Here is a 108422-nt window from a genome sequence, read left to right on the forward strand (position 1 = left end):
CGATCATGCTGGCCACGCTCGCCGTGCTCGGGCCGGTCACCGTGGCCGGGTGGAAGATCTCGTTTCACACGGCTGTGGCCGCAGGCAGCGTCGTCATGGTCGCCTGGGTGCTGCCGGGCGGCTGGATGTGGGTGGTGGGCCTGCTCGGCGCTGTCGTGGTGGGGCTGATCGGCTGGTCGCGTGCGGTGCTCGGCGACCACACGCCGGCGCAGACGCTGGCGGGCGCTGTGGCGGGCGCGGCCGCCACGCTGGCCACGCTCACCGTACTGCTGTAGCTCAGCCCCAGATCAGCGCGATGGACACGCTGGCGGCGACCGCGAACGCCGCCACGGGCCCGAGGAACATCACCGCCATGCCGCCGAGCTCGCTACGGCTCATGGCGATGCACAGTCCGACGAACGTGCACAGGCCGGACACGAGCACCCGCGCGACCGTCGCGATGAGGATCGTCAGGACGATACCGGCGGCGGTCACTGCTCGGCCTGCCTGCCGCGCGCAAACCTGCACGTCAGGAGACTGCAGCGTCGTTCGTCCATCAGTAGCTAGTGAGAGAAGGAGAGCGGCCGCCCCGAGGGGCGGCCCACGGGATCGGAGACGCGATGGACGACACCACCCCCGAGCCGCTGCCAGCATGGGAGAGGGACCTGCTGGGCCTACCCGTCACGGAGAAGGAACGCGCCCAGCTCGACCGGCAGGCGGCAGAGGCGGCCGAAAAGGAAACCGCGCGCCGCGCGGCGTGGCCGATGTTCCACGACATCCCAGATGGGGGCGCCGTGGACCTGAACAATGTGTGGTTCCGGATGGAGCCGGAGCGCTGGGACCTCGACGGGGCCGCGGTCGTGGCGCTGTTGGCCGATCGTGCTGGGGGAGTCGCCAAGCGGCTGCACGCGGGCGTTCAGAGTCTCCTGGCCAGGCGGGACGGCAATACCAGCGTGTGGATCAATCCGCGCCCAGACGAGGGCTGGATCGAGGTCATCGCCTGGTCGCTGGGCGGCTGCTGGCGGCCGGAGCGGGCCTGGTGGGTACGGTGCACGATGGAGGTAACCAGCGACGAGTATGGCGAAGTCCTCATGACGCCGTACTGGGGCGTTCAGTTCGCGGTCTGCGGGGCGGGCGGTGTCACAGTGTTCCAGGAGGATGAGAACGGCATCCTCGGGCGGATCGTTGGCCGCTGGTATCTCGGGTGGCTCGGCCGCCGTGGAATTCGTGAGCAGCTGGGCCACGAGCCGTATGGGCCGGTGGCCGAGCTCGCCACCATGGAACACTTCCTCGCCCAGGTTTCCGAGCGCCGGCAGCCGTAACGCGTATCCAGCCGTATCAGGCTGTGACGTACCGCTGGCGGCCGGGCCAGGACGAGCTTGCGCAGGGCTGTGCGAGACATGTGGGCTCCAGGGATGTGACCTGCGGGAGTGCAGGGTTGTGTAGGGTTCGCGGGTTTGTGCGGGGGCGGGGTCAGCCGGCGGCGTGCCAGGTGTTCGGGCCGACGATGCCGTCCACGGGGAGGCCTTCGGCGCGCTGGAAGACCTTGGTGGTGGCGCTGCTCATGGGCCCGTACTGGCCGTCCACGGTGATCGTGTACTTGAGCGCCTTCATGCGGTTCTGCCAGGTGGTGACGTCGGCTCCGCTCATGAGCGGCTTGCCGGGCCGGTAGGTGAGCAGGCGGCCGGGGAAGGCGGGCCAGCCGGACGGCTTGGAGGTGGACGGCTTGCTCGTGGTCGGCTTGGACGGCTGCGCGGTGGTGCCGCCGTTGAGGTGGTGGTTGACCTTGGCGATGAACGAGGTCCACGGGAAGTTGCTGCCGGGGTCCCAGTGGTCCGACCGCTTGTAGACGGCGCTGACGTCTTGGTGGCCGACGATGCCGCGCTGGCCGGCGCGGAGCTGCGCGCGGGTCAGCCGGCGGGCGGGGATGCTGTGTGTCTTGCACCAGGCGGCGACTTGGCGGGCGGCGAGGTCGAGCAGGTTCTTGCTGTACTCGTCGGCCCATTGGGCTGCGTTTTGGCCGGCGCGTCCGGCGAGCTCGATCTGCAAGGCGTCCGAGTTGCAGCCGGGGGCGGCCCATGCGGTGTCGCTGTCGGAGACGCAGCGGACGACGCTGTTGTTGTCCACGCACAGGTGGGCGGACGCATTCGTGCTGGGTCGGGCGAAGTAGGCGGCGACGCTCTCGGCGACGTTCCCAGACTCGCCGGTCTCCATGGTGTGCACCACGATCACGCGGATCGGCGTGATGCGGCCCTTGTGCTTGTTCGGCGACGTGATGGTTTGCACGGGTGTGCCCCCTCGTTCGCGGTCCAGGCCCTCGAGGTCCTGGCGGTTGAAGAAGGGAGCGTGTCGGGCGGGGTGGGTTAGTGTCCGGGCCCGAACACCGGTGGACGTTCCCGAACGGTTCTGAACGCGGGCGAGCGCCGACCGCGCGGGGCGGTCGGCGCTCGGCCGGGGGCGGCTAGGCGGCCTGGGCCAGGTCCTCGCCGCTCTCCTCTTCCTCGTCGTCTTCGTCGTCCTCGTCGAGGATCAAGCCTTCGGCGGTGGCGGCCGCCTCGTCGGCGTCGCAGGCGTAGACGGTGACGGCGTACCGCTGGTATTCGCCGTACTCGCCGCTGTTGCTGTCGCTGTCGCACGTGTCGCGTTCGCCTTCGACCACTCCAGCGACGTACAGCGGGGACGGCGACATGCCGAGGTCGAGCAGGCCGGTCACGGTGTACGGGCGCGGAGCGTCCGTCTCCTGGCCGTCGATCTCGAACACGCGCGGCTGCTGGTTCATGGTGGCCTCGGTGATGCGGACCGCGCCGAACGCGCCGAACGAGATGCTTTGAAGCGCTTCGGAGAGGATCCGCTTGGCGTCTTCCACGGTGTGCGCGTCGAGACGGGCCACGGCATCGAGTTCGACGTCGAGGGCGTAGCTGTGCAAGACGGGCGGATGGGGCGAGACGCCGAGCCAGACGTCGGTTACTTCGAGGTCGTCGGCGGCGTGGTAGTGCTCGGCGAGCTCCAGCCAGTAGACGCCGCCTTCGTTGAGGTGGCCGCTGATCGCGTCGGTGTCGGCGGCGATGGCGTGGGGGACGTCCACGGCGACGGTGACGGTGCGGGACACGTGCGCGTACGTCTCCAGGGTGACGATGACGCGGGTGAGGTTGGGGTCGGTGGCGGGCGGGAGCTGGTAGTCATCTTCGCCGGGGTCGATGAACATCTGGCAGGCCAGTTCGGAGAGCTCCCGCTGCCGGATGGAAAGATCCCCATCGGGGTCGTGTCCGGCGATGAACTCGGCGGCGGTCATGACGAGGCAGTCGAGCTCGTCGGGCGCGAAGAACGTGTGGGGCTGAATCATCGGGGGTGGTGCCTTCCGGTGGTGCTGGCGGGCCGTACGCCGCTCGTACGGGCCCGCCGGTCGGTTCCTGGTGGTGGGGAGCCGCGCCCGCGCGGGGCGCGGCTCCGGCCGGGCGGGTTAGAGGTCGGTCGGAGTGTGGAGGGCGGGTTCGGTGTGGCGGTTCTGTTCGGACAGCCCCCACGACTCGCACGCCCAGTAACAGGGCTGGTCGCGTTCGGCTCCGCAGTACCCGCAGGCGGCCGCGTAGGCGACGGTCGGCCGGTCGCCGGGGTTGTCGGTGAGGGCTTCCTCGCGGTAGCGGTTGTACGCCTGGCGGAGGATGACGCCGGGGTGGACGCGGGCGCGGTCGAGCCGGTGGAAGACGTCGCCGATCAGGTCGCGGGCGGCCTGGTCGAGGTCGTCGTCGCGGCTGAGGTCGCGGTTGTCGACCATGTAGGCGTCGTTGACGTAGGCGTTGATGGCGACGATGCCGCTTTCGGCGCGGTCGCTGTTGGTGGGGTCGCCGGTCTCGTACGGGCAGTACGGATCGCAGGGCTGGCCGCGCTCGGCGGTGCAGCCGCCGCAGACGACGGTCAGGTCAGGGATGCGGGTCATGCGGGGGTGGTTCCTTCCGGTGTGAGGAGGGGCCCGTACGCCGCTCGTACGGGCCCGTGGTGATCGTTTAGTGGTTGAGGTCGGTGAGGTTGATGCGGGCGGCCTGGAGGTCGCCTTGGGCGCGCTCGTAGCGGTTCAGGAGCTTGGCGACGAGCGGCCGGGTCTCGGCGTCGCGGATGGCGAGGGCGTGGGCCATGTCGATCGGGGTGGCCATGGGGACGCGCACGGCGATGCGGAGGAAGCGTCCCCAGCGGGTGACGCTGCGGCGGGCCGCGCCGAGGGCGTGCTTGGCGTGCCAGAGTTCGGCGTCGGGGTGCATGGCGCTCCTAGTGGCCGGTGTTGGCGCAGACCCAGCCGAAGCCGGGGGCGTAGTGGACGGCGGGGGCGTCGCAGGTGCGGCAGGTGTGGGCGGGCTCCTCGTACGGCGGGTTGAGACGCTCGGCGAGTCGGGCGAGGTGGCCAGCGGCGCGGCCTACGGCGCGGGAGGTGTGGCGGGCAAGCGCGGTGCGCATGTGGGTCTCCACTGAGCAGGTTTGGGCGGGTGGGGGTGCCTGCCCCGGCGGATGGTGCCGGGGCAGGCGGGGTTAGGTCTGGGCTCAGTGGTGGCGTCCGCGCTTGCGGAACGTCTTGAAGCCGATCCAGGCGGCGACCGCGAGGGCGGCGAGGATGACCAGGATGGTGACGACGGGGAGGACCGCGTCCCAGAGGCTGCCGTTGCTGCTGTTGGCGGCCATGTTCTGGAAGGCGAGCAGCGCCGCGTAGTCAGGCTGGGCGGTCACGGTGGTGACCGGTGCGGCGGTCTGGAGCGGGGTGTCCTCGTTGGGGTCGGTGCCGCTGGGGGTGGTGGTCGGGACGGCGGGGACGTAGTTCACGGTGGGCTGCTGGGCGGTGGCGGGGGCGGGCTCGGTGACCTTGACGGTGGCGGTGGTGGTCACGCGAGGCTTGGCCGTGGCCGACTTCTTGGGGGTGGCGCTGGCCTTCGGCGTGACGGTCTTGGTCACGGTCGCGGTGGGCGTCGGGCTGGCGCTGGGGGTGGTGCTGGCCGAAGGGCTGGCGCTGGGGGTCGTCGTCTCCGTCACGGTGACAGTCGGGGTCGGGCTCGGAGCGGCGGTGGCCGTGAGACTGACCTCGCTGAGGGGGACGCTGCCGATGACCGTGAGGGTGTAGTCGCCGGGCTTGTCCGGGGTGAAGGTCGCGGTGAGGGCGATCTCACCGAGACAGGTCGCGGTGCCCGACTCCTTGGCGAGGTTCGTCTTGTCGCCTGCGGGGGTGCGCAGGGTCAGAGTGGCGGTGCAGGCGTCGGTGACGACGGCCTTGGCCGTGACCGGCTTGCCCGTGGTGAGGGCCGCGCCGGGGATGGGAGAGGTGATCTGCCCGCTCTCCGCCGGGGCCGCGTTGGCGGCGGCGGGGAGGATGAAGAGGCAGCCGACCGCGAGGGCGACCAGGGTCGCGAACACGCAGGTCAGAGAGGCGAAACGCATGCGTTTCCTTCCGGTGTGTTTCCTGCGGGAACGCCGCTCGCTCCCGCCGAACACCTCAAACATTAGCAGTCATCTTTAGTGGTGTCTACACGGGCAAAGAGGTGATTGCCGCTGTAGACAACATTAAAGAATACTGCTAATGTTTGAGGTGTCGGCAGGGAGCGAGCGGCGCCCCCCCAACCGGAAGGAACACCCAAGATGACCAAGACCCGCGAGTCCTCGCACCAGGCCCACCTGAACTGGCTCATGCGGCTGGCGCTCACCGTTCTGCCCACGCACTACGGAATCGGCGCCGCCCGCGTGCAGGGGGACCTGGACCGGGTCGCGCAGTCGCTGGCACTGGCGCACCAGATCGCGATCCGGTACGTGGGCGACCACACTTCGTGGATCCAGATCCGCAACAACGTGATGGACGCGCTGGCCCACATGGGTCGCATCGCGGCCGCCACGGGCTTCGAGGCGGTGGCTGAGGACTTCGTCCAGGCGCGGGAACTGTGCCGCGCCTACCTGGTCAGCCTCACGCACGAGCAGCGCGTCCAGCTCGCCTCCTACGACGGCTTCCGGAACGCCCACCTGACGGAGGAGACGCACGACGAGGGCCGCGACCCGGCGCTCGTGCTGTGGCTCAACCCCGCCTACGCGCCGGAGATCCCCGCCAAGGCGCGGGTGCAGGCCAAGGCGGACGAGCGGTTCGCCGAGCGGTACGGCGAGTTGGTCGTGATCAACGCCATCTTCGTCTCGGATGCCGCCTGATCGCCCCTCCTGGGCCCGCCCGAGCGGCGGGCGGGCCCCCTCCCCCCGGAAGGAAACCTGTGAGCGCCTCGATTCTGCTGCTGCCGAACCGGCAAATGCGTGTCGTCAACCTGCCCGCCACCGCCTGCACGCTGCCCCTGACGCTGGACCTGCTCAACGCCTTCTCCGCCGAGCGTCACCAGCTCGCCCCGGACGTCGGCATGTGGATCGACCCGGACAGGCAGTGTCTGGGCATGGGCGAAGGCAACATACCCGCGACCAAGCTGTCCGTCCGCCTCGGCGGCCTGTGGATCCCGTGGTACGGGCCGGTCCTGGTGTGCGGCATCGACGAGCAGGGCCGCAGCCGCGACCTGACCGCCGACCAGCTCCGCACCCTCGCCCCTCACCTGCTCCGCCTCTCCTGAACTCTGGGGCCCGCCCGCACGGCGGGCGGGCCCGTTCCAGAAGCGACACCCCTGGGCCCGTCCGAGCGGCGGCCGGGCCCATCTACCGGAAGGAAACCCTCGTGCAGTTCACGCGCTCCGACCTCATCCGCGTGCTGTTCGACGCGCAGCGGCGCGGCGACATCCCCAAGGCCGACATGCGGGCGTTCCCGGCGCTCGCGCCGCTCGACCTCGACCCGCGCCACATGACCGAAGTGGACTCGGACAACCGGATCATCCGGGTATTCGTGCTGTCGAGCGTCCCGCGTCCCGAACTGGCCCGCGCCTACTTCGACGCCATCGCCCGCCACCTGGAGGGCGAGTGGCACCTTAAGGTGATCGCGGCACACGGTGACCACGCCGAGCACACCGCGCACATCGCGCAGTGGTGGTTCCCGGGTCCGGCTGAGCCCGTCCCGGCATGGCCCGCATCGTCCCCGTTGCAGCCCGCCATCCCGGCCTGACGTGGGGTGCGGCGCGGCGGGACGGATAGCCAGTCATCCGCCCTGTAGCTGGGGCGCTGGAGTTTCCCCCGCATAGCGCCACCCCTGACACATCGAACGGCCCACCAGCGTCACTCACGCTGGCGGGCCGTTCCGCGTTGCAGAGCAACGCACCTCGAGGGCGTGGGCCGCCACGCCGACGAGGTCAGGAGCTGGCCCCCGCAGGCAACTCCTCAGGAATGCCGAGCGCCATACGCGCGGCCTGGCTGTAAGCATGGCTCTCGCCGCACGCGGTGCAGGAGGCGCGGCCGGCCGCTGGGTGGTCGTGGCACGGCTGGCGCTGCCGCAGGATGCGTTCGGCGATCTCGCGGCGGAGCGCGTCTTCGAGCGCCTGGTAGGCGACGGCGACGCCGGGCCGGTCGGCGACGGTGGCGGCGTGCCGGAAGGCGCGGGTGACAGTTCGGGGCTCGGTCACGGGGTGGCCTCTCCCCCATCGCTGTCGCCGGCGGCTTGGGCTTCGCGGGCGGCCTGGCCGACGCGGTCGGCCAGGCCGGTGAGGTCCACGCCGTGCGACATGGCAACGGGTCCGCCGTCCTTGCCGGTGATCTCCAGGGCCTTGACGGGCTGGTAGCGGTCCCGCCGGGTGCGGGAGAGGTATTCCAGGGCGAGCTTGCCGTTCGGCGGCGTCCACTGCCGTTCCATGCTGCCGTCCGGGCGTTCGGACTCCTTGATGAGCACTCCGCCCTTGAAGTCGGTGAAGATGACCTCCACGGCGAGCCGTTCGGCCTCGGCGCGGGCTCGCTCGACCGCCTCGGCGAACGCGCGCAGATCCTCCGGCGCGTCGTCCTTTTCGGCGTCGGCGAGCCACCGGTAGACGGTGGACTCGCCCAAGTTGGTGAGGGCGCACGCGGTGGTCAGGTAGAGCCCTTCGCGGATGTGGCCGCACAGCCGTTCCTGAAGTTCAGGGGTGAGCTTGGTGCGGCGGCCGCCGGGCTGCTTGGTCTCGTCGTCGTCGGTGCTCATGGGCTGCTGCCTCGCTCGGGTGCCTGCTGGGTGGTGACGGTGTAGGCGGGTTGGCCGTCGTCGCGCCACGGGTTGAGCTGGATGGACAGGACGAGATCCTGTTCTTCCTGGCAGTGGCACGGCACGGCGGCCGCGAATCCGAGTACGCCGATGTTGTGCGCGCATTGGCCGCGCTCGGCGCGGTAGTCGATCCCGGCCCCCAGGGGCTCGGCTATGTCCAGGGTGATCGTGCTGCCGTCCGACGCTGCGACGGTGACCGTGAGCCGGTCGATCCGGGGTGCGGCGTCGCGCACGCCGGGCGGCTTGAAGATGGCGGTCAGGGGCACGCGGTGGTCGAGGCTCATTTGCCCTCCGTGAGGTAGGTCTCGAAGCGGCGGGCGGCCTCCACGATCTCGTCAGGCTTGGCCTCGTAGGTGCCGACGTGCTCGGCGGCGAGCTTGAGGCACTCCAGGCGGGCCTCGTTGATGCGATTCGGGTCCAGGTAGGTCACCGGTGAGCTCCTGTCAGTGGCTGGGGCGCGCCGTGGCGCGCCATCTGGTGTGGTTGCCGTGGACCTGCCGCTCTACGAGGTGGAGGGCTTCCAGCGCGCGCAGGACCTGAAGGGTGCGCTCTCGGTGGCCGGTGAGATAGTCGAGCTGCACCCTGGCGATGCTGCGGGGGTGAATGCGTTGCAGGCTGGTGAGGATCTCCTGGTGGTCGTTGGCGTGGCCGGTCGGTCCGGCTGACGGGGCAGGTTGAGGCGCGGCCAGTGCTGAGGCTGGCGCGCTGTCGGCGTAGTGGCGTTCGATCTCGATCACGCCGTCCGGATGCTGCCGGATGATCTCGCGGATCACCCCGGGCGTGGGTGCGGCCAGCGACGCGGCGATGTGCATGGGCGGCTGCTGGGAGACGGAGGCGAGGGCGGGCCGCGGTTCGTTGCGGGCTCGGTCCACGGCGGAGCTGAAGGCCGGGTGGCTGCGGCGCCAGTGGTAGACGGTGGACGGGGAGATGTTGACCTCGCGGGCGGCTTCGGCCGGTGAGTAGCCGTCGCCGAGCAGGTTGATGAGGCGGCCTTGCAGGTCGGGTGTGAGCTTGGTCGGGCGGCCGGGCCCGCGGCGTGTGTGGGTCATGTCGTACTCCTGGTGGGGTGTGCTGAAGGGGTGGAGTTCGGTCATGCGGATGTCCATGTGGCGGTGTTGGTGGGTGTTTCGGCGACGTCCACGCGGGCGATGTGCACGTCAGGGTGTGGGGTGGGCAGGTCGAACAGCCACCGGTCGGCGTGGTGGGCGATGAGGGCGGCGACGGTTTCGACGGTCGGCCAGGAACTGGCATGGCCGGCGTTGGTGTCGAAGACGAAGACGCGGCACCCTTCGGCGCGCAGGGCGGGCAGGAGGGGATCAGCGGCGCCGAGCATCGTCCCGTGGTCGAGGTGTGTGTCGATCCAGTCCCGCATCAGGTGCTTGAAGCTGCCGAATTCGACGAGCACGCCGTCGTTCAGGCGGGGGGCGGTGATGCTGACGGTGACGCGCCAGGTGTGGCCGTGCAGGTTGACGCACTTGCCGGGCAGGTTCGGGAGCCGGTGCGCGGCGTCGAAGGTGTGGGTGAGCTGGGCGGCGTACACGGGCGTCCCTATCGGCTGGTCTTGACGGTGGTACGGGCGGGCGCCGGCCGGGGGCGGCGCCGACGGTAGGTGCGGTTCGCGGCGCTGATGGCGGAGAAGGCGATGAAGGCGGCGGCGGCGGACCACAGCACGCCGGACCACGCGCCCGTGGTGGCCACGGAGGCGATGAGCAGAGCGGCGATGACGAGGTTCCGCACGAGGGCGCCGACGAAGGCGCCGCAGCCGGCCAGGAGGGCGATGTCCTCGGCGTCCAGGTCGGGGGCGTTCACGCGGCCGCGCCTGCGGGAAGCCGCGGGGTGAACCACGGGTTTGGCGCGGTGATGCGCGGGATCACGGCGGTGTCGATGCCGGCCTGGTCGGGTTGCGCGGCGGCGTCCTGGTGCGTGGCCGCAGTCCAGGGGGCGCGGTCGAACAGGCCGGCGTGCTCGGTGAGGAGCTGGTCGTAGATGGGTGTGCCGGCGTCGGCCAGCGTGGGCGGCGCGCTCGGGGGTGCGGTGTGGGCGATCATGCGCGGGAGCATCCCGAGTGGACGGGGTTAACGTCTCGCTCCGATTTTGCGGCGGCCCTCGGCAGGCGAACGCCCCGCCGCCCTTCGTGGGCGGCGGGGCGTTTCCGTGTTGGCCTACTTGGTGGGGATGTACCCTTCCGCGCCGTCAAGGACGTGGCCGCGACCGTGGCAGGCGCTGCACGCCTTGACGGACGCGGACTCGACGACGCCGGTCCAGTGCTCGACCTGCTCGTCCCAGTTCTTGAGCGCGTCGGCCTGGCTGCTGCCCTGGACCTGGTCGGGGACGGGCAGGTGGAAGTGGCGGTCCACGGTGATTTCGCGCAGCACGGGCTTGGGCCTCCTGCGCTTGTCGAGTGTGAGTGGGGTGACCCACTTCTTCTCCGGCACTTCCAGGGGGACGGTCATGTAGACCTTGAGCACCTGGTCCTGGTTGTAGCAGCCGGTGACGTACGGCATGCGCTTGATGATGTCGGCGAGGTGGTTGCGCAGGCCGGACAGGTAGCCGGGGAAGAGGTGGCGGTATTCGCCTCGCTTGGTGAGGGTGGTGGGCAGGCTCGCGGTCCAGGTCGGGGTGGCCTTGGCGTCGGGCGGGAGCGGGGCGTCCTGGAGGACGATCCAGGGGCCGTCCACGGGGACGACGGTGGGCTCAGTCGGCTCCCTGGCGGCGGAGTACAGGCTGAACCACATGTCGTCGTCGCCAGAGCGCTCGTTGAACTGCTCGGGCGTGAGGGTGCGCGGGAAGCGGGCGCTTTCCGCGTCGGGGTCCTTCAGGTCCCAGCGGACGGTGTGGTCGGCGTTGCGGATGTGGACGGCGATCTCGTGCGGGCCGGGGCTGGTGGTGCCCCACCAGCCGGGGCTGTTGAGCTTGGTCATGGGCTCGCCGTTGGCGTAGACGGTGGCGTTGGCGGCTGCGGGGTTGTAGGTGCCCTTGACCGTGACGATCAGGTAGTACATCGACATGCCGTCCTGGACGAGGACGTAGCGTTCGTTGATGTCGGGGGTGGTCACGTGGTGGTTCCTTCCGGGTGCCGGGCGGGAGGCGCCGCTCGCTCCCGCCCGCAGCCCAAACCTTAGCAGCGTTCTTTAATGGCGTCTATCGAGGTGTGCTGAGTGGCGAGTCAGTCGGACCAGGGGTAGACGATCTTCTGGTCGCCTGGCATGACGACGCGGGAGCCGCACTGGCCGCAGTCGAAGTACTTGCTCACGGGGTCGTACGGCTGGCCAGGGTCAGCGACGATGCGGCCGTCGCCGGCGATGCTGAACGCGATCTCGCGTCTGGTCATCTCGTGCTCGGTGATCTCGTCGCGGGCGCCGCCCTCCTGGGGTGGTTACCGGTTGACGGTGGCGTCGTCCGGGAGGTAGAGCGCGTTGCCGCACTTTCCGCAGGTGATCACGTCGAAGAAGTAGCGGCCCTCCTCGCCATCGCCGTCGATCGCCTTGGCGACGATCCCGGCTCTGGCAACGCCGGTGGCCGGGGCCAGGGCGACGGCGACACGGCGAGTGGCGCTCTGCCGTCCGGTGATGGTGTCCTTGGCGCCGCAGCACGGGCAGACGAGGTGCTCGCCGTCGATGATGACGGCGGTGTCGTCGGGGTTGGCGGGGAACGTCGCGGTCAGATGGGGGCGGAGCTCGGCGAGCTGCTCTATGAGCGCGTCGAGCTCTTGCACGCTTTGGAACTTGAGGGCGGCCCTGTAGACGGCGATCGGCTCGTCGTACCGGGGCCGGGCCGGGATGATGAGGGCGACGGAGCGGTTGCGCTTCAGGCCGGGCTTGCGGTGGTAGTCCTCGCGGTATTCGTCGGTGGCGATATACGGAACGGCCGGGTCCTGTCGAGTGGCGGTGCAGAAGAGGATGGTGACGGGGCCGCGCTTGCCGTCACGGAGGACAGTCGCGGCGAGGGTGCTGGTGCTGGTCATGAGGGGGCCTTTCGTGGGTTAGGCGGCGGGGTGGGCGGCGTCGTACTGGTCGCGGATGGTGCCGGGGATGCGGCCGCGCTCGCTGATGGGTAGGCCCTGGGCCTTGGCCCATTCGCGGATGGTGTGGTCGTGGTCGCGGTCGCCGGACACGGTGCGCTTGGGGGTTGCGCCGAGCGCCTTGGCCTTCTCGCGGGCGGCGGCGAGCTTCTGCTCCAGTTCGGCGACCTGGTCGGCGGCGGCCTGCTTGGCGGCTTCGCGTTGCGCTGCGGCGATTCTCCGCTCCTCCACCTCCGTGTGGATGGTGTGGAGCTTGTCGAGGGCCTTGCGGGCGCGGTCGAGTGCGGCCTGAACGTGGCGGTCGTCGCAGTCGGCGGCGGCGGCGAGCAGTTCGCTGGCGTTGTATAGCTTGTCCTGCTCGTCGGGGTCGTTGACGATGCGGGGTCGGCCGGTCCAGATGTCGGAAAGGGCCTGGAGTTCGGGGGCGAGGACGGGCGTGAAGTTGTCGCGGCTGGGGTCGGTGGCGCGATGGGTGGCGGGGTGGATGGTCCATCCCTGCTGGCGGGCGAGGGAGACGAGCCGTCCGAGTGTGACGCCGGTCGCGTTGGCCGCGTCCTTGGCCTCGTGGCCCTGGGTGAGGAGGTACAGGGCGCGGGCGTAGGCGGGTGTGACGCCCTGCTGCTGGGTGGTCGGCCGTTCGGCCAGGGCGGCGGTCATGAGTGGATGTCCTGTCGGTCTGGGGTGAGCCACCCCGCGCGGATGCGCAGGGTGGTGATGAGTGGGGTGGTGGCGAGCCAGGCGTGCGGGTCGTCGCGCATGACGTCGGTCTCGGCGGAGAAGGCGACGATGTCGTAGGCGACGGTGTGCACGTCGGGCAGCGGCGCCCGGTCGATGACCCGGGTGGCCTCGTTGACGACGTTGTCGGCGTTGCGGTGGAGCCAGGCCAGGACCCGGCAGCAGTAGCCGGGATCCATGTCGGTGATGACGTGCTCGCGCCCGTCCGCGTCGATCCAGACCTGGTCCTGGTCGGTGAGGGCGAGCCAGTTGGTGATGTCGCTCATCAGTCGAGGAGGTCGAGCCAGGAGTCGAGTGGCTGGTCGGGCAGGGTTGCGCCGGGGTGGCCGGGGATCACTCGGGGCATGATGAGGGCGAGGAACGTGCCGCCTGCGGTGGCGATGAGGGGGCGGTCGCTGCCGCGCAGGTGGATGTTCATCGGCTTGCGCGGCTTGGCGAGAGCTTTGGCGGGTCCGAGCCTTGCCAGGTGGGATGCGTCGATCATGAAGCGGTCGGTGAGCACGTCGTCGGACGTCAGGTTGTCGGTGATAGCGCTCCGCCAGGGCAGTTCGCTGGGGCGGGCCGGGATGTGGGCTTCGGTGCGGCCGTAGGCGAGTGTGATCTTTCTTGGTTCGATGGCGAGGGAGACGCGCGTCTTGTTGTTGATGTCGTCGAGGTGGCGGCCTATCGCGTTGGCGGGCACGGACACGCGGACGGCGAATTTCGCGGATGCGGCGGTGAGCGGCTGCCGGACGATGGCGAGGGTTTTGCGGTCGGTGCCGATGAGCAGGAGTTCGTTGTTGACGGCCTCGATGTGCAGATGCGTGATGGGGGCCGGGGCGGTGGCATCCTCGTGTTCGGCGACGAACGGGATGACGGCGCGGGTCAGGGCCTTGAAGCGGGCTCCGCTGGTGTGGAGCAGCGCGGCCGGGCCGGTGACGGTGATGGTCACGGGGTGGTTCTCCGGTGGGGTGGGCAGGCGGCGGTGCTCGCCGCCCCAGCGGGTGTCAGTCGGTGTCGGGCTCGTCGTCGGCGTTGTCGGCCGCGAGTTCGTCGATGAGGTCGCGGGTGGCACTGCGCCCGTTCTGCTCGATCAAGTAGGGGATCTGGGAGTCGAGCCCGGCGTTGTTCATGTCGCTGGCGTGCGCGCTGGCGGTGTCGTGGACGACGTCGAACAGGTCCCCGGCGTCCACGCCACGGTGTTCGGCGTAGCCGACCAAGCCGTCGAAGTCGAGGGCGGCCTCTGCGAACGCTTCGCAGACCTTGTTGCGCTCGGCGATCAGCCGGGTGAGGACTGCGCGGATGGCCGACCAGCCGGTGGCGGCGGTGGTGGTCTCCTTGAGGTCCGTCAGATCGATGAGGTCGGACTGGGGGGTGACGCCGGGGGCGAGGGTCACGCTGAGGAGGAAGTCGTCGTTGCGGGAGTCGGCGACGCGCCAGAGGGATATGCCGGTGATGGCGTCGATGCGGCGCTCGTCGTCCTCGGGCAGGTCGTGGCGGAGCGCGTTGTGGGCGCGGATGAGGACGGTGTGGACGTCGTCGAACTCCTGGATGGCGAAGTTCGGTGCCAGGTGGGCGGTGGCGAGCACGAGGTCCCATTGGGCGTCCGTGAGGGTGATGGGGCGGGTGTCGATCACGCGGTTTCTCCGGAGTGTGGGCCCGCCTCGCTGTGGGCGAGGCGGGCGGGTGGGTCGGGCGGCCAGGGCCAGCAGGGCGCGGCGCGCGGCGGCGCCGGAGTGGTCAGGCGCTTACGCGGCCATCGGGAACGCGGCGGCGAGGCGGTCGATGATCGGCGTGACTTCCGCGAAGGGCCGATCGCTGCCGTGGGCCTGTGTGAGGACGGCCCAAGCGGCAATGCTGACGGCGGGGACGTCCGTGCCCTTGAAGGGCGTGCTGTGGAGGATGGGCCAACCGTTGGTGTCGCTGGCGTCGTCGGCGAGGCGGGAGACGGTGACGTCGCCGGTCTGCTCGTTGACGACGACCTCCACCTGCGCGTGGCGGTAGGTGCGCAGGTACCAGTGGCCGGTGTCGGTGTCGCCCTGCTCGATCCGGCCCTCGGGGAAGCCGAGGTGGGCGAGCTGGGGGGCGAGGAAGCCCTCGTACGGGGTGGTCATGCCCATGGTGATGGTTGTCCTTCCGGTCTCAGCCGAGAGTGCCGCTCACCCCCTGCTGATAGACCAAAACATTAGCAGCATTCTTTAACGTTGTCTACGCGGGGCCGGAGTTGAAGGAGTCCTCCAGCTCGACCAGGGCGTCCGCCTCCGGGCCCTCGTGCTCGACCAGGACGGCGAGGATCGCCAGGTCTTTGCGGGCGATGACGAGGTCTTGGCCGGTGCGGGCGCGGGCGGCAATCGGCGTGAGGACCTGGCGCAGGCGCGCGAGACGGCCGGCAAGGCCCTGGTTCTCCTGCTCGGCGGTGAGCGCGCTCGTCAGCGCTTCGGCCTGGGCGATGCGCAGGTCGGAGATCCGCCGGCGGGCGAGGATCCGGGAGCGGAGCAGCAGGATCACCGCGATGTGAATGCCGATGAAGTAGAGCACCAGGGCGGTGTCGGGCGTCACGGCAGCGCCCCGGGGCGGGGCTGGCCAGGCTGTGGTGCGGGCATGAGAATCCTCCCGGCGTTGTCGGCTGGCCGGGAGGATGTCGCGCGGATGCGGCTTACGTCTTGCTTCGATCTGGGGATGGGGTCGAGGTCATCAGGCTGCGATGGATATGGGGGGCTTGCGGCGGCGGACTGGCGGGTTGGCGCGCAGGCCGGCCTGCTTGAGGTAGCGGCGGATGGTGGTTTCGCTGACGCGGTGCTGTGTAGCGATCTCCGCCGCGGTGAGCCCTGCTTGGTGGTCAGTGATCACTTGGGGCACGTCAACATGCTTGGGGCGGTTCTGTGGCCTTCTGAGGGGGATCTGGGCGGCCACGGCGATCTGGGAGATGCGCGCAGACGTGAGCCCGAACTCGGCGGCGATGTCCTTGACGGGCATGTCGCCCTTGTAGAGGGCGAGGATGCGGGCGTCACGGTCGATGGTGGGTGCCTCGGTGGTCACGGCGTGCTCCTGTGCGGGGGTCTGCCAGTCGGTGCCGCACTGGCAAATGAGTCGGGGGTCGTCGGTGTCGTCCGGGTGGTGCCCGTCGCAGGCCGGGCACCGGGACGGGAGCGAGCCGGTCATGGCTGGTGCTCGCGGATCCGGACCACAGCGAGGGCGGCGGTCCAGGCGAGCATCGCGGCGGGGATGAGCCACGGGTTGGCGCCGGTCACGGTGACGGCGGTGATGGCGGCGGCGGTGACGGTCCAGCCGGTCCAGAACGTGACGAGGATGGTCATGAGGTTCTCCGTGAGGGTGCGGCCGCGGGCGGGTTATGGCTGGTGGTGGAAGTAGGCGTAGTGGCTGTTGAAGTTGTCGAGGGCTCCCTGTTTGGTCGCGGCCTTCTGGGGCTGGCCTTTGAGGGGGCAGCGGGGGGCGAGGCAGCGCCAGTAGTGGCCGGGGTGGCGGGCGGGCAGCGGGATGACTTTCGCGCCGCTCGGCGGCGGGGGCGGCGGTGCCGGGTCAGGGCCGAGCTGCACGCGTTCACAACCTTTCTGCGGGCCGCTGCGGCGGCACATGAACATGTGGCCTGTCCACTCGGGGGCGGGCGTGTAGAAGAACCGGAGGGGATGGTCGGTCAGCGCGGCGAGGGCCTTTACCTGGTCGGGGGTGGGGACGCGTTTGCCTTCCTCCCACTCGTCCACCATCGGCTCCTCGCCGCCGAGCGCCTGATCGACTTCGGGGCCGTACAGTTCGCGGGCGTCGAGGGCGAGGGTGATCCGGTAGGGGACGGGCTGGACGCGGCCGGCGGCGATGTCGGCTTCGAGCTGCCGCCGTGCGCGGTCGAGCCGCTGCCCGGACAGCGCTTCGGCGTACCTTTCGAGGTCACCCATCGGGCGGCTCCCACAGGGTGCGGGCGACGCCTTCGCTGCCGTGGGTGTCGCGGGGGCGGGAGGGGCGGTCCCATCCGGCGTGCGGCGGTCGTTGGGCGATGATCCGCCATCCGGCGCCGCGCAGGCTGGAGCCGGTCTCGCCGAGGCGGATCGCCTCGCAGGACCCGTGCGGGCATGGGCTGTCGCAGATAGGGCCATGGATCTCGGCGTGGTTGTAGGTGATCAGCCGGTCGTAGCCGAGCTTGTAGGCGACCGTCCTGGCGCGGCCGAACAGCATGGACCCGACGTTCGCGGTGCCATCCGTGGCCGAGCGGGTGATCTCCAGGGTGTGGCCGTTGTCGTACGACCTGGCCACGGGCCGGCCGACGATGGCGACGCCGTGCAGGGTCCGGGTCGCGACGTCGGCCACGCCGATGGAGAAGACGTGACCGCGGGGCGGCCGCAGGTGGCGGTGCCACGTTGCGATGTAGGCGCACGCCTGACGGAAGTTGACGGGCACGAACCGCAGGTCGGGTGCGGTGGGGGTCTCCCCCGCCAGGGTGGCGGGGGAGACCGGGGCGATGGTCACCACGGCGCGGGCTTCCGGAGAGACTCGCCGTGGAAGCGGACGACGGTGGCCTCGTGCATGATGCGGTGGACGATGCGGGCGCCGTACCGGTCGATCATGTTCGGGGTGACCGGCTGCTGCTCCTTCGGCGTGTCAGCGAAGCCGCGCTTGTCGTAGGGCAGGTTCGTGCTGAGCCCGGTACGGCGGCGGTTGCGGACGCGCGCATCGATGAGCCGGTAGAGCTGCTCAAGCGTCCACTCGCTGAGCTTCTCCGCGCCCAGGTCGTCGAGGAACAGGTGGTCGGCCCGCTCGGCGAACTCGAAGGCGCGGATGTTCCCGCCGGGGCGGAGCTCGTCGTTGAGGTCGGCCACGTTCCACGCCACCACCCACATGTCGCGGCGGACGGCTTCGTTACAGACGGCGAACCCGGCGTGAGTCTTGCCGAGGCTGTTGTCGCCGACGAGCACGAGGGTGCGGGAGTCGGTGTCGAGCCAGCGGGAGACGCGGCCGTCCGGGTCCTGCTCGGGGCGGAGCCCGGACAGGGTGGCGTCGGCGTAGTCGGCGTAGGTGCCTTCCAGGTTGCGCCGCCACGCCTTGTGACGGAACTCGCGCTGCTGGGCGAGCACGGACTTGGCGGTCTCCTTACGGGCGCGCTGGCAGGCCGGGCATGCCGGGTGCTGGCCTGGCCTGCCGGCCTTCGGGCAGGTGCAGGCGTCGCCGGGCGCGGTCGGCAGCGGTACGACGTTGCTGCCGCGCTCCAGCCCGGCAATGGCCTTGGCGCGGGCCTCCGGCGACAGGGCGGCCAGCCACGCGGGCGTGCCGAGGTCAGCCTGGGGGACGTCGGCGGGGTCGGTGCGGCGGTTCGCCTGCGCGAGCAGGTGCACGTCGTCGCGGTCGTCGGGGTCGCCTGCTGCGATGGCGGTGACGGTCATCCCCACGCCTTCCTGTTCTCGTTGTTTGCTGCGTCGTCGGGGTTGTAGGGGGCGAGGTGGTTGCCCGGGGTCTGATTGCGGTTGAGAGGCCGCACGGGGGCGATGCCGCGCACCTCCATCAGGGCGTCCTCGAACACGCTGAGGTGGGGGAAGCGCTTGCGCCTGCTGCGCAGCGCGTCGGCGATCTCCCGCTGCGTGTAGTTGTCAGCGAGGGCGGTTTCGAGCATCTTCACCAGGCCGGGGAAGCCGGTGCCGGTGGCCGACCGGCCGATCTTCGGCACGCCCGCCTTGTCGCACTCGTCCCACCACCACTGGGCAACCTTGGTCGCCTGCTCGAACCGGAGCTGCTCCTCGGGGGTTCGCTCCTTCTTCGCCTTCGACGGCCGCGTGGTCTTCTTCGCCGTGGCGGCGGGAGGTGGCGTGTCGTCGCCGAGGAGATCCTCCTGCTTCGCCTCGCCCGCAGGAGATGCCGACGAAGGAGGCATCTCCTGAACAGAGGAGTTATCTGAAGGGAGTTCTCTAAAGGAGTTGGGGGATTCTGAATCCCCCCTGGCGGGATTCAGAATCCCCCCTGGCTGGGATTCAGAATCCCCCCTGGGGCCATCGCCATCCGGCAGGGGGGATTCAGAATCCCCTCTAACTTCGGATCCCTCTTCCTGCTGGTCACGGGGCCCGATCGAACGCGGGCGTCGCTGCGGCGCCTTCTTGCCCTTGTCGCTGCGAGAGGGACGCTCCGGCGCGGGCGGCAGGTCCGGCCGGTCGTCCGGCTGGAGCGCCGGGCGGCCCTTGCGGGCACGCTCGGCGTTGACCTGCTCCATCTGGGCGGCGCTGAACCACACGAACGGGATCTGGATGTCGTAAACGATCGGCCGGTAGCGGGGGTCGATGTACTCGGCCACGGCCTGGTCGCCGAGCTTGATCAGGCCGCGCTCCTCCAACTCGCGCAGTACGCGCTGCACAGTCTTCGGGTCGCACATCGCCGCCTGGGCGAGCGTGGCCTTGGACTTGTAGGCGTCACAGCCGTCATCGTCGGTGCGCCGCGCCAGAGCGACGAGCACGAGCTTCTCGGTGGGGGACTTGACCGGGGCGTAGTACATGGCCCAGTCGCTGGACAGGTAGCTCACGCGTTCGGCCCCTCAACGTGCAGGTCATAGGGCACAGGGCAACCAAGGGCAGCGTCAGCTACGCTCACGGTGGCCTCCTTATGTTGCTGTGGAAGGTTGCTGATGGGGGCACCCAGGCGTCAGAGCGTTGGCCCGCTCTGCCTGGCTGCGACGGCGGTCCCGCTGGGGGCCGCCGTTGTGGCTAGAAGGCGGTCGGCGGGATCGCCGGAGCCGCTGAAGTCGGTGGGGTGGTCGCGTCGTGCGCAGGGATCACGTGGGTCCTCCCGGTGGGGTGGGGGCGCTCCCTGACGGCGCGGTGCTCGCGGGCACGCCCGCTTGCAGACAGCGTTGATCGGGCGGCGGTCTCGTCGAGGACCGCGCCATCAGGGAGCGCACGCACCACACCAAGGGCGAGACGTTTACGTCTGCCTACGACCCAGCGCGGGCAGTGTGATCTACGTCACGCCACGACGGGGAGGGGGAACACATGCCAGTGATCCGCGCACGGCGCGACCACACTCTGTTCCGCCCCCACCCGGTCCGCGTACGCCTGCGCGGCGCCCTGCTCGTCGAACACGGGGGCGGTGTCCGACTGGCAGCGCAGCCACGGCCGACGACAGCCGGACTCGTCGATCGACCCGCCGATGTGGAAGCCCTGGCAGGAGTCGCACACGTACGTGTGCTTCTTCTCGCCCCGGTGTGCCTGCCGCGCGATCTTGCGGGCAGCGCGGCGGGTGCTGTACCGGATCTTCCCGGACTTCATGCAGCGCACGAAGGTGAGGTCCTCGGTCCGACTCATGACGTCCTCCCGCGCGCACCACTCAGGAGCTTGCTCCGTGTGCTCTCGCTCTCGCCGCCCCACACGCCGTACGGCTCGCGGGACTCGATCGCCTTGTCCAGGCACCTGGAGCGCACCGAGCAGCCCCCGCACACCTGCTTGGCCTGGGCCACGGCAGCCTCCCCGGCTTCGGTGTCCGGGGTCGCGATGGGGAAGAAGATCTCCGGATCGACGTCTCGGCAGGCCGCGCGGTGTAGCCAGCTCATTGCGGGTTCCTCTCCGTATCGGTCGAGACGGGCAGCAGGCCGGGCAGGGTGGCCAGGCCGGTCAGCAGAGCGTGCGCGAGGGCGCGAATCCGCTCCGGGGCGAGCACTTCGGCGACGAGCTGCTTGTCCAGGTGCTTGAACGGGGTGGGGTCGCCCTTGCGGATGGTCAGGCCGGGAACGATCTCGCCGTGCCGGTCCACGGGCGCGCCCATCTTGAGCGCATGCTTCTTGATCTCGGCCACCACTGCGGGGGCGAGTATCTGCACCGTCAGTACGTTGTGCCGGTAGCGGTTGGAGGCGAGCGCCCACGCCACCAGGGCCGGATCGTCGCTCGCGAGCTCGGCAGTGGTCTTGCCGTCGTTCATCTGGGTGTAGCCGAGCCGGGTTTTGCCGATGTAGCCGCTCTGCCGGTCCTCCACCGGCATCACCGGCTTGCCGCTCTCCTCGATGGCGGTCAGCCCGTCATCGCCGAGCGCGACCAGCGCCTTGGCGATCGACTCCAGCAGCCGTCCCGCCAGGTACAGGCTGGAGGCGGCCTCGCGGTCCGCCACGGCGGGCGCGGGGCCCGCCGTGGCGTGCTCCACGCCAGTCATGCCGTGCTCGCCGTAGCGTTCGACTGCGCGTACTGCAGGCCCAGGCTGGCGCGGCGCTGCTCCAGCAACCGGTAGACGTGTGCGTAGTCGTGCTGGCTGACCGCGCCGTCCGCCTTCTCCTGGCGGAGGTTGGCGTCCACGGTGTTCAGGTCCTGCTCGGCGTCCTCGCCGCCGATGACCGCGATGGCGTGCGCCCACTGCGCCACGAACGCCTTGTCGTCAGGCACGTACTCGGGCATGAGCGGCGAGTCCTGCGCGTCCCCGGCACTCTGGGCGGGCTGCCCGGGGTTCGCGGCCGGGCTGGTACGCCTGCGGTTCTCCTTCTTCGCCTGCTCTCCCTCCCGGACGATCAGCGCGCCGAGCGCTTCCACCTCTTCGTGCTCGTTCAGCACGGCCGCGCGCAGCAGGTTGGACTTGGCCGCCAGCCTGTGCAGTTCGCGCAGGTCATCGTCCGTCATCGCGGGGTCGAGCGCCTGGTCGCGGATGTCGAGCGCGTCGGGCATCTCCACTCCGTCGCCGAGCCGGGAGGCGACCAGCTTGCCGAGGTCCTCCCCCGGCTCCTCGATCGCCGCGCCGACTGGGACGTCCAGCACCCGCGACTTCGTCACGGTGCCCGCGTGCGCCATGTCCAACGTGACGGTGAAGTGGAAGTCGGCGTCGAAGTTGTCGCGCTGCTCCGGCTTCGTCCCGTACTTGACGACGCCCATCCGGCCCTCGCCGAGGTCCTGGAGCTGGTAGTCCGCCCGCGTGCGCAGCGTCACGATGAGGTGGCCGGGGAAGGACAGCAGCGCGTCGAACAGGTTCTGCTCAAGCCCGCGCGTCTCGATCCACGCCTTGTTGTTGTTGCCGTTGTACTTGTTCAGGGTCAGGTGATCCACCTGGGACATCAGCCCGCCCCGGCCCGACCAGAACGCGGTGCCGGAGTCCACGACCAGCACGCCGATCCGCTGCTCAGCAGCGACGGCGAGCGCCTCGATCAGCAGTTCGGGCTTACCCGAGTTCATGGGCAGGTGGACGAAGTCGAAGTGCTCGGCGTACAGGGCGGCGGAACCACGGTTGGTGTCCACGACACCGACCGTTCCGCCCATGCCCTGAGCCATCCGCAGCGAGGTCCACGTCAGGCCAGAGCCGGACGGGCCCTGGATCACGACGCGCGACTTGAGCGCCACGCGGACGGGAGCCTCGAAAGCGAGGTTGCTCACGTGTTTCCTTCCGGTTGTGCGGTCGGAACTGGGGCCGCTCCCCTGTTCCGGCTACGGCTGATGTGCCGACCAGACCGGAAGGTCAGCGGGTGAGACGCATGAAACCGCCCCACCCGGGTTACCGTCCCGATCCGGCGTAACATCAAAGAACTATACTGGATCTTTAGTCAGCCTAGTCCGCCTACCGGTACGCCACAAGCCTCAGGTTTGATCTCGAACCCCTGGGAAAGTCAGGCACCGCCCCCCTAAAGTTGAGCCGAGGGCCCTAACCTTGAGCCGTCAATCAGGCCCCCGCAGCTTCCCCACCCTCGGAGGTCCCGCCCGGTGTCAGACGAAGTCGCAATACGCGTCGCCCCCGAACTCGACGGGCGCCAAACCGCGCGCGTCGGCTACGCCAACGTGTGCAAGGAGATCGCCGACCACGCCGCCGGCAAGGTCGCCACCCGAGACGACGCCAACGCCGCCCCCGGCGACTTCATCGAGCACGCACTCCAAGGCCAGCGCATGTGGCTGGAGCAGCTCCACCGCTCCATCACCCAGGAGCGAATGAACGGCACCTCGTGGGAGACCATCGCCGGGAAGATGCGGCTACCCGTCGCCCAGGTTCGCAACCAGTTCGAGCACTGCGACCTCAACCACCTGGCCGAAGAGAACGGCGAAACCGGCGTCTGGCGCGTCCTCGCTGAAACCTGCGTCGCGCCCATCCCGGGTATGTGCGACTCCCACCCAGGCAAGGTCGCCCTCGAACTGGACGACTGGTACAGGGCCTACGCCACCGGACAGCCCGGCGACCCCGCTGGCGCTGCCACCCCCAACCCAGTCACAGCCCACCTGTAGGTCAGAGCTGTCGATGGGGCGGCCCCGGAAAACGAGTACGCCGCCCCCCAGGACAGGCTTCACGGCAAGCGCGAGGAGCGGCCTCTACGCGAATGCCACCTGAACCGGGAGACGGCGTACCACCGGAAAGAAACACCACCTGAAGGGTCGCGTTTCCCGCCGCGAGTCTAGGCCCTGCGGTCCTCCCGCAGGAACTCGTAACCGGTGTACGGCTCACGCTCAGCCGGCGCCTCGCCCGAGCCGCCCGACTCCGAACCCGTCGAGCTCGAAGCCGCAGCGCTGCCGTACGCCGGTCCGGCCACGAAACCCACGCTCAGCAGAAACCGGCCAAGCCACGCCAGGCTGGGCACCTTCTCCAGCAGACGGGCCACCGTGTAGTAGCCGCTGATCGCCATACCGGTGACGACCGTGGTCGTGGCGTCCACGTCCAGGTCGAGACCCTTCGCGCCAAGCATCGCGGCCACCGCGGCGACCCAGACCGGCACGTACGTACGCAGGTGAGACTTGAAGAAATCGGACATCGCTCTGCCCTCCGGAGTGGGGGTCGTATGATCACGTCCGGGCGAGGATGCCGCCCAAGCCGAGCTAGCGTCCGCTTCCACTTCACTTCCCGATCAGGTTGAACACCAGCGTGACCACAAGACCCGCAACGGTGATCGCCGTAGCAATCCACATGTTCGTCCGCCTCGACTTCTCCGCGGACTCCTTCCGGCCGGCCAGGTCCTGCTCCACCAGTCGCAACCTCGCCTCCTGGTCGCCCTGGCTGGATTCGAGGTGTCCCACCCGCTGACCGAGCAGCGCGCCGGCGGCGATCTGAGACCGCCACTCCGCCGCCAAGTCGCGAATCTCCAGGCTCAGCTCACCGATCCGGCCCTCAACCCGCTGGATCAGCCGCGACAGTTCCCCCGTGGTCGGCTCCTGATCCGTCATCACTGCCCCCGCGCCCTCGACCTCTACCTATCGAGCGCGCATGCTGCCCGGTCAACCTGATTACCGTCCGACCCCAACACGGCAGACAGAGAACCTGTGATTCACAGATTAGTCAGCCTCAAATTGCGATGTTCAGATGCCATGAACATGTTTTATGGCAACATACGGATGTGGCCGCGGTCTGTGGAGTACCGCATGCAGTTGCAAAAGCGGGCAAATGACTCGCACGCGGACGCGCGCCCCAAAGCGCGAAAGGGTCTCCTGTCCGCATAAGCATCGCCAGACGCTACGACAGGAGACCCTTCCGTTACCTTTCCTGCTGCATGATCAGCAGGATGATCCAGACCAGAAACTTGAGCAGCTCAAGCACGGTACGGATCCAGTCACGCCGTCGAGGCTTCTCCTCGTCGCAGGCCATTGCTGACCTTCCTCCACTGGACTCGGGCGGTCCAATGGCGCCATACCCGGCGGACCGACATAGCACGGCGGAGTAGCGACGCGCCGAAACCTGAGGCGCACTGGAAATCATGCCCGAGCGCAAGGACTTATGAGGCGAGAACCGACAAAGCGTTCTTTGCTCTCAACTCTATTTACTAAAGCCGGTCACCGATGCCACGCACCCAGCACCGTTACCGACACCGCGCCCGAACCCGAGGTCCGGCGGGCCCGCACCTCGACCCTCTTACGGGCGCCGAACGTCCACGAGGCAGGAAGGAACCCGGACACGGTGATCGTGCCGGCGGCCGTGGACGTCTTCGTGCCGATCGCCACGCCGTCCACCGCGAGCTGCACCTCCAGCGCGCCACCCACGGTCACGTCCACCGCCAACGAACTGCCCGAGCGAGGAAACACCGACCAAGCGGCTGTCTCGAACGAAGTGCCCGACACCGATGTCACCTGCGTCGAGAACGTGATCCCGCGCATCCCGATCTGAAGCTCAAGCTTCTTCACCCGCGCCTGGAGGTCCTTCACGAGCGCCACCAGGTCATGCAGCCGCTGATCGCTGGCCTTGATCTGCGTCACGATACCCCCCCGATCAGACCGCCAGGCAGCGACTCAGCCACGGTGGTCGTGAGCTCCGCCGTCGTCACCGTCACCCGCTCGCCCTCGTCGGTGTTCGGGTCCACCCGAATGCTGATGATCTTCATTTCGCGGTCCAGGCCCGGCGACCCATCCGGCCGCTCCGGATACAGATGATCGTTCTGAATGATCACTGGCACGTTCGCGCCGACCTCCCAATCCCACCAGCGGACATTCGTCCCCGGCACGAGCTCGAACTCGAACACCATCCGCGCGCCCTTACTGGCGTCCGCGGCCCGCTGCGTCTCATCCTTCAACGCCTGCGGGCTGGTGAGCCCCTCGAACGTGTAGGCCTGTTCCAGCTTCGGCCAGCCGGCCGCGTGCAGGTCGTCTCGCACCACTTTCTCCAGCAGGACGCCGCCCTCGCTGAGGGCGAGCTTGCCGTAGACGACGGTGGCCAGGCCCGGCCTGGTGCTGCGCCGGAACTTCTTCACGTTGCCCGGGTACTCCAGCGTCAGGATCGACGACGGCGGATTGTCCCGGTTGACCCTGGACAGCTCGAACCGCGGCCGGTCGTTCTCGGGATCCCACGCCGGCTTCGCCCACCACTCGAACCCGCCCGGCGCCGCGGCGATGTCTCCGATCTGGTCGCCCGCCCGGGAGAAGTCCTCTTCCCTGTACTCACGGTCCACCGGCGTGGTACCGACCACGCCGGACGTGACGAGCCACCGCTTGTCCGCCTCCCCGCCGGTCAGGTTCAGAATCCAGTCGATCTCTGAGTGGGCCAGCGTGCCCGTCCTGGGCCCGGTGAAGGGGATGAAGCGGCGCCCGTAGATGCCGGTCACGTCCTCGACGCTCATCCGCAGGATGCCCGTCTCACTGTCGTAGTCGGTCGGGTCCACCACGCGGCCGCCGCCGACGAACCGCTCCCCCCGGTAGATCAACAGCATCGTGCGCTCGCTGCGCGTGGCCGCCTCGACCCGGCCGACCGTGTAGTCCTCGTCATACAGCGGAATCTCGGCGCTCAAGCTACCGGCACCGCCGAGCGCCAGCTCGAAGGACACGTTCTGCAACGGGAGGCTGTCGAGCGGCCGGTGAGAGGCCCAGTCGTACAGCACATACTCATACGGCGGGGTTGCGCCGCTGGAGTCCTCCAGCGTGGTCGCCGTCAACGGCACCTTCACGGTCCGGTTGCCGAGCCCGTCCACCGCGTCCACGCCCAGGCTGTACGCGATGCCCGGCGTGAGCTGGGTGAAGGTGAACACCTGGCTGGCCGGCCCCACCTGCGAGACCCGGGTCGCCCCCAGATACAGGCCGTACCCATCAAGACCCACATTGTCATCGGTGCTCGAGTCCCAAGCGATGGTGACCGCAGTCTGCGTGACCGCGACCAGCCGCACCGCCCCAGGCAGCGTCGGCGCGCTCGTGTCCGCCTGAGCGCGGACGGTCTTCGTCCCAATCTGGCTGCGGTTGCCGAGCAGGTCCTTGGCGTCCACGCCGACCGTGTAGAGGCCACCCGCCGTCAGCCCGGTGAACATCCGGGTGCGCGTCGTCTGGTCGGACCCCTGCTTCTGCCCGTTCAAGTAGATGCCATACCCGACGATCGTCGTCTGGTCATACGGTTCTTCCCAGCCGACCGTGATGCTGCCGGCCGCGAGCGCCGTCACCCTCACCACCGGAGTCACGGGCGGGGTCGTGTCGTTGATCGGCGTCAGCGTGATGCTGGCCTTCTCCGACCGATTGCCCTTCCCATCGACGGCGTCCACCTCGACGGTGACCGGCACGCCCGGTGTCAGCCCAGAGAACGTCTTCGTCTTGGACGACTGGTCGCTGCCGTCCTTGGCGCCGTTGCGGTAAATGCCGTACCCCGACACGCCCGTCCCGGAGTCGCTGGACGCATCCCAGGTGACCGAGAGCGACGTCGGTGTCATCGCCGTCAGCCGCAGGTTGCCCGGCATGGTGGGCGGCTCTTCGTCCGGCGTCGGCCCCCACGTACCAGCGGCCCACGCATAGTTCGGCGTGCCGGACGGCAGACCGGTGATGAGCTGCTGCGACCACGACACAGCCCCGGACACGAACTCATCCACGGCCGACGTCGAGTAGACGCGTTTGACCGCCCCGTCGTTCCAGTCGCGATACACATACCCCTTGTGCGTGTAGCCGGACGGCCACGAGGCTGAGGAGTTGTCGCTGCCCTGCACGTAGACGGCGCAGCCGATCAGTGAGACGCACCCATCCGGCAGGTCTGACGCGCTGTAGGACGCGGAGCCGGAGTTGAGCCCAGTGCTGGAGCCATAGAACTCGTCCGCATCGGACAACTCATACATCCAGATGCTGATGCGGTCAGTGCTGTCGCTGACGGTGACCGTGACTGACGAGTCTCCGCCATAGCTGATCTTGCTGAGCATGCGGAGGCCGAACGTGTGCCGCGTCCACTCATGCTCCGTGTAGTTGCCCGAGATGCTCGTCAGTCCCGAGTAGCTGTTGACGAACAACACGATCCTGTTTCCGTAGCCGACGCTGCCGAAGCTGTACGTGTGGCTCATGCTCGGCGATTGCGTGTTGTACGGCGTAGCCATCCTGACCAGCGACATAGCAACCCCCCGTGGCCGATGTCGTGATGAGGGCTGCACCATGCCCGGCCAGGGGGGCTACCGTCCGCGCCCGTCAACTCCAGGCGTCGTACGCCTCGATCACCAGCCGCGGCGTCCCGGCCTCGCCCGTGACGGGCTCGCCGGCCAGCGTGATCGTGTTGATGCCGGGGATCAGGTGGAACCAGGCCGGCAGATGCGCCAGCGCGCTGCGCCCTGGCCGCGGCTCCGGCCACACCTCCGGCGGGACATGCCCCAGCACCTGGCGCGCCGCCAAGTCGATCGTGAACGAGTACTGCGGATCAGCCGGCAGCTTGGACGCGTCCCCCGGCATGCCGCGCATGACCGTGCCCGTCTCCTCGTGCGTGATCGTCCAGTTCCGGAGCGGCCCGTACAGGCGCATGCGCGCCGGGACGGTCGCGTACGTGCCGGACAGTTCGATCGTGGCCGACGCCTCCCCCGGCAACGATCCAATCACCGCCGTGGCGGTCACCGGCACGAGCGCGTACCGGCGAGGGTCGGCGACCTTGAGCGGCAACTCCCAATGGAACGCCAGCGGCCCATCGTCGGTGATGCGGATCTGCCCGTCCAACCTGACGCGCACCTGCCTGGTCATGCGCGCGTCGGCCACCCGCAGCCACGCCTTGTTACTCGGGTGAATGGCGCGCAGGAGCCGCTGCTTGGCCGCCAGCATCGCCAAGTTGCTGTCCGCCACGGCGGTGCCCGCCAGCACGATCCGGCGCGGCCCGTGCCTGCCGGCGCCGTCCCAGCCGCCGTCCACACCGCCCCGGTTGGCGGAGACCGGCGACACCGGCGCCGACGACGCCCACCCCTCCGGCTTCTCCACCGTCCACGTCACGAGCTGCGAGTCGAGCACGTTGCCCGCCCACGCGCCCAGCCGGTACACCGGCGTGGCCACGGGCACGTACGGCAGCCCCACGGTCGTCACCTGCTGCGTGTTGTCCGCCGAGCGCTGCCCGATCGAGTCCACCGCCGCCACCCGCACGTCGTACGTCGCCCCTGGGGTCAGCCCGGTGACGGTGTGCTTCCGGGTGAGGAGGCCGTCCACCGTGTAGTCCACGCCCGGCGTGGTGTGCACGGTCTGCTGGTCCACGATCACCTCGTAGCCGACCACCTGAAAGTCGTCCGCCGATGACGTCCACGCCACGGTGATGGAGTCCTCCCCAGCCGACGCGGTCACCGCGGGCACGGTCGGGTTGAAGTCATTCAGGGTCCGTACGACGATCTCGGCCGGCGTGGTGGTGCGCTGCCCGATGTGGTCCACGGCCCACACCCGGACCACATATTCGGTGTCGTCCGGCAGGCCCGACCGCGTCAGGATGCGCACGGTGGTGTTGGTGGCCACCGTCTGCCCGCCCACCGTGACGTCGTAGCCGACCACCTGCACATCATCCGCAGCCGGGTCCCATTCCACCGTCCAGCCCGTGTACGACAGGGCTGTCACGCGCAGGTTCGGCGGCGCCGCCGGCGGCACGTCTGCCGGCGTGACGTGCGTGAGCTGTACCAGCGCGGACCGGTTGCCGGAGGAGTCCGCAGCGTCCACCGCGACCTGGTAGGTGCCCTCGGGGTCGAGGCCGTTGAGCGTGTACGACGTGCCCGTCTGGTCGGCGCCGACCTTGCCGCCGCCGACGTAGACGCCGTACCCGGTCACGCCCACGTTGTCGCTGGCCGGATCCCACGCGACAGTGAAGAAGTACGGCCCGCCCGCAGTGACGCGCAGGTTCCCGGGCATCGCCGGCGGCTCCACGTCCGCCAGCGTCTGCACCGACAGAGAGGCCTTCGGCGACCGGTTCCCGGCCGCGTCCCCGGCGTCCACCTCCACCAGGTAGGTGTGGCCCGGCAGCAGGCCCGACAGCGTCCGACCAAGCCCCGCCGCGTCGGCGCCCTGCCGGACACCGTCCAGCCACACCCCGTATCCGGCCACGCCGATGTTGTCCGTGGACGCGTCCCACGCCACCGACACCTGCGTCAGGCCCTGCGCGGTCACCCGCAGGATGCCGGGCATGGTGGGCGGCGTCTCGTCCAGGGCGACGGCCACGCTCGCCTTGGCGGACCGGTTGCCCTCCGCGTCAACGGCGTCCACCGCCACCGTGTGCGTCCCCGGCGTCAGGGTGGGGAAGTTGTAGGTGAGCGCGGTCTGGTCGGCGCCCTGCTTCGTGCCATCCAGATAGATGCCGTACCCGGTCACGCCCACGTTGTCGGTGGCGGCGTCCCATGCCACCGACGCCGACGTGCCCGTCTTCGCCGTCACCCGCAGGTTGCCCGGCGCGCTGGGTGGCACCGTGTCCGGGATGGTGAAGGTGACGTCGTCGATCCACACGGCGTTCGAGCCGCTATCGCCCGTGGAGTCGCGGTCGTACCGGAACGTGATCTGGGTGGCGCCGTTCAGCGCGTACGTGCCCGGCTGCTGCCAGCCGACGATGCCCGCCATCCAGTACCGTTCCGTGGATCCGGTCAGGAACACGAACGGGTCCCACCGGTTCGTGGCGCTGCCCTCGGTCGAGATCATCACCCGGAACGTCACTGTGGTCGCCCCGGCCGGAACCGTCATCGTGCACGACGACGAGCCACCCGTCGTGGGCACTGCGGCGCTCTTCAGCGACCAGGCGCCGGCGAACTTCTGGCTGCTGTCCCGCGTCCAGTTGCCTGACCGCGGCACCACCGCCGTAGCGGACTCGAACCCCTCGGTGATCGTCGGCATTCTCCGACTCCCTTCTCAGATCCACGCGTCGGTTGCTTGAATGACCAGCCGCGGCGACATCTCCTCCTGGCCGACCACGAGCTCGCCCGACAAGCGGATCGTGTTCGGGCCTGGCGCCAGGAAGAACCTGGTGGGGAACCGCGACAGGAGGGTCCGGCCAGGCCGCGGCTCCGGATACACATCCGGTGGCACGATCGCCCACACCTCGCGCGTGGCCAGGTCAATATCCAGCGCGTACCTGGCGTCGGGCAGTTTTGTGCCGGGCTTGGTGTGGATCTCCAGCCCGAGCTCCTCCAGCTTGATCACCGGATCGAGTACTGGCCCGTACAGCCGGAACCTGGCCGGGATCGTCAGATAGTCGCCCGCCATGACAACGGTCGTGGAGCCGCTCGTCTGCGCCGGCTCGAACGTCACCTCGGCGTACACCGGCCGGCGGGCGAACCGGCGCGGATTCGACGCCTTGACGACGAGGTTCCAGTCGAACGACAGGGCGTCCCGGTCGGTGACCTCGACCGTGTCCTCCAGCCGAACCGCGGCCTGTCTCGTCAGGTGCGCCTCGGCCACCCGGAGCACACCGATACCTGACGGCGGCAGCACGCCGGTCAGCCGCTCCTGCGCCGCCAGCATCGCAATCCGGCTATCAGCGACCGCAGTCCCCGACAGGGTGACTATGCGCGGCCCGTATCGGCCTGGCCCGTCGAATCCGCCGTCCGCGTTGTCGGAGTCGGCGCCCAGCGTGATCGGCGTCGCCGACGACGACCAGCCCTCTTCCTTCTCAACCGTCCACGTCACCCCGTGCACGTCACGGGCGTTGCCCGCCCAGCCGCCCAGCCGGTAGACGGGGCTCGCCAACGGTGTCCAGTCCCCCACGGGCACCGTCACCATCACCGACACCGCAGGCCCGCGCGCCAGGCCGGCATCGACGGCGCGCACCGCGACCACGTGCATCCCGCCGGCTTCCAGGTCCTCCAGCACGTAGCCGAGCTGCGTCGTCGAGGCGGCCAGCGCCCCGTCAAGCAGCACCTCGTAGCGGGCGATCGGCAGCGCCCCGGGCTCGGCCGCGCCCCACGCCAGCGTGATCTGCTCCTTGCCCGCGGTCGCCGTCAGACCCGGCGGCGCAGACGGATCCCCGCCTGCCAGCGTGGCGGCATTGATCGTCGCGGCTGCGGATCGGTTGCTCATCGCGTCGGCCGCGTCCACGCCGATGGCATAGGTGGTGCCGCGCGCCAGCCGCGTGATCGTGTAGACCCGCCCAGCCTGGTCCGGGCCCTGCCGCACCCCGCCGACGAACACGCCGTACCCGGCGACGCCCACGCTGTCGGTCGAGGCGTCCCACGCCACAGTGAGAGACGTATGCGTGGCCTCGACGACGCGCAGGTTCGGCGGCACCGTGGGCGGCGTGACGTCCACCTCAGCAACCACGCTGATCTGCGCCCGGGGCGACCGATTGCCAGCAGCGTCCCGCGCATCCACCCCGATCACGTACGTCTGGCCGACGGTCAACCCGGTGACGGCGTAGGACAGCCCGACCTGATCCTGGCCCTGCTTGCCGCCGTTGACATAGATGCCGTACCCCGTCACGGCCACATCGTCGGTCGCGGCATCCCACTCGACCGAGATAGCCGTCCCCGTGATCGACGTCGCGCGCAAGCTGCCCGGCGCTGACGGTGCGGCCGCATCAGTACTGCCGTATCCGACGATCGCCAACACCGCAAGGTTGGAGCTCCCTGGGGTCACGCCCAGATTGCTGACGGTGAACGTGCGGGACCCCGGCGCGGGCATCGCGCCGTGCGCGAAGGCCGAGTTGGACAAGCTGTCGTCCACGCTGAAATGCCGAGCCAGCCCCTGATTCCAGGCTGATGACGACGCCGACCCGTTGGGCGCGTTCACTACGCCGAACACCCGCCCGGTCGCGTTGGCGGGAACCGTCGCCGCCAGCGTGGATACCGATGCGCTGGAGCTCGTGCCCGCCGCGGAAACGAGCCTGGTCGGGCAGTCGTCGCGCTCATGCAGGACTGCATGCAGCCGGGAGTCCGACATCTCCAGGACAACGGACGTCTCGTCGCCTACAGCGATCTTGGAGAGGACGTAGACGTGGCTGTAGCCGGGGGCGTGGTAGTCCTCGCCCCAGCCCGCGGGGGTCTTTTCGAGCGCATCCCAGCAGCTGACTACGAGGATCAGCCGAGAGCCTGGGGTGGGCTCGGTGAAGGTGATCGTATGGAGCCCAGCAGGGCCCCCACTGTACGTTTTCGCGATCCTGTTCGTCACATCTGCCCCCGCCTCTGTGACCGCCGAGCCCCGCCGCCCGCGAAGATCGGCGCACCCTTGACCGACCCGGGATGGTACGCACGGACCTCGCTAACGGCAGGCCCCGATCAACCCGCCGCAGGGCGGCCACCACCCCGGGCAGCCGCCCACCAGGTCACGGCGAGCCGACCAGCGCCCCCAGCCGCCGAGCCGCGGCCTCGCCGATCGTGACCTCGTTCTGGCCGGGCTGCGCGTGCACGATCACCGTCGCCGTCGTCCCGTCCCCGGTCCGCTGGGGCGCGGGCATCGCCCTCGAGGCCGCCCTCGACCCGCGGTACAGCGCGGCCGCACCCCTCTCGTTGAGCGCCTGGACCGCCTTTGGCCCGCCCAACGCCTCCAGCGCCTCCGGCGTAAGCACCCACTCGTCGCGGCCGGTCGAGTTGTTGACCACGCTCCGGCCTCGCGGCAGCACCCCGCCAGAATCGCGGTTGATCTCCTTGTCCTTGCCGTCGAAGCGAGCGATCACCGCATCGATCACCTTGCGCGGGATCGCGCCGACCAGCCGCTGCAACGCTGTCCGGTTCCCGACCGCACCGACGATCGCGTTCTTGATCGGGTTCAAGGTCGCGCGGGCGCCCGCGCCGAGCCCCTTCGAGAACACACCCCGGACAGCAGAGGAGACACCCTGAAGGATCTTCTCCAGCGGAGACAGTTCCTTCGTCTTCGTCTTCGTCTTCGGCTTCGGTGTCGCCCCCGTTTTGCCCACGGTGCCGCCGGACGCGAACGCCATCCCGGCCTGCCCCAAGAACCGCGCAGCGCCCGTCACGCCCCCCGTGCGGGCAGCACGGTTACCGCCGTCGATGAACTGGGGGCCGAGCGCCCGGGTCAGTTCAGGCCGTAGCCAGCTCTCGCCCTCGCCCACCATGGCGAGCAGCCGGTCCCGGCCGGGCGAATACCCCGACTGGACGCCGTAGCTAGTGGCTGTGCCAACGATGCCGCCCTGGGCGAAGTTCGCCGATACCTCCGGGAGCTGCGGCAGGCCGACCGCTCCGGCGATGCCATTCCACATGCGGCGGATGGTCCCGTACCCGGTGTTGATCACCCACCGGATCGGCGTCTTCAGCCCATCCGGGAGGGCCTCCCAGATTTTCGCGATGCCGCTCTTGGCAGTGCCAAAGGACTTCTCCATCTCCTTGGTGGTCTCTGCCACCTTCTTCTTCGCCGGCGCGAGCCCGGGATCGACCTGGGCGCTGATGTCGCCCCACGCCTTCTTCATGCTGCCCGGCGCGTTCTTGGACAGGTTCACGAACGGGATGCCGCCGGCCTTGGCGAACGCGTCCAGCTTGGCCTGGCTGGGCTGCTTACCAGCGTCGATGTCGCGCTGGATGTCGGCCCACATGTCCTTGACGTTCTTCGGCGCGCTCTGGCGCAGAGACAGGAACTTGCCGCCCCCGTCCTTGACGAAGGTGCCCATCTTCAGGCTGGCCTGGGCCAGCCCGGTGCCGAGATCGCGCTGGATATCGCCCAGCATGTCGCGCACCGCCTGCGGCGCGTCCTTCCTGAAGGTGGTGAACTGGCCGCCGCCTGCGGCAACGAAGTCGTCGATCAACTTCTGCGGTACCGGCACCCCAGCCGCGATCTTGGCCTGGATGTCGGCGAACATGCCCTGGACGCTCGCCGGCGCCCCGGTCTTCAACTCCAGGAATTTGCCGGACGCCGAGTTGGCGAAATTACCCAGCTTCTGGGCGCCGATCGAAGTGAAGGAGTCGATGCCGAGCATCGCCTGCCGCCACCCCTCCTGGAGCTCCTTCGGCGCGTTCTTCCCGAGGTTCAGGAACGGGACCCCACCGGCCTTGGCGAAGGCATCCAGCTTCGCCTGGCTGGGCGAGATCCCCGCATCAAGATCCCTCTTGATGTCGGCCCACATGTCCTGGATGTTCTTCGGCGCCCCCTTGGCCAGGTCAACGAACTTGCCGCCCGCCACGTCGAGGAAGCCGCCCAGCCGCTGCGACACCCCCGCCGCCCCGGCCGATGTGCCCCGGTCCAGGCCCTGCCACAGGTTCGCCCACCGCTCCTGGATGGACAGCCCCGCCCCGCCGAAAAGCTTGCCCGCCTCCTTGAGCATCGAGGCGATTCCATCCAGGCTGAATGCGTTCTTCAGGCCGGCGCCGGAGATCCTCTCCCCGAAGAACCCGGAGATGCCGCCCTTGACCGCTCCAAGCGCCCCGCCGATCGCCCCGCCGATCGCGGTTCCGATCCCGGGGATGATCGACCCGACCAGCGACCCGATCCCTGCACCCGCGCTGCCCGACTTGAACGCCTCCGCGATGGCGCTGACCACGCCCTTGTTGGCGTCGCCCTTGAAGGCGTCGGCGATCGGATCCACCAGCAGGCCGGCGATCGTCCCGACCACACTGCCCTTGACATGGCTGGCCAGCCCGGACAGCTTGCCACCAGCCTTGGGTAGTTCCTTCGCCCAGTCGATGTTCATCAGCGCGTCGAGCCCGATCGACGCGGCCACCCCGGCGACGAGGCTGGCCGCGCCCTTCCCGCCGGTCTTCAGCTTCCCGCCGAGCCCCCTCTTGCCCTTCTTACGCGGCTCATCATCGCCGTCCGGCAGATTGACGGTCGTGCTGCCCTTGCCGCGGGTGTTCTTACTGCTGGTGGTGGTCGTCTTGCCGTTGACGTATACCTTCCCGGCCTGGACGGTCATCGTGCCCACCTTCGTGGACCTCTTGCTGTCTTTGCCGTCCTTGCTGTCGCCGCCCCCAAAACTGGGCAGCTTCCCCAGCAGCTTGGACAGGCCGCTCATCTTGCTGAGCGTCTTCGCCAGCTTGCCGACCTGGTCGCCCAGCGCCTTGACGAGCTTCGTCACGCCGGGGATCTTGGAAAACACCTTGATCAGGCCGTTGACCTTGCCGATGATGAGCCCGATCGCGAGTGCCACCCCGGACAGGTACAGCGTCCACTTGATGATCTCGCCCGTAACCGGCGACTTAGCCAGCTTGTTCAACCAGCCGACAATCGCCGTCAAGGTATCGATGAACTCTGACAAGCTGTCCCCACCCACCGTGTCGGTCAGATTGCCCAGCAGCGCAACGACCTCCTTGAGCAGGCGGCCCAGCGACCGCAGCACGGTCACGGAGTCGTTGAAGAATTTCTGCGCCCGCTGCTGGGTATCCGGGTCGTTCGCCCACTCCCGGAAGTCCTTGGCCGCCGCCGACAGGTCATCCAGCAGCGTCCCCCCGGACGGCGCGGCGACCTTCCCCAGCGCCAGAATGCCGGCCCCCACGTCCTTGACCATCTGCCACAACTGTTTGGCCCGGTCCAGGCCGTCGCCGAAGAACTTCGCCATCGACCCGTCCTCGCGAGCCGTCTTGGTCCAGGTCGCGAAATTCCTCGCGCCGCGCTCGATCCAGCCCGCCAGCTTCTCCGCGTATGGCGCCCCCACGACGAGGATGTCCATGACGCCCTTGAGCGCGGACTTGCCCGTCCGCCCGAAAATGCCGACGATCTTGGTGTTGGACTGCATGATCGCGCCCAGGTCGGTGCGGAACTCCTTGCTCCCGACCCACTTGCCCCAGCCCTTGGCCACCTCGCCGATCTCCCGACCGGTGTCAGCAAGCCCGTCCTCCAGGGTGTCGAGCATCGGCATGCCGCGCTCGATCGCCTCCTGCAAGCCAGGCAGCAGCGCCTCCTGCACCGCGAACCGCAATTCCTTCATCCGCGGCTGGAGAGTGCCGGCCACGAACCGCGCGAACCTCTGACCAGCCGGCGATAGGTTGTCCATGGCCTTGGCCACGGCGGACACTCCGGCGCCCTGCTGCTTGGCCGCCTCCGCGGCCGCCTTCTGGGCCTTGGCCAGTTCCTTCTTGGAATCGACGAGACGCTCGTTGGCGAGCATCTCGTTCCACAACGCCTCACGGACGTCGCGCCGCGAGCGTTCCTCGGCCTTCTTCGCCTGCTCGACGTCCTTCTCCGCGTCACGGACGCGCTTCATCGCCTCGGTGACCCCGCGCTGGGCCTCGACGATGGCGCGGGCGCCATCAACGGCCGCCTTCGCAGCGTCCTCGCGCGCCTCCGCCAGGGCGTGCTCGGCGTCCTTCTCCGCCTGCGCCGCTGCCGCGATGCGCTCCTTCGCCGCGGTGACCTCGTCCGACCCTTCGACGCCCTTCGCGTTCGCCTCGGTCTGCTCGTCACGCAGATCGCCGTTGCGTTCCCTGACCTCGTCCAACCTTTGAAGCGCCTGCCGGTAGGCAAGATCCGCTTCCTTCTTGTCCAGGTCCTTCGCGAACGGGTCGGCGACGACCTTGTCCAGCCGCTGCTTGGCCCGCTCGACGGCGAGCGCCGCCCCCTCCTCGTCCAGCGCGCCGCCGCGCACCGCAAGCTCAAGATCCTCAAGCCGTTCCTTGGCGGCCCGCCTGGCGTCGTTCAGCGCCTCGGTGGCCCGTACGCCCGCCCGCTGCGCCTCCGCGTACCGGCGTTCGGCCTGCTCAACGCGATAAGCGGCGTCCTCCTGCCGTTCGGCCGCCTGTGCGGCTACCTCGCCCACGCGGGTCCGCGCATCCCCCACGGCGGACACCGCGTCCGCCACCCGCTGCTCGGCCTCGACAATGGCATCCGCGGCCGCCTGCGCCGCCTCCTTCGCATCCGCTGTCCGCTCGGCGGCGAGCATCCGGGCGTGGTTGGCGTCACGGATCGCCCGCTGCGCCTGCTGGATCCGCTCAGCGGCCGCCTCCTGCGCCGCGGCGTACGCGGACGCCGACTGGCCGCCCGACGCCTGCGCCGAACTGAGCGCGTTGACCGCCTCGCTCACCCCGGACAAGCCGAGCAGCATCGTGCCCAGCCCCTGCACCGCGGCGCCCGCCAAGCCTGGCAGCGCCCCCAGCGCACCCACCGCCTGCGCGGCGCCGGCCGCCAGCGCGAACAACCCGGAGCCCGCTGAGACCGCGGTGGAGGCGAGCACCGCCAGGCCGCTCACCATGAACGGCACTTGGGCGAGCATCGTCAGCGCCTGGCCCAGCGCGGCCGCGCCCTGCACGTTGACCGACACCGGAATGTCCCGGCGACCCTTGCCAGCCAGCTCGGCGAGCTTCTGCTCCAGTACGGCGATCCGCGCCTGCGCGTCGCCGTCGTCCACCTCGGGACGGATCGTGGTCTTGGTGTCACGCCCCAGATCGGCGATCTGAGCCCGCGCGGCCGCGTCGTCCACATCCGCGCGGACGGTGACGGACTGGGTGCCCGACAGCCCGGCCAGCGCCGAACGCGCGGCGGCGTTGTCGATCTCGACCTGCATGCGGATCTTCGCGACCCGCTCGGCCGCCTCAGCCGCCGCCTTCGCCTCGACCTCCACCCGGGCGGCGTCGATCTCCGCCGAGATGTGGGCCTTGACGCCCTTGATCTCGGCGTCGATCCGCTTCTGGAGCTTGCCGCCCCAACCCGCGCCCAGGTCCGCGACAACCTCGAGCTCGATCCGGCCCGCAGAGATGCTGTCGTCTTCGTCTGCCACCCCGCCCACCCCCCGATGTGCTGGGGGTGAAGGGTGGCGGGGACGCGCAGCTTGCGTCCCCGCTCGACCAGGTCAGCGCGGCGCCCTGGTGGACGCCATCAGCATGTTGATCGCCCGATCAATCCCGCTGCCGCTGCCCTGCTGCCCGCGTTCTGGCCGCCCGCTGCCGCGCTTGACGTGCGGCGGCCGGTTGATCTTTATGGGCTTCTTGCGCCGGTGATCCGCCGCGAGCACGCCGATCTCCTCCACCGCCTCAGCGAGCAGCTCGTGGAGCGACGTCCACGGCTGCGCCCGCTGCTCGGGCGTACTGTTTACACGGGCATCGGGAGGGAGCTCGTCGGCGAGGTCAAGGAATCTCCGGGCAGAAATCCACCCTCGCTCACCTGGCCGGAGCCAGACTCCAGAGATGTCGAGTCCCCGGTAGTGGTCGAGGAAGTCGGCGTCGAGGGCTCTCCACTGCCGGAGCCGCTCGACGACGGCTTGGATTCCCCCGCGCTGAACGCGTACCTCCCAGCCAGGCCCTTGAGCAGCGCGCCCACATCCGGGATGCTCGGCCGCTCCGCCACGAACGCCTCGTAGCCGTCCTCACCCATCAGCCTGCGCCCCATCAGACGCACCGCATCGAGCAGTTCGCCAGGCAGCCGCGGGTTCTGGATGACCAGGTCCACCACCATGGACGCGATGGTCAGACCGGCCTTGGTCAGGTCGGCCTCCTTCAACGCGTTGAGCACGGTCCTGGCGATCAAGGCCGTGTCCACGTTCAGGTGCGCAAGCGGCTCCAGCACATCCACCGGCAGTTCCGGCGGCAGGAGAATGACCGCGCTGCCGAGACGCAGCTCGATCGGCTTCCCCTCGGTGCCGCTCCGGCTCGCCCTGGCCGCGTTGAGATCTAGAACTGCGCTGTCGTCCACCATCAGGGGACCCCCGTCCATCGACTCTTCGAGTGATGGCCGGGGACGGTACGGGCGGGCCGGGGCTTGCGTCCCAGCTCGCCCGCACCCCCTGGTTACGGCGTTACGACCGGCGGCGCGAACGACGCGAACGCCGTGTTGAACACGTCATAGAACGCGGAGCCCACGTCGCTACCGAGCACGGACAGGTTGAGCGGCAGCGTCGCCGACTCGTCCCGAGAGAGTTCCTGCTGCACGCCCTCACGCTGCATGCAGCGCGGGATGATCCGCCGCATCCGGCGGGTGCCGTCGCCGAGCTCCAGCACGGCCGCGACCTCCGACCGGGTACCGATGCTGGGCGGGGTGTACTTGTAGTACTTCGCGCCGCCGCCACTCGGCGTGATCTCCTCGATCGAGCCGCCACCGTAGACCGCCTGGAAGTTGACCGCGGACCACTCCAAAAGCTCGACCTCGAGACTGGCCGCGTCCTTGGTCTGCCACACCTTCACCGGGTAGGCGGACTGGTGCGCCTCGGTCTCGCTGAACTCCGGGTCACCGCTCCAGGAGAGCGAGTCCGGGGTGAACAACCCGACGTTCCGCCAGCCCGTGGGCATGGTGACGGTCGGGCCTTCCGGCGCGGTGGTGCCGACCGGCGCCAGCCACAGGGCGGCGATCGACGCGGTAAAGACATTCTCGGCACCCATGTGGGCCCCCTCCACGCGGGGCCGCCCCCCGACGTACGGGGAAGCGGCGGAACGGGTTGGGGACCCAGGGCCGGAATCATGGAGAGCAGGAGGCTCTTGCGTCCGCCTCCGACGATCAGGCGCTCTCCGCCGGCCAGCGCGGGCGGCAGCGCACCGTGGCCCGCGCCACGTACCGCGGCCGCTTGTCCGCCTCCGGCAAGAACCCGCCGCCCTGCGCCGGCCGGACCGACCCGATGACCGGGCCAGCAGGAGGCGGGTCCGCGCGCGGCAACTCCTTCAGCGCGCCGATCGCCAGATACAGCAGCCTGCGCAGTTCGGCCTTGCTGCCGTCCATCTCGCCGAGCGCCTCGATCTGGATGCGCACCTCGATCGCGGCGGTGTCGTAGTTCTCGATCCCGCCGGGCACGTCCGTGACGCGGAGCCGCGGATACGGCGGGATCGAATACGCGCCAACCCTGTCCGGACCCAGCTCTGCCAGCACGGCCGGATGTGTCGCGAGCCAGGAGAGCACCACCGGCAGCGGATCAGCGTCGGCCAGGTCCTCGACGCCGGCCACTACGACGCCGGCGTGCTCGGGGTGCTCGGCTTCGCGGCCGCAGGCTTGCTCTTGACCGGCTTCATAGCAGCCTGGACGGAAGCGAAGTCGGCCGGGTTGGCGCCGACGACGTAGCCCGCGGAGACGAGACGGTGCGCCTGCTCGCGGTACAGCTCCAGTTCCGCGCCGACCGCGTGCTCCTCCTCGTCGAGGCCGAGCTGACGGCAGGTGTGGACGCCGATCGGATGGGCGAGCGTGATCTTGACCATGTCACTCATGTCGCGAAGGATGACGGCCTCCCGCGCCTAGCGTCTCCGCCCGATCCGGCGCGGTGGGGCTCCTGCCGGATCCGTGAGAAGCTACGGCTGCCGGCCCGGCGTGGATGCCTCGACAGCTCTCCTCCGGGCCGGCTCTCTTTTCACAAGAAAATTGCAACACATGTTGCCATTTTCCAGGCGGTGGGGCCATGCTGGACACGTCGAGGCAACCCCGCTCGCGGGGACCACCCAAGGAGAGCACCATGACCCAGAAGAAGATCCACGAAGACATCCCGTTAGAGCGCGCCTGGCAGACCGGCCGCCGCATCTACGTCCGCTGCGGCTACAACTCCCAGCTCAACAAGCAACTGCTCCAACTCGGCTCCACCTGGGACGGCGACGTGCGCGCCCGCTGGGTGGGCTCCACCAAGAAGACGGCAGTCGTCGAACTGGTGCGCGCCCACCTGGAGCGGATCGCCGCGATCGAGCGCGTCAAGGCCGAAGGCCGCTGGGTCGCCATCCCCTACGAAGCCACCGACATCCGCGCCCGCGCCGCCGCACTGGACGGAGTGTGGGACGACGGCCGCAAGCAGTGGGCGATGCGCGCCGAAGAGCACCAGGCCGAGATCATCGAGCTCGTCCAGACCTACCAGGCCGAGATCGACCGCCAGCAGGCCGAACAGCGCGCCGCACTCAAACGGGACCGCCAGATCGCCGAGCAGGCCAACAAGAAGCGCGACCAGGAACGCGCCGAAGCCGAAGCCGCCACGCGCCGGGAGCGGATCCTCACCGAGTCCGGCCGCACCCCGACCGGCGAAACCGACAAGTTGACGATCATCTCCACCCGCTACATGAACCGCGCAGGCGCGCTCCAGATGGCCCACCAACTCGGCGACGTCGTCCGGTTCGACGACGACCGCCGCGGCGTCGTCGTGAGCGTCAAGGCGTGGTTCACCGACGAGGAAATCGCCTCTTCCATCTGCTGGCACGCCCAGACGCACGACGAAGCCCACTGGGACATCGAGCACACGGTCGCGATCGTCGAGCCCACCGAGGAAGAGAAGACAGCGGACGCCGAGCGCGCCGCCGTCCGGCGCGACGCCCTGGAGATTCACGACCTGATCCAGCACATCAGCCGCGCCACCCAGCCCCTCACCCCCGACGAATGGGCCACCATCGGCAACGTCGCAACCGTGGGCGAGATCAGCGAGACGTACGGCTCGACGTACAACCGCGGCACCACGCTCAAACTCACGCGGGACGGCCGCGCCTATTGGACCCACCCCGGCTACCACGACGACTACATCTCAACCGGCGGGAGCACCAGCGACCCCGAGACGGTGGCCCGGCTGCGCGCCATCCTCAACGTCGGCCCCCGCACCCGAGAGGTCATCGACCAGATGCTCCACACCTACAAGGTCAAACCCGAGTGAACGAAGAACACGCGATGACGCCCGCCGAGCTCGCCCGAGAGCTCGGCGTGCACCGCGCCACCATCACCCGCGCACTCCACAAAGCCCAAGCCGAACACCAGCGCGACCAGTCCACGCCAGCACCACCGAAACCCGTCAACCCCGACCAGCCGCTACTGCGGTACAAGCCCAGCGAGTTCATGGCATGGTGGCCCAACCGCCGCCAGCGCGGACGACCCGCCACCCGCTCAGCGCAAGCACCAGAGAGCAACCCACCGGAGCAGAGATGACCCGCGACACCTACCCGAAGCAGTTCGCCAAGCGACGCGACAACGAACTGCCCGAGCATTACAGGTGGCTCCCCGAGCTCTACCGCTCCACCTCTGCCCGGCTGGAGAAGCTCGAACGCGAAGCCGACAAGCAGTTCCCCGGCTGGTACGACCGGATGGAGCAGGTCCGCCAGATGCAACAGGACCAATGGCCGGGCTGGTGCTGGATGCCCATCACGGAGGTGACGACGGTCATCGCCGAGCACTACGCCGGCCACATCAGCCCGCCTCCCGGCGCGCTCGGCGACGTGCTCTCTCCCGAGTCATTGATCGCCATGGGCGCCGGCGGTGATGCCGCCCGGCTGGCCGCACTTGGCGCCTGGCGCCACGCAGGACGCCACATCATCAACTTCCACGACTCCATGACCCCGGATTTCGAGCGCTGGCCCGACCGCCTACCGGCTGACCTGCCGGAGCGCTGGCCGCTACTCGGCTACTACATGACGTTCGAGGCGTCCACCGGGTCCGCGGGCCAGTTCGTCCATCTGGAGTGGGACGCCAAGGAGCGCCGAATCGAGCTGCGGCTCATGATGGACATGCATCCCGTGGCCCGCCTCGACCACCTCATGGCCCAACCGCTGTACCTCGAAGGCACCTCCCTGACCGACGCGCTCGCCCAGACCTGGGCAGCAGCGGGGATGCGCACGTATGCGATGCAAGGCCGGGACGACATCTTGGACGTCTCTCCCGGCAGTTCGTTCGACCAGCTCATCAGAAGTCAGGCCGTGCACATCCGGGTCTGGGCCGCCGCTGCCGACGCCGCCGCCTCCACCGACGTCGCCAAGCAGGACGCGGCGGAGATCCTAGAGCGGACCCCCGCAGGCGAGACATGGCCACCGAAGCCGACCGAAGCGCGGCACCCCATGTTCTGGCTGGCCGCTCCTCAAGCTCTCGTGGACCGAAGCTGAACGGCCGCCGTACCCGCCCCCGCCCCCTCCCCTAGACATCACGCCAATGAAGGGAATCCGGATGAACCCCGAGGCCATCCTCGACCGATGCTTCGGCTCCATCGTCACCTACTCCTACCCCTACTGGCGGGACCTCCCCGAAGAGTTGGCCCGCTGGCACCTGCACACCGTGGACGGCGGCCACTGCCTCGCCGTAGCGGCGCGCAGCAAGTTCGAGGGAAGCGACGACCCGAGCGAGATCCTCGTCCCGATCCCCGTCCGCTCGGTGGAGCGGATCGGCTACGAGATCCGCAACGGCTACATCGTGTGCGACCTGGAATACCATCCCGAGCTCGGCGTGGTCGGAGACTTCGGTCAGGACCTGGAGTTCTACGGCAACCAGACAGAGTAACTCCCCCGATCAGCAGAGGGCCCCGCTGCGGCGGGGCTTTCGTATCACCCGCTCAGGCCCCGCCGGTAAGGCTCTCTCACTGCTGGATTTCCCACTCCAGGAAGTTCCGGTCCCCCGCCAACAGCCACACCCGCAGCAGCAGGGTGTGCCCCTCACTGTCACGTAGTGCCGCCACATGCTCCAGGATGGGCGTCTCCGGGCTCAGGTTGAGCAGCTCTTGCTGCTCGGGCGTGGGCGGGTAGGCGCGCACCTGTACGCGCGACCGCGTCACCTCCAGCCCGGCCCGGCCGAGCAGCACCACGTCGTCCTCTTCCAGCGGCGCCGCCCTGCCCAGTTCCGGAACAGCCGCGACCGCCCGGCCGGAGTAGTACGACGACGTCACCGCGCCCGCCACGACCCGCCGGCAGACGACATCGTCGTCTTCAGGCATGAGCTGGGCCACGCGGCCGGATGGGACCACGGCGGTCACCGACACGACGGCGCCGAATTCCCGCCCTCCGCCGACCGCCGTTAGCTTGACGTTGAAAGGCTGCGGATCCCACAACCGGACCACGTATCCGGCCTGCGGCCGCGCTTCAATCAGACCTGCGGTTTTCAACGCGAGCAGCGCGGTGCGGGCCGGCGTGCGAGAGACGCCGTACTGCGCGGCAAGCGCTTCCTCTGACGGCAACTGATCCCCCGGGCGCAATTCACGGCCTATCCGTTGGCGTAGCTCCTCAGCAATTCGCTTCGCCATATCTCCGCGCCCGGCGTTCGCCACCAGGTCCTCCCCCCACCGCCGCACGTCGAGCGCAATGGCCGCCGCCGGGTTACGTGCATCTGTCCGGGCCATCGTGCCCGCTCCGGTTGACATCCTCAACTCCTCCGATCTACGTTAGTACCACTAGTGCTACTAGTACCACTAATCCAGATCCGAGGAAAGGGCGCGACGTGCCACTCATCAGGCGGACCCGCAGAAACGCGGACCAGTCCGAGACCACCCCAGAGCGGGTGTGCTTCGAGGGCGCCCCCGTCGATGTGGTCGAGCGCACGGCCGACTTCGTGACCGTCAAGCGCGACGACGGCACCCAGCCCAGCGTTCGCCCCGACCGGATCACCACCTGCACCTGCGGCGGAAGGGGCTGCACATGAGCCTGATCATGGACGCGCTCTGGTGGATCGGCCTGGTCTGCGTGCCGGCCAGCATCATCCGCCGCGCCACCCGGGACGGCCAGCGCCAGCACCCCACCCCCGCCGACCGGTGGAACGACCGCCCCCACTCCCCCTGGCCGACCACCTGGACCCGCCGCGCCCTCCGCGCCGCCTACCACCTCGGCCGTGCCCTCGGCTGGACCTTCCTCCTGCTCGTCTGGATCACCATCGGTCTCACGCTCGCCGCGTTCGAGCTCAGCGGCGGAACCTGCAAGGCCCTCGCCTACGCCGTCGCCGGCATCGCCATCGGGCTCGCCTACCTCGTCCAGCACGCCAAGGGGCTGATGGACGGCCCCGCCCCCACCAACGCCCCCCACCTCACCGCCTGAAAGGACCCCACCCGATGGACTTCGACCTCGGCCTCGGCTACCTCGACCTCACCTTCTTCAGCATCGCCACGCTGGACGTCGGCTTCACCGTCCCCTGGTGGGCGATCGGTCTCGGCGCCCTCGCCGCCATCTTCTTCCTGACCAGGCTCATCCAGGCCGCCGTACGCGACTAGCCGCCACCCCCAGACACCGGAAAGGACCTCCGCCATGGGCCTCTTCTTCGGCAACAAGACGAGCCTCGGCTACAGAAGAAGCGCCGAACTCGCCAACACGATCCTCAAAAAGCGCGGCACCCCATCCACCGGCGCCGCCGCGCTGCTCAACATGATGAGCGACGGCGTCACCGCCGCCCACCTGTGCGGCGAAGAGGCCGAGCAAGCCGCCCTCTACCTGCGCGAGATCGCGCCCCGCCTGAGCCGCGCCGACCGCGCCGACGCCCTCGCCATCGCCGAAGACGCCAAGCACGCCTCCGACAGCGGCGGCGGCTGGGACATCGGCTGACCCATCACCCCACGCACAGAAAGGAAAACCCCGTGTTCGGCAAGCCGCTCCAGACTGCGCTCCCGCCCGGCGCCGCAGACGCCAGCCCGGCACCCAAGCCCAAGGGCGGGCTGTTGGAGCGTGCCGTCCGAGCAGCAGCGCGAGCGGCCGCCTACCACCTCGTATGGCGGCCCATCCGCTGGGAGGCACGCCGCATGTGGAGCCACCGCGAGTTCCACGCCACCTGGGCAGCCGCGACCTCCCTATACGGATGCGCCGTCACTCACCACATGGTCGGCGGCCCGTGGTGGTTCACGCCCGCCGTGACCGCCGCGGCCGCCGCCGCGACGTACTGGTTCCTGTCCCGCCATGACATCCTCCCCCTCACGCCCGCGACTGCGGCCGCGACCGTCGCCGTGGCCGGAGCGTGGACGACCGCCGCCACAATCGCGCCCTTCGACTCCATCACCGCCGCCTCCTGGGCTGCGCTCACCATCGGTGGCACCGCAACCTGGGGCTTCTCGAAGCGTGCCCGCCGTTGGCGGTCCGCCCAGCTCCGCGTCCGCTACAGCACCCGACGACTCCCCGGCGTGCTAGCCGCGCTCACCCATCCGGGCGTCGTCGTCGCCGCCCGCCCTGCCGTGTCCGGGACCGGCCGCACTGAGTACCCGCTGCGGCTGACCCAGCCGGGCGTCACTCGCCGCCGCCTGGAGAAGGCCGTCCGCGAGATCGAGCAGGGCATGGAATGGTCCGAAGGCTCCATCCGCGGGTTCATCCAGGACCCCAAGCACAGCGCCGCCTCCCGCATCCGAATGATCCACCAGGAAGGCGGCATCAAGGCGCGCACGGTGAAGTTCGACCCGCCCGAGATGCCGCGCGCGGTGTATGACCGGCGCTGGCTCGGCGTCACCGACGAGGGCGAGCCGTACTACGTCACCCCCGTCATCAAGGGCTACGGCGCCACCCACTCCATGTCCGGCGGCGCCACAGGCTCCACCAAGTCCAACCTGTTGCGGCTGCGCGCGCTGCTCGCCGCCTACACACCCACGCTCATCTGGGTCATCGACCTCAAGTCCGGCGGCAAGGCGTACGCCCACCTGCTCCCCCGGATCGACCGAATCGCCGTCACCGAGGAGCAGGCCGCAGAGATGATGGCCGACGCCGCCGAGATGGTCCCGCTCCGCGCCGAACTGCTGCTGCCCGAGCACAACCAGGTCCTGCCCGCTGAAGACTTCTGCGCTGTCGAGGTTCTCGGCGACGAGATCCGCACCATCTGGGCCAAAACCCGCCGCAGCGCAGCCCCGATCGTCGAGAACACCAACAAGGTCATCTCCGAGGCGCGCGCCTTCCTCATCGGCGTGCACGCCGCCACCCAGTACTGGAACCAAGACAGCGCCCACCCCAAGCTGCTGCCGAACTTCGCCGACGCCTACGCCGGCCGCACCCGCTACGACTCCGACAGCCAGTTCCTGCTGCGCCGCTGGAACCGCTACAAGACCAGCGAACTCCCCGCTGGCGCCTTCTACGTGCAGGCCAGCGGCAGCGAAGACCCCATCCTCATCTACACGCCGGAGGTGACCGACCTCATGCTCATGCAGACCGCCACCGAGACCGAGGCGCTCGCCCCCACGCTGGAGGCGTCCACCGCCGACCGGCTCCCCTTCTACCGGAACCGGTGGGCGCACCTGCCCGACCACCTACTCCAGTACGCGAGCGAGGCGCAGAAGCGCGAGGTGCGCGAAGCGCGGATCCGGCTCGGCATGGAGCCCGCCCCGGCCGCCGAGCGCGGCCGCGTGGCGGCGGCCGATGACAAGCCCGTGCGGCTGGTCGTGTCCGAGCGCATCGACGACACCGCCGCGCTGGTGTCGGAGATCGCCGACCCGCACCTGCGGGCCCTGGCCACCGTCCACCTCTCCCCCGGCCTGGTCTCCACCGCCTCGTCCAACGCGGCCGCGCCGCGCAGCCGCCAGTGGGCAACCGACCGGCGCGCGATCTGGCGCGACAAGCTCCAGCTCGTCGAGCAGACCGAACGAGGGCAGTGGCGGCGAATCGTGGGGGAGCGCGAGTTCATCGCCGGCGTCCTGGCCGCAGAGGAGACCCTCCGCGCCAGGCGCGGCACGGGCGCCGGAGGCGGGGGAGAGGGGACAGCGCCGGACCCCGCTGACACCCCTGACGACCTGCACATACACCCCCTGATGGGGGAGACCGACCTGGGCCTATACCCCGATCCCCCCAGCCCAGACGGGGCGAGGGACAGAGGGCCCGCCGGGGGAGTGGCCGACCCCGGGGGAGTGGCTCACACCTACTCCCCGTGACCCGGGGGCGGCCGCCCCCGGCCGGCCGCCCCCACCCCTCGCCCATACACACACGCGCGCACGCGCGTAGGGGGGTGGATGTCCAAACGCCCCGATTTGGACATCGCCGTGGACATCCCGTGGACATCCCGTTGGACATGACGAAGGTGACTGAAAGTGACGACCGAACGCGTTGACCCGAACCGCGATCAGGACACGCGGCTGACCACTCCGCAGATCCTCGGTGTCCTGGTCATCGCCGCAGGTGGCCTCGCCCTGACCGGCAACGGCCTCATCGCCAGCTACGAAGCGCTGCACAAGTTCGCTGTCCTGATGGGCGTCGCCGCGCCCGAACGGGTCGCGCTCGGCTTCGAGGCTGCCCTGATCGTCATCGTGTCCTGGGACATCGTGCTGACCTGGACGCGCCGCCCTGTCCCGCTCCTGCGGTGGGTGGCCCGCATCATGACTGTCCTGTCCGTGGTCGCGAACGCGTCCGCTGGCTGGCCCGACTTCCGCGCCATGATGCTGTACGTGCCAGCGCCGCTCGGTGTCCTGGCGATCGTTGAGTCCATCCGGCATGTCCTCCTGGCCAAGCACCGCACCCGCGAGCCGATCCCCTTCGCCCGCTGGTTCGCCCACTTCCGCTCCTCCTCCCGCCTACGGAAACTCATGGTCAAGTGGGAGATCACCAGCTACCGGACGGCGCTGGACATGGAGCAGAGGATCGAGCACGCCAAGACCCTGCTCCAGGTGATCTACGGCCGGTTCTGGCGAGACGAGGCTTCCGCTGACCTGCTGTGGATGCTCGACGAAGGCGTCATGCTCGACCAGGCCCTGCCCCGCGTGTACCGCCTCGCCCACGCGCACGGCCTGGAGACAGGACAGCCTCAGGACACTCCGCCTGACCCGCCGCGCCGCCCCAAGTCGCGTCCTGTCCCGCCCAAGGAGCCCGTCCAGGACAACCAGGACAGGACACCGGCCCCGCCCTCGGGACAGGACAGCAAGCCTCAGGACACCCCGGCCCCGTCAGGACAGGACAGCCCTGCCTCGTCGGGGCAGGACAAGAACAAGCCCGGTCAGGGCAACGACCGCCAGGGCAACGGCGATCAGGACACGAAGCCCAACGCCCGCCGGCGCTCGGACGCTGACCTGATCGCCGAGATGAGGTCACGCTGGGCGACCAACCCCGGCCGGCCCACCGTGACCGACGCGCTCGGCGTCGGCAACGACCGCGCCGTCCGCCTCATGCGGATGGCGTGGCCGAGCAAGATCGCCCAGAAGATCGCCCAGTACATCACCCCGGCCGGCGACGTCCCAGTGGACTCGCTCGCCAACGAGCTCGGCGTCACCCCGGACGAGGTGACCAAGCACCTGGAGCTGTGCCGCAAGGACTACGGCTTCCCCATGACTCCGGAGGAGTGGCACCTCCGGCCCGAGTCCCTGGGCCTCCGCTGGGGCTCCGAGCCGGGCACGTCCAACCGCGTCCTCAAGCCGATCCCCACAGCGAACGGCAGTGACAACTAACCGAAGGAGACACCCCTGCATGGCCACCACCGCCGACAAGCCCATCCAGACGATCGCCATCAACGGCTTCACCGGGCGAGAGCCCATACCAGACGACGACGCGCACTACCTTGCGTGGAAGGTCGCCCGCCACCACAACGCCGCCGTCCCGGCCGCCCTGGAGGAGGAGCAAGCGTGGAACGCCTACACCAGCGCCGAGACCGCCACCGAGCACGCATGGCAGGCCCTCGACACCACCCCCACCTCCGAGTGGGCAGCCGCCCACCACCGATGGGTGAAGGCCGAACATGCGCTCTCCGCCGCCGCCAGCCAATGGCATTCCGCAGCTACGGCGATGGATCAGGCGTGGGAAGACGCCAACTGGAGTGACCGCGCCCTGGACTTCTATGCCCAGGCCGCCGCCCAGGCCGGCGTACGCGAACTGCTGGGCACCAACCGGCCCACATCGTCCCACTGGGTCCACCTGGACGTGGAGCGGCGCCGCCGGGAGCGCGAGCAGCTCGCCGGGAAAACGCTTCAGCGCCTGCCCACCTGACCACATCGGCCAAGGACGCCAACAAACGAAAGGGGCGGCAGCCGTATGGCTGCCGCCCCTTCTGCTGTGCATCAGCCCCCGGCCGCCAATCGAAGGCAGACACTAACGCACACCGACATTTAAGTTCCTCGTGCCCTGCCTCCAGTGCGAACGAAAGGCCAGCTCAGGTGCTACAGGTCATGGACGCCAACACGCAGTTCGACACGCCTCTCGGAGGGGACTCGCTCCAGTCGATCGCCCATCTGCCACTGCTGCTGACCGTGGAAGCCGCAGGCGTGCAGCTCAGCCTGGGGCGGACAGAAGCTTTCGCTCTGGTCAAGAGCGGTGAACTGGAGAGCGTGGTCATCGGCCAGCGCGCCCGCCGCGTCCCCCGCCAGGCGCTCCTTGACTACGTGACCAGGCTCCGGGCACAGAACCAGCGGGCCAATTAGCCGGCAAGCACCCAATTGTCTGTGCTGGCCCCATTTCGCGTTGTTATCGTCAGCCTATCCATTGCGGCTGCAATCAGCAGATCGGAGAGTTCATGACAGAAAGCCGCACGAAGAAGCCAGCACGTTCTAAAGGAGAAGGGAGCTTTTTCCAGCGGGAGTCCGATGGCCTGTGGATAGGCCGGATGGTCCTCCCGGATGGGTCACGCCCAACGGTCAGCTCGAAGAACAAGAAGAAAGCCCAGGAGAAGTGGAAGGAGCTCAAGCGCCAGGTCGAAGACGGCGCGCCCATCACCACCGGCCGGACCACGTCACTGGAGCAGTTCCTACGCCAATGGATAGAGGTGACGCTCAAGCAACGCGTCGCAGCCGGGAAGATGACCGAATCAACCCGCATCAGCTACGCGGACCACATCCGTCTGCACATCGTCCCGGCCCTGGGCAACTACGCGTTGCCCAAGCTGACGCCGGCCATCCTGCGCGGCTGGATCCTGAAGCTCCAGCAGAAGCCATCCGCGCGACAGCCCAAACCCAAGGAAGGAGAGCAGCCGCGGGTAGCGCTCCTGTCGGACCGCACGGTGAACTACTGCCATGCGATCCTGCGCACGGCGCTGAACAGCGCGATGCGGGACGAGCTGATCCCACGGAACGTGGCCGAGCTCGTCGAACCACCATCCGGCAAGAGCAAGCGAGGAAGGGCGCTGACCACCGAGGAAGCCGAGAGGCTTTTTACGGCCGCCGCCGGGGACCGCTGGGCAGTCCTGTGGATGACGATCCTCGCCCTCGGCTTACGCCGCGGCGAGGCGCTGGCCATCCGCTGGGAACACCTGGACCTCGACGCTGGCCTGCTACTGGTCGGCCCGTCCCTTCAGCGCGTGAGAGGAGAGGTTAACGAACACACAGGACGCCGGCGAGGGAAGCTCGCGGTGGTGAAGTCGAAGACGGAGTCGTCGGACGCTCCCGTCGCTGTCCCCGAGGCACTCAGCAAGATCCTCAAGGCGTACCGCCGGGAGCAGACCGCCGAGCGTCTCGCCGCGAAGGTGTGGGCGGACCCTGGCCTCGTCTTCGCCACGTCCGTGGGCACCCCGATCGAACCTCGGAACGCCAACAGGGCATGGAACGCGCTCTGTGACCGGGCCGAGATCGAACGAGTCAACGACCAGCGGCTGAGGATCCACGACTTGCGGCACACCTGCGCGACGTGGCTCCACAAGCAGGGCAACGACATGAAGACCATCCAGGGCGCGCTGCGACACAGCCGGCTCGCCACAACCTCCGACATCTACACCCACCTCACGGTGGACGTGCAGCGCCGGGCCGCCGACTCGATGGACGTGGCCCTGTCTGCACTGAACTCGATGTGATTCCAGCCGTTGGTGTCGAAACGGCGCCAACCGAAGGATGACCCCGGTGAACTGTGGCGAACTCTCCTGAACGAAGTCCTACGGGTACAGCAACGGGTACAGTGACCTCCGGAAACAGCTCAGGGAGTCCCTTGAGATCAAGGAACTCCCTGGTCAGACTGTGTGCGGCCGGAGGTACTCGAAACCCCAACCTTCTGATCCGTAGTCAGATGCTCTATCCATTGAGCTACGGCCGCTCGCTGCGTAAGCCAGCATAGCGGGTCCAGAGCCGTGCCTCGAACCAGATACCGCCCTCACGCCCCACTAGATTCCACCTTCTTCGGCCAAAGGGTGTACCCCAGGGGCCAGAGCAGGGCGATCAGCGGCACCTTCAGCATGCTGAGCATGAAATTGATCAGTTCGCCCGTGCGGGACGGATCGTTGACGAGCCAGACCAGGCCGAGCAGGAGGGCGCAGGCGATGGCGTACGCGAGGACGATGCGGAGCCAGAAGATCCACTCGTAGCGGGTGCGGGCCATGCCGCCCTCGGGTGGCTTCCAGGGAGGTGGGCCGTCGGCGAAGCGGTGGCGGAACTTGGCATCGGCCCAGCGGATCGTGCTGTGGCCGAAGACGATGGAGTACGCCAGGTACGCGGCCGCTATGCCGTGCCTCAGGTCGGCCGTGGCGCCGCTGCGCATGTCCATGACGGATGCCGCCAGGAGGATCACGTCCAGGAGCGGTACGCAGAGGAGTAGGGCGGTGCTGAGTCGGCGGCGGTTCCAGAGGTAGCGGCTCGCGAGGCCGAGTCCGAGCAGGAGCCAGAAGCCGACTTCGCAGCCGATCAGGATGGCGACAATCACGCATCCCATCCTTGAGGGCTCCTCTGGCCGGCGCATCGTCAGTGAAGACGAGCCTGTGGATACATCGAAGTGTTTATCCACAGGCAGACCCACGAAGGAGTGAGCCGGGTCCGGACGGTGGTGGGATGGGGGGCATGCAACGCGAGGCGTCGTGGGCCGGGCTGGCCTTCGTCGGAGGCCTGCTCCTGATCGTGGGCGGAGCCTACACTCATCGCGAGGTGCCCGAGGGGTGGCTCGCGGTGCCGCTGGCGTTCGTGTGCCTGGGGGTGGTGGTACGGCGGCGGGCGCCGTTGGTGGGGCTGGCCCTGGGGACCGTGGGGATCGGTGTTGATCTCGTGGTGGGGCCGTCGTTGCCGACTGTCCTGATATTTACGGACAACGTGTATGCGGCGGCGCTGTACGGGCCGGCGTCTTTTTCGCGGTGGCTGCTGGGGGCCGCCACCGTGCTGTCGGTGTTGGCCGGGGGTGTGACGGGGGTCCTGTCGGGTGACTGGCGGGCGCTGGCGGTCAACGGGATTCAGGCCGGGCTCGTGCTGGTTACGCCCGTGACCACGGCGATGGTGTTACGCCAGCAGCGTGAGCAGGCTACGGCCGAGCGTGCCAGGGCGGAGCAGGTGGCGCGGCTGGCGGAGCTTGATCGGGATGCGGCTATCGCGACGGAGCGTACGCGGATGGCTCGGGAACTGCATGACATGATCGCCAATCACTTCAGCGCGATCGCCATCCAGTCGACGGGCGCGTTGTCGCGTACGGACCTGAGTGCGGCGGCCGTACGGAAGATCATGGAGTCCGTTCGGGAGAACAGCCTGAAAGGGCTGGCCGAGATGCGGACCATGATCGGGCTGTTGCGGCAGGAGGGGGATGAGGCCGAAGCCACCCGGCCGCGGCTGGCTGACGCGGAGAGTCTGGTCGAACGGTCGCGGCGGGCGGGAATGACGGCTGATTTCCGTGTCGAAGGGGAGGCGCGGGAGCTGTCTCCGGCGGTGGATCTGGCCGGCTATCGGATCTTGCAGGAGGCGCTGACCAATGCGCTGAAGCATGGCGGGCGGTCGGCTGTGGTCAAGGTCGTTTACGAGTCGGAGCAAGTGATGGTGGCTGTGGACAACCCTGTGGATAAGTCTGTGGGTAAACCTGTGGATGGACATCCGGCTCCGCTTCGCGGAGTGAGAGAGGGCCCAAGGGCGGAAGGGGTGTTTCCCGGGGCTGGGGCCGGGCTGGTTCCCGGGTCGAGGTCGGAGGTGGTTCCCGGGTCGAGGTCGGAGGTGGTTCCCGGGGCGGGGGCCGGGCTGGTCGGGATGAGGGAGCGGGCTCTGTTGGTCGGGGGGTCGTTCGAGGCCGGAGTGGACGGGGGTCTGTGGCGGGTCAAGGCCGTGCTGCCCATGTCGAAGGACAGGAAGGGGCAGTGGGAGGCGGGATGACGATCAAGGTGCTGGTCGCGGACGATCACGCGGCTGTCAGGGCGGGGCTGGTGCTGATCCTCGGTGGGGCCCAGGACATCGAGGTCGTCGGGGAGGCGGCCGACGGGGTGCAGGCGGTGGAGTTGGCCCGCGAGACCCGGCCCGACGTGGTGTTGATGGATGTGCGGATGCCGAAGCTTGACGGCATCTCGGCGACCAGGGAGCTCGCCGGGGTGGCCGATGTGTTGATCTTGACGACGTTCGATGTGGATGAGTATGTGTTCGGAGCGTTGCGGGCGGGGGCGGCGGGGTTCCTGCTGAAGAACACCGACGCGGAGTCGCTGGTCTCGGCCGTACGGCTGGTGGCCAGAGGAGATGGGCTGATCTCGCCTACTGTCACGCGGCGGTTGATCTCTGCCTTCGCCGAGCAGCCCGTACGCAAGGAGCAGCAGGTGGAGGGGTTGACGCCGCGTGAGCAGGAGGTGTTGGCCGGGATCGGTCGCGGGCTGTCCAATGCCGAGATCGCCAGGGAGCTCGACATGGCCGAGGCGACCACGAAGACGCATGTGAGCCGGGTGTTGAACAAACTGGGTCTCAAAAGCCGGGTCCAAGCAGCGATTTATTACTCAGAAGGCCCCCGCTAGTCTGACGGTCGTGACCATGCCACCTCCTCCTCCCCCGCCGCCGCGGCCGACCGGCTTGATCGTTGGCTTGGCGTTCGCCGGGGCCTTTGGTTACTGGATCCTCAATGTGATCGTCGGAGTCATCGTCGTGAGCATGTCGTCGACGGTCGCGATCGGGGTCGCCGCGGGGTTCCTGGCCGTGGTCGGGATCGGCGCGGGGATCGTGCTCGTGGTGCTGCGTAAGCCGTGGGCGCTGGGGCTGGGGCTGGGGCTGATGATCGGGTGGGCGCTCGCCTCCATCGTCTCGGCCGGCTATTGCACGGGACTGAATCCGGGCATGTACGCATGACCAGGCCACCATCGAGTCCGGGCATGTACACGCGGACTGGGCCACCATCGAGTCCGGGGATGTACGTATGACCGGGCCCACGCCGGATCCGGGCGTGTTCACATGACCGCGCCCGCACCGGGCGATCGTGACGAGGGGACGCCTCCCCAGGGAGGGAGCGCCCCGACGCGCAGGGAGGGGAGCGGCGACCCGTCTCCCGCACAATCCGCTCCCCCGCCGTCCGGACAAATCAGCATCCCGCCGTCTGCACAATCCGCTCCCCCGCCGTCCGGGCAGATCAGCAGCCCGCCGTCCCCCGGCGGGCCAAAGCCGCCGCCCAACGGCAAGTCCGACAGCAGGCCCAAGGGCAAGTCCGTCGGGCTGATCATCGGACTAGCGCTTGCGGGGCTGGTCGCCTACAGCATCGTCAACGCCATCCTCGGCATCCTGATCTTCGTCAGCACCCTCGACCAGAACGGCACCAACTACCCCATCATCATCTCCTGCACGATCTTCCTCGCCCTCTTCGGTCTCGGCGCCGGAGCGGGGCTGCAGTTCCTGCGCAAGCCGTGGGCCACCGGTCTGGGCCTGGGGTTCCTTGTCGGCTGGGCGTTGTGGTCGATCCTGTCCGCCGGGATCTGCACCGGCATCAGCCCGGACCTGTACGCCTGACATGCCGCTCCACGAGATCTTCGTCGGCCTGGGAGTGCTCGTCGCGTCCGTGGTCTTCGTGCACGAGGCCCGCCGCCGCGGCGCGCTCAACGAGCAGTCGCTGGTGGCCGTGACAGGTGCGCTGGTCGGCGGCGCGATCGGCATGCGGCTGGCGGGCTGGCTGGAGACGCTGAACCTCTCCGACCTCTGGCTGTACGGCTCGCGGAGCATCCTCGGCGGCTTGACCGGCGCCTACATAGGCGTACTCATCGCCAAGAGGATCATCGGCTACAAGCAGCGGACCGGCGACCTGTTCGCCCCAGCGGTGGCGCTGGGCATGGCGGTGGGCCGGATCGGCTGCCATCTGACCGAGGCGCCGGGCCGTCCGACCGCGTTGCCCTGGGGCGTACACGCTCCCCCGACGACGCCCGAGTGCCCCGGCTGCCTGAGTGGCCAGGCCATGCACCCGTCGTTCGTCTATGAGATCGTCTTCCAGCTCGCCGTGTTCGCCGCGCTGCTGTGGGCGCGCAGGCGGCTCACCGAGCCGGGCGAGCTGTTCACGCTGTACCTGGCCGCGTACGCCGTCTTCCGCTTCCTCGTCGAGTTCACCCGCGCCAACGAGACCGTCTGGCTCGAGCTCACCAGGCCGCAGTGGTTCCTGATCCCTGGCCTGCTGCTGCTCGCCCTGAGGCTGCGGTACGGCTGGCGGCGCGGCCACTACGATCCCCTCTTCAAGCGGAAGGTCATGACATGAGCACCGGAATGGGCCTGCGGGGTGACCGCATCCTCAGGTACGTCAACGCCTTCTGTCCCCACTGCCACGGCCAGGCCCTGGAGCGGGTCGAACGGCTGAGCGGCTACCTGACCGTCCGCGACGAGCGCGTGTGGCTGGAGCGCGGCTGCCGCGAACACGGCCTGATCAGTACTTTGTACGACGAAGACCCAGAAATCCTGAAATATCTAGAAGAGTGGACCGCTCCCACAAAGCACCACATGCCGGATATTTCGGGGAATTTCGAGCCCATCCCCGCCGCCTACCTCCAAGGGCTGCCCGAGATGCAGACCCAGCACACCTGCATCCTGCTCGAAGACATCGTCGAAGCCTGCAACCTGCGCTGCCCCACCTGCTTCGCCGGCAGCTCCCCTGATCTGACCGGCATCGTCCCCATCACCGACATCCTGGCGAACGTCGACCAGCGCCTGTCCCGCGAGAACGGCAAGCTCGACGTCCTCATGCTGAGCGGCGGCGAGCCCACCCTTCACCCCGAGCTCGCCCAACTGCTCGCCGAGCTCCACCAGCGCCCGGTCACCCGCATCCTGATCAACACCAACGGCGTCCTCATCGCCAGGGACGACGCCCTGCTCGACCTGCTCACCGAGCACCGCGAGCGGGTGGAGGTCTACCTCCAGTACGACGGCACTTCGGCCGAGGCGTCGAAGCACCACCGGGGCGGTGACCTCAGGCAGCTCAAGGCGCAGGCCGTACAACGGCTGTCGGAGCGGGAGATCTTCACCACGCTGGTGATGACCGCCGCGCTGGGCGTCAACGACGGGGAGATCGGCGAGGTCGTACGGCTGGCGCTCGACACGCCGTTCGTCGGCGGGGTGTCGCTGCAGCCGCAGTTCGGCTCGGGCAGGTCGGGGCCGATCGACCCGATGGACCGCCTCACCCACACCGGCGTCCTCAAGCGGCTCGGCCCGCAGACCGACGGCCTGGTGACCTGGCGCGACCTCACCGCGCTGCCCTGCTCACACCCGCACTGCTGTTCGGTCGGCTACCTGATCCGCGACGACGCGCAGCAGTGGCGTTCGCTGGTCGCGCTGATCGGCCATGACCGGCTCAAGGCGAACCTGGGCCTGGTCTCCAACCGCATCGCCGACACCGAGATCCCCCGCGAGCTGCGGCTGGCCGTACAAGAATCGCTGCTCGGACTGCTGTCGGAGCAGTCGTCGTTGTCACACCCGCAGATCGGCGACCTGTGGCGCGACATCTGCGAGAACTGCGACCTCGGCGTGTCCACCCTGCTCACGCTGGCCTCCTCGGCGCTGCCCGGCCGGCGGAAGAGGCTTCGCAAACTGCTCGGCGAGCGGGTGGTGCGGGTGACGGTCAAGCCGTTCATGGACATGTCAACCATGATCGAGGAGCGGCTCACGCAGTGCTGCGTGCATGTCGGCACGCGGGCCGAGCAGGACCAGTGCGCGCCGTTCTGCGCGGTTCAGGCGTGGCCCCAGCTCTCGGAACAACGGCTGTCCGCGGTCGCTGCCACATCCCAGCTCAAGGTGGTCAGGTGAAGGATCCGCTCCGGTTGTGCGTGTACGCGACCGTCGCGCTGCTGGCCTGGCTGCTGGGGCCGTGGGCGGTGCTGGGGTTCGCGGCCCTCGGGTTCGCCGGGTACTGGAAGGCGCGGCGGGCCGGGCTGACTCATAGCAAGTGCTTGCTCAAAGACACCCGGCTCGTCCTGGCCTATCTCGGGCTGCTGGCGCTGATCGCGGCGGCGGCGATCATCCACTCCCTGCTGTGAGCTCCACGGGGATGTACAGGCTGAGCGTCTCGGCGATGCAGGCCGGGCGCTTCTCGCCCTCGACCTCGATCGTCATCTTCAGGTTGGCCAGGTAGCCGGCCGGCGTGCCCTTGACGTCGCTCAGCTCCCCCAGCGCCCTGACCCGCGCGCCGACCGGCACCGGCCTGGGGAAACGCACCTTGTTCAGGCCGTAGTTGACGCCCATCTGGATGCTCTCGACCCGTACGAGCTCCATCATGAACGACGGCAGCAGTGACAGGCTCAGGTAGCCGTGCGCGATCGTGCCGCCGAACGGTCCTTCCTTGGCCCTCTCCACGTCCACGTGGATCCACTGGTGGTCGTCGGTCGCGTCGGCGAAGAGATTGACCTGCTCCTGAGTGACTGTGCGCCACTCGGTCGGGCCGAACTTCTCGCCGACGGCCGCCTTGAGTTCCTGTACGTTCGCGAAGGTCCGCATGGCTCCGAACGCTATTGCGCGGGTGGGACGGCTGCCAAGTTGAGCACCCAGTACTTGTCGGGCTTGTCGCCCTTGGTGGTACCCCAGTAGATGATCGTGCTGGGCTCCGACGAGGTGCCGACACCGCTCCAACTGCCGGACACATCCACGCCCGCCAGCTTGTTGGTGTTCAGGTCGTACACGCCACCGAACCTTTGCAGGAAGCGGTCGAGGATGGGGTACGGCCTGAGTCCCCCGAATCCGAACCCCTGCTTTTTATCTCCTGTCCCGTCGATGCGCTGGACGAAAGGAACGTTGCCGCGGCGGCCGACACACCAGACCGGTCCGCATCGCAAGCCCTTCGTCCCACCCTTGATCGCGATCTTGGTCACGGTCGCGTCTGCCAAGTTGACGATCTTGGATTGGTTGCGCTCGCCCTCATTGACGCCCTCGCCGACATCGCCCGCCCACGGCCAGCCAATCAGGTGCAGCCCCTCAGCCTTCGGCACGCGAGAGGGGGTGCCGCCGGTGAACGGCACCTGGAACACACCACCCATCCGCATCGACCAGACGATGGTCTCACCGTCCACCCCGACGGCGTCAACGGCGGCGTCGCCGCCGGTCAACGTGGCGGCCCGCTTGGCCTTACCGCCAGACAGCGGCGCCCACCAGAGCTCGGCGATCGGGGTCCCGTTCTTCGAGGCGGTGGAGTACCAGACGACGTTCTTGCCATCGGTCGAGGCGGCCTTCTGGAAGCTCCGCTTCAACCCCGGCGTCGCCGTTACCTCCGTCACCACCCGGGATTTGCCGGTCTTGGTGTCGTACACCTCGATCTTCCCGGCCTTCTCGAACGAGGACTCGGCGTTGAGCAGCACCTCAGTGGCGTTGATGCCGGTGATTGGGCGGTAGCGCCAGCCGTCGGCGTTCTTGGCGGGCATCTGGAAGAGTGCCTGCGGCCAGAGCTTCCCGGCCGGCGTTCCCTTGGGCTGGGTCTGCGGTCTCGGAGTCACGGTTATGGTCTTCGTAGGCTTGGTCGTAGTCGACGTGGCGGCCGCCTCTTCTCCGCCCCCGCTGGAGAAGGTGCCCTGGGCGACGACCGTACTCGTGCCCACCACCGCGACCACCGCGGCCGCCGCGAACAGTTGCGCCCGCCGCTTGGTCCGCCGCCGTCTGCGCGCGCCGACCCCGGCCAGCAGGTCGAGCTCGGGAGCCTGGTACGCCGCATCGCGCAGCGCGCCGCTCAATTCGTCCTCTGTCCTCATGCCCGTCCCCTCTCCAGTACAGCGGGCCGAACCCGGAGCGTGGCAAGCGCCCGGAACGCCTGGCTGCGTACGGTTCCACGTGAGATGCCGAGGATCGCGGCGATCTCCTCATCCGGCAGGTCCTCGTAGTAGCGCAGGACCAGCACGACCCGCTGCTTCCTGGGCAGCGTCGCGAGTTCCTTCCAGAGATCGCCGAAGGAATGCGTGTCGTGGTGGATGCCGTCGGGCACGTCGTCGGTCAGCTGCTCTCTGCGCCGCCGACGCCACCAGCTGATGTGCTGGCGGGCCATGGTCGTGCGTACGTACGCCTCGGGGCTGTCCTTGTTGCGGACCCGGCTCCAGTTGTCGCTCAGTTTGAGCAGCGCCTCCTGGGCCAGGTCCGCGGCGTCCTCGGCGTTGCCGGTGAGCACATAGCCGTACCTGACCAGCGCCGCGCCCCTGGCTCGGACGAAATCCTCGAACTCCACATCACCGGGACGCACGAGCCGCTCGCTCTGTTGCAAAGATCTTTACTCGAAACCATCGCGCACGTGTTCGAGTGCGCGCTACAGTTCTAGGGACCGACTCGAACAAGGGTTCGGCCTGGTGGGAGGGGGTGCGTCCGATGACAATACTGGCGACGGCCCCTGCTCGGACACGCCGTAGCGCTTTCTTCCCAAATCTAAGACGGCCGCTATATCCCGCAATAAAGTCCGAGAGCGTGGACCCCGTGCGCAATCCTTACGCCCCCGGAGCCGGACAGCGCCCGCCGGAGCTCGCCGGGCGCGACCGCGAGCTGCAGCAGTTCGAGGTCGTGCTGGAGCGGGTGGCCCGTGGCCGTCCCGAGCGCAGCATGGTCGTCACCGGTCTGCGCGGCGTCGGCAAGACCGTGCTCCTCAACACGTTCAAGTCCATGGCGATGCAGCGGCTGTGGGGCACGGGCAAGATCGAGGCCCGGCCCGACCAGTCGATCCGCCGTCCCGTCTCGGCCGCGCTGCACATGGCGATCCGCGAGCTGGCTCCCCGGCATCGCGCGCCGGAGCGCATCGAGGAGTTCCTGGGCGTGCTCAAGGCGTTCGCGATGCGCGATCCGGCCGCCGCCAAGGGCACCTCGCACTGGTCACCCGGCATCGAGGTGCCGGCCACCCGTGGCCGGGCCGACTCCGGTGACCTCGAGATCGACCTCACCGAGCTGTTCGTCGACGCCGCGAGCGTGGCCACCGACCTGGGCGTCGGCATCGCGCTGTTCATCGACGAGATGCAGGACGTGCAGCCCGCCGACGTCTCGGCGCTCTGCGCCGCCTGTCATGAGCTCTCGCAGTCCGGTGGGCCGCTGATCGTGGTCGGCGCGGGCCTGCCGCACCTGCCGAGCGTGCTGTCGGCCAGCAAGAGCTACTCCGAGCGGCTCTTCCGCTACGCCCGCATCGACAAGCTCGACCGCGAGGCGGCCGACCTCGCGCTGATGTTGCCGGCGCGGGAGGAAGAGGTCGAGTTCACGCAGGACGCCCTCGACGCCCTTTACGAGGCGGCCGACGGTTACCCCTACTTCGTCCAGGCCTACGGCAAGGTCGCCTGGGATCTGGCGCCGCGCAGCCCGATCACCCTCGACGACGTCAGGGTGTCCGCGCCCGAGGCCGAGGAGGAGCTCGCGGTGGGCTTCTTCGGCAGCCGCTACGAGCGAGCCACCCCGGCGGAGCGCGACTACATGCACGCCATGGCGCAGATCGGCGACGAGCCGGTCCCCACCGCGGACGTGGCCGACGCGCTGGGGCGCAAGCCGTCCAGCCTGTCGCCCGCCCGCGACAGCCTCATCAAGAAGGGGCTCATCTACAGCGCCGAGCGCGGTCTGATCGCGTTCACCGTGCCGCATTTCGGGAGGTTCCTGCGTGCCCAACCGATCTAGGCGACACCCCTAGTCCTCTATTGGGCTGTCTAGTGGGGAAGCTAGATAGCCCAATAGAGTCATATCTTGTTGTCGAGGGTTCTATAGCGCTGTCTAGCGTCAGGCCGATACAGGCGTATAAACCGGCAGAGCGCCGCTACCCTCGTGCTCGACCACGGCCACCCGCACCGCCGGACGCCGCCCGCTGAGATAGACCGCGAACACGACATCGGCCCCATCCCGCCGTTCGAACGCGAAGAAGCGCCAGCACAGCTCACGCCAGCTGTCGTACGGCTCGACCGCGGCGAGCTGCTCCCGGTGCTGCCGCCAGGGGCCACTCGACCGGAGCCTGGCCAGTGTGACCTCCGCGGCCGGCCCGGGGCGCTGCTCGCACGGTGCGCGATAACGCAGCCGGTCCACCATCTCCTCAAGCTCGGGTGACAGTACGAGGAGCACGACCACCCCGGCGGCCATGAACCACGACGGCTGCAAGAAGACCAACCAGCCGGGCTCTTCACCCCATAGCGACAGCACGGCCATCCCGGTGAGCACGATGGCCCTGGCGATCGAACGCAGGCCGACGGGCGCCGCGCTCACCTCACCGAAGCATCCGCATCCCGCGTCGGGCCGCCGCCGACGTACCTCCAGCAGGACATAGGTGCACATGGCGAAGAACGCGACCGCCATCCACCGGAAGATCGGAGACGTGCTCACCAGCAGCCCGGTCGCGATCACCAGCTCACCGACCGCGCAGACGATCAGCATCGGAACCTCGATACGCGCGGGCGCCAGCGCCGCCGGCCCCAGCCGGGCCAGCGTGCCCATCTCCCCGCCCGTACGCACAGTGGACACCTTCGCCACCGCCCCTAAGACGAGCAGCACGATCAGCGCGGGCAGTTGCGATGCCAGCACGAGCGTCACCCCAATCCGATCTGCGCGTTGAAGCACCCTTTGACCAGGTCGCCGCCCAGCTCCACGTACGAGAACGGCGACAGCTCGGCGATCCGCCCGCGAGGAGAGGTGTCGCACTCGACGCAGCGGTCGCAGAAGCGCCCGGCCACGCAGCCACACGCCACGATCGGCACGTTAGCGGATCGATCGGTGCAGAGGTTCCGTACCTGCAGCATCGACCCGATGGCGAGGTACGGCAGGCCCGTGCAGGACACCTCGGCGTCCGGGCAGTCCGCGTCAGAGCGCTCGACCATGGGGTACGCGGCCCCCCGATCCTCCTCGTCGAAGACGTCGGACCAGGTGGCGGTCCCGGAGACGCGTGACTGCAGGCCCCCGTAGGCGGGCGGCGGAGCCGGCACGGCCCGTGCCGGATAGGCGGGCTGCGAGGTCGCGGGCAGCAGGGCCAGACTCGCCCCGCCCTTTCTTATACCGATCGCGTCGAACAGGAACCCCGGCTCGAACCGCGCATGTCGCACCATGATGCGACCTGTCGCACGGTATGGGATGACGATGGTCCGGCGCCCCCGGTGCGGCCCGCAGTCGAGCTGGACCGACAGGTCCTTGCGTCCCTCGACGGACAGGATGGTCCCGGTCAATCGCGTGATGTCGGCCCAGAGGCGCTCGACCACCCGGCCGTCGCGCAGGGTACGCATGATGACCGTCGAGCCCACGGGCAGATCACTCGGCGCCTGGTCGCCACCGTGCCAGGCGGTGGCCCAGGGCGCGATGACGAGCCGCTCTTCGGCGCCTTCGGGGGTCTCGATGGTGATGAGATGTGGGCTGATGTCGAGGATGTCCCCTATGACCGCGCGTAAGGGGTCCCCCTCACCGGAGCCCGGGATCCCGGTCTCCCGGCCCAGCGCCGCGGCCGCGAGCACCCGGCGGCGTTCCACGCTCGGATACCCCATCAGTCCCTCCCTTGTCGCGTTAATAGGGTCACACGGCTCCGGGGGTGCTTCGCGGTACTCGTGCACTCGAGAGCAAAATACGCACCCCTCGGGGCAGAAGTTGACCCCCAGCGACGTACAAACCGCCACCGACCTTGACCTACCTTTATCGTCGGCGGGCCGAATCCTGAATTCCGGTTACGCCCTATCTTGGCCTTTGGCTGCGATTCTGGCCACGATGCAGACCGCCAGCTGGGAAGAGGAGTTCCGCGAGTACGTCGTTGCGCGCGGAGCCGCCCTGCTGCGCACCGCCCACCAGCTCACGGGACATCCGCTGGACGCGGAGGATCTCCTGCAGAACGCGCTGACCAAGACGTACCTGGCATGGGACCGCATCCAGGACAGAGCCGCGCTCGACGGATATGTACGGCGGGCGATGGTCAACATCAACATCTCGCAGTGGCGGCGGCGTCGGCTGGAGGAGTACCCGTCGGAGGACCTGCCGGAGATCGCCCCGGAGCCGGAAGCCAGCGGCGACCTGCACGATCTCCTGGAGCAGGCGCTGATACGGCTGCCCGCCCGGATGCGGGCCGCGATCGTGCTGCGTTACTACGAGGACATGACCGAGCCGGAGATCGCCAGAACGCTGGGCATCAGCCTCGGCACGGTCAAGAGCACGATGTCACGTGCCATGGCCAAGCTCAGGGTTGAGCTGGGCATTCCCCCTCAACAGCTCCGGCCGTAGCGCAGGGCCGTACGACATCCCGGATCGTGCGCAGCGTGGCCAGGAAGGTTTCCAGCTCCTCCGAGCTGAGCAGACTGGTCAGGCACTTGTCGATGTCGTCGAGGTGCTGAGGCAGCACGACCTCGAGCTTCTCCCGCCCCGCGTCGGTGAGCGTGGCGTAGGATGCCCGGCGGTCGACGGCGCAGGCCACCCTGGCCACCAGACCGTCGCGTTCGAGCCGGTCGACGACCCTGGTCACACCACTGGTGGACAGGCCCGTCTGTGCGGCCAGATCACTCATCCGCAAGCTCTGCCGCGGCGAGCGCCCCAGCCGGAGCAACGTCTCAAAATCGATCTCGGACAGCCCGGCAGCGCCGAACACCGGCTGCATCCTGGCCGCGAGACCTGCTTGAACCTCCGACAGCAGGCCCATGGCCGTCAACCGGGGGTCATCAATGTTGACCACGTTCATAGCCTAGCCGACGATTGTTGACGAGAGGAATATTCCTCGTGTAGACATTTGTTGCCGCAAACATCCGCACAGCAATCATCCTCTGAGGAGAACCCCATGACCACCCGCACCTGGGAAGGCCTGACCGTCCCCGCCACCGGCACCTACAACCTCGACACCGCCCACACCACGATCGGCTTCGTGGTCAAGCACATGATGGTCAGCAAGGTGCGCGGCAGCTTCGGCGACTTCACCGGCTCCGTGACGATCGCCGACAACCCCCTCGAGTCGTCGGCCGAGCTCACGATCAAGACCGAAAGCCTCACCACCGGTGTCGCCGACCGTGACGGCCACCTGCGCAGCGACGACTTCCTGTCGGTCGAGAAGTTCCCGACGCTCACCTTCAAGAGCACCCGCGTGGTGAGCCACTCGGGCGACGAGTTCACCGTCGTCGGCGACCTGACCGTCCGCGACGTCACCAAGGAGATCGAGCTCAAGGTCGAGTACGGCGGCGCCAACACGAACCCGTGGGGTCAGGCGGTGTGGGGGTTCTCGATCACCAGCGAGTTCGACCGCGAGGACTTCGGGCTGACCTGGAACCAGGCCCTGGAGACGGGTGGCGTCCTGGTGGGCAAGAAGATCAAGGTCGAGATCGAGGGCGAGGCCAACCCGGCGGCCTGAGGTCGCGCTTCGCCCAGCGGCCTGACCCGCCCGACGTCTGGTTTTGCCCAGCGGCTTGGACCCGCTTGAAGTCTCGTTCGGCCCAGCGGGCCGATCCGCTTGATGCCTCGCTTGGCCCGCGACCTGAGTCGCGTGACGTCGCGTTTTGTCCGCCGGACCCCGCGTGGCGGGGCCGTGCGCCGAGCCCGCCCCCGCCGCGCCTTGGGGCGGGCTTGCTGTCCGGCCCGTTGTCCACAGGAGGTTATTCACAGGCAGTGGATAACCTTTGGACAGGCCGGGACGGGGAACCGCTTTGCTGCCTTGGCAGAAGGCCGGTACGCTGTCCTGAGCCGCGTGGCTACCAGGAGGATTCGCCTAGTCAGGTCTATGGCGCCGCACTGCTAATGCGGTTTGGTGGCAACACCATCCGGGGTTCAAATCCCCGATCCTCCGCAGGTCGAAGCCCTCTTCCGAAAATCTGGAAGAGGGCTTCTCGATCTTCTAAGGGGCGATGCCGGATCATTGCCGGACCATCCCCCTAACGTTCATGGACTCTGGACGCCCGAGGAATCGCCGCGATGATCGCCTCAGCAGACGCGTCAGCGATCTCTGGCAACACCGACGTGTACACATCCGCCGTGAACGAGTAGCGCGAGTGACCGAGCGCCTCAACATCCCAACCGGCACGACTGTCTGGGTACGACGCCGAACCACCTTCATCGACGACCGCGCCCACCAACTCGCCAACTCCTACTACGAACTCGACGTGGTCGCGGGCACTTTGATCCGCCAGGAGAACACCGGCCCCGGCGGCGGATTCGCCCGCCTCAAAGAAGCGGGCTACCTCCTCGCCGAAATCCGCGAAGAACTCGCCGCCCGCATGCCGAACAGCCGGGAGCCAGCCGCCCTCGACCTACCGGCCGGCACTCCCGTGGTGGAGCTGACTCGCACCACGTTCACTGACACCGGCCGCCCGGTTGAGGTGATGTGCGCGGTGATCGCTGCCGACATGTCCTCGTTCGACTACCGCTTCCCCATCCCGGACTAGGAAACCCATCGTGCGTATCACCTACACCACCGAGCCCGCGCCCGACCCTGGCCGCCGCAACGAGGACTACGTCATCGCCGGACCCGACTGGATTGCCGTACTCGACGGTGCGACCGCCCCTCAGGGTGTCAAGTCCGGGTGCGTCCACGACGTGCCGTGGCTCGTCGCACACCTCGGCGCCGCGCTCGCCCAGCAGTTCACGACCCGACCCGACGTGGACCTGCCCAGCGCGCTCGCTGCGGCGATCCGCTCGACCATGGCCGCCCACGAGAACACCTGCGACCTGACCAACGTGGACTCACCCTCGTCCACTGCCGCGATCATCCGCTGCCGAAATGGACGGCTGGATTACCTGGTGCTCTGCGATTCGCCCATCGCTCTCCGCAGCAGCGATGGGCGGATCACCGTGGTCGACGACGACCGCACCGCACACCTTCCGGGCGGCCGCCCGTACAGCCGCGAGCTGGTGCGGTCACTGCGGAACCAAGCGGGCGGGTTCTGGGTGGCCAGCACGCGGCCGGAGGCGGCTCGGGAGGCGCTCACGGGGTCGTTGGATGTGGGCGACCTGGACGGCGTGCTGATGGTCACCGACGGCGTCTCGCGGCTGGTCGAGTGGTACGGCCATACGTGGGAGAGCTTGGCGTCCACGGCGGAGAGGGACGGTCCTGGCAGGCTGGTCGAGCTGGTTCGTGCCGCCGAGCGGGAGTACGGCCCGAAGAACGGGGGGAAGGTGCACGACGATGCCACGGCGGCGTGGGTGAGCTGGGCTTGAGCCGCTGGCCTGGCGCTTAACCTGAGAAATAGAGCGACTGGCTAGGCCAACCATCTAACGACATAGTTCGGGTGATCAAGGACATGCCGTCGGCTCAAGGAGAGGGCAGCCGCCCACGAACCCGGGAATCTTCCGGTCACAGCACTAACTGACCTTGTAGACATCCTCAAGCTCGTGCAGGTTTCCGGGCAGCGCCAGGCTCATGGCCAGCAGCACGGCCCCGGCAGGGTCGTGCACGGTCGCCGTCACCGCGAGCACCGGGTTGGACGAGCCGAGCAACTCCGCCTCGTCCTTGGTCGGCCTTTGGGCGGACACCCGCTCAGTGATGTGATCGAAGCGCAGATGCTTGATCCCCTGGAGATGCCGCCGGATCCCGCCCCGCAGCGGCTCGGCCTTCTCCAAGTCGGTGCCGACCGCGATCTCCAGCGGGATCCACACGGTTTCCACCGCCGACACGAGATCCGCCTGCCGGGCCACCCGCTTACGGACGATCACCGGAGTTCTCTCGGCCACTCCCAGCAGACGAGCCACATACCGGGACGCCGGAACACGCGCCACCTCAACGAGACTGTCGGCGCTCTCGCCTTGCTCCGCAGCGATCAGGCCCGGCCGCACCGTCTCGGCCTCACCGTCTGGCCGGCCTTTCACGAACGAGCCACGCCCGTGCTCGCGCTCGATCCACCCCTGCATGGCCAGCGTCTGCAGCGCCCGCACCACCGTGGTCCGGCCCACACCCAACTCGCGAACCAACTGCGTCTCGGACGGCAGCATGCCGCCAGGCGCGTACTCGCCCGACTCGATCCGCCCCTGAATCGCCCTCATGACCTGGGCATATTTCGGCGGAGCGAAGTCCATACTCATGTCAGCCGTCCGTTCACTCGTGCGCTTGACCGCATAAGTACAGTACCGGCTAAGCCAAATTTGCCAGTGCTCTTTCAGGCTGCGTTCCATGCCGTGCCGAACTTGCGTCGCCACTTCCGGGCGCATGCTCCGCATGATGTCGCACCGTTCGGGACGAACGGTACATACCAATCACCGATCGCCACCGGACGAACCGACACGCCGCACCATGCCCTCGTCCCATCCGTCCGTACCGCGTGCTGCACCAGAACGGAATCACGCCGGGAACGCTCTACCCCGCACACCCAAGAGGCATCTGCACTCATCGCCTACCTCGCGCCCGGATCAGGTCAGCTCGGATATCGACTGCATCGCCCGCAGGCTCGCGTAGTACATGGAGATACGACGAGCGGCCCGCTCCGGATCAATCACCGGATGCCACGCATAGATGACACGGTGATGTTCGGCATTCCACCCGGTTCGCCACCAGAAGTATTGACCGTCACACCACACGACAAGCCCCACCCAAACGGATACAAGCGCAAGCCCGTATCCCTCGTGGACATCAGCGGCAATGCCGTCCCGGCCCAACATCTGCCGGAGCAGATCGGCGGAATGATACGGGTTAATCGCGATTACGCGCGGGGGCGTCATTCGGCCACCCGCTCAAACCGCACCGTGCCCGCCGGGTCGAGATGCGCCCGGAAGACCTCACGCCGAGACGCCTCATCGGCCACCGCCGCGAGCCCGTAGACGTTGTGCATGATCTGCCCCCGCACGGACGACCCTGCCGGCATGCGTCGCATCGCCTTGCGCAGCTCGTCCATCGCCGTGGCCTGGAACGAGCTCGACCCACACGCCCCCAGCTCGTCCCCGTGGCCGGCACTGATCCGCACCTCCCACTCGAACACCTCGCCCTCCGAGCAGACCCGCTCAGGCCCGTCGCAGAGAGGACACTCGGCGACGGCATTCGACGCCATGCCGAGCAGGGTCGCCGCCACATTCCCGCGCCGGGTGACGATCTTCCATCCCCGTCCATCGCATTCTGTGCACCTGACTGGAGTTGTCATGCGGCAGAGCATGATCGGGCCAACCGTTTATACATATCCCACGGTGATATGCAGCCAAGGCATATAGAGTGCGCGGCAAAGCAGTGCATCACCTCGGAGCCGAAATCCGGAGGTTCACATGCGCCCGAATGCTTTCGACCGCATCGAAATACCAGACGTTATCTGGGATCGCGACGAAAGCCTGGAAATCCTCAAGAAACGCGACATTGCCGGACTGTTCCGGCTCGCGGTTAAATACGCCGGAGCCAGCCAGGTACGCATCGGAACGGCAACCGGCCTCTCCCAACCTCGCGTCAACAAGATCCTCAACGGCACCGCCGGCCCCATTCAAGAACTTGCCGTATTCGAGCGCGTAGCCACCGGCCTCGGCCTGCCCGACCACGCCCGCATGCTGCTCGGCCTGGCTCCACTCGACATCGCATCCCCCACCGGCGGCTCCGGCGACGACCACCAGGAGCAGACCGACGAACTCAGCACCCGCCTGGACGCCGCCGCAGCCGTCGACGACACCCTGGTCATGATCCTGCGCACGGACATCAACAGCCTCCGCCTCCAGGACCGCCGACTCGGCAGCATCGCCATCGCCGACAAGATGCGCGCCCAGATGGCCCAGATCGAACGAGCCCACCACCACGCCGTACGCCCACGCATCCGCGCCCAACTCGCCCACCTGACTGCCGAAACAGCTTCACTGGCCGGATGGCAAGCCATCAACACCGTCGCCCTCAACGACGCCTGGAACCACTACGAACGCGCCAAAGCCGCCGCCCGGGAAGCCGAAGACCCGGCCGTGCTCGCCTACGTATCCGGCGAACAGGCCTACGTACTCATGGATCTGGGTCGCCCCGCCGAGGCAGCCGAACTGCTTCAGTACATCCACGCCACCCACCGCAACCATGTACTGGCCCGCCTCAGAACATGGCTGGCCGCAGCCGAGGCAGAAGCCGCGGCCGTACTCGGCGACGAAGCCGCCTGCCGCCGCGCCCTCGACCAAGCCGCCGCCGTATTGCCGGAAGGTGACGGCGACCTGGACATGCCCTACCTGTCCATCAATGTCCACCACTTCGCACGGTGGCGCGGAAGCTGCCTGCTCCGTTTCGGCGACCCCGGCACCGTCGAAGACCTCCGCTCCTCACTCGCCGGAATGGACGGCACCTACAACCGCGCCGAGGCAGGCGTCCGATGCGACCTCGGTCACGCCCTCCTGGCGGCCGGCGATCCCGAAGCCGCCCAACCGCACATCCACCGCGCCAAGCAACTGGCCACCATGACCGGCTCCCGTCGCCAGCGCCGCCGCATCGACGAGCTATCGCAGGCGGTCAACCGCGCCCTTGGCCGTTGAGCCGCTGCTGAGCCTGAAGCAGCCCGATCAACGTCCCCGACGTCCAGATGTCACCGCGGGCAATCATCGCGGGGATCTCCGACATCGGAACCCACTCGATCCGGTCGGCCTCCACCTCACCCTCCGGCTTACCGACCAACTCGGCCCCGCGCGCCAGGAACAGGATGTGCTCGGAATCGACCATGCCCGCCATCGGCTGATAGCTCACCAGACGCTCAACCTGCTTGGGCCGATATCCGGTCTCCTCTTCCACTTCGCGGATAGCCGTCTCCATGGGGTCCTCGCCGACCTCGATCAGACCGCCGGGTAGCTCCCATCCCCAGCGGTCGAACACGAACCGATGCCGCCACATCAGCAACACCCGATCCTGCTCATCCACCACCACGGCGATAGCAGCCCGATCCAGATGCACCACATGATGCTCGAACCGCTCCCCGCCAGGAATCTCCACATCGGCCATCCCCAACCGGATCCACCGGTTGTCGTAGATCAGCCGCTCCCCATGCACCACCCAGCGCGTCAGCCCAGCGTCATCAGCCACACCGCGAAGCTACCGGCCCACAACCCTGACGTACACGCACTTCCAAGTGACAGCCGAGATCGTTGCCGAATAACTCCTATGAAGATCAAGGGGCGGCGCTACGCCCGCTCGGTGGCCGGGCATGCGGCCTGGGGGCCGGTCCCGGCCGCCGACGGCCACGAGCCGCGAGAGCAGTCGAACTTAGCGAGCCCCATTACAGCCTCTGTGCCTAAATCCCACCGGATGCCGACTATCGGACGGTCCGAAATTTGCCCTCGCGCGCGGTTGACATATGCGAGCGAAGTGGACAAAGTTGGCTCGCTGCTATTCAACGTCGACTGAGCGTGAGACAGTATGCAGAGATTTCACCAGTTGGAGGCGATGTGCCAAAGGACTCCGACCCCTCAAAGTGGGACTGCCCCCCGCACACTAAGGCTAAGCACCAGATGCTTAGCCGCTATCTCGATGGATGGTTTCCCATCCTCTCCAGTTGGAACGGTCGAATCCTGTTCCTGGATGGCTTCGCCGGACGTGGTCGTTACAACGATGACAGTGAAGGCTCTCCCCTAATCTCGCTTCGGCGATTGATTGAACATCGACACTTTAAGAACATGCGGAATCGAGAGTTTGCCTTTCTCTTTATAGAGGCCGATGCAGACAACGCCGCCAACCTACAAAAGGAGATCGACTCTCTAAAAACCCAATACGCGCCTTGGCCGAGCAACATTAAGACGCATGTCGAAAACGACCGCTTCGACAAGGCCGCCGAGAGCATTATCGATGCCTTACGAGAGCAGAAGCGGAATCTGGCTCCAACATTCGCTTTCGTCGATCCCTTCGGCTATAGCGGCCTTCCGATGAACCTCCTGACCGATCTCCTGGCCTACCCGCGCACAGAGATCTTCGTCAATTTCATGGTCGGGCATGTGCAAAGATTCATTACTCGTGACGGCCAGGAGAATGCCATGCGCGGCCTCTTTGGCATGGATGTTCGGGACGTCCTTAACAGCTACACGGTAGATGCCGATCGGGTTGAACATCTGCGCGAAGTATACGTACGGCAGCTACGCGACCAAGTCGGCTTCAACTTCGTGCAGTCATTCGCAATGACAAACAACACTGGAAACATCGGCTACTACCTCTTCCACGGCACTCGCCACCAATTGGGCGTTAAGCTCATGAAGGATGCCATGTGGAAAGTGGACCCCGGATCTGGCTGTCAATTCTCCGATAGGCTCGCTGGCCAAGATGTGCTGTTCACCCTCGAACCGGATCTACGCCCCCTGAGCGAGGCGATTCTTCAACGGTTCACAGGTAGGCGGGGCGTGACCGTCTCAGAAGTCGAGTGGTACGCCATCTTGGAGACACCCTACCGCGAAACACACATCCGGCCAGTTCTAAGACCGCTGGAGAAAAGTGGTGCGATCCAGGTCAATCGTCCGCCCGGCAAACGACAGTTCACCGATGGCGTGACGATAGACTTCCCTTAGCTCGCTGCCACTAGCGGCATGTCGTCCCAGGTCCTCCCTTGCAATTGCCGCCCTCCGGCTTTAGGCGTTCGCCCTCCCCATTGCTTGAAGAAGAAGGGGACATCTGCCCGCTGACATTTAAGGCGAAGCTCTTCCACCCAATCAACGCTCATGGGACGGGCATTCTTACCGCTTTCGCCGCCTACGATCACCCAATGAATGCCATCAAGCGACAAGTCACTCAGAGGCCCCAACAACGGTTCGCATGAAAGAAATCTCACTGCCGCGGGAACCATCCGGAGGTCGTCTACACGGTCCAGAACGTCAGCATCTTCTATGGATGTTCCGATCCAGACGTTATCCGGCCATGAAAGCCGCGATGCAATCCGCTTCAGCCGCTTCGCTCTCTTGGTCAAGACTTGATAGGTATGCTGCGGCGTTGCAGCCATAACGTCGAATATCTGCTGAACAAACTCGATCGGAACTTGAGCGTGGAAGAGATCGCTCATTGAGTTCACAAATACTCGACGAGGCCTTTTCCAGGACAGCGGAAGCGAGAGGGCCTCAGGGTGGCAAGTGAGTCCGAATCCCGGCCCGCTCGTTTTAGGATTTCCATCGCGCTGATAGCGCGGTTGCCCCATGGCTTTGAGCCGAGCAGCAAGCGTCATGGCGTAGCAGTTATCGCACCCTCGCGATACCCGATCGCACCCTGTAGTGGGGTTCCAGGTCGCCTCAGTCCACTCAATGGCGCTACGGTCCCCCATGGCTCCTCCTTGATACGACCATATCTCATTCAAACAAAGTTTCGACAAATCAAGATAACAACTACATCACGCTTCGGCCTCTAGGAGTCCTCGCCGCTACTGCTGATGCAACAGAGGTGGCCAGGACGAACTTAGAGCAGTGCGTTAAGCAGGACATCGTGTTTCGGATACTCATTGCTGTTTCGCCCTCTGCCTACAGGCACTGCCCGTAGGCCGGGTTCTCATCCACCGCACGCAATACTTGGCTTGACCTGCGATCACTGGTCGTCTAGGCAGGAGATCCATCTGCCCTACGATCGCCATGTGGTGGCTGGGCTGCGTAGAGGGCCGGGGGCGATCGCCGCGCTGGGACTTCGTTCCTCAGTCCTAGCGCACCGGGTTGGCTAGCGAGCGTCGCACTTACATTCCCCGCTGAGCATGGCCAAACCCCTCGCTGCCGAGTGTCCTGGTCGAATCCGCCGAGCCGAGGGCGCCAGCCCCTCTGACGGGGTTCCGCCGCAACTTCCCGCCGTGCATATACATGCAAATGATCACGGTTTGCATCGTGATGAGGCAAGGTCATGGCATAGGTGGAAGGCTATATCTCAGCCGCAACGGTCACGCGCGGTAAAACTGTTGGCAGTTGGGACGGCGCTCACGATCACTCGTCGGCGGGCATCCGCCGAAAGGACTGAGGCGATGGACGGTCCAGAGCCTTATTTCTCAAGCCTGACCCACCGAGCAAGTGCGACGTGACGCCCCACACCAGCTACATCTCCCCTGGCTCTACAAGGTGTGATCTGTCATCGAGGTCGACCACCATCTCCCCCAGGAAGTAGGCACCGCAGTTGCGGCAGAAGGCCTCTTCCGCCGCACCGTCAACGACGAGCTGTCCGCTCGAACCTGGGTAGCCGAGGTACCACTGTCCGTCCACCATGACCATCAGTTGCGGCCACCGCGGCTCACAGGAGCACAACGTGTTCTTCGGCTCTCGCGCCCACTCGAACGGGGGTGGCGTATCTGGTTCGAGGACGAAGTTGCCCGGGTAGGTCGCGCCACACTCGCCGCACCAGGCCGATCGGTCACCGAGTGAGGTCAACAAGCTGCCGCGATCGTCCGGTAAGCACGGCATGGTATAGCCGTTCATTTCCGTCACAAGACCAGGCCATTGTGGCCGGCAGTGGCACGACGACTTACGAGTCTTGAACAGTCTCATCGAATACGCTCCCTGCTTCGATCTTAAGGCGATGAGCCTACGCAGGTTGTACAACCTTCCGGTCTCCGCCCTCGAACACCGGCTTTCTGGGTTGCACGACAAGGCCGCTAAGAGCGACTCAGGACGGACCGCGCAGGGGCGTCGACCTGATTCGAACATGATCGTGACAAGCATTGCGTTGTCAGTAGCTGAGGCTGACCGGCTCTTCCCGTCGCCGTCGCCCAGGACAAGCCGACCCGACCGAGAACTCTCCCCTGACGGGCTGGAACGACGGTGACAGTAAGGGCCGGCAGGAGAGGTGCGTGCGTCCGCACGGTGAAGTGACCGTCGCCAATCTTGCTGGCAGACGTGCGGCGCACCCGCGCGGCTTGCCGCAGAGGCCCGGCCCGAAATCCACCAGCTGGCTATGGACAGTGCACTCACCTGAACCGAGTCGTGGAAATGTCGGTCACATGCTCTACCGTGTCCGTCTGCCGAGAAGTTGACCATGTTGGCAAAGATCAGGACAGGAGCACTTGCGTGGGCATCTTCTATGAGTACTACCGTGCCGCGGACCGTGCCGCGGCGGCTGTCCAGCCAGAGCATTCCCGTGTGATCGCCGACGCAACTCGCGGGGTTCCGGAGTTCGATGTGGTGGAGACCAAATGGATCGACCCTGAAGTGATCCTGGGGCAGCTCGTGGCGTTTGCCAGCGAAGTGGATTTCTCTGTGGGCCTGGTCGAGACCGTGGATTTGTACCCGCCCCCGGAGGGCGCCCCGCGAAGTGCCGAGGAGTGGGATGCCCTGCCGGAAGACTCTCCTTATATGGAAGGCCCAGGCATCGTGGAACTGCCGGTGCACATGCGCGACGTGCTCGCCGCCGTCGACGACGCACGCCTGCCGACGCTGGCAGAGCAATGGGCAGCCATCGAGGAGTTCTCGAACTTCACCGACGATGACGCGGGGTACACGCTGTCCCTCATCACGGATCTTGTCGGCCTGGCACGTCGAGCGGGAGAAAACGACCAGCTGCTCTACTGTTGGATGTCCTTGTGACCGTCGACCACCTGGCGGTCTGCATGTAGCCTGCGGTCTCGGAAACCACCGGGCTCCTAGTGAGTGCGATTGACAGGGCTTCAGATCACATGCCGAACCTGATGACGCATGTTGGGACGGGGTCTAGTTGCAGTTCTAGTTGCAATCCGACCCCGTACAACACCGTCCCATGCAGCCGCACATGGCCAGGTGGTCCAGGTTGAACCGATCGGGACGTACGAGATCCAAGCTGCTAATGCGGTTTGGTGGCAACACCATCCGGGGTTCAAATCCCCGATCCTCCGCACGTGAGAGGCCCTCGCCCCGCTCTTGGGGAGAGGGCCTTTTTGATCTTCTGTGGGCGTCAGGGATCGCAGTCGGTCTTGAGGGGAAGCCCAGAGGGCGCCGTCCATACGGTTGCCGGCGTCCTTCATCTGGACGGCTGCCACGCGAGGCGCACCTCACCTGCCGCCATGCCGGACTCGTGTTCCCAGGCTGGCATATCGGTCAGGACCCCTTGCGGATGTCATTGCGCCCCAATAGGGCCGTTGACTCTACGCTTTGTCGTCTCGCAGGGTTTACGGACAGACCATAAATCGGTTGATCAGTCCGAATCGGTCATGTAGCGTCTAATCGCACTATCGAGCACAGGTTCGAATTTCTGTCATCGACCAACCAGTGAACCCCCGGAGATGCGACGTGAAGCGAACTTTAGGTGTGTTGGCCGTTAGCCTGCTGGCCACGAGTCTGATGGCCGCGCCGGCCCAGGCCGACAGTGTGTGGACCGATCCTCTGGTCGCTTCTCAAGCGGCCGCCGTCGAGGTCGCGACGTTCTGGCTTGGCGATGGCGGCGCCAACCTGAAGAACGCCACCCCGTACAACATCCAGACCGCCGTCGACGAGGTCTTTTCCACCGGCGGCAACACCCCTGACACCAAGCCCGGCAGTACCGCGCCGGTGCCTCCGCTCAATTCCGGCGGAGCGAATGCCAAGGCGCCCACCACCTCGGGCAAGGTGTTCTTCGTTGCTGCCGACGGCCAGCCGCACTGGTGCACGGGCGCCGCCGTACAGTCGCAATACCGCAACCTCGTCGCCACGGCCGGTCAGTGCGTGTACGACACCCAGCGCGTTGAGACCACCCTCGACAAGTGGGTCTTCGTTCCCGATTACGCCGACGGCACGGCGCCATGGGGGCTCTACGTCGGGAAGCAGGCCTTCACCCATTACGACTTCCCCGTCTACCGGGACTATGACCGCGACTACGCCTTCGTCACCGTCTACGGCGGCGTCGTCTCCTCCACCTCAGGTGAATTGACCAACTTCGGAAGGCTGGTCGACAACACCGGCGGACAGGGTGTGGCCTGGAGCCAGCCGCTGGATTCCTCGGTCGATGTCTTCGGCTTTCCGGCCGGCCCTAACCCCGATGGCAGGCGCCCTTACACGGGTGAGACCCTCGAGTCGTCCAGTGGCCGCACAACCGCTGCCATGGTCCCAAGCTTGAAGGCCGAAGAATTCACCGCCGTCGACTCCCCGTTCACCGGTGAAGGGTCCTTGGGCTCTTCCTGGTTGTTGAGCTATGACAAGGGCAGCGGCAGGGGCTACCTCAACGGCATCACGGTCAGCGTCGCCGATACCGATGGCAATCTGCGTTACGACATGAGCTTGTCCCCGTACTTCGACGGCGAGACCAGCGCCGTCTACAAGGCCGCTGGGACTTCATGGAGCGGCGCGCTCCTGCCCGGCTGACCGGGCCCGGCATTCGACCCTGAGGAGGGACGTCACAACCGGCGTGAACCGACAGAACGGCTACCAGGCCCCTCAGACCTGCGAGGGCCTGGTAGCGGCCGGACACGGATCGCTCGTAGGGCATCATGGCGATCGCGGTGCCAAGCCGGGCTGGGTACTTGAGCGATCATCCGTTTCGCGCGCTGACCGAAGCCCTCGCGGAGCGGTGGCCCGAAGCGCCGCCCTACGGTGGACAGTTCACGAAGGTCATCCCGCATCTGACTGTTGCCCACGGCCAGCACCCCTGAGCGGAAAGGCGATGGCGCGGGTTGTCTGCATTGGGTGATGCTGTACCGGTGTCGTCGTTGCTGACCGCGGTGGAGTACGAACGTACGGCTGCCATGTTGCGAGGCAGGCGCATACGGAGGGTCGTCTACTACCCCTTGATGGGCGGGGAGGACGGTTGCGACGTCGAAGAGTGGGACTTCGGGACGTGGCACCAGCCCACCATGGGAGTGGAACTGTCCACTGACGATGGCGCTTGTTTCTCGGCTGTGTGGGGCAGCAGCTTCGACCACTTCGGGCTTGAGGTCTTCCCTGAGCCGATGACCGCTCACCTTCGGATGATCGGGGAGCCATGGGGGTCGACGGCGGTGGACGTAACCGATCATCCTCGCTGGTCGAGCCTGGTCGACAGAAAGCTCACCTGCGTCGATATCGCCTGGTCCCAAGACCCTGAGAGCTACCTCCGAAAGCCAGACGCGATCAGGTTGTGCTCGCGGGAGAAGGCCGTGTGGATAGCCGCCGGGAGCCCGGCGGCATGGCCGCCAACCGACGTCTACTACCTGGGTACCGACGACGTCATGGTCGTCTTCACCGCCGAGTTCGCGGGCAAGGTGGGCATCCCCTCTGTCAGCTGACCGTGGTGACGCGGCTGGCCCGCTGGTGACCGATGCACCGGCCTCGACCTGCACCAGCTGCGCCACAGCGCCGTCACTCACCTTGACCACGCCAAGGTCCTGCTCCAGCTGATCGTGGGCAGGACCCACCACAAGAATCCCCACACCGCCATGCGCTACGTAGCCATCGCCACGGTCGCGGCTCACCTCGCCCCGCTACGACGTACCCGCTGACCAGCCGCTTGTCCCTGGCGGGACGGGAACACTGCCCCTTCCTCCCCTTTTGCGGCGGCGGGTCACCAACTGCGGGCGGTGATGTCGCCGTTGGGGGGTGGTGGCGTGGATGTCGATCGCCAGCGGCCGATCCCTCGTCCAGGTCGTCGACCTGGCCCGGCAGGGCGTCGGCGTCCTCGGCCGTGGCACCCCTGCCGCCACCCGCCTCGAGAACGTCGCCCGCTACCTCGACTTCGTCGGCGAGAGCCTCATCCGCGCCGCAGAACAGGCCCGCGCGATCCTCTACACCACCACTGAAGCGACCTCAGACGGCACCGCGAGGCCGAGTTCAGATCATGGAGAGACCGCCGCCCCGACGGCCACCGCATGAGACGAAGCCGGCCGAGTTGTCTTTCGTCCGCGCCGCCCTTGTGGCTTGCCCGTACCCTGACCGCGGCTATTTGGCGGGAGACCTAGGCAGGTGTCGCGCCTGCAATCTCTCGGTGACAAGGTCGAGATCAGCGGTCGCCGAAGATGATCCCATGAGAACCTTATGCGCGCTGCTAGGCGTCGTGACCCTGCTGCTCGCGTGGCCGCCGGCAGGCGCGGCACGCGCAGAGACTCGGAGTTCGCTGGCTCAGGCGATATCCGCGCTAAGGGGCCAGTATGCAGAAAAGAGTGGTGTGCTTTTCTCCCAGAAGACCCGCAAGGGCTTGGGCGCGGGCGCCCATCTGGCGGTCACCCACGGCAAGCACCGGTTCGCGAAGGCAGGCGTGTCCGCCAGCGACATCACAGAGACTTCCACCGTGGGCGACGGAGACTCGATGCCATTCCGCATGATAAATCTCGGTCGCGATACGTATACCCAAACCTACTTTGACACGCTGCCCAAGGGGAAGAAATGGAATCACTGGCGGGATGCGGAAGGCTTCCTTTGGTCACAAAACCTGGTGGACGCTCTTAACCCGAAGTTCCTGCAGCTGATCTCCGCTAGCGCCAAGAAGGCACCCACCAAGGACCGTTACGACGGCGTCCGCACTTCCCGCTACGACGGCACGGTGGAGGTCGGTTCCATTAGCTCGAGCCAGGCTGGCATCCACTACAGCGAGCGAGAAGGATTTTGGGACGGAGGCCGCGTCACATGGAAGCTCTGGTTGGGCCCGGATAACCTGCCCAGGCGTTTCCAAGCCGAGATCGTGTACGAGCCCTATGGCGCGGAGCAGAGAGCTGACACCGTGCGGATGAACGTCCTCTACAGGGGCTGGGGAACGCCTGTGCACATCACCGCCCCTCCCAAGAAGCTCGCGGTCGAGGCTGAGTGAGCCCACATGTCGTCGGCGCAAAGAGCGGGCGGCCGCCGCGCTGGCGGCCATGTAGACGGCAGACGACGATGATCGCCACCAGGTACGCCCGGCGCTGGATTTCTCTCGGTACGACCGCAGGGCTGGCACAGATCCCGGAGCATACGGAGCCTGTGCATGTAAAATGAAGGCATGCCTAGGAACATGCAGATCCGCGATGTTCCCGACGACATCGCCGACGCGATCGCAGCCCGAGCCCGCGCCAAGGGGCAGTCCGCGCAGGCCTACATGCTGGGCCTCCTGGCGGCGGATGCCCGCCGTTCCCACAACCTCGATCTCATCGCCCAGTTCGAGGGACGTGACGACGGCATGCACAGCGCCCCGGGGCAGGCCGCGGAACTCGTTCACCAGGCACGAAACGAGCGGGAGCAGCAACTCGCTGATAGCACTGGGGACTGCCCATGCTCGTGATCGATGCCTCCGTCATGATCAACGCACTGGCCGATGACGGAGAGGCCGGCCGCCCCGCACGCAAGGCCATCATGACCGATCCCTCCTGGATCGCGCCTGCCCACATGCCCAGCGAAGCCGCCCACGTCGTCACCCGCCTCGTCAGGCAAGAACTGATCACCCAAACGCGTGGACGAAGCGCCTTCGAGGCGCTCGCCCGAGCCGAGATCGAGTTGGCGGACATCCGGCCTCTCCTGCCTCGCATCTGGGAACTGCGTGACAACATCAAGGCTTACGACGCTGCCTACGTGGCGCTGGCCGAGGCTGAAGGTTGCACCTTGCTCACCAGTGATGCGAAGCTCGTCAGCCTCCCGGTGGTCGTCGACTGTGACATTCGCCTGGTCTAGCACCCGAAGATCGGGCGATGCCCTCGGACCGGACGGGAGCGCGGGTTTTCTGCCGGTGACGACGCTGAGCAGGCCGGACCGGTACAGCCTGAGCAGGCGAGCTGCCGGCGATCGTGGACGAAGCCGCGGGCGGTCAACGCGATGGCAGGCGGCGCATCATGACACCGATGAACTGGTCGCCCCGCACGAAGCCGAACTCCCGGGAATCCCAGCTGGTGTCGGCGTTGTCGCCCAGCACGACCAGGGCACGAGCGGGAACGACAGTCTCGGGTACGTCGCGTAGCGCCGGGAACGCCTGTTTCGGCACCGGTTCGCCGGCCACCGCGACCGCCCGCTTGACGAGCAAATGCCAGCCAGGATCGAATCTCTCCGGCACCTTGTCCTCATCGCCGGGTTCGATGCCCGGCGGCAGGCCGTCCAGCGGTGGAGGATTCGGGATCCTGACGACCACGATCTGGCCGGCGCGGGCTCGCCTCGTCTTGCGGACCAGCAGTCTGTCGCCGGAACGCAGGGTGGGTTCCATGCTGGGCCCGCTGACAGTGGCGACCAGGTACTGTCGGCGGAGCCACCACAGCGACATTCCCAATGTCAGCAAGCCGGATGCCGACAGGAGCAGATTGCCTGCCTTCATCGCACCTCCTGGTATCCCGAGGCCTGGAGCCGGAACAGGCGGGCGTACTGTCCGTCTGCGGCTAGCAGCGCCTCATGCGGTCCCTGTTCGGCGATCCGCCCGTCGTGGAGCACGGCGATGAGGTCGGCATCCCGTACGGCGCTGAGCCGGTGGGAGATCAGCAGGCTCGTGCGACCCGCCCGATACTCCCGGATGCTGGTGTGGACCTCGTGCTCGGCCTCCGGATCCAGGCCGGAGCTGGGCTCGTCGAGGATCATCAGGTCTCTGCCGTCGCGGACGAGGGCTCTGGCCAGCGCGAGGCGTTGCCATTGTCCGCCGGACAGCACCACTCCCGTCTCCGGATCGCCCTTGTCGGCCTCGGAGAAGAAGATGCGGGTGAGCAGCGTGTCGTAGCCTCGCGGCAGCCGCGAGAGCGTCTCGTGCACTCCCGCGCGGACGCCCGCCTCCGTGATCCGGGCCGGGTCGTCGAGGGCGGGCAGGTCGCCGAGTCCGATGTTCTCGGCGGCGGACAAGTCGTAATTCATGTGGTCCTGGAATACGGCGCTGATCCGCTCGCGAAGATCGGCGGGCGGGATGTCCCGCAGATCCACGCCGTCCCACAGGATCTGGCCGCGGGTCGGGTCGTACATCCTGCACAGCAACCTGATGAGGGTGCTCTTACCGGCGCCGTTCAATCCCACGAGGGCGACCGAACGGCCGTGCGGAATCGTCAGATCGACCCCGCGCAGCACCCATGGATGGTCGTCGCTGTAGCGGAACCAGACGTCCCGCAGTTCGATGCCCTGGCGCAGCGCGGGGGCCGTACCCTCGTCCACGCTCACCAGGTCCGGCTCGGTCCTGATCACCGCGACGTAGTGCGAGAAGGTGAGAAGCCCCTCGTGGACGGACGCCATGGAGGAGACGAGCGTGTTGAGCGCGGCCTGCACCCCGCCGACGGCCGCCACGAACATGGCGACGTCGCCGACGCTGAGGGAGCCCTGGCGGGCGGCCGTGATCGCCCACCACAGACCGGCACCCGCGACCGCCGCGCTCAGCGTGGTCAGGCCGCCCTGAGTGACCAGTTCCCGGCGGTCCATCCGGCTTTCGGCGGTGTCGGCCCTGCGCCGCTCGGCCATCATCCGTGCACGAAGGAACGCGCCGATGCCGAACAACCGGATCTCCGTGGCGGCCTGGACGCCGGTGAGCAGCCGGCTGTAGAAGAACTCGCGGCGGTGGATCTGCTCGATGTCCCACTGCATGGTGGCCCGCCTCCGCGACAGCAGCACTTCGGCGACGAGCGCCGGAACGGCGGCCAGCAGTACCAGGGCGGTCATGGCGGGGCTGAGGATCAGAAGGGAGCCCACGAAGCCGATGAGGGACAGGACTCCGTTCAGGCTTCCGCAGACTCCACTGACGAGGTCGCCGGTGCCCCCGGCGCCCTCTTGGGCTAGACGTAGCCGGTCGAGGAACGCCGGATCCTCGAAACGCCGGAGGCCGACCTGCCGCTCGGCCGCCGCGAACAGCCCGTCGATCGCTTCGGCTCGCGCGAGGCGCCCGGTCTGGGCGCGCAGATAGCGGCCGATCCCCGGGAGCGCGGCGGCGGCCAGACCGGCCGCGGCCAACCCGAGCGCGAGACCCGCGACCGCGCCGTCGGGAGTCGTCAGCCGGTCGATGACCGATTTGGTCAGCCATACGGTGGCGATCGGGGCCGCTGCCTCGGCTAGCGTCAGAAAGGCGTAGCCGGTGACCCCTCCTGGTGCCGACCGCCAGGTCAGCGACATGGCCTCCACGGCGGACGAGGCCAAGTCCCGGATCCCGGCCCGTCGGCTCGTACCCGGGTCGCTCATGCCGTCGATGCGACGGAAAGGTCCTCCACGCGTCCGCCCGTGGCGACGACGCGGTGATCGGACCCGAGCAGGTAGAGCGCCGGGGTCCACGTGTTCTGGAACGCACCTGCCACCGGGCCGTCGAAGTCCTCCACGATCACCCGGGCCACCGGCGCGAGCGCTTCGACCGCCTCCACGTCGTCCCCGGCGACCACCGCCAGCACGTTCTCCCGTCCAAGGGTGCGGGCATGCTCGGTGAAGCGGGGAAGCAGCTTGTGGCAAGGTTCGCAGCCGGCGGAGAAGAACCCGACCAGCCCGGCGACCGTATCCTGGGACACCGGCTCGCCTTCGACGGTCACAGCGGCGAACTCGCCGACAGACGAGCCAGGCTGCAACGCGATGGGAGGCCCGGCATGCTGGACGTCTCCCCCACCCGTCTGCCTCAACCGGCGGATCAGGCTGAGGGTGAGTAGCAGATTTAACAGACACAGCAGACCGATGAGCACGACGGCGGCGGTCAGGTAAGGCATCAGGCGTTCCTCGCGAAGAGATCGACGAAGTCGTCGAAGGAGGCGATCAGGATCGGAACCAGCGCCTCCAGCACGACGACTGCCATCGCCGGCGTGCGAAGGAGTTCGCGCCAGGCCGGGACGTGCGGGCGACGGCTGGCCGCCACCCGCGGGACGCCTACTCCGACCGCGTTAGCATTTGCCGACCTTGACCGTCTGGCAACCCTGGTCCAGGCAGCACTGACGGAGGTATTTGACTCCACCCGAGCAGTAGTAGTAGTTGCTGCAGCCGGCCTCCACGGTCACCTTTTGGGCGACGCGGGTCAGCAAGCGGTCCACGAGACCGAGCATGATGTCTCCTCTCTGGCCTTGCGGGGCGAGATGATGGTGATCACGATGATCCGGTTTTCCGAATTACGGCGCAACGGTCGAAATTATTTTCATAGATAATGATCAAGAGGTACAGGTATCCATAATTTCGGCCAGGAGATATCGGCGCCGAACATGGACCGAAAGGCCCCTGTCGTTCCCGCAACGTCGACCTGACCGCCCGGTTCGTGGGGCGTGACGACGGCACGCACAGCGCTCCAGGGCAGGCCGAGGAGCTCGTTCAGCAGGCGCGAAACGAGCGGGAGGAGCAACTCGCCGACACCACGGGCGATCGCCCATGCTCGTGATCGCCGCCTCCATCGTGATCAAGATAGTTAAAACCCCCGTTCGCCGGCCTGCGTCGCTACACTCTGTGCGGGTATGAGATCGTTCGCGGAGATGAGCGTGGTCGAGCCGGTATGTACGCTGACGACCCTGCACCCGTGAGCGAACGACGGAGCCTCGCCGACGGTCGATACGTGCTGGAGAGCGAGCCGGTCGGCTCGGGCGGGATGGGCACCGTCTGGCGGGGATACGACCAGAAGTTGCGGCGCACGGTCGCGGTCAAGGAGCTCCACCTGCCGGCCGCCGGCCTAAGCGCTGAGGAGCAGGCCAGACTGCGGGCGCGGGCGATGCGCGAAGCCAGGGCGATCGCCCGCCTCGAGCATCCGGGCATCGTGGGGGTGTATGACGTCCTGGAGGAGGACGGCCGGCCGTGGATCGTCATGCGTTTCATCGCCGGGCGTTCGCTCGACCAAGAGGTCAGGACCAACGGGCCGCTGGATCCTCGGCGGGCGGCCGAGATCGGCAGCCAGGTGCTCGACGCGCTGTCGGCGGCGCATGACGAGGGTGTCCTGCACCTGGACGTCAAGCCGCAGAACGTGTTGCTGGACGGCAAAGGCCGGGCGGTGCTCACCGACTTCGGGATCGCGCTGGTCGCCGACGCCACCGCGACCGTGACCGCGTCGCTCGTCGGTACCGTCGGCTACATCGCCCCTGAACGGCTGGACGGTTCTCAGCCTGGTCCGGCGGCCGATCTGTGGTCTTTGGGTGCCACGCTCTACTTCGCCGTGGAGGGCCGGCCGGCGTACGCCGCCGACAATGTGGCGGCCGCGCTCGTGTCGGCCCTGACCCGCGCCCCCGAGCCGATGACGCGGGCGGGGGCGTTGGCGCCGACAATTGCCGGCCTGCTGGAGCGTGAGGCCCGCGTGCGTCTCGACGCGGCCGATGCCGGCACGCGACTGCGCGCGGTCGCCACCGCGACGCAGGTCCTGCCACCCGATGGTCGCGCGCGGACGAAGGCGCTGCCTGCGGAGGTCCTGGACCCGCCGTCCGGGGCGGTCTGGAAGCGGAGGACCGCGGTGGCGGCGGGGGCGGCGGGCGTGGCGCTCCTCCTCGCAGTGGTCGTTGTCGTTCTTCCCTCCCTGATCTCCCAGGACCATGGAAATGCCGGACGACAGCAGGGCACGACGGGCTCCCCGGCCGCAACCCGCACAACGCCGAGTGTCACCCCGTCCCCGATGCCCACGGTGAGCCCGTCGCCGACGGCTGCCGTGCGCTACACCGTGCTGCCCGGCATCTGTACCAAGGTGGTTACCCGGGCGAGAAAGATCATTCCCAAGATGGATGGCGGCGAGGAAGATACGCCGGTTGAGAAGTTCGACGACCTCGTGGAGTCGCGCGGATGTCGCTGGAGCACGAAGGGCTACTGGTACAAGCACCCCTGGGCTGCCGACGTCGTCGTCAAGCTGTTCCGGTTCTCGACCGATTCCAGCGCGTCGGCGGCCTTCGAAGAGGAGCGCACGGACTTCTACAAGAACGCCATGCGGCTTGATGACTACGCGGATGAGCTGTGCCTGTCCAACCCGTCCGGCAAGGACTACGGGTACGCGCACGCGATGTTCCGCGAAGACAACCTGCTCGTAGAGGTCTCCTACGAGATGCTGACCAAGGGTTCGCCTGCGCCGGCGGTGGCGAGACCGCGTGGCCGGGACCTGACGAAGTATGTCTACCGGCTGGTGAAGTCGGCCACGTAGCCTGGCCGTACGCGAGCTCGCGCGTCCTATTCGGGCGTACGAGGCGCGGGCCCGCCCCGCTCAAGGCCGGAAGCTGGCTCGGTACTCCGTGGGTGTACGGGCGGTCAGCTGCCGGAACGCGGCGTTGAACGCCGACAATGAGGTGTAGCCGACCATGAATGCGATCTCCGTGATCGGAGTATCGCCCGCGGCCAGTTCCTCGACCGCGCGCAGCACCCGCATCCGGCGCAGGACCGCTCGCCAGGTCATGCCCGTCTCGTCCTCGAAGCGACGGGCCAGCGATCGTGGCGCCAGGCCCACCTCGTCTGCCACCTCCTCGAAGCGGATCTCGCCGCCGAGCCGCTGCTCGGTCAGCCGCAGGGCACGGCGTAGTTCCGGTGAGCGTCCCACTGGCACGACGACAGGGCTCGGTTGCTCGGCGAGCCGCCAGGTCACTGCGGCGAGTGCGGTGAAAAGCGTCTCGGCGTACGCGGTTAGAGGTTCGTCGCTCTCGCCCCAAGTGCCGCATTCGGTCACCAATGCGCGGGCCAGAGGGCTGAGGTCGAATACAGTCAACGGTGCCGGCGGGGCCGGGGTGAATCTGGTGTCGAACAGTACCGACGCGGTCGTGACCGGCTGCGGGATGCTCACCTGTATCGGCTGGCCGGCCTCGATCAGGGCTGCCCGCGCCGGCGGTAGGAGCCACGACTGGCCCTGCGCCTCGAGCCGGAGGGCACCGGCCGAGGCGCAGAGCAGGTAGTGGCGGTCCACCTTGAGCTCGCGGGCGGGCTCCCGCGGGAATGTACGGACGAAGCTGTACGCCTTCCGGGTCATCCACAGCCTCGCATGAACCAATCGTAGGGAACCGTCAGGACGCCGGTCAGGCGACGGTCTCCAGCAACTCCGCGTGGAAGCGCCGGCTCACCGGCGATCCGGTCATCATCGGGCGAATCGCCTTGCCAGAGCGGGCGAAGGAGTCCGACTTCTGGTAGCCGGCAAAAGACTCCGCGTCCTCCCACTCGTGGATGATGGTCACTCGGGTCTCGTTCTCGCGGGAGGCGTACACCTGATAGGCAACGTTTCCCGGCATCGCGCGTACCTCCTCGCGTACGCTGTCGAGCTGGGCCAAGGCAGCCGCGCGGTCAGCAGCGGCGGTGTCGAAGTCGACAATGGCAATGATCACAAGGACCTCCTGATTTGGGGGCGGCGACTGCCGCGAGCGGATGTCCCGATCCTCACATCGAGTCGGCCTGGTCGGCTTCCGCCAGTCGGACGCGTTCACGCTTCTAACGGACACGCCCGATCCAGGCCCTGATCTCACTCAAGATGGGCGAGCGCGCTGTCCAACGCCGCCGGAGCGTCCAGCTCCGGGTCCTTGGCCCAGTCCAGCCAGACCGACAGCAAAATGCCGAACACCGCGCCTGCGACGGCCCGCACTCGGTCGTCGTGTTGCGGATGATCGAGCCTGGTGGCGACCAGTTCGGTGAGCGTCTGCTTGGTGTTGGTGATGTTGGCGAGGCTGGCCGCCCACAGCGAGGGGACGCTGAGCACGAGCGCCTGGCGCTCCCGCTTCGCGGTCACGTCCGCGTCGGTCAGGTCGGTGAACACGGTCCGGAAGGCATTGCGGAGCGCCGGCACCGGGCCGAGTTCCGGCGGCTGGGCCGCGTACGCCTCGGCGATGAGGGTGTCATAGTCATCGAGGGTGACCAGCGCTTCCTTGGTCGGGAAGTAGCGGAACACCGTCCGGTGCGAGACGTCGGCCGCCTGGGCGATCTGCTCGACGCTGGTGGCGTCGTAACCCTGCTCACGGAACAGGCGCAGCGCGTGCCGCTGAATGGCGGCGCGGGTGCCGGCCTTCTTGCGCTCCCGTAGTCCGGGCTGTTCGGAATCTGACATCATGCGAAATCCTTCAGCGGGATGACCGCCCGATACTTTCCGCCAGGGGATTGCCGCGGCGGCTCCTCAGCGCGTTCCAGGATGACATGATCCAGCTTGTGGTCGGCGAGCAGGCCGCCGATCCCGTCACGCACCGCCCGCCACACCGTTTCCGGGTCCGCCCCAGGCGAGGGCCGCAGCCGTATGCGCAGGCTCGCCGGGCTGGTTTGGACGATCTGGTACAGCTGTACGCCAGGCGTGCGGTCCACGAGCGTGTTGAGCATCAGTGGCGCGATGACGACCTCGCCCTGCCCGGTGGCGAACGTGAGCACGTTGGCCACGCGCCCCTGCACCTGTATGGCCGGCAGGGGGTTGCCGCATGGGCACGGGTCAGGCCGCTGCAAGACGCTGTCGCCGAGGTCGTAGCGCAGGATCGGCTGTACGCGGTTGGCCAGATTGGTCACCAGAACGGTGTGGGATCGCCTGCCCGGCGGGGTCGGGGAATAGTCGGCTTCGACCGGTTCGACCAGGGCCCAGTCGCTGTTGACGTGGTACCAGCCGTACGCGCAGCCCTCGGTGAGGAAGGGACACTCGCTGGCGCCGTACGTGTCACGCACCTTGGCTTCGAAGGCGCGAGCCATCCGCGCGTAGTCACCGCTGGTCAGCGTCTCGCCGGCGGGTTCGACCACCACCGGCGCGATGTGCAGCCGTCCAGACTCCTGCTCGGCGGCGAGCATGTTGAGGACGCTGCCGTACCCGAGCAGGAGAGCGGGGCGGAAGTCGTTGAGCGCCTCGACCAGTGCGTCCAGCGGGGTGTGTACGGAGAAGAGGCGGATGGCCTTGCGCTGTAGCCGGTGTGCGCGCATGCGGGCGGCACCGGCCGAGACCAGGAAATGGCCGTTCGTCGCGGCCACGATGGCCATTCGTCCGCCGCCTGCCACGATGCGGGCGATGTCGGCGAGGTCCAGCCAGGAGCTCATCATCCGCATGCTGAGGGCGTAGTTGACGGCGATGTCCCGATCATCCTTGACGAAGATCGCGGGGTTTCCTGTGGTGCCCGAGGTGGTGACCAGCAGATATCGGTCGAGGAACCGTCCACCTACCAGTTGCGGGTCTGCGGCGAAGGCGCGCGCCCTGGTCAGGGTTACTTCGCGGTCGGTGGCCCAATGGTCGTAGTGCGCCATCAGCGCCTTCTTGTCGGTGACGGGCAGCTCGGTGGCGGAATCGGCGCGGGGAGGCAGGCCGCTGTAGAGATCCCGGTAGTAGGGCGAGTGGGTACGGGCGTGCTCGACGATCTCGGCGAGCCGCCGTCGCTGGACTGTCGCCCACTCGTGGTGCCTTCTGGTGCGGCGCGCGTCTTGCAGCAGCCGTGGAACGCTCTCCTTCATGCCGAATATTCTGTCACATGACTGTCAAAAGTTAGTGGCATGACATGTTTTTCTGGCCAGATGGTCACAGCGAGGCAGGTCACGGGTCCAGGTGGGGTCGAGCGGATGAACCTGCCAAGCCACGACGGCTCACTGTCTACGCTGAAGTCGCCGGTGGCGGCCAAGGGGCCACTCCGGTGGTCACGGTCACGCAATACTCGCCAAAGGTCGCGGAATCCGCCGAGCCCGACTCTGGCTTCTGGGGTACGGCCGGAGTGGTGGCTCTGACCATGATCACTGGACTGATCTCCAGCTTTCTGGTCTTCAAGTCCTGGAAAGAGCTGGTGATCTCCGACGTTATCGCCATCCTCATCAACGCAGCCATCGCGGGAATGCACACCTTCGTACTCTCCCTGATGGGCATCACCTTGATTTGGGCGATCGTAATCGCAGTGGTATACGCGGTGATCGGGTTCTTCGCCAGCGTGTTCGCCACTTAGATCGGAGCTTCACGACCGCTCGGGTCCGGGCCGGGGTCAGGATCTGTCCAAGTACGGCACCCGCGCCGTCTCCCCTCAGCGGCCGGAACACACCCGCCGAACCACCGCGAATTAGATATTCGCCAAGGCGTACCAATGAATATCTATGCGCGGCCCCAATCCCGTTGATCATCGGGCATTCTCCCGAGCCGGTGTCGACCATGCCCCCGGACCGCCAAAGAGCATCCCAAAATGGGGCTGTTTAGATATTCGACCAGTTTTTCTTGGACGCTTCTTTGTGAATTACATCGGAGGCGGCGGGTATCGGGACGATGTATCCCCATCACGAACCTGGTGTGCTTATCCCAGCACTTGAAAGGACATCCCATGACCGCCACCGCAGAGGCCGCGCGTACCGAGACCTCCGAGCGTGAAGGTGAAGGGCGTTCCCTGGAAGCCCTGCTGCTTGCCGCGCTCGCGACTCGCCGCGGAGAAGGGGAGGAGAGCGGTATCGACCACCCGCTCCTGCTCGCCGCGCTGATGCGCCGCCGCAGAGGAGGCGAGGAGAGCGGAATCGACCACCCACTCCTGCTCGCCATGATGATGATGCGCCGCCGCGGAGAAGAGGAGGAGAGCGGAATCGACCACCCGCTACTCCTCGCCGCGCTGATGCGCCGCCGCAGAGGAGGCGAGGAGAGCGGAATCGACCACCCACTCCTGCTCGCCATGATGATGCGCCGCCGCGGAGAAGGCGAGGAGAGCGGAATCGACCACCCGCTCCTGCTCGCCATGATGATGCGCCGCCGCAGAGGAGGCGAAGAGAGCGGAATCGACCACCCACTTCTCCTCGCCATGATGATGCGCCGCCGCAGAGGAGGCGAGGAAAGCGGAATCGACCACCCACTCCTGCTCGCCGCGCTCGCCAACCGGTAGTGCCGCGACTCCCGATCGCAGGCAGAAAAGAGTCCCTCAGCCGGCGTGAATCGACAGCTGGGGACAGGACACATCGACCGCAGAGGAGCAACTCATGGCGTCAGAGGAAGCCGCTGAACCGACCGAGCATGACCCGGTGGATTCGCTGATCGACGACGTCATTCGCGACATCCTCAATGAGGCCAGCCAGTCCACCAAGGTTCTTGCCCGCGGCGGGGACTCGATGGCCGCCCTCATCGAAACAGCCCTCACATCGGGGACGCACGCGATGCCGAAGGCATCGACAATCGAACGGCTCCTGCTCGCGCAGGTTCTGGCCTCCGCTCTGGCCGACTCTCTCGCGCCCGCGCTGGCAGACGCTCTGACTCCCGAGATCATGAAGGTCCTGGAGCAGTACACCGTCAACAGCAAAGCCACTGGCACGAAGGCCACGCGGACGACCACCACCGCGGCCAGGGGAACCAGCAGAAAGAAGACGTGAGCCATTGGAGGCAATGTCGGGTCATGGGCGTCGGTCATCCGGCGCCCATGGCTTGTCTTGCCTCGGCCGTGCGTGGTCGCCACCGACCTCCCGCTGCTCCTGCTGACCACGGCCCCGCCGATCGCCGCGGTGCTCGGCCGTGATCGAGGCGACAATCCTGGCCAGTGTCAGAGCAGGCGCTCCAGGAAGACCATGATCGTCATGACCGCGATGCCGGTGACGATCAGGTTGACGGCCCAGCGCAGATTGCGGTGTTTGGTGCGCGCGATCCGCGCGATCCTCAGGGCGTCGGTGGCCAGGAACAGCTCGTAGTCCCTGGCCTCGGCGTTCATCCGCTCGATCAGGGCTTCGGGCGTGGGCTCCTCGGCGTAGATGAGGATTCTCTGCCCGCCCTGTTGGGGCGATGGGGGGCGAATGGTGATCAGGATCAGCAGGACCGCCGCGGACAGCAGGATCAGCGCCAGGATGACGCCGAAGCGCCCGACTCCCGGGAATTGGGCCGGACCGGTGAGGATGAGGGTGACCATCACGCCGTAGGCGACGCCCGCCCAGGACAGCAGGAGGCCGGCTCTCTTCTCGCTGGCGCTGATCAGCTCAGCGCGGGCCGCGGTGGTGGCGGCGTCGAGTCGATCCCTGAGGAACGGGGACATGGGCGCATGCGGCGCACCGCTGTCCTCTCCGGGGTGACCGCCGGATGCGGCCGGTTCGTGGTTCATGGTGGGCGGGTCCTTTCCGCCGATAGGGCTGACCAGCGAGGCAGTCGAGTTCGCCTACTTTCGACTGTAGGCGTGCGGCCAGGGCAGGAGCCGGTGCACCCGGACGTGTCCCGCATACCGGTCTGCTTGCGGATGGCCTACCACTGCCGCAGGGCCCGTGAAGCGGGGGCTTTCGACGCCAACTGCCCTATCGCTACTATCAGGCCACTAATCGCCTACTTTGGCGATTTGTGAAGGACGCGCTGATCGGCAAGGAGAGTGCCCGCACGTGGCTGGTTTGGGCAGAGTCGGGCGGCGACGTACGGGAACCGTGGACGATGGGAACGGCGCACCGGAGTCGGCCGGCGACCGGCCGCGGCGACTGGCCGGTGCTCGGCGACTGCCCCTGCGGACCGTACTGATCATTCTGGTCTTCGTACCGAGCATCACCTTTGCCCCGGTACTGGCTTCGGGAATGTTCCAGCTGTTCAGCCAATGGCAGTCGGAGAAGGCCCAGATGGATCTGGCCACCACCACCGCCGGTAGGCCCGCGGCCAACCTGTTCTTCAACTTTGGGCAGGAGCGGCTGCTCACCGCGGAGGTGCAGGCCAACCCGCGGGGCGGCGCCCGCGACAAGCTCGCCAAGCAGCGCGTGCTGACCGACCAGGCGGTGAAGGCCTTCCGTCCCGTGGCGACCCTGGACACCACCAAGGGACAGGAGGGGATCCCCGCGGCCGTCGCCCGCGTCGAACGGGGCCTCGACCTCCTCGACCAGCAGCGCCGGGCAGTCGACGCCGGGTGGTCCAACGAGCAGAAGGCGTTCGACTATTACACCGGCGTCATCGAGTCGGACCTCAGGCTGTTGACCGTCCTCAGCCACACCGAGCACGGCGAGGTGAACACCAAGGCGCAGACGCTGGTCGACCTCTTCTGGGTCCTCGACATGCTCGGCCGCGAGGACGCCATTCTGGCCCGCGGCTGGGACAAGGGGCGCCTTACGGCGGAGGAGCACGACCTGGTCGCCGACGCCATCGGCACCAAGGAGCATCTTCTCCAGTCCCGGGTGGCTCCCAGCCTCCTGGACAACGAGAGCCAGTACGGAAAGCTGACGGCCAGCAAGGCGTGGCAGACCATGATCGCTCTGGAGGAGCGGCTGGTCACCGCCGGGACCGGAGAGAGCGGCCAGGTGGCGCTCGGCGAGGTCAGCACGTCGTGGCGCTCCTCGGTGGACGCGGTCACCCCGCAGCTGGTGGAACTCCTGCGCGTCCGGCTCGTCAACGTGGCCACGATCGGCTACACCCATGCCGGCACCCTCTTCATCATCTTCCTCAGCGTCAGCGGCGTGGGCCTGCTCGCCTTGGGCCTGGTCATCTTCACCAGCTGGCGCCTCACCAGCATCCTGCGCCGGCGCATCCTCCACCTGCGCGAGGAGGCCCAGGAGCTCCAGGAGCGGCTGCCCGACGTGGTCGCCCGCCTGGAGCGTGGCGAGGAGGTCGACGTGGACGCGGAAGTGCACATGGTCGAGCCAACCCCCGACGAGCTCGGCGAGCTCGGGCATGCCCTCAATCTGGCCAGCCGCAGCGCGGTCCACACCGCCGTACGGCAGGCCGAACAGCACCGTGGCTTCCAGCGCATGCTCCAGCGCATCGCCCGCCGTACGCAGATCCTCATCGGCCTTCAGCTGAAGAAGCTGGACGAGCTGGAACGCAAGCACGAGGACCCCGAGGTGCTGGAGGGCCTGTTCGACCTCGACCACCTCACCGCCCGCCTGCGCCGCTACGAGGAGAACCTGGTGATCCTCGGCGGCGGCCAGCCGCAGCGCCGCTGGCGCAAGCCGGTACGCCTGCTCGACGTCCTGCGCGCCGCCCAGGGTGAGGTCCAGGACTACCGCCGGATCTCGATCGAGGTCGAGGGCGACCCCTGGGTGGCCGAGCGGGCGGTCGGACCGCTGGTCCACGTCCTGGCGGAGCTGATGGAGAACGCCACCGCCTTCTCCAAGCCGATGACCCCCGTCGAGGTACGGGCCGCGCTGGTCAGCCGGGGCCTCGCCGTGGAGATCGAGGACCGCGGTCTGGGCATGGAGCCCGCGCAGTACGCCGCCGCCAACGCCCTGCTGAAGTCGCCGCCGCAGCTCGACGTGATGACCCACGCCGACGATGTGCGTCTCGGCCTGTACGTGGTCGCCCGGCTCGCCACGAGCCTCGGACTCCAGGTGGAGCTGCGGCCGTCCGCCTTCGGCGGCACCCGGGTCATCGTGCTGCTCCCGGAGCCGCTCGTGGTGGACCGCCCCCGCCCGGTTCCCGGACCGACGGCGCTGCCCAGGGAGGTCCCCACCCGCCCCCAGGAAGTCCCGCCTCGCGAGGACGACGCGCCGCTGCCGACCCGCTCCAGGGGACGCGCGATGGCCTACGTAACAGCACCGGAAACAGCACCGGAAACAGCACGGGATCGAGACGACGCGCCCCCGTCCGCCGAGCGTCCGCCGCTGCCCCAACGGGTGCGCCAGGCCAATCTGGTCACCGAGTTGAAGGCCCCGGTGGACAGGGATGAAGATACCGACCAGGAAACCTGGGCAGTACGCGAGCAGCCCAGCCGATCCAGTGCCACGATCGGTGCGTTCCAGAGGCAGTCCCGCCGGCGCCGGACCGGTGACGACGCCTTCCAGCCCCGGCCGGACGGATCCCCCGAGCCCGGCTCCCCTACGACGGAAGACCGAAGATGACGCAGCGCACCACCGCCACCGACGCAGACCTGGACTGGCTCCTGGACGGCCTGGTCAATCAGGTCGCGGGCACGCGGCACGCCATCGTGCTGTCCGACGACGGCCTGGTGGTCAGCCGCTCCCGGACCATCGAGCGCTCGGACGCCGAACGCCTCGCCGCGATCGCCACCGGCCAGCAGAGCCTGGCTCGCGGTGTCGGACAGCTCTTCAGCGGCGGCCCGGTCCACCAGGTCATCATCGAGATGGCCGACCTGTGGCTGTTCGTCACAGCGGCGGGCCGCGGCACCCATCTGGCCGTGGTCGCCTCTCAGGAGGTCGACGCGGAGCTGATGGCCGTCGCGATGCACACCCTGGTCCAGCAGGTCGGCCAGAAGCTGGGGACCGACACGCGCACCCCGGAACCCGATGACGCGGGGAGACACGGATGAGGCACTGGACGGAGAGCTTCGACGACGATGCCGCCGATGAGCCGCTTGTCCGTCCCTATACGATCACCGGCGGACGAACCACCCCCGAGCGGGACGACCTCACGCTGATCACCCTGGTGACGGCGCTGTCCGAGGCGACCTCTTCGGAGTCGGGACACGGCATGCGGAGGATGCAGCCGGAGCACCGCACCATCCTCGCTCTGTGCACGCGGCCCCTGGCGGTGGCCGAGGTCGCCTCCGCGCTGAACCTCCCGGTGTCGGTGACCAAGATCCTCATCGGCGACCTGATCGAGGCCGGTCAGCTGCGGGCCCGGCCGCCGCTGGCCTTCGCGCAGGCGGGTGGCCTTCCCGGTATGACAATTCTTGAGGCGGTGCGGGATGGGCTACGCAATCTCTGACCAGAAGGACACCGCTCCCCTGGCAGTGAAGATCCTTATCGCCGGTGGGTTCGGCGTGGGCAAGACGACCCTGGTCGGCGCGGTGAGCGAGGTCGCTCCCCTGCGTACCGAGGAGTACCTGACCCATGCCAGCGTCGGCGTCGACGATCTGGAAGGGGTGGGCGGCAAGACCACCACGACCGTCGCCCTGGACTTCGGGCGCATCACCATCAACCGTGAAATCGTCCTCTATCTGTTCGGCACGCCTGGGCAGGAACGCTTCTGGTTCATGTGGAACGACCTCGTCAACGGCGCGATGGGCGCCGTCGTCCTGGTCGACACCCGCCGGCTGGACGTCAGTTTCGCCTCGATCGACTTCTTCGAGAGCCGCCGCATCCCCTTCATCGTCGGCGTCAACTGCTTCCACGGCGTCAAGGACCGGACGCAGGAGGAGATCCGCAAGGCCCTCGACCTCGATCCGCAGGTGCCGCTGGTGCTCTGTGACGCCCGCGACCGGACGGCGGGCCGCGACGTGCTGCTGGCGCTCATCGAGCACCTGATGGACACGCAGTCCCGCGCCGCGGCTCACCCCGTGGCCTGACCTCCCGGCCGCCACGTCGTGGACAGCAGGCTGGGCACGGCACCGTTCTGGGCGGTTACCACCACGAGGGTCGGTCCGTTCGTGGGCGCCGGGAGCCGGAGCTCGGTGATGGCGCCGCTCGTGGACTGGGCCGGCACCGGCAGGTCACCGTCCTGAAAGCTCACGATCCGCTGTACGGTCGGCGCGGCCGCCTTGAGCGCCCAGCCGTTGCCCCCGGGCCGGGCCTTCCGGATCAGTGCGCGAAGTCGCCGACCGGCCGTGCCGCCCGCCCTGCCGCTGAGGCGGATGGTCAGCTCGCCACCCGAGCCGAAGGCGCCCGGTGGTACCGGGTTGACGATGAACAGGCCGGAGCGCAGAGAACGGGTGCCCTGCCGACCGGCGAAGCCGCCGCAGCTGATCAGGGACGAGGTCTCACTGCGCACGCCGTCCCGCGTCTGCTCGGGGGCGGGCTTGGCCTGCTCCCCGGCCGGACTCACGATGAAGTCCACGCTGTCGATGCGCAACCCGGCCACGCCGTCAGGCATGACGGACCCCGCCACGGTTTCACGGAGTACGCCGGAAATGCCGCGTCCCTCCATGATGTCCAGCGCCTCGACGCAGATCAGGCCGTCGTCCGGCATCTCCTCGGGCAGCAGGTCGAAGACCGCCACACTCTTCTTGAGGTGACCGCCGCCCTTCAGCAGCACACACTGGCGCAACCGCCCCTGGGAGCGGATCTGGATGAGCCGCGGCAGGCCCTTGACGGCCTCCGCCGGCTGCTCCGGCTCCCCCTCGTGCCAGCCGCGTACCGACCCGGCGTCCACCGACAGCGACACCGTCACCCGCAGCCGGCGGCCCGCGGCGGCCACCTTGAATCCGGCCAGTCCCGAGCGCTCGAACCGGCCCACGATCTGTACGCCACGATGCACCTGGTCGGCCACCTGCAGCGCCGCGTCGTGGCCGCTGATGATCCCGATCGGCGCCTCGGCGGGGACGGCGAGCCGGTCGAAGTCGGTGCCCGTCCCGGAGGCCGGCAAGTCGCTCATGAAGCGCTCCTCGAAGCGGTGAGAGCCGTACCGAACCCGTCGGGATCCCGGAAGTCGAACCGGCACAGCAGCGGATCACGCCGCTCCCACATCCTGCGTACCGCGCAGTGGAGCGGGTCGCCGTCGCGCTCCACGTGCCGCAGGCCCGCCACGAGCGTGTGCAGGTACTCGTTGCCCTGCCCGACCTCCCAGTGCGGCACCACCGGCGAGGGCACGTCGGCCCCGCTGCGGTAGAGCCACAGCCACAGCCGGGCCCGCTCCCGCTGCTCGCTCCCCAAGATGGACTCCCCCTTCGCGTGCTTGGCGACGGCCTCGCCGAGCAGCCGCCAATAGTCGTCCCGCGTGCGGGCGACGTGCGACAGTCCGCATTCGCTCCACTCGGACCAGCCGGCCTGGATGACGGGGATGCCGAAGGCGGGCAACTCGTTGGAGACGCTCCCGCGCACGGTCACCCCCACGTCGGTCATGCTCCACAGCGCGTTCTTCGACAGCGCCAGGCTGGGCATGAAGGCCATGTGCTCGTGCGCTGAATGGCGGGCCGCCACGGCCGCGAAATGGCCGGTGGTGTCATACCGGAACTGGCTCGGATGATCTAGGAAGAGCCAGCTCACGCGGTCGTTCGTGGCGGCGAAATCCGCGGTCTCCTCGAACCAGCGCGCCAGATCGTCGAACAGTTCCCTGTTGGCGCCGACCGCGTCGGAGACGGCATGGTGGAAGACGGTGAAGACGGGCAGGTCCGGGTCGATCCCGAGGCGTTCGCAGGCGTGCTGGCGGAGCTGGCGGCGTTCCGTCTCGGTACGCACTTCGTAGTCGCTCACGTTTCCGGCCCGCCACCAGCTCGGCCGGCCCAGGTTGACCTTCGCCCGCCAGGCCACGAGCTCGGCGTTCGGCCTGATGAGGTCCCGGCGCGGCCAGACGTACTCCTCGAAGAACTCGCCGATCTGGCCGGTCAGCTCCTCCCGGAAGGTGCCGAGCCCGCCGCGGCGCTCCGGGAAGAGCGCGTACGCCTTCAGGGCCCCGGTGCTCTGTACGTGCACGACCGGGATCTCCCGGCGCATGGCCGTGTCGACCGCCAGCCCCCACTGGTCGTAGTCGACATGGCTGGTGACCAGCGCGGCGGGCGACCGCTCCGCGAACAGCCGGTCGTAGACGGCGGAGAAGGCCCTGGTACGGGCGCGCCGCGACTGATGCCAGGGCTCTTCGCTGTCCGGCAGTCGCGGCACCCGGCCCAGCCGGATCAGCGTCGCCTTCTCCACAGCGGTCAGCGTCTCGGAGTCGCTTCCCTGCGCCGGGCTGTCGCCTCGGTCGGCCAGCCGGCGATCCACGAGGCCGTGCACGTCGAGCACCTCGGTGGCGCCGAACGCCTCGGCCAGCCGCCGGACCCGCTGAATGTCGAACTCCTGCCAAAGCGTCTCGCGCCAGTCCGGGTCCGTGCCGGTGAGCACGACCAGCCGGGCCGACAACAGATCGCAGAGCGCGTTCGCCACCAGCAGGTTGCGCACGATGACCCTGATGTCCTCATGGAACGCCTCTGCCACGACCGCTGGCGCGCTGTCATCCCGAGGAGGGCGATGTCCCCAATACGCCCGTGCAGCGATGAGCAGCCGATCGAACTGCTCGCTGTCCCCCACAAGGTTCATGATCTCTCCGACCCCGTACCCGTCGCCCGATCGGCACGGCCGCGACGACCCTGCCAGACCCGGCAACCGGGCGGGCCGACCTTTGCCCCTGGATCACGTGATCCTTGCCGCGAAATGGTTCCGCACGGCGACATCGTCGATCGCCGCGATCTCGGTCAGCCGAGCCTCAGGACCGGGTCGCTCGGCGCGAGCAGGGACCAGCTTCGGTCGTCTCCCCAGATGGAGACCGCGTCCACGTACGGTCGCAGCAACGCTGTGACCTCCGCGTCGCCTTGGCCGGTGAGCTCGTCCTCCGCTATCTTCCGCGCGGCTCCGGCGAGGAGGTCGGCCACCTGGACGCGCGGGTCCGTGCGCGAGTCGACGAGCCGCAGGCCGGCCAGCCGGCCTTGGGCGGAATGCGCCTCCTCCAGCTCGTCGATGCGCGCCTGCGTGAGGAGGGTCTGCCGGTCGTGCACGACCGAGACGGGTCTTCCGGTTTCGCTCCAGTAGACGATGGCCTGGCTGATGGCCGGGAACAGCGGGTTCAGCGTGGGCGACCGCTCTCGGAAGGCGTCCACCTGGGATCGGGACTCCCAGAGCAGGTCCATTATTTCGCCGGCCCGGCTTCGCGGGGTGGCGCGGCGCAAGGTGTCGACCATGGCGAATACCGTTTCGACGGAGGCTCTCGGGCCCCGGCCGATATTGGTGCGCATCAGGTCGTTGAAGGAGTGCAGAAAGGCGTTCCACCTGTCGGGGCCGAACGTCTGCCCGCCCTCTCGGTAAAGGGTGTCGGCCATGGCTTCGCGGTCCTGTACGGCGAGCAGGTCGACAAGCCTGTTCATCGCGAAGAAGGTCTTGTCGATCAGATAGACGTGGGCGTTGCCGAGAAGCGGCGCCGATGGGCCGAGCAGCCATTTGAGGGCGTTCAGGTGTTTCTTACGGCGGATGATGCCCGACTTGTATTCCGTGGTTGGAGAGGGGGCTCTGCTCCGTACTTCCTGGATGCAGTCCGCCGCCGATTCGACGTCCAGTCGTACGCTCGCGTGGGCGAATACCGCGGTATTTCCCCCAATGAGCTTCTCCCCTTCTGAGCCGGACTCGTCACAGGCGATTTCGAAGGGTTGTGCCACAGTCAACTCTCTCAAATCGCCCATTGCGCCTTCAACGGGATTTCGGACCTGGTTCAGAGGTCGGGCAGCCCGAGGTCGAGGTTGGGCTGGTCGATGCCGCCGTCGACCTCCAGCACCTTTCCGGTCAGGTAGCGCCCGGCCGGCGAGACCAGGTAGAGCACCGTGGCCGCCACGTCCTCCGGCTCGCCGATCCGCTTCAACGGGGTGGACTGCTCCATCTGGGTACGCAGGTCCTCGTCGGTCATGACGATGTCCAGGGCGGAGGTGGCAACCGCGCCGACGGCGACCGCGTTGACCCGCACCTTGGGCGCCAGGTCGCGCGCGGCCAGCCGCGTGTAGTGCGTGAGCGCCGCCTTGGCGCTGCCGTACGCCAAATAGCCCCGGCCCGCCGTCCGGCCGACGGCCGAGGAGATGTTCACCACCGAGCCGCCGTTCTTCAGCAGGTGCGGCACGGCCGCCCGCGTCAGCTCGTGCGCGATTCCGACGTTGAACTGGAACGCGTTCTCAAGATGTTTCCGCGTGGTGTCGAGGAAGGCGCGGGGCATCGCCCCGCCCACGTTGTTGACGATCGCGTCCAGCCGGCCGAAGGCGTCGGCGGCCTGCTCCGCGAGCGCCTCCATGGCGCCCGGCACGCTGAGATCGGCGGGCACGATCAGTGCCCGTCTGCCCGCCTCCTCGATCTGAGCTGCGACGGTGCGCAACTGCTCCTCCGTGCGGGCGGAGATCGCCACATCCGCGCCCGCCTGGGCGAGGGCGATGGCGGTCGCCGCGCCGATGCCCCGGCCGGCGCCGGTGACGATCGCGGCGTGGCCGGTGACGCGGAAGCGGTCGAGGATCATGCCATGACCCTACGGTCGAAGTGAAACCTGTTTCAATACCAGCGCTAGAGGTGGGTCTCCAGGCCCAGGCAGAGCTCGAACACCGCCGTGAGCCGGTCGACGTCGGCGGGTGACGGCGTCTCGGGGCCGATGAGGCGGCGGACCGAGCCGATGCCCAGGAAGACCGCCGTCGCCATCCGGGCCCGCGCGTGCGCGTCCGGGCCGCCCAGGAGCGCCGCGATGGGCTCCAGCACGACGGTGTGCAGGCGCTCGCGTACGAGGGCCTGGATCTCGGGGTCGCCGGCCGAGCGTTCGAGCGAGCGCAGGATGGGGGTCTCCGGGTCGTGGCTCATGCGTTGGGCGGCGTACTCGGCCAGCCGCCTGGGCAGGCCCGCCCGGTCGCCCTCGACCACGGCGCGGACCGTCGGCTCGCCCGCCAGCACCTCGCCGAACAGGCCCGACTTGGAGCCGAAATAGCGGCCCACCAGGGCGATGTTGGCGTCCGCCGCCGAGGCGATCATGCGGACCGTCACCTGCTCATAGCCGTACTCGCCGAACAGCATGCGCGCTGCCTCCAGCAGCCGCTGGCGGGTGGCCGCACGATCGCGCGGCCGGGCATCCGTCAACTGCGCTTCCATGGCTCGAACTCTACTCAGCAGACCCCACTTGCCGCGCGGCTAGTAAACGGGCGTATACTCGCCGAGGAGAAAACGGTAAGAAGGGGATGTGGTGTCTTGGTAGCCCAGACACAGGCCGCGGCCCCCGCGAGGCGGCATTACACCCACCGCGAAATCCTCGAGGTCATGTCCGGGCTCATGCTCGCCATGCTCACCTCGATGATCTCGACGTCGGTGGTTGGCACGGCACTGCCGACGATCGTGGGAGAACTCGGCGGCCAGGACCAGTATTCGTGGGTGGCGTCGGCGACCATGCTGACGATGACGGTCTCCACGCCGTTGTGGGGCAAGCTGTCCGACCTCTGGGGCCGGAAGCTGCTGTTCCAGAGCGCCTTGGGACTGTTCGTCGCGGCGTCGCTCGTGGCCGGTCTGTCGCAGAACATCGGGCAGCTCATCGCGGCGCGCGCCATACAAGGTCTGGGTGTGGGCGGCCTGTCGGCCCTCGCTCAGGTGATCCTCGGCGACATCGTGTCGCCGAGGGAGCGCGGCCGCTACTCGGGATACATGGGGGCCGTCTTCGGCATCTCCACCGTCGCCGGGCCGCTGCTCGGCGGGTTCATCGTGGACACCGACTGGCTCGGCTGGCGCTGGTGCTTCTACGTGGTCGTCCCATTCGCGGTGATCGCGTTCGCGGTGATCCAGCGGGTGCTGAAGCTGCCCAAGGTACGGCGCAACACCTCCATCGACATCTGGGGCGCCACCACCATCACGGCCAGCGCGAGCGGGTTGATGCTGCTGCTGACGCTGGGCGGCACGGAGTTCGAGTGGAACTCCTTCTGGACCTACGCCCTGGGGGCCTTCAGCCTGCTCATGCTGGCCCTGGCGGTGCTGTCCGAGCGCACGGCCCGCAACCCGATCCTGCCGCCCAGGCTGTTCAGGAACCCGACGTTCGTGCTCACCAGCATCGCCTCGCTGTTCGTCGGCATGGCGATGTTCGGCGCGATGATCTACCTGCCGCAGTATCTGCAGATCGTCAAGGGGCTGAGCCCCACCGAGTCGGGGCTGATGACGCTGCCCATGGTGGTGGCGTTGTTCCTGGCCGGTGTGATCTCCGGGAAGATCGTCACCCAGACCGGCCGGTGGAAGATCTTCCCGGTGGCGGGCCTGCTGATCGTGGCCGCGGGACTGTTCCTGCTGTCGCGGCTGCACGTGGAGTCGAGCCAGTGGCTCATCGGGTTCGACGTGGGCGTCCTGGGGATCGGGCTCGGCCTGTCGATGCAGATGCTCATCCTGGCCGCGCAGAACGGCTCCGAGGTGCGTGACATGGCCTCCACCACGGCGGGCGTCTCGTTCTTCCGCTCACTCGGCGGCGCCGTGGGTGTGGCCGCGTTCGGCGCGATCCTCACCAACCGCCTCAAGAACGAGATGGCCGACATGCTGCGGGCCGCGCACATCGCGCTACCCGGCGGCTCCTCGCCCAAGCTGGGCAGCCCCAGCTCCATCCAGGCGCTGCCCGGGCCGATCAAGCACATCGTGCTTGAAGCCTTCACCCGCGGCCTGGAGACCGTCTTCATCGTCGGCGTGCCGATCGCGCTGCTCGGCTTCGTGGCGACGCTCTTCCTCAAGGAGCTGCCGCTCAGGGGCGGCGCGGCCCCCGCGCCGGAGCCCAAGCCGCTCAGCAAGGACGATCTGGTCCTGGCCGGGCTGCTGCTGGAGCTCATCGCCCAGCGGATCGAGCGGGCCACCGACCAGCCGTCCGCGCTGCTGTCCGCGGTCGCCAGGATGGCGCCGCCCGATGACCGTACAGAACGGGAGCGCGCCAGATCGGTCGCCCAGAGCGTGCTGCGTCCCACCTCACGCGCTCTGATCGCGCAGGCCGCGCCACCGCGGAAAGACCTCGTCACAGGAGGAGTTTCAGCATGATTCGTAAGTTCGTGGGCGCCGTCGCGGCCGCCCTGGCCCTCATGGCCGGGCTCTGGCTGATGATCGCCCCGTTCGCCCTCGGCACCCAGCCGGAGAACGCCGACTGGACCGACCCGACCACATCCGAGTTCTTCACCGGCCTGGGCGTCGCCGTCGTCGGGCTCATCGGCGTGGCCGCCTTCGCCGCCGCCATCCACGAGGAGCTCGTGGTGCGGGGCCTGGTGGCCGTACGACAGAAGCAGGCCGAGCCGGAGCCCGAGCCGGTGGCGGCCGCGCCGCAGGCGTCGTCCGCGGAGCTGGCGAGCCTGCTCGCCCCGCTCGTCGAGGCGCTGCGTGAGGACCTGAACACCGCCGGACGCGGCGGCGGCGAACACCGCCAGAACGGCAAGGCCGCCCTGGTGGGAGTGGAGGACAACCGATGAAGGCGAAAATGGGCGTCTCCGCCCTCATCCTGCTGTTCCTGGCCGGCGTGTGGCTGATCGCGGCGCCGTTCGCGGTGGGCTACCAGCCCAGAGGCGCGGCCTACGCCGACGCGACGGTCAACGACCTGTGGGTCGGCGGCGGGCTGGCCGGCCTCTCGTTCGTCGCCCTCGTGATCTACGCGGCCGACGCGCTGCGCGAGCTGGCCGGCCGCGGCAAGCACGTCGCCGACGGCTGACGTGCGAGGCGTGCCGTGTTCGGCGAGAGCACAGACGACCGGTGGGAGCCCCTGGTAGGCAAGCTCCCCAGCGGGCAGTTCGAGATCGGCAAGGACGGCACCGGGCTGCTGGTGGTCGGCTTCGACGGATCGGGCCCGAGCCGCAACGCGCTCGCGTACGCGGCCGGGCTCGCCCGGCGGGACAACGCCGCGCTGCTCATCGCGTTCGTGGAGACCCTCACCAGCGCCACGCTGTGGTTCTTCGCGGGCGCGCCGATCATCCCCGACTCGGCCGGGGACCTGACCGAGGATCTGCGGACGGAGCTGAGCGGGGTGGGGGTTCCGTGGCGGTTCGTCATGGTACGTGGAGACACCGCGCGGGAGCTGGAGACGCTCGCCGCCTCCTGCATGGCCGACGCCATCGTGGTGGGCCGGTCCCGCTCCACGTGGCACACCTTCGGCGGCTCGGTGGCCGTGGGGCTGGCCAAGCGTGCGCGCCGTACCGTCCTGATCGTGCCTTGACCTCGTAGGACGTCGCGTAGTGTGGCCGCATGAAACGTACTGCCGCTGCCTTTGTGGTGTTCGCGTCAGTTTCGTGCGGTGGGCAGGCGCCGGTCGCCTCACAAGAGGGACCCCAGCAGCCCCCGGCCGACGCTCAGGCCGCCGGGGCTCAGACCCAGCCGCCCGTGCCCGCGACGCCCACCCCGACGGCGAAGACCGCCTCGCCCAAGCCCGCGGAGCCGCCCAGGTTCAGTGCCAAGGTCGCCAAGGTCTCCCGCGCCCGGCTGCCCTACTCGTGGAAACCCGGCTGCCCGGTCTCCTACCAGGACCTGCGCCTGATCACGATGACCTACTGGGGCTTCGACGACAAGGCGCACACCGGCGAGCTGGTCGTGCGCAAGACGGTCACCGGCGACGTCGTCAAGGTCTTCGGGAAGCTGTACGCCATGCGCTACCCGATCAAGCAGATGCGGCTCGTCGACGTCTACAAGGGCGACGACTACGACTCCATCGACGCCGACAACACCTCGGCCTTCAACTGCCGCGCGGCCACCGGGTCCAGCAACTGGTCCAACCACGCCTTCGGCGAGGCGATCGACATCAACCCGCGCGAGAACCCGTACGTCACCGCGAGCGGCGGCACCGCCCACCCGAACGCCAAGAAGTTCGCCAAGCGCCCGGCGAAGGGCGAAGGCGTGATCAACGCGGGTGACCGGGTTGTCAAGGTCTTCTCCTCGGTGGGCTGGGGCTGGGGCGGCGAGTGGTCGGGCACCAGGGACTATCAGCACTTCAGTCGTAACGGCCGATGAGGGCGTCAGCCTGACAGAATCAAGTCATGGCGGCTAAGGACGGCGACGGTTGGACCCAGTGCGCCCGAGGGCACCGGCACTGGGGGCTGCACGGGGCTTCGGGGCTCCTGGCCGTACACCATGACGAGCGCGGCGTTCCATACGTGCTCATGCAGAAGCGCTCATGGTGGAGCCACCACGGCGGCACGTGGGGGCTGCCGGGAGGCGCGCGCGACAGCCACGAGGACGCCGTGGCGACCGCGCTGCGCGAGGCGCACGAAGAGGCGTCCGTAGTCGGCGACGGCCTGCGCGTGCAGGGTGTCTACCTGGACGATCACGGCGGTTGGGCGTTCGAGACCGTGATCGCCGAGTCGGCCGAGCTGCTGGCGGCGGTGCCCGCCAACAGCGAGAGCACCGAGCTGCGCTGGGTGCCGCTGCCCGAGGTCCCGGGCAGGAAGCTGCACCCCGGCTTCGCCGAGTCGTGGGACAGGATCCAGCCGGAGCTCACCCCCGAGACGCTGGTGCTCGACGTCGCGAACATCGTCGGCGCCCGAGCCGAGCACGGTTGGTGGAAGGACCGACTCGGCGCGGCGACGCGACTGCTGGCCGAGGTGGCGACGCTGCGGCTTCGGCATCCGGTGCTCGCGCAGTGGTACCCACGGATCGTGGCGGTCGTGGAGGGCGCGGCGAAGCAGGCACCGGACATGCCCGGCATCGAAGTGGTGGCGGCGACGGACAGCGGCGACGACGCGATCGTGGACGTCGTACGGCGGGCGCGGCCGTGGGAGCGGGTGGTCGTGGTGACGGCGGACAGGGGACTCAAGGAGCGCGTCAGCGCGCTGGGAGCCAGGACGGTGGGCCCCAAATGGCTGCTGTCACAACTGGACGACTAGGACGCCGCCGATAACTGGACGCTGTCGAAGGCGGCCTTCAGACCGGTCACGTCGAGCACCCGGCGCAGCACCCCATGCACGCCCGTGAGCCCGAGCGAGCCGCCGCGCACGCCGACCTCGCGCTGGTGCTCGACCAGCACCCACAAGCCGCTGGAGTCGCAGAACGCCAGCGCGGTCGTGTCGATGACGATCGAGACGTGGCCGGCGGCGATCAGCTCGCTGAGGACCTTCCTGAGCCGAGGCGCGGTGAGCTTGTCGAGATCACCGTCGAGGCGCACATTCGCGCTGCCCTCGGCCCGGTCCACCTCAACGCTGAGATCCGCCACCTCCCGAACGTACACCGGTGTCACCGCAGCCGCTATGGTGGTGTGCGCACTGGAGGGTTCGCATAGTGGACGAGTGCAGCCGCCTTGAAAGCGGCCAGGTCAGCGATGGCCTCGTGGGTTCGAATCCCACACCCTCCGCCACACCTTCCGTTCCGAGGGCCTGTCGCCGCGGTAATCGCGTTGCGTCCCCAGGCGCTATCCCGGCAGCATCGTGGCCGGCGCCGGAACGAAGGAGAAAGTCGTGAACGAGATCCTGCTCGATGCGGTCCGCCACAACAACTGGGCGACGAAGCGGCTCGTGCGGTTCTGCCAGGATCAAGATCTCTCGGCGGAACAACTCCAGGTTCGCGGCGTCGGCACCTTCGGCGGCATCCTCGCCACCCTCCGCCACATCATCACCTCGGACGGAAGCTACGTACGGCGCCTGGGCGACGCCGAACTCGGCTGGGTCGACAGCGACGAGGACACCGATCTGCGGGAGCTCCTCGTCTGGGCGTCGGAGGCCGAGCAGCTTTGGGAGCAGGTGCTGGCCAAGCCGATCGACGTGGAACGCGTGGTCATCGTGGACAACGGAGCTCATGAGGTCCGTGCGGGCATCTTCGTGGCTCAGGCCCTCAACCACGCCAACCACCACAGGGAGCAGGTCTGCGCCATCCTGACCGGCCTCGGCATCCAGCCGCCGGACCTCCAGGCATGGGAGTACGCCTGGGACACCGGGCGGATATGGGACCGAGGCTGACTCCCCACCTGGCCTTCGTGGGGTCACCCACTCCGCACGAGACGCCGACCGTCAGGCCTGGGCAAGCACTGCTCCGATGCCCGGCCCGCACTGCTATATTCGCGGATGGTCGCCACATGGCGAGCGGTCGCGTCGCGAGCCTGACCACGTTCCTGCTGTCGGACGCGGCGTCCTTCATCACCGGCCAGACGATCGCGGTGGACGGCGGTCACACCACCGCCAACCTCGCGGTCTTCTCCTAGCGGGTGCCCTGTCCCGGAATGTTGACCCGGTAATCGATCTCAGCCGTGTGCCAAGTCATGGTCGGTCAGGCTTCGGCGAGGAGTCTCGGCAGTTCGCGCATGTTGTCGAAGACCGTGGTGTTCGGCCCTTCGAGCCACTGCGCCGGTGTGAGTCCGCCGGCGTAGCCAAGGGCGCGCATGCCGGCCGCGCGGGCTGCCTGGATCCCGTATTTGCTGTCCTCGACGACGATGCAGGCCGAGGGCGGGACGCCCATCTGCTTGGCGGCGTGCAGGAACAGGTCGGGGGCCGGTTTGCCGTGGGCGACCTCGGCGGCGCTGAAGATGCGGCCGTCGAAGTATGGGTAGATCCCGGTGCGGCCCAGGGTTTGGCGCATCGTGTCGTGGCTGCCGCCTGAAGCGACGCAGCTGGGAAGCGTGAGGACGTCGAGGACTTCGAGAATGCCGTCGACCGGAGTGAGTTCGGCATCGACTGCCGCGCGGTGGAGTTGGACGAATCTCTCGTGCCAGAGCGCGGCACGGCTCGGCCCGACTCGGGCGGCGATCTGCTCGACGTTGGAGATGGGCGACCGGCCGATGAACTTCTCGATCACCTCGGCTTCGGTCAGCGGCCAACCCAGCTCGGCGCCCAAGGTGACATGGAAGCGCACGGCTATGGGTTCGCTGTCGACGAGCACGCCGTCGCAGTCGAAGATGACGAGTTCGATTGGAGTGATCATCTGGACAGGGTAGGGAGGAGCGGTAGTTCGTGTCCGGTGCGTGATCCGATGACCGGCGCGCGGGGCGCCGGGAGCCGGGCGACGCGAGCCGAAGCATCGGCGATGCCGCGGATGAAGAGTGGAGACCCGTTGTGTTCCTGACCGGACACGAGTGGCCGGGCGATGGCAGAATGTGACCATGCGGCCACCCCGAGCGAGATTCTTCAACACCACCGGTCCCTGCGACCCGCAGCGCCACTACATCCTGCCCCCCGCGGAGCGGCTCCCGCAGGCGCGCGTGCTCATCGAGATGGACCGCTACTTCGTGCTGCACGCACCCCGGCAGACCGGGAAGACGACCGCGCTGCGCACCCTGGCGGCCGAGCTGACCGCCGAAGGCGACATCGCCGCCCTGATGCTCTCCTGCGAGCGTGCCAAGGCGGCCGGCGACGACATAGCCTGGGCGGAGTCGATCCTGCTGGACTCCCTCCGCGAAGCCGCCGCGCGGTCGGGATGGCCGGAGGAGCTGCTGCCGCCGGATCACTTGCCGCAGGTCACGCCGGGCACCCGGTTCGGTTCGGCGCTGAGCGAGTGGTGCCGCCGCTGCCCGCGCCGGGTGGTGCTGTTCCTCGACGAGTTCGACGCCGTGCAGGGCAACAGCCTGGTCAGCATCCTCAGCCAGCTGCGCGACGGTCACAACGCGCGGCCAGAAGGCCATCCGTTCCCCGTCTCCGTGGCGCTGTGCGGGTTGCGCGACCTGCGTGACTACAAGGTCGCCTCGGGCGGCGAACCCGGCCGGTCCAACCCGGCCAGCCCGTTCAACATCGTCGCCGAGTCGCTGCGCCTGGGCGACTTCACCGCCGACGAAATCGCCGAGCTGTACGACCAGCACACTCAGGCGACCGGCCAGGAATTCACCAAGGACGCGGTGGACCGGGTCTTCGAGCTGACCCAGGGCCAACCGTGGCT

The 108422-nt window shown here is 68.1% G+C and carries 133 protein-coding genes and 3 tRNA genes (2 of these 136 running past the window's edge); 59 read left to right on the forward strand and 77 right to left on the reverse strand.

The genetic code is table 11. The features are described from left to right. Positions 1-275, forward strand: partial view of a hypothetical protein gene (locus tag ACQP2T_RS61600; protein WP_433513850.1) — the 3' portion only. The gene continues 259 nt to the left of window position 1, outside the view; only the last 275 of its 534 coding nucleotides appear in the window; its start codon lies off the left edge, out of view; the stop codon is at positions 273-275. A gap of 1 nt (position 276) precedes the next feature. On the opposite strand, the gene ACQP2T_RS61605 is transcribed toward ACQP2T_RS61600, so the two are convergent. Beyond that, a complete protein-coding gene (locus ACQP2T_RS61605; protein ID WP_433513851.1) occupies positions 277-474 on the reverse strand; it encodes a hypothetical protein in 198 nt (65 codons plus the stop codon). Between the two features lie 125 nt (positions 475-599). On the opposite strand from ACQP2T_RS61605, the gene ACQP2T_RS61610 reads away from it, so the two are divergent. Continuing rightward, on the forward strand, positions 600-1301 hold the full coding sequence (locus ACQP2T_RS61610; protein WP_433513852.1) for a hypothetical protein: 702 nt from the start codon (positions 600-602) through the stop codon (positions 1299-1301). A gap of 151 nt (positions 1302-1452) precedes the next feature. Here ACQP2T_RS61610 and ACQP2T_RS61615 read toward each other — a convergent pair whose 3' ends face one another. The 6 genes from ACQP2T_RS61615 to ACQP2T_RS61640 form a co-directional block, all read right to left on the reverse strand. After that, positions 1453-2265 carry a peptidoglycan recognition protein family protein gene (locus ACQP2T_RS61615; protein ID WP_433513853.1) on the reverse strand — a complete coding sequence of 271 codons (813 nt, stop codon included), beginning with the start codon at positions 2263-2265 and terminating at the stop codon, positions 1453-1455. 175 nt (positions 2266-2440) lie between these two features. Next, positions 2441-3322, reverse strand: a complete 882-nt coding sequence (locus tag ACQP2T_RS61620) for a hypothetical protein (RefSeq protein ID WP_433513854.1) — start codon at positions 3320-3322, stop codon at positions 2441-2443. 117 nt (positions 3323-3439) lie between these two features. After that, a complete protein-coding gene (locus ACQP2T_RS61625) occupies positions 3440-3916 on the reverse strand; it encodes a hypothetical protein (RefSeq protein WP_433513855.1) in 477 nt (158 codons plus the stop codon). Positions 3917-3983: 67 nt separating this feature from the next. Continuing rightward, positions 3984-4235 (reverse strand): hypothetical protein, encoded by a 252-nt coding sequence (locus ACQP2T_RS61630; RefSeq protein WP_433513856.1) that lies wholly within the window; start codon positions 4233-4235, stop codon positions 3984-3986. A gap of 7 nt (positions 4236-4242) precedes the next feature. Then, complete coding sequence (locus ACQP2T_RS61635; protein ID WP_433513857.1) at positions 4243-4428, reverse strand: hypothetical protein; 186 nt, start codon at positions 4426-4428, stop codon at positions 4243-4245. An 84-nt stretch (positions 4429-4512) separates the two neighbouring features. Next, entirely contained in the window at positions 4513-5397 is an 885-nt protein-coding gene (locus tag ACQP2T_RS61640) for a hypothetical protein (RefSeq protein ID WP_433513858.1), read from the reverse strand. A 198-nt stretch (positions 5398-5595) separates the two neighbouring features. Here ACQP2T_RS61640 and ACQP2T_RS61645 point away from each other — a divergent pair, with 198 nt between their 5' ends. The 3 genes from ACQP2T_RS61645 (at position 5596) to ACQP2T_RS61655 (ending at position 7036) form a co-directional block, all read left to right on the forward strand. Beyond that, positions 5596-6150 (forward strand): hypothetical protein, encoded by a 555-nt coding sequence (locus tag ACQP2T_RS61645; RefSeq protein WP_433513859.1) that lies wholly within the window; start codon positions 5596-5598, stop codon positions 6148-6150. A 59-nt stretch (positions 6151-6209) separates the two neighbouring features. Beyond that, on the forward strand, positions 6210-6554 hold the full coding sequence (locus ACQP2T_RS61650) for a hypothetical protein (protein WP_433513860.1): 345 nt from the start codon (positions 6210-6212) through the stop codon (positions 6552-6554). 101 nt (positions 6555-6655) lie between these two features. Further along, on the forward strand, positions 6656-7036 hold the full coding sequence (locus tag ACQP2T_RS61655) for a hypothetical protein (protein ID WP_433513861.1): 381 nt from the start codon (positions 6656-6658) through the stop codon (positions 7034-7036). 184 nt (positions 7037-7220) lie between these two features. Here the strand turns inward: ACQP2T_RS61655 and ACQP2T_RS61660 are convergent, their stop codons facing one another. From ACQP2T_RS61660 to ACQP2T_RS61790, 27 genes are all read right to left on the reverse strand, one after another. Beyond that, the gene (locus ACQP2T_RS61660) at positions 7221-7490 is read right to left on the reverse strand and encodes a hypothetical protein (RefSeq protein ID WP_433513862.1); all 270 of its coding nucleotides are present in this window, start codon (positions 7488-7490) and stop codon (positions 7221-7223) included. Next, positions 7487-8038, reverse strand: coding sequence for a hypothetical protein (locus tag ACQP2T_RS61665; RefSeq protein ID WP_433513863.1), 552 nt, complete (start codon positions 8036-8038; stop codon positions 7487-7489). The genes ACQP2T_RS61660 and ACQP2T_RS61665 overlap by 4 nt, the downstream gene beginning before the upstream one ends. After that, a complete protein-coding gene (locus tag ACQP2T_RS61670) occupies positions 8035-8382 on the reverse strand; it encodes a hypothetical protein (RefSeq protein ID WP_433513864.1) in 348 nt (115 codons plus the stop codon). Before ACQP2T_RS61670 ends, ACQP2T_RS61665 begins: the two co-directional genes overlap by 4 nt. Next, positions 8379-8528, reverse strand: coding sequence for a hypothetical protein (locus ACQP2T_RS61675; RefSeq protein ID WP_433513865.1), 150 nt, complete (start codon positions 8526-8528; stop codon positions 8379-8381). Before ACQP2T_RS61675 ends, ACQP2T_RS61670 begins: the two co-directional genes overlap by 4 nt. Before the next feature lie 13 nt (positions 8529-8541). After that, positions 8542-9147 (reverse strand): helix-turn-helix domain-containing protein, encoded by a 606-nt coding sequence (locus tag ACQP2T_RS61680; protein ID WP_433513866.1) that lies wholly within the window; start codon positions 9145-9147, stop codon positions 8542-8544. Positions 9148-9188: 41 nt separating this feature from the next. Further along, complete coding sequence (locus ACQP2T_RS61685; RefSeq protein ID WP_433513867.1) at positions 9189-9638, reverse strand: 6-pyruvoyl trahydropterin synthase family protein; 450 nt, start codon at positions 9636-9638, stop codon at positions 9189-9191. Positions 9639-9646: 8 nt separating this feature from the next. Further along, a complete protein-coding gene (locus ACQP2T_RS61690) occupies positions 9647-9907 on the reverse strand; it encodes a DUF6234 family protein (RefSeq protein ID WP_433513868.1) in 261 nt (86 codons plus the stop codon). Continuing rightward, entirely contained in the window at positions 9904-10146 is a 243-nt protein-coding gene (locus tag ACQP2T_RS61695; RefSeq protein ID WP_433513869.1) for a hypothetical protein, read from the reverse strand. Before ACQP2T_RS61695 ends, ACQP2T_RS61690 begins: the two co-directional genes overlap by 4 nt. A 114-nt stretch (positions 10147-10260) precedes the next feature. Further along, entirely contained in the window at positions 10261-11154 is an 894-nt protein-coding gene (locus ACQP2T_RS61700) for a hypothetical protein (protein ID WP_433513870.1), read from the reverse strand. Positions 11155-11264: 110 nt separating this feature from the next. Continuing rightward, entirely contained in the window at positions 11265-11429 is a 165-nt protein-coding gene (locus ACQP2T_RS61705) for a hypothetical protein (RefSeq protein ID WP_433513871.1), read from the reverse strand. Positions 11430-11474: 45 nt separating this feature from the next. Next, on the reverse strand, positions 11475-12062 hold the full coding sequence (locus ACQP2T_RS61710; protein WP_433513872.1) for a hypothetical protein: 588 nt from the start codon (positions 12060-12062) through the stop codon (positions 11475-11477). An 18-nt stretch (positions 12063-12080) separates the two neighbouring features. After that, positions 12081-12776 carry an Lsr2 family DNA-binding protein gene (locus ACQP2T_RS61715; RefSeq protein ID WP_433513873.1) on the reverse strand — a complete coding sequence of 232 codons (696 nt, stop codon included), beginning with the start codon at positions 12774-12776 and terminating at the stop codon, positions 12081-12083. After that, positions 12773-13120 (reverse strand): hypothetical protein, encoded by a 348-nt coding sequence (locus ACQP2T_RS61720; RefSeq protein ID WP_433513874.1) that lies wholly within the window; start codon positions 13118-13120, stop codon positions 12773-12775. The genes ACQP2T_RS61715 and ACQP2T_RS61720 overlap by 4 nt, the downstream gene beginning before the upstream one ends. Next, positions 13120-13785 carry a hypothetical protein gene (locus ACQP2T_RS61725; protein ID WP_433513875.1) on the reverse strand — a complete coding sequence of 222 codons (666 nt, stop codon included), beginning with the start codon at positions 13783-13785 and terminating at the stop codon, positions 13120-13122. Before ACQP2T_RS61725 ends, ACQP2T_RS61720 begins: the two co-directional genes overlap by 1 nt. Positions 13786-13840: 55 nt before the next feature. Further along, the gene (locus ACQP2T_RS61730; RefSeq protein WP_433513876.1) at positions 13841-14470 is read right to left on the reverse strand and encodes a hypothetical protein; all 630 of its coding nucleotides are present in this window, start codon (positions 14468-14470) and stop codon (positions 13841-13843) included. Between the two features lie 111 nt (positions 14471-14581). Beyond that, complete coding sequence (locus tag ACQP2T_RS61735; protein WP_433513877.1) at positions 14582-14953, reverse strand: hypothetical protein; 372 nt, start codon at positions 14951-14953, stop codon at positions 14582-14584. A gap of 88 nt (positions 14954-15041) precedes the next feature. Continuing rightward, positions 15042-15392 (reverse strand): hypothetical protein, encoded by a 351-nt coding sequence (locus ACQP2T_RS61740; protein ID WP_433513878.1) that lies wholly within the window; start codon positions 15390-15392, stop codon positions 15042-15044. Between the two features lie 135 nt (positions 15393-15527). Next, a complete protein-coding gene (locus ACQP2T_RS61745) occupies positions 15528-15995 on the reverse strand; it encodes a hypothetical protein (RefSeq protein ID WP_433513879.1) in 468 nt (155 codons plus the stop codon). Next, entirely contained in the window at positions 15992-16150 is a 159-nt protein-coding gene (locus tag ACQP2T_RS61750; protein ID WP_433513880.1) for a hypothetical protein, read from the reverse strand. The genes ACQP2T_RS61745 and ACQP2T_RS61750 overlap by 4 nt, the downstream gene beginning before the upstream one ends. Before the next feature lie 33 nt (positions 16151-16183). Further along, on the reverse strand, positions 16184-16744 hold the full coding sequence (locus ACQP2T_RS61755; RefSeq protein WP_433513881.1) for a hypothetical protein: 561 nt from the start codon (positions 16742-16744) through the stop codon (positions 16184-16186). Then, a complete protein-coding gene (locus ACQP2T_RS61760; protein WP_433513882.1) occupies positions 16737-17315 on the reverse strand; it encodes an XF1762 family protein in 579 nt (192 codons plus the stop codon). The genes ACQP2T_RS61755 and ACQP2T_RS61760 overlap by 8 nt, the downstream gene beginning before the upstream one ends. Further along, positions 17309-18223, reverse strand: coding sequence for an ATP-binding protein (locus ACQP2T_RS61765; RefSeq protein ID WP_433513883.1), 915 nt, complete (start codon positions 18221-18223; stop codon positions 17309-17311). Before ACQP2T_RS61765 ends, ACQP2T_RS61760 begins: the two co-directional genes overlap by 7 nt. Beyond that, the gene (locus ACQP2T_RS61770) at positions 18220-19347 is read right to left on the reverse strand and encodes a helix-turn-helix domain-containing protein (protein ID WP_433513884.1); all 1128 of its coding nucleotides are present in this window, start codon (positions 19345-19347) and stop codon (positions 18220-18222) included. The genes ACQP2T_RS61765 and ACQP2T_RS61770 overlap by 4 nt, the downstream gene beginning before the upstream one ends. A gap of 439 nt (positions 19348-19786) precedes the next feature. Further along, complete coding sequence (locus ACQP2T_RS61775) at positions 19787-20125, reverse strand: hypothetical protein (protein ID WP_433513885.1); 339 nt, start codon at positions 20123-20125, stop codon at positions 19787-19789. Next, positions 20122-20370: a WhiB family transcriptional regulator gene (locus tag ACQP2T_RS61780; RefSeq protein ID WP_433513886.1), complete on the reverse strand. Its 249-nt coding sequence runs from the start codon at positions 20368-20370 to the stop codon at positions 20122-20124. The genes ACQP2T_RS61775 and ACQP2T_RS61780 overlap by 4 nt, the downstream gene beginning before the upstream one ends. Beyond that, entirely contained in the window at positions 20367-20963 is a 597-nt protein-coding gene (locus ACQP2T_RS61785; RefSeq protein ID WP_433513887.1) for a hypothetical protein, read from the reverse strand. Before ACQP2T_RS61785 ends, ACQP2T_RS61780 begins: the two co-directional genes overlap by 4 nt. After that, positions 20960-22165, reverse strand: coding sequence for an AAA family ATPase (locus ACQP2T_RS61790; protein ID WP_433513888.1), 1206 nt, complete (start codon positions 22163-22165; stop codon positions 20960-20962). The genes ACQP2T_RS61785 and ACQP2T_RS61790 overlap by 4 nt, the downstream gene beginning before the upstream one ends. 324 nt (positions 22166-22489) lie before the next feature. Between ACQP2T_RS61790 and ACQP2T_RS61795 the strand changes: the two genes are divergently transcribed. Beyond that, positions 22490-23002, forward strand: a complete 513-nt coding sequence (locus ACQP2T_RS61795; RefSeq protein WP_433513889.1) for a hypothetical protein — start codon at positions 22490-22492, stop codon at positions 23000-23002. A 167-nt stretch (positions 23003-23169) separates the two neighbouring features. Here the strand turns inward: ACQP2T_RS61795 and ACQP2T_RS61800 are convergent, their stop codons facing one another. The 12 genes from ACQP2T_RS61800 to ACQP2T_RS61855 all read right to left on the reverse strand — a co-directional run bounded on the left by ACQP2T_RS61800 (position 23170) and on the right by ACQP2T_RS61855 (position 40428). Then, positions 23170-23523: a hypothetical protein gene (locus tag ACQP2T_RS61800; RefSeq protein WP_433513890.1), complete on the reverse strand. Its 354-nt coding sequence runs from the start codon at positions 23521-23523 to the stop codon at positions 23170-23172. Positions 23524-23605: 82 nt separating this feature from the next. Then, positions 23606-23932 (reverse strand): hypothetical protein, encoded by a 327-nt coding sequence (locus ACQP2T_RS61805; RefSeq protein WP_433513891.1) that lies wholly within the window; start codon positions 23930-23932, stop codon positions 23606-23608. A 603-nt stretch (positions 23933-24535) separates the two neighbouring features. Continuing rightward, positions 24536-24955, reverse strand: a complete 420-nt coding sequence (locus ACQP2T_RS61810) for a hypothetical protein (protein ID WP_433513892.1) — start codon at positions 24953-24955, stop codon at positions 24536-24538. Then, entirely contained in the window at positions 24952-27498 is a 2547-nt protein-coding gene (locus ACQP2T_RS61815; RefSeq protein WP_433513893.1) for a fibronectin type III domain-containing protein, read from the reverse strand. Before ACQP2T_RS61815 ends, ACQP2T_RS61810 begins: the two co-directional genes overlap by 4 nt. A 121-nt stretch (positions 27499-27619) precedes the next feature. Next, positions 27620-30265 (reverse strand): fibronectin type III domain-containing protein, encoded by a 2646-nt coding sequence (locus tag ACQP2T_RS61820; protein WP_433513894.1) that lies wholly within the window; start codon positions 30263-30265, stop codon positions 27620-27622. A 15-nt stretch (positions 30266-30280) separates the two neighbouring features. Next, a complete protein-coding gene (locus tag ACQP2T_RS61825; RefSeq protein ID WP_433513895.1) occupies positions 30281-32533 on the reverse strand; it encodes a fibronectin type III domain-containing protein in 2253 nt (750 codons plus the stop codon). Positions 32534-32687: 154 nt separating this feature from the next. Beyond that, a complete protein-coding gene (locus tag ACQP2T_RS61830; protein WP_433513896.1) occupies positions 32688-38021 on the reverse strand; it encodes a hypothetical protein in 5334 nt (1777 codons plus the stop codon). 72 nt (positions 38022-38093) lie between these two features. Continuing rightward, positions 38094-38270 (reverse strand): hypothetical protein, encoded by a 177-nt coding sequence (locus tag ACQP2T_RS61835; RefSeq protein ID WP_433513897.1) that lies wholly within the window; start codon positions 38268-38270, stop codon positions 38094-38096. Between the two features lie 62 nt (positions 38271-38332). Further along, positions 38333-38953 (reverse strand): hypothetical protein, encoded by a 621-nt coding sequence (locus ACQP2T_RS61840; RefSeq protein ID WP_433513898.1) that lies wholly within the window; start codon positions 38951-38953, stop codon positions 38333-38335. A 74-nt stretch (positions 38954-39027) separates the two neighbouring features. Beyond that, positions 39028-39615 carry a hypothetical protein gene (locus ACQP2T_RS61845; protein WP_433513899.1) on the reverse strand — a complete coding sequence of 196 codons (588 nt, stop codon included), beginning with the start codon at positions 39613-39615 and terminating at the stop codon, positions 39028-39030. A 115-nt stretch (positions 39616-39730) separates the two neighbouring features. Next, complete coding sequence (locus ACQP2T_RS61850; RefSeq protein ID WP_433513900.1) at positions 39731-40171, reverse strand: hypothetical protein; 441 nt, start codon at positions 40169-40171, stop codon at positions 39731-39733. Beyond that, a complete protein-coding gene (locus ACQP2T_RS61855; protein ID WP_433513901.1) occupies positions 40171-40428 on the reverse strand; it encodes a hypothetical protein in 258 nt (85 codons plus the stop codon). Before ACQP2T_RS61855 ends, ACQP2T_RS61850 begins: the two co-directional genes overlap by 1 nt. A gap of 242 nt (positions 40429-40670) precedes the next feature. On the opposite strand from ACQP2T_RS61855, the gene ACQP2T_RS61860 reads away from it, so the two are divergent. From ACQP2T_RS61860 to ACQP2T_RS61875, 4 genes are all read left to right on the forward strand, one after another. Then, positions 40671-41840, forward strand: coding sequence for a hypothetical protein (locus ACQP2T_RS61860; RefSeq protein WP_433513902.1), 1170 nt, complete (start codon positions 40671-40673; stop codon positions 41838-41840). Further along, a complete protein-coding gene (locus ACQP2T_RS61865) occupies positions 41837-42109 on the forward strand; it encodes a hypothetical protein (protein ID WP_433513903.1) in 273 nt (90 codons plus the stop codon). The genes ACQP2T_RS61860 and ACQP2T_RS61865 overlap by 4 nt, the downstream gene beginning before the upstream one ends. Then, positions 42106-43056: a hypothetical protein gene (locus tag ACQP2T_RS61870; RefSeq protein WP_433513904.1), complete on the forward strand. Its 951-nt coding sequence runs from the start codon at positions 42106-42108 to the stop codon at positions 43054-43056. Before ACQP2T_RS61865 ends, ACQP2T_RS61870 begins: the two co-directional genes overlap by 4 nt. A 61-nt stretch (positions 43057-43117) precedes the next feature. After that, positions 43118-43447 (forward strand): hypothetical protein, encoded by a 330-nt coding sequence (locus ACQP2T_RS61875; RefSeq protein ID WP_433513905.1) that lies wholly within the window; start codon positions 43118-43120, stop codon positions 43445-43447. Positions 43448-43523: 76 nt separating this feature from the next. Here the strand turns inward: ACQP2T_RS61875 and ACQP2T_RS61880 are convergent, their stop codons facing one another. Then, positions 43524-44300: a GntR family transcriptional regulator gene (locus ACQP2T_RS61880; RefSeq protein ID WP_433513906.1), complete on the reverse strand. Its 777-nt coding sequence runs from the start codon at positions 44298-44300 to the stop codon at positions 43524-43526. 77 nt (positions 44301-44377) lie between these two features. Between ACQP2T_RS61880 and ACQP2T_RS61885 the strand changes: the two genes are divergently transcribed. From ACQP2T_RS61885 to ACQP2T_RS61925, 9 genes are all read left to right on the forward strand, one after another. Next, positions 44378-44578 (forward strand): hypothetical protein, encoded by a 201-nt coding sequence (locus tag ACQP2T_RS61885; protein ID WP_433513907.1) that lies wholly within the window; start codon positions 44378-44380, stop codon positions 44576-44578. Further along, positions 44575-44967, forward strand: a complete 393-nt coding sequence (locus ACQP2T_RS61890; protein ID WP_433513908.1) for a hypothetical protein — start codon at positions 44575-44577, stop codon at positions 44965-44967. The genes ACQP2T_RS61885 and ACQP2T_RS61890 overlap by 4 nt, the downstream gene beginning before the upstream one ends. Positions 44968-44981: 14 nt before the next feature. Further along, positions 44982-45140, forward strand: coding sequence for a hypothetical protein (locus ACQP2T_RS61895; protein ID WP_433513909.1), 159 nt, complete (start codon positions 44982-44984; stop codon positions 45138-45140). A gap of 34 nt (positions 45141-45174) precedes the next feature. Beyond that, positions 45175-45468, forward strand: a complete 294-nt coding sequence (locus tag ACQP2T_RS61900) for a hypothetical protein (RefSeq protein WP_433513910.1) — start codon at positions 45175-45177, stop codon at positions 45466-45468. A 32-nt stretch (positions 45469-45500) separates the two neighbouring features. After that, positions 45501-47762, forward strand: coding sequence for a hypothetical protein (locus tag ACQP2T_RS61905; RefSeq protein WP_433513911.1), 2262 nt, complete (start codon positions 45501-45503; stop codon positions 47760-47762). A 156-nt stretch (positions 47763-47918) separates the two neighbouring features. After that, positions 47919-49265, forward strand: a complete 1347-nt coding sequence (locus ACQP2T_RS61910; RefSeq protein ID WP_433513912.1) for a DUF2637 domain-containing protein — start codon at positions 47919-47921, stop codon at positions 49263-49265. Positions 49266-49284: 19 nt separating this feature from the next. Then, positions 49285-49800, forward strand: coding sequence for a hypothetical protein (locus ACQP2T_RS61915; RefSeq protein WP_433513913.1), 516 nt, complete (start codon positions 49285-49287; stop codon positions 49798-49800). A 179-nt stretch (positions 49801-49979) separates the two neighbouring features. Beyond that, a complete protein-coding gene (locus ACQP2T_RS61920) occupies positions 49980-50231 on the forward strand; it encodes a helix-turn-helix domain-containing protein (protein WP_433513914.1) in 252 nt (83 codons plus the stop codon). A gap of 182 nt (positions 50232-50413) precedes the next feature. Next, positions 50414-51592 carry a tyrosine-type recombinase/integrase gene (locus tag ACQP2T_RS61925; protein ID WP_433513915.1) on the forward strand — a complete coding sequence of 393 codons (1179 nt, stop codon included), beginning with the start codon at positions 50414-50416 and terminating at the stop codon, positions 51590-51592. Between the two features lie 163 nt (positions 51593-51755). Here ACQP2T_RS61925 and ACQP2T_RS61930 read toward each other — a convergent pair. Both ACQP2T_RS61930 and ACQP2T_RS61935 read right to left on the reverse strand, forming a co-directional pair. Then, positions 51756-51828 (reverse strand) — tRNA-Arg (locus ACQP2T_RS61930). 57 nt (positions 51829-51885) lie between these two features. Further along, on the reverse strand, positions 51886-52440 hold the full coding sequence (locus ACQP2T_RS61935) for a hypothetical protein (RefSeq protein WP_433513916.1): 555 nt from the start codon (positions 52438-52440) through the stop codon (positions 51886-51888). 116 nt (positions 52441-52556) lie between these two features. Here ACQP2T_RS61935 and ACQP2T_RS61940 point away from each other — a divergent pair, with 116 nt between their 5' ends. From ACQP2T_RS61940 to ACQP2T_RS61970, 7 genes are all read left to right on the forward strand, one after another. After that, positions 52557-53849 carry a sensor histidine kinase gene (locus ACQP2T_RS61940; RefSeq protein WP_433513917.1) on the forward strand — a complete coding sequence of 431 codons (1293 nt, stop codon included), beginning with the start codon at positions 52557-52559 and terminating at the stop codon, positions 53847-53849. Continuing rightward, the gene (locus ACQP2T_RS61945) at positions 53846-54472 is read left to right on the forward strand and encodes a response regulator (RefSeq protein WP_433513918.1); all 627 of its coding nucleotides are present in this window, start codon (positions 53846-53848) and stop codon (positions 54470-54472) included. The genes ACQP2T_RS61940 and ACQP2T_RS61945 overlap by 4 nt, the downstream gene beginning before the upstream one ends. Before the next feature lie 133 nt (positions 54473-54605). Next, on the forward strand, positions 54606-54800 hold the full coding sequence (locus ACQP2T_RS61950) for a hypothetical protein (protein ID WP_433513919.1): 195 nt from the start codon (positions 54606-54608) through the stop codon (positions 54798-54800). 102 nt (positions 54801-54902) lie between these two features. After that, complete coding sequence (locus ACQP2T_RS61955) at positions 54903-55451, forward strand: hypothetical protein (RefSeq protein ID WP_433513920.1); 549 nt, start codon at positions 54903-54905, stop codon at positions 55449-55451. Between the two features lies 1 nt (position 55452). Beyond that, positions 55453-56184 (forward strand): prolipoprotein diacylglyceryl transferase, encoded by a 732-nt coding sequence (locus ACQP2T_RS61960; protein WP_433513921.1) that lies wholly within the window; start codon positions 55453-55455, stop codon positions 56182-56184. Then, positions 56181-57722, forward strand: a complete 1542-nt coding sequence (locus tag ACQP2T_RS61965; RefSeq protein WP_433513922.1) for a radical SAM protein — start codon at positions 56181-56183, stop codon at positions 57720-57722. Before ACQP2T_RS61960 ends, ACQP2T_RS61965 begins: the two co-directional genes overlap by 4 nt. Then, the gene (locus ACQP2T_RS61970) at positions 57719-57952 is read left to right on the forward strand and encodes a hypothetical protein (RefSeq protein ID WP_433513923.1); all 234 of its coding nucleotides are present in this window, start codon (positions 57719-57721) and stop codon (positions 57950-57952) included. Before ACQP2T_RS61965 ends, ACQP2T_RS61970 begins: the two co-directional genes overlap by 4 nt. Here the strand turns inward: ACQP2T_RS61970 and ACQP2T_RS61975 are convergent. The 3 genes from ACQP2T_RS61975 to ACQP2T_RS61985 are packed head-to-tail and all read right to left on the reverse strand — an operon-like array spanning position 57933 to position 60132. After that, the gene (locus tag ACQP2T_RS61975) at positions 57933-58409 is read right to left on the reverse strand and encodes a MaoC family dehydratase (protein WP_357957657.1); all 477 of its coding nucleotides are present in this window, start codon (positions 58407-58409) and stop codon (positions 57933-57935) included. The two genes, ACQP2T_RS61970 and ACQP2T_RS61975, sit on opposite strands and share 20 nt — an antisense overlap. Before the next feature lie 11 nt (positions 58410-58420). Further along, on the reverse strand, positions 58421-59650 hold the full coding sequence (locus ACQP2T_RS61980) for a hypothetical protein (protein ID WP_433513924.1): 1230 nt from the start codon (positions 59648-59650) through the stop codon (positions 58421-58423). Next, positions 59647-60132 (reverse strand): SigE family RNA polymerase sigma factor, encoded by a 486-nt coding sequence (locus ACQP2T_RS61985; protein ID WP_433513925.1) that lies wholly within the window; start codon positions 60130-60132, stop codon positions 59647-59649. The genes ACQP2T_RS61980 and ACQP2T_RS61985 overlap by 4 nt, the downstream gene beginning before the upstream one ends. Positions 60133-60359: 227 nt before the next feature. On the opposite strand from ACQP2T_RS61985, the gene ACQP2T_RS61990 reads away from it, so the two are divergent. After that, complete coding sequence (locus tag ACQP2T_RS61990; RefSeq protein WP_433513926.1) at positions 60360-61532, forward strand: AAA family ATPase; 1173 nt, start codon at positions 60360-60362, stop codon at positions 61530-61532. Positions 61533-61631: 99 nt separating this feature from the next. Here the strand turns inward: ACQP2T_RS61990 and ACQP2T_RS61995 are convergent, their stop codons facing one another. Both ACQP2T_RS61995 and ACQP2T_RS62000 read right to left on the reverse strand, forming a co-directional pair. Then, positions 61632-62423: a MauE/DoxX family redox-associated membrane protein gene (locus ACQP2T_RS61995; RefSeq protein ID WP_433513927.1), complete on the reverse strand. Its 792-nt coding sequence runs from the start codon at positions 62421-62423 to the stop codon at positions 61632-61634. 5 nt (positions 62424-62428) lie between these two features. Beyond that, positions 62429-63370 (reverse strand): hypothetical protein, encoded by a 942-nt coding sequence (locus ACQP2T_RS62000; RefSeq protein WP_433513928.1) that lies wholly within the window; start codon positions 63368-63370, stop codon positions 62429-62431. Between the two features lie 217 nt (positions 63371-63587). Between ACQP2T_RS62000 and ACQP2T_RS62005 the strand changes: the two genes are divergently transcribed. After that, the gene (locus tag ACQP2T_RS62005; protein ID WP_433513929.1) at positions 63588-64094 is read left to right on the forward strand and encodes a SigE family RNA polymerase sigma factor; all 507 of its coding nucleotides are present in this window, start codon (positions 63588-63590) and stop codon (positions 64092-64094) included. Here ACQP2T_RS62005 and ACQP2T_RS62010 read toward each other — a convergent pair. Continuing rightward, a complete protein-coding gene (locus ACQP2T_RS62010) occupies positions 64051-64545 on the reverse strand; it encodes a MarR family winged helix-turn-helix transcriptional regulator (protein ID WP_433513930.1) in 495 nt (164 codons plus the stop codon). The two genes, ACQP2T_RS62005 and ACQP2T_RS62010, sit on opposite strands and share 44 nt — an antisense overlap. Before the next feature lie 96 nt (positions 64546-64641). On the opposite strand from ACQP2T_RS62010, the gene ACQP2T_RS62015 reads away from it, so the two are divergent. From ACQP2T_RS62015 to ACQP2T_RS62030, 4 genes are all read left to right on the forward strand, one after another. Continuing rightward, positions 64642-65205, forward strand: a complete 564-nt coding sequence (locus tag ACQP2T_RS62015) for a YceI family protein (RefSeq protein ID WP_433513931.1) — start codon at positions 64642-64644, stop codon at positions 65203-65205. A 343-nt stretch (positions 65206-65548) separates the two neighbouring features. Beyond that, positions 65549-65637: transfer RNA gene (locus tag ACQP2T_RS62020), tRNA-Ser, on the forward strand. Positions 65638-65839: 202 nt separating this feature from the next. Next, positions 65840-66232 (forward strand): UTRA domain-containing protein, encoded by a 393-nt coding sequence (locus ACQP2T_RS62025; RefSeq protein WP_433513932.1) that lies wholly within the window; start codon positions 65840-65842, stop codon positions 66230-66232. Between the two features lie 10 nt (positions 66233-66242). Next, positions 66243-67004: a protein phosphatase 2C domain-containing protein gene (locus ACQP2T_RS62030; RefSeq protein ID WP_433513933.1), complete on the forward strand. Its 762-nt coding sequence runs from the start codon at positions 66243-66245 to the stop codon at positions 67002-67004. 144 nt (positions 67005-67148) lie between these two features. Here ACQP2T_RS62030 and ACQP2T_RS62035 read toward each other — a convergent pair whose 3' ends face one another. The 3 genes from ACQP2T_RS62035 to ACQP2T_RS62045 all read right to left on the reverse strand — a co-directional run bounded on the left by ACQP2T_RS62035 (position 67149) and on the right by ACQP2T_RS62045 (position 68824). Next, complete coding sequence (locus ACQP2T_RS62035; RefSeq protein ID WP_433513934.1) at positions 67149-67991, reverse strand: GntR family transcriptional regulator; 843 nt, start codon at positions 67989-67991, stop codon at positions 67149-67151. Between the two features lie 198 nt (positions 67992-68189). After that, the gene (locus ACQP2T_RS62040) at positions 68190-68498 is read right to left on the reverse strand and encodes a hypothetical protein (RefSeq protein ID WP_433513935.1); all 309 of its coding nucleotides are present in this window, start codon (positions 68496-68498) and stop codon (positions 68190-68192) included. Beyond that, complete coding sequence (locus ACQP2T_RS62045; protein ID WP_433513936.1) at positions 68495-68824, reverse strand: hypothetical protein; 330 nt, start codon at positions 68822-68824, stop codon at positions 68495-68497. Before ACQP2T_RS62045 ends, ACQP2T_RS62040 begins: the two co-directional genes overlap by 4 nt. A gap of 208 nt (positions 68825-69032) precedes the next feature. On the opposite strand from ACQP2T_RS62045, the gene ACQP2T_RS62050 reads away from it, so the two are divergent. Then, complete coding sequence (locus ACQP2T_RS62050; RefSeq protein WP_433513937.1) at positions 69033-70256, forward strand: XRE family transcriptional regulator; 1224 nt, start codon at positions 69033-69035, stop codon at positions 70254-70256. Here the strand turns inward: ACQP2T_RS62050 and ACQP2T_RS62055 are convergent. After that, entirely contained in the window at positions 70234-70716 is a 483-nt protein-coding gene (locus tag ACQP2T_RS62055; protein WP_433519996.1) for an NUDIX hydrolase, read from the reverse strand. The two genes, ACQP2T_RS62050 and ACQP2T_RS62055, sit on opposite strands and share 23 nt — an antisense overlap. Before the next feature lie 506 nt (positions 70717-71222). On the opposite strand from ACQP2T_RS62055, the gene ACQP2T_RS62060 reads away from it, so the two are divergent. Beyond that, positions 71223-72266: a three-Cys-motif partner protein TcmP gene (locus tag ACQP2T_RS62060; RefSeq protein ID WP_433513938.1), complete on the forward strand. Its 1044-nt coding sequence runs from the start codon at positions 71223-71225 to the stop codon at positions 72264-72266. On the opposite strand, the gene ACQP2T_RS62065 is transcribed toward ACQP2T_RS62060, so the two are convergent. Then, positions 72263-73009, reverse strand: a complete 747-nt coding sequence (locus ACQP2T_RS62065; protein WP_433513939.1) for a DUF5131 family protein — start codon at positions 73007-73009, stop codon at positions 72263-72265. The genes ACQP2T_RS62060 and ACQP2T_RS62065 overlap by 4 nt on opposite strands. Positions 73010-74723: 1714 nt before the next feature. Between ACQP2T_RS62065 and ACQP2T_RS62070 the strand changes: the two genes are divergently transcribed. From ACQP2T_RS62070 to ACQP2T_RS62100, 7 genes are all read left to right on the forward strand, one after another. After that, complete coding sequence (locus tag ACQP2T_RS62070; protein ID WP_433513940.1) at positions 74724-75239, forward strand: hypothetical protein; 516 nt, start codon at positions 74724-74726, stop codon at positions 75237-75239. 696 nt (positions 75240-75935) lie between these two features. Next, complete coding sequence (locus tag ACQP2T_RS62075; RefSeq protein WP_433519997.1) at positions 75936-76964, forward strand: trypsin-like serine peptidase; 1029 nt, start codon at positions 75936-75938, stop codon at positions 76962-76964. A gap of 335 nt (positions 76965-77299) precedes the next feature. Beyond that, positions 77300-77863 (forward strand): hypothetical protein, encoded by a 564-nt coding sequence (locus ACQP2T_RS62080; protein ID WP_433513941.1) that lies wholly within the window; start codon positions 77300-77302, stop codon positions 77861-77863. Positions 77864-78185: 322 nt separating this feature from the next. Further along, on the forward strand, positions 78186-78446 hold the full coding sequence (locus ACQP2T_RS62085) for a hypothetical protein (RefSeq protein ID WP_433513942.1): 261 nt from the start codon (positions 78186-78188) through the stop codon (positions 78444-78446). Positions 78447-78627: 181 nt separating this feature from the next. Then, positions 78628-79377 carry a hypothetical protein gene (locus ACQP2T_RS62090; protein WP_433513943.1) on the forward strand — a complete coding sequence of 250 codons (750 nt, stop codon included), beginning with the start codon at positions 78628-78630 and terminating at the stop codon, positions 79375-79377. A gap of 171 nt (positions 79378-79548) precedes the next feature. Further along, positions 79549-79827 carry a FitA-like ribbon-helix-helix domain-containing protein gene (locus tag ACQP2T_RS62095; RefSeq protein WP_433513944.1) on the forward strand — a complete coding sequence of 93 codons (279 nt, stop codon included), beginning with the start codon at positions 79549-79551 and terminating at the stop codon, positions 79825-79827. Then, positions 79818-80213, forward strand: a complete 396-nt coding sequence (locus tag ACQP2T_RS62100; protein ID WP_433513945.1) for a type II toxin-antitoxin system VapC family toxin — start codon at positions 79818-79820, stop codon at positions 80211-80213. Before ACQP2T_RS62095 ends, ACQP2T_RS62100 begins: the two co-directional genes overlap by 10 nt. Before the next feature lie 133 nt (positions 80214-80346). Here the strand turns inward: ACQP2T_RS62100 and ACQP2T_RS62105 are convergent, their stop codons facing one another. From ACQP2T_RS62105 to ACQP2T_RS62125, 5 genes are read right to left on the reverse strand one after another with little or no spacing between them, the layout of a single operon-like run. Continuing rightward, positions 80347-80844 (reverse strand): S26 family signal peptidase, encoded by a 498-nt coding sequence (locus ACQP2T_RS62105; protein WP_433513946.1) that lies wholly within the window; start codon positions 80842-80844, stop codon positions 80347-80349. Beyond that, entirely contained in the window at positions 80841-82670 is a 1830-nt protein-coding gene (locus tag ACQP2T_RS62110; protein WP_433513947.1) for an ABC transporter ATP-binding protein, read from the reverse strand. The genes ACQP2T_RS62105 and ACQP2T_RS62110 overlap by 4 nt, the downstream gene beginning before the upstream one ends. Beyond that, on the reverse strand, positions 82667-83179 hold the full coding sequence (locus ACQP2T_RS62115) for a TlpA family protein disulfide reductase (protein ID WP_433513948.1): 513 nt from the start codon (positions 83177-83179) through the stop codon (positions 82667-82669). Before ACQP2T_RS62115 ends, ACQP2T_RS62110 begins: the two co-directional genes overlap by 4 nt. Then, positions 83179-83325, reverse strand: coding sequence for a hypothetical protein (locus ACQP2T_RS62120; RefSeq protein WP_433513949.1), 147 nt, complete (start codon positions 83323-83325; stop codon positions 83179-83181). The genes ACQP2T_RS62115 and ACQP2T_RS62120 overlap by 1 nt, the downstream gene beginning before the upstream one ends. Before the next feature lie 25 nt (positions 83326-83350). Further along, positions 83351-83509, reverse strand: a complete 159-nt coding sequence (locus tag ACQP2T_RS62125; protein ID WP_433513950.1) for a hypothetical protein — start codon at positions 83507-83509, stop codon at positions 83351-83353. Between the two features lie 461 nt (positions 83510-83970). Here ACQP2T_RS62125 and ACQP2T_RS62130 point away from each other — a divergent pair, with 461 nt between their 5' ends. Continuing rightward, on the forward strand, positions 83971-85563 hold the full coding sequence (locus ACQP2T_RS62130; RefSeq protein WP_433513951.1) for a serine/threonine-protein kinase: 1593 nt from the start codon (positions 83971-83973) through the stop codon (positions 85561-85563). A 60-nt stretch (positions 85564-85623) separates the two neighbouring features. Here the strand turns inward: ACQP2T_RS62130 and ACQP2T_RS62135 are convergent, their stop codons facing one another. The 4 genes from ACQP2T_RS62135 to ACQP2T_RS62150 form a co-directional block, all read right to left on the reverse strand. Next, positions 85624-86376 (reverse strand): AraC family transcriptional regulator, encoded by a 753-nt coding sequence (locus ACQP2T_RS62135; protein WP_433513952.1) that lies wholly within the window; start codon positions 86374-86376, stop codon positions 85624-85626. Between the two features lie 46 nt (positions 86377-86422). Then, a complete protein-coding gene (locus ACQP2T_RS62140; protein ID WP_433513953.1) occupies positions 86423-86725 on the reverse strand; it encodes a putative quinol monooxygenase in 303 nt (100 codons plus the stop codon). A 134-nt stretch (positions 86726-86859) separates the two neighbouring features. Beyond that, the gene (locus tag ACQP2T_RS62145; protein ID WP_433513954.1) at positions 86860-87441 is read right to left on the reverse strand and encodes a TetR/AcrR family transcriptional regulator; all 582 of its coding nucleotides are present in this window, start codon (positions 87439-87441) and stop codon (positions 86860-86862) included. Beyond that, positions 87438-88805: a phenylacetate--CoA ligase family protein gene (locus ACQP2T_RS62150; RefSeq protein WP_433513955.1), complete on the reverse strand. Its 1368-nt coding sequence runs from the start codon at positions 88803-88805 to the stop codon at positions 87438-87440. The genes ACQP2T_RS62145 and ACQP2T_RS62150 overlap by 4 nt, the downstream gene beginning before the upstream one ends. A gap of 176 nt (positions 88806-88981) precedes the next feature. Here ACQP2T_RS62150 and ACQP2T_RS62155 point away from each other — a divergent pair, with 176 nt between their 5' ends. The 3 genes from ACQP2T_RS62155 (at position 88982) to ACQP2T_RS62165 (ending at position 90677) form a co-directional block, all read left to right on the forward strand. Then, positions 88982-89284: a hypothetical protein gene (locus tag ACQP2T_RS62155; protein ID WP_433513956.1), complete on the forward strand. Its 303-nt coding sequence runs from the start codon at positions 88982-88984 to the stop codon at positions 89282-89284. A 366-nt stretch (positions 89285-89650) separates the two neighbouring features. Continuing rightward, entirely contained in the window at positions 89651-90196 is a 546-nt protein-coding gene (locus ACQP2T_RS62160; protein WP_433513957.1) for a hypothetical protein, read from the forward strand. 94 nt (positions 90197-90290) lie between these two features. Next, positions 90291-90677, forward strand: a complete 387-nt coding sequence (locus ACQP2T_RS62165) for a hypothetical protein (RefSeq protein ID WP_433513958.1) — start codon at positions 90291-90293, stop codon at positions 90675-90677. A gap of 167 nt (positions 90678-90844) precedes the next feature. Here ACQP2T_RS62165 and ACQP2T_RS62170 read toward each other — a convergent pair whose 3' ends face one another. After that, complete coding sequence (locus tag ACQP2T_RS62170) at positions 90845-91393, reverse strand: Pycsar system effector family protein (RefSeq protein WP_433513959.1); 549 nt, start codon at positions 91391-91393, stop codon at positions 90845-90847. A 310-nt stretch (positions 91394-91703) separates the two neighbouring features. Here ACQP2T_RS62170 and ACQP2T_RS62175 point away from each other — a divergent pair, with 310 nt between their 5' ends. From ACQP2T_RS62175 to ACQP2T_RS62190, 4 genes are read left to right on the forward strand one after another with little or no spacing between them, the layout of a single operon-like run. Continuing rightward, positions 91704-94094 carry a nitrate- and nitrite sensing domain-containing protein gene (locus ACQP2T_RS62175; protein WP_433513960.1) on the forward strand — a complete coding sequence of 797 codons (2391 nt, stop codon included), beginning with the start codon at positions 91704-91706 and terminating at the stop codon, positions 94092-94094. Beyond that, positions 94091-94522, forward strand: a complete 432-nt coding sequence (locus ACQP2T_RS62180) for a roadblock/LC7 domain-containing protein (RefSeq protein ID WP_433513961.1) — start codon at positions 94091-94093, stop codon at positions 94520-94522. Before ACQP2T_RS62175 ends, ACQP2T_RS62180 begins: the two co-directional genes overlap by 4 nt. Then, the gene (locus ACQP2T_RS62185; protein ID WP_358437298.1) at positions 94519-94920 is read left to right on the forward strand and encodes a DUF742 domain-containing protein; all 402 of its coding nucleotides are present in this window, start codon (positions 94519-94521) and stop codon (positions 94918-94920) included. The genes ACQP2T_RS62180 and ACQP2T_RS62185 overlap by 4 nt, the downstream gene beginning before the upstream one ends. Then, on the forward strand, positions 94901-95500 hold the full coding sequence (locus ACQP2T_RS62190; protein ID WP_358534691.1) for a GTP-binding protein: 600 nt from the start codon (positions 94901-94903) through the stop codon (positions 95498-95500). The genes ACQP2T_RS62185 and ACQP2T_RS62190 overlap by 20 nt, the downstream gene beginning before the upstream one ends. On the opposite strand, the gene ACQP2T_RS62195 is transcribed toward ACQP2T_RS62190, so the two are convergent. The 5 genes from ACQP2T_RS62195 to ACQP2T_RS62215 form a co-directional block, all read right to left on the reverse strand. Beyond that, positions 95485-96525, reverse strand: a complete 1041-nt coding sequence (locus tag ACQP2T_RS62195) for a hypothetical protein (RefSeq protein ID WP_433513962.1) — start codon at positions 96523-96525, stop codon at positions 95485-95487. The genes ACQP2T_RS62190 and ACQP2T_RS62195 overlap by 16 nt on opposite strands. Further along, positions 96522-98165, reverse strand: a complete 1644-nt coding sequence (locus ACQP2T_RS62200) for a hypothetical protein (protein WP_433513963.1) — start codon at positions 98163-98165, stop codon at positions 96522-96524. Before ACQP2T_RS62200 ends, ACQP2T_RS62195 begins: the two co-directional genes overlap by 4 nt. A gap of 155 nt (positions 98166-98320) precedes the next feature. Continuing rightward, positions 98321-99274, reverse strand: a complete 954-nt coding sequence (locus ACQP2T_RS62205) for a DUF3800 domain-containing protein (protein WP_433513964.1) — start codon at positions 99272-99274, stop codon at positions 98321-98323. Between the two features lie 53 nt (positions 99275-99327). Continuing rightward, complete coding sequence (locus ACQP2T_RS62210; RefSeq protein ID WP_433513965.1) at positions 99328-100113, reverse strand: SDR family oxidoreductase; 786 nt, start codon at positions 100111-100113, stop codon at positions 99328-99330. Between the two features lie 44 nt (positions 100114-100157). After that, complete coding sequence (locus ACQP2T_RS62215; RefSeq protein ID WP_433513966.1) at positions 100158-100730, reverse strand: TetR/AcrR family transcriptional regulator; 573 nt, start codon at positions 100728-100730, stop codon at positions 100158-100160. A 165-nt stretch (positions 100731-100895) separates the two neighbouring features. Here ACQP2T_RS62215 and ACQP2T_RS62220 point away from each other — a divergent pair, with 165 nt between their 5' ends. The 6 genes from ACQP2T_RS62220 to ACQP2T_RS62245 are packed head-to-tail and all read left to right on the forward strand — an operon-like array spanning position 100896 to position 105451. Continuing rightward, positions 100896-102632 (forward strand): MDR family MFS transporter, encoded by a 1737-nt coding sequence (locus ACQP2T_RS62220; protein ID WP_433513967.1) that lies wholly within the window; start codon positions 100896-100898, stop codon positions 102630-102632. Further along, on the forward strand, positions 102629-103054 hold the full coding sequence (locus tag ACQP2T_RS62225; protein ID WP_357962320.1) for a hypothetical protein: 426 nt from the start codon (positions 102629-102631) through the stop codon (positions 103052-103054). The genes ACQP2T_RS62220 and ACQP2T_RS62225 overlap by 4 nt, the downstream gene beginning before the upstream one ends. Continuing rightward, complete coding sequence (locus ACQP2T_RS62230) at positions 103051-103290, forward strand: hypothetical protein (protein ID WP_358534675.1); 240 nt, start codon at positions 103051-103053, stop codon at positions 103288-103290. The genes ACQP2T_RS62225 and ACQP2T_RS62230 overlap by 4 nt, the downstream gene beginning before the upstream one ends. A 15-nt stretch (positions 103291-103305) precedes the next feature. After that, entirely contained in the window at positions 103306-103791 is a 486-nt protein-coding gene (locus tag ACQP2T_RS62235; protein WP_357962326.1) for a universal stress protein, read from the forward strand. Positions 103792-103820: 29 nt separating this feature from the next. Next, entirely contained in the window at positions 103821-104579 is a 759-nt protein-coding gene (locus ACQP2T_RS62240) for a M15 family metallopeptidase (protein ID WP_433513968.1), read from the forward strand. A 26-nt stretch (positions 104580-104605) separates the two neighbouring features. After that, on the forward strand, positions 104606-105451 hold the full coding sequence (locus tag ACQP2T_RS62245; RefSeq protein WP_433513969.1) for an NUDIX domain-containing protein: 846 nt from the start codon (positions 104606-104608) through the stop codon (positions 105449-105451). Here the strand turns inward: ACQP2T_RS62245 and ACQP2T_RS62250 are convergent. Beyond that, positions 105448-105777, reverse strand: a complete 330-nt coding sequence (locus ACQP2T_RS62250; protein ID WP_433513970.1) for an STAS domain-containing protein — start codon at positions 105775-105777, stop codon at positions 105448-105450. The two genes, ACQP2T_RS62245 and ACQP2T_RS62250, sit on opposite strands and share 4 nt — an antisense overlap. A gap of 51 nt (positions 105778-105828) precedes the next feature. On the opposite strand from ACQP2T_RS62250, the gene ACQP2T_RS62255 reads away from it, so the two are divergent. The 3 genes from ACQP2T_RS62255 to ACQP2T_RS62265 all read left to right on the forward strand — a co-directional run bounded on the left by ACQP2T_RS62255 (position 105829) and on the right by ACQP2T_RS62265 (position 106758). Further along, a tRNA-Ser gene (locus tag ACQP2T_RS62255) sits at positions 105829-105918 on the forward strand. 100 nt (positions 105919-106018) lie between these two features. After that, positions 106019-106516: a DinB family protein gene (locus tag ACQP2T_RS62260; RefSeq protein WP_433513971.1), complete on the forward strand. Its 498-nt coding sequence runs from the start codon at positions 106019-106021 to the stop codon at positions 106514-106516. A gap of 116 nt (positions 106517-106632) precedes the next feature. Next, entirely contained in the window at positions 106633-106758 is a 126-nt protein-coding gene (locus tag ACQP2T_RS62265; RefSeq protein ID WP_433513972.1) for an SDR family oxidoreductase, read from the forward strand. A 65-nt stretch (positions 106759-106823) separates the two neighbouring features. Here ACQP2T_RS62265 and ACQP2T_RS62270 read toward each other — a convergent pair whose 3' ends face one another. Then, entirely contained in the window at positions 106824-107474 is a 651-nt protein-coding gene (locus ACQP2T_RS62270; RefSeq protein WP_433513973.1) for an HAD family hydrolase, read from the reverse strand. Between the two features lie 178 nt (positions 107475-107652). Here ACQP2T_RS62270 and ACQP2T_RS62275 point away from each other — a divergent pair, with 178 nt between their 5' ends. After that, a protein-coding gene (locus ACQP2T_RS62275) for an AAA family ATPase (RefSeq protein ID WP_433513974.1) crosses the window boundary here: on the forward strand, positions 107653-108422 show its 5' end (the start). 826 nt of this gene lie beyond the right edge of the window; the window shows 770 of its 1596 coding nt (coding positions 1-770); it begins with the start codon at positions 107653-107655; the stop codon falls past the right edge of the window.

The sequence above is a fragment of the Nonomuraea sp. CA-143628 genome (genome assembly GCF_050942315.1).
GTDB lineage: Bacteria > Actinomycetota > Actinomycetes > Streptosporangiales > Streptosporangiaceae > Nonomuraea.

Bases quoted from the DNA above. Each gene is read 5' to 3' on its own strand.
- ACQP2T_RS61610 (WP_433513852.1), top strand. From the start codon at position 600: ATGGACGACACCACCCCCGAGCCGCTGCCAGCATGGGAGAGGGACCTG.
- ACQP2T_RS61620 (WP_433513854.1), bottom strand. From the start codon at position 3,322: ATGATTCAGCCCCACACGTTCTTCGCGCCCGACGAGCTCGACTGCCTC.
- ACQP2T_RS61625 (WP_433513855.1), bottom strand. From the start codon at position 3,916: ATGACCCGCATCCCTGACCTGACCGTCGTCTGCGGCGGCTGCACCGCC.
- ACQP2T_RS61630 (WP_433513856.1), bottom strand. From the start codon at position 4,235: ATGCACCCCGACGCCGAACTCTGGCACGCCAAGCACGCCCTCGGCGCG.
- ACQP2T_RS61635 (WP_433513857.1), bottom strand. From the start codon at position 4,428: ATGCGCACCGCGCTTGCCCGCCACACCTCCCGCGCCGTAGGCCGCGCC.
- ACQP2T_RS61640 (WP_433513858.1), bottom strand. From the start codon at position 5,397: ATGCGTTTCGCCTCTCTGACCTGCGTGTTCGCGACCCTGGTCGCCCTC.
- ACQP2T_RS61645 (WP_433513859.1), top strand. From the start codon at position 5,596: ATGACCAAGACCCGCGAGTCCTCGCACCAGGCCCACCTGAACTGGCTC.
- ACQP2T_RS61665 (WP_433513863.1), bottom strand. From the start codon at position 8,038: ATGAGCACCGACGACGACGAGACCAAGCAGCCCGGCGGCCGCCGCACC.
- ACQP2T_RS61670 (WP_433513864.1), bottom strand. From the start codon at position 8,382: ATGAGCCTCGACCACCGCGTGCCCCTGACCGCCATCTTCAAGCCGCCC.
- ACQP2T_RS61680 (WP_433513866.1), bottom strand. From the start codon at position 9,147: ATGACCCACACACGCCGCGGGCCCGGCCGCCCGACCAAGCTCACACCC.
- ACQP2T_RS61695 (WP_433513869.1), bottom strand. From the start codon at position 10,146: ATGATCGCCCACACCGCACCCCCGAGCGCGCCGCCCACGCTGGCCGAC.
- ACQP2T_RS61705 (WP_433513871.1), bottom strand. From the start codon at position 11,429: ATGACCAGACGCGAGATCGCGTTCAGCATCGCCGGCGACGGCCGCATC.
- ACQP2T_RS61710 (WP_433513872.1), bottom strand. From the start codon at position 12,062: ATGACCAGCACCAGCACCCTCGCCGCGACTGTCCTCCGTGACGGCAAG.
- ACQP2T_RS61715 (WP_433513873.1), bottom strand. From the start codon at position 12,776: ATGACCGCCGCCCTGGCCGAACGGCCGACCACCCAGCAGCAGGGCGTC.
- ACQP2T_RS61720 (WP_433513874.1), bottom strand. From the start codon at position 13,120: ATGAGCGACATCACCAACTGGCTCGCCCTCACCGACCAGGACCAGGTC.
- ACQP2T_RS61735 (WP_433513877.1), bottom strand. From the start codon at position 14,953: ATGGGCATGACCACCCCGTACGAGGGCTTCCTCGCCCCCCAGCTCGCC.
- ACQP2T_RS61745 (WP_433513879.1), bottom strand. From the start codon at position 15,995: ATGACCGGCTCGCTCCCGTCCCGGTGCCCGGCCTGCGACGGGCACCAC.
- ACQP2T_RS61750 (WP_433513880.1), bottom strand. From the start codon at position 16,150: ATGACCATCCTCGTCACGTTCTGGACCGGCTGGACCGTCACCGCCGCC.
- ACQP2T_RS61755 (WP_433513881.1), bottom strand. From the start codon at position 16,744: ATGGGTGACCTCGAAAGGTACGCCGAAGCGCTGTCCGGGCAGCGGCTC.
- ACQP2T_RS61765 (WP_433513883.1), bottom strand. From the start codon at position 18,223: ATGACCGTCACCGCCATCGCAGCAGGCGACCCCGACGACCGCGACGAC.
- ACQP2T_RS61775 (WP_433513885.1), bottom strand. From the start codon at position 20,125: ATGAGTCGGACCGAGGACCTCACCTTCGTGCGCTGCATGAAGTCCGGG.
- ACQP2T_RS61780 (WP_433513886.1), bottom strand. From the start codon at position 20,370: ATGAGCTGGCTACACCGCGCGGCCTGCCGAGACGTCGATCCGGAGATC.
- ACQP2T_RS61785 (WP_433513887.1), bottom strand. From the start codon at position 20,963: ATGACTGGCGTGGAGCACGCCACGGCGGGCCCCGCGCCCGCCGTGGCG.
- ACQP2T_RS61800 (WP_433513890.1), bottom strand. From the start codon at position 23,523: ATGTCCGATTTCTTCAAGTCTCACCTGCGTACGTACGTGCCGGTCTGG.
- ACQP2T_RS61805 (WP_433513891.1), bottom strand. From the start codon at position 23,932: ATGACGGATCAGGAGCCGACCACGGGGGAACTGTCGCGGCTGATCCAG.
- ACQP2T_RS61815 (WP_433513893.1), bottom strand. From the start codon at position 27,498: ATGAGCCACACGTACAGCTTCGGCAGCGTCGGCTACGGAAACAGGATC.
- ACQP2T_RS61820 (WP_433513894.1), bottom strand. From the start codon at position 30,265: ATGCCGACGATCACCGAGGGGTTCGAGTCCGCTACGGCGGTGGTGCCG.
- ACQP2T_RS61840 (WP_433513898.1), bottom strand. From the start codon at position 38,953: ATGGACGGGGGTCCCCTGATGGTGGACGACAGCGCAGTTCTAGATCTC.
- ACQP2T_RS61845 (WP_433513899.1), bottom strand. From the start codon at position 39,615: ATGGGTGCCGAGAATGTCTTTACCGCGTCGATCGCCGCCCTGTGGCTG.
- ACQP2T_RS61855 (WP_433513901.1), bottom strand. From the start codon at position 40,428: ATGAGTGACATGGTCAAGATCACGCTCGCCCATCCGATCGGCGTCCAC.
- ACQP2T_RS61860 (WP_433513902.1), top strand. From the start codon at position 40,671: ATGACCCAGAAGAAGATCCACGAAGACATCCCGTTAGAGCGCGCCTGG.
- ACQP2T_RS61870 (WP_433513904.1), top strand. From the start codon at position 42,106: ATGACCCGCGACACCTACCCGAAGCAGTTCGCCAAGCGACGCGACAAC.
- ACQP2T_RS61875 (WP_433513905.1), top strand. From the start codon at position 43,118: ATGAACCCCGAGGCCATCCTCGACCGATGCTTCGGCTCCATCGTCACC.
- ACQP2T_RS61880 (WP_433513906.1), bottom strand. From the start codon at position 44,300: ATGTCAACCGGAGCGGGCACGATGGCCCGGACAGATGCACGTAACCCG.
- ACQP2T_RS61890 (WP_433513908.1), top strand. From the start codon at position 44,575: ATGAGCCTGATCATGGACGCGCTCTGGTGGATCGGCCTGGTCTGCGTG.
- ACQP2T_RS61895 (WP_433513909.1), top strand. From the start codon at position 44,982: ATGGACTTCGACCTCGGCCTCGGCTACCTCGACCTCACCTTCTTCAGC.
- ACQP2T_RS61900 (WP_433513910.1), top strand. From the start codon at position 45,175: ATGGGCCTCTTCTTCGGCAACAAGACGAGCCTCGGCTACAGAAGAAGC.
- ACQP2T_RS61915 (WP_433513913.1), top strand. From the start codon at position 49,285: ATGGCCACCACCGCCGACAAGCCCATCCAGACGATCGCCATCAACGGC.
- ACQP2T_RS61920 (WP_433513914.1), top strand. From the start codon at position 49,980: ATGGACGCCAACACGCAGTTCGACACGCCTCTCGGAGGGGACTCGCTC.
- ACQP2T_RS61925 (WP_433513915.1), top strand. From the start codon at position 50,414: ATGGTCCTCCCGGATGGGTCACGCCCAACGGTCAGCTCGAAGAACAAG.
- ACQP2T_RS61935 (WP_433513916.1), bottom strand. From the start codon at position 52,440: ATGGGATGCGTGATTGTCGCCATCCTGATCGGCTGCGAAGTCGGCTTC.
- ACQP2T_RS61940 (WP_433513917.1), top strand. From the start codon at position 52,557: ATGGGGGGCATGCAACGCGAGGCGTCGTGGGCCGGGCTGGCCTTCGTC.
- ACQP2T_RS61945 (WP_433513918.1), top strand. From the start codon at position 53,846: ATGACGATCAAGGTGCTGGTCGCGGACGATCACGCGGCTGTCAGGGCG.
- ACQP2T_RS61950 (WP_433513919.1), top strand. From the start codon at position 54,606: ATGTCGTCGACGGTCGCGATCGGGGTCGCCGCGGGGTTCCTGGCCGTG.
- ACQP2T_RS61955 (WP_433513920.1), top strand. From the start codon at position 54,903: ATGACCGCGCCCGCACCGGGCGATCGTGACGAGGGGACGCCTCCCCAG.
- ACQP2T_RS61960 (WP_433513921.1), top strand. From the start codon at position 55,453: ATGCCGCTCCACGAGATCTTCGTCGGCCTGGGAGTGCTCGTCGCGTCC.
- ACQP2T_RS61965 (WP_433513922.1), top strand. From the start codon at position 56,181: ATGAGCACCGGAATGGGCCTGCGGGGTGACCGCATCCTCAGGTACGTC.
- ACQP2T_RS61975 (WP_357957657.1), bottom strand. From the start codon at position 58,409: ATGCGGACCTTCGCGAACGTACAGGAACTCAAGGCGGCCGTCGGCGAG.
- ACQP2T_RS61980 (WP_433513924.1), bottom strand. From the start codon at position 59,650: ATGAGGACAGAGGACGAATTGAGCGGCGCGCTGCGCGATGCGGCGTAC.
- ACQP2T_RS62000 (WP_433513928.1), bottom strand. From the start codon at position 63,370: ATGGGGTATCCGAGCGTGGAACGCCGCCGGGTGCTCGCGGCCGCGGCG.
- ACQP2T_RS62005 (WP_433513929.1), top strand. From the start codon at position 63,588: ATGCAGACCGCCAGCTGGGAAGAGGAGTTCCGCGAGTACGTCGTTGCG.
- ACQP2T_RS62010 (WP_433513930.1), bottom strand. From the start codon at position 64,545: ATGAACGTGGTCAACATTGATGACCCCCGGTTGACGGCCATGGGCCTG.
- ACQP2T_RS62015 (WP_433513931.1), top strand. From the start codon at position 64,642: ATGACCACCCGCACCTGGGAAGGCCTGACCGTCCCCGCCACCGGCACC.
- ACQP2T_RS62035 (WP_433513934.1), bottom strand. From the start codon at position 67,991: ATGCGCCCGGAAGTGGCGACGCAAGTTCGGCACGGCATGGAACGCAGC.
- ACQP2T_RS62040 (WP_433513935.1), bottom strand. From the start codon at position 68,498: ATGACGCCCCCGCGCGTAATCGCGATTAACCCGTATCATTCCGCCGAT.
- ACQP2T_RS62045 (WP_433513936.1), bottom strand. From the start codon at position 68,824: ATGGCGTCGAATGCCGTCGCCGAGTGTCCTCTCTGCGACGGGCCTGAG.
- ACQP2T_RS62050 (WP_433513937.1), top strand. From the start codon at position 69,033: ATGCGCCCGAATGCTTTCGACCGCATCGAAATACCAGACGTTATCTGG.
- ACQP2T_RS62055 (WP_433519996.1), bottom strand. From the start codon at position 70,716: ATGGCCGATGTGGAGATTCCTGGCGGGGAGCGGTTCGAGCATCATGTG.
- ACQP2T_RS62060 (WP_433513938.1), top strand. From the start codon at position 71,223: ATGCTTAGCCGCTATCTCGATGGATGGTTTCCCATCCTCTCCAGTTGG.
- ACQP2T_RS62065 (WP_433513939.1), bottom strand. From the start codon at position 73,009: ATGGGGGACCGTAGCGCCATTGAGTGGACTGAGGCGACCTGGAACCCC.
- ACQP2T_RS62085 (WP_433513942.1), top strand. From the start codon at position 78,186: ATGTCGATCGCCAGCGGCCGATCCCTCGTCCAGGTCGTCGACCTGGCC.
- ACQP2T_RS62095 (WP_433513944.1), top strand. From the start codon at position 79,549: ATGCCTAGGAACATGCAGATCCGCGATGTTCCCGACGACATCGCCGAC.
- ACQP2T_RS62100 (WP_433513945.1), top strand. From the start codon at position 79,818: ATGCTCGTGATCGATGCCTCCGTCATGATCAACGCACTGGCCGATGAC.
- ACQP2T_RS62105 (WP_433513946.1), bottom strand. From the start codon at position 80,844: ATGAAGGCAGGCAATCTGCTCCTGTCGGCATCCGGCTTGCTGACATTG.
- ACQP2T_RS62110 (WP_433513947.1), bottom strand. From the start codon at position 82,670: ATGAGCGACCCGGGTACGAGCCGACGGGCCGGGATCCGGGACTTGGCC.
- ACQP2T_RS62115 (WP_433513948.1), bottom strand. From the start codon at position 83,179: ATGCCTTACCTGACCGCCGCCGTCGTGCTCATCGGTCTGCTGTGTCTG.
- ACQP2T_RS62125 (WP_433513950.1), bottom strand. From the start codon at position 83,509: ATGCTCGGTCTCGTGGACCGCTTGCTGACCCGCGTCGCCCAAAAGGTG.
- ACQP2T_RS62135 (WP_433513952.1), bottom strand. From the start codon at position 86,376: ATGACCCGGAAGGCGTACAGCTTCGTCCGTACATTCCCGCGGGAGCCC.
- ACQP2T_RS62145 (WP_433513954.1), bottom strand. From the start codon at position 87,441: ATGATGTCAGATTCCGAACAGCCCGGACTACGGGAGCGCAAGAAGGCC.
- ACQP2T_RS62150 (WP_433513955.1), bottom strand. From the start codon at position 88,805: ATGAAGGAGAGCGTTCCACGGCTGCTGCAAGACGCGCGCCGCACCAGA.
- ACQP2T_RS62160 (WP_433513957.1), top strand. From the start codon at position 89,651: ATGACCGCCACCGCAGAGGCCGCGCGTACCGAGACCTCCGAGCGTGAA.
- ACQP2T_RS62165 (WP_433513958.1), top strand. From the start codon at position 90,291: ATGGCGTCAGAGGAAGCCGCTGAACCGACCGAGCATGACCCGGTGGAT.
- ACQP2T_RS62170 (WP_433513959.1), bottom strand. From the start codon at position 91,393: ATGAACCACGAACCGGCCGCATCCGGCGGTCACCCCGGAGAGGACAGC.
- ACQP2T_RS62180 (WP_433513961.1), top strand. From the start codon at position 94,091: ATGACGCAGCGCACCACCGCCACCGACGCAGACCTGGACTGGCTCCTG.
- ACQP2T_RS62185 (WP_358437298.1), top strand. From the start codon at position 94,519: ATGAGGCACTGGACGGAGAGCTTCGACGACGATGCCGCCGATGAGCCG.
- ACQP2T_RS62190 (WP_358534691.1), top strand. From the start codon at position 94,901: ATGGGCTACGCAATCTCTGACCAGAAGGACACCGCTCCCCTGGCAGTG.
- ACQP2T_RS62195 (WP_433513962.1), bottom strand. From the start codon at position 96,525: ATGAGCGACTTGCCGGCCTCCGGGACGGGCACCGACTTCGACCGGCTC.
- ACQP2T_RS62200 (WP_433513963.1), bottom strand. From the start codon at position 98,165: ATGAACCTTGTGGGGGACAGCGAGCAGTTCGATCGGCTGCTCATCGCT.
- ACQP2T_RS62210 (WP_433513965.1), bottom strand. From the start codon at position 100,113: ATGATCCTCGACCGCTTCCGCGTCACCGGCCACGCCGCGATCGTCACC.
- ACQP2T_RS62215 (WP_433513966.1), bottom strand. From the start codon at position 100,730: ATGGAAGCGCAGTTGACGGATGCCCGGCCGCGCGATCGTGCGGCCACC.
- ACQP2T_RS62220 (WP_433513967.1), top strand. From the start codon at position 100,896: ATGTCCGGGCTCATGCTCGCCATGCTCACCTCGATGATCTCGACGTCG.
- ACQP2T_RS62225 (WP_357962320.1), top strand. From the start codon at position 102,629: ATGATTCGTAAGTTCGTGGGCGCCGTCGCGGCCGCCCTGGCCCTCATG.
- ACQP2T_RS62230 (WP_358534675.1), top strand. From the start codon at position 103,051: ATGAAGGCGAAAATGGGCGTCTCCGCCCTCATCCTGCTGTTCCTGGCC.
- ACQP2T_RS62240 (WP_433513968.1), top strand. From the start codon at position 103,821: ATGAAACGTACTGCCGCTGCCTTTGTGGTGTTCGCGTCAGTTTCGTGC.
- ACQP2T_RS62245 (WP_433513969.1), top strand. From the start codon at position 104,606: ATGGCGGCTAAGGACGGCGACGGTTGGACCCAGTGCGCCCGAGGGCAC.
- ACQP2T_RS62265 (WP_433513972.1), top strand. From the start codon at position 106,633: ATGGCGAGCGGTCGCGTCGCGAGCCTGACCACGTTCCTGCTGTCGGAC.
- ACQP2T_RS62270 (WP_433513973.1), bottom strand. From the start codon at position 107,474: ATGATCACTCCAATCGAACTCGTCATCTTCGACTGCGACGGCGTGCTC.